This is a genomic window from Streptomyces sp. NPDC033178, from assembly GCF_055577685.1.
Window position 1 is genome coordinate 1 of record NZ_JBVIPT010000017.1, and the last position, 113,030, is coordinate 113,030.

At 70.6% G+C, this 113,030-nt stretch carries 100 protein-coding genes and 1 pseudogene (1 of these 101 running past the window's edge); 44 read left to right on the forward strand and 57 right to left on the reverse strand.

Features of this window, described 5'->3' with window-relative positions; genetic code table 11:
• Positions 1-301 (forward strand): hypothetical protein (locus ACZ5VQ_RS34940; RefSeq protein ID WP_469108458.1); only part of this gene is annotated, 301 nt, incomplete at its 5' end.
• Positions 302-706: 405 nt separating this feature from the next.
• A complete protein-coding gene (gene trpS, locus ACZ5VQ_RS34945; protein WP_362080055.1) occupies positions 707-1,705 on the forward strand; it encodes a tryptophan--tRNA ligase in 999 nt (332 codons plus the stop codon).
• 42 nt (positions 1,706-1,747) lie between these two features.
• Here trpS and proC read toward each other — a convergent pair whose 3' ends face one another.
• From proC to ACZ5VQ_RS34975, 6 genes are all read right to left on the reverse strand, one after another.
• Positions 1,748-2,557, reverse strand: a complete 810-nt coding sequence (gene proC / locus ACZ5VQ_RS34950; protein ID WP_469108459.1) for a pyrroline-5-carboxylate reductase — start codon at positions 2,555-2,557, stop codon at positions 1,748-1,750.
• A 120-nt stretch (positions 2,558-2,677) separates the two neighbouring features.
• Complete coding sequence (locus ACZ5VQ_RS34955; protein WP_469108460.1) at positions 2,678-3,481, reverse strand: ABC transporter permease; 804 nt, start codon at positions 3,479-3,481, stop codon at positions 2,678-2,680.
• Positions 3,478-4,296 carry an ABC transporter ATP-binding protein gene (locus tag ACZ5VQ_RS34960; RefSeq protein WP_362080049.1) on the reverse strand — a complete coding sequence of 273 codons (819 nt, stop codon included), beginning with the start codon at positions 4,294-4,296 and terminating at the stop codon, positions 3,478-3,480. Before ACZ5VQ_RS34960 ends, ACZ5VQ_RS34955 begins: the two co-directional genes overlap by 4 nt.
• Before the next feature lie 174 nt (positions 4,297-4,470).
• Complete coding sequence (locus ACZ5VQ_RS34965) at positions 4,471-5,256, reverse strand: class I SAM-dependent methyltransferase (protein WP_469108461.1); 786 nt, start codon at positions 5,254-5,256, stop codon at positions 4,471-4,473.
• Positions 5,257-5,516: 260 nt separating this feature from the next.
• Positions 5,517-5,999 (reverse strand): EamA/RhaT family transporter, encoded by a 483-nt coding sequence (locus ACZ5VQ_RS34970; RefSeq protein WP_469108462.1) that lies wholly within the window; start codon positions 5,997-5,999, stop codon positions 5,517-5,519.
• 186 nt (positions 6,000-6,185) lie between these two features.
• Positions 6,186-6,506: an SH3 domain-containing protein gene (locus tag ACZ5VQ_RS34975; protein WP_269654368.1), complete on the reverse strand. Its 321-nt coding sequence runs from the start codon at positions 6,504-6,506 to the stop codon at positions 6,186-6,188.
• A gap of 178 nt (positions 6,507-6,684) precedes the next feature.
• Here ACZ5VQ_RS34975 and ACZ5VQ_RS34980 point away from each other — a divergent pair, with 178 nt between their 5' ends.
• Positions 6,685-8,979 carry a serine/threonine-protein kinase gene (locus ACZ5VQ_RS34980; protein ID WP_469108463.1) on the forward strand — a complete coding sequence of 765 codons (2,295 nt, stop codon included), beginning with the start codon at positions 6,685-6,687 and terminating at the stop codon, positions 8,977-8,979.
• Between the two features lie 172 nt (positions 8,980-9,151).
• On the opposite strand, the gene ilvD is transcribed toward ACZ5VQ_RS34980, so the two are convergent.
• From ilvD to ACZ5VQ_RS35000, 4 genes are all read right to left on the reverse strand, one after another.
• Positions 9,152-11,005 carry a dihydroxy-acid dehydratase gene (ilvD, locus tag ACZ5VQ_RS34985; protein ID WP_328845736.1) on the reverse strand — a complete coding sequence of 618 codons (1,854 nt, stop codon included), beginning with the start codon at positions 11,003-11,005 and terminating at the stop codon, positions 9,152-9,154.
• A 237-nt stretch (positions 11,006-11,242) separates the two neighbouring features.
• Entirely contained in the window at positions 11,243-11,854 is a 612-nt protein-coding gene (locus ACZ5VQ_RS34990; protein ID WP_362080034.1) for a TetR/AcrR family transcriptional regulator, read from the reverse strand.
• Positions 11,851-12,675: a sugar phosphate isomerase/epimerase family protein gene (locus ACZ5VQ_RS34995; RefSeq protein ID WP_398891983.1), complete on the reverse strand. Its 825-nt coding sequence runs from the start codon at positions 12,673-12,675 to the stop codon at positions 11,851-11,853. The genes ACZ5VQ_RS34990 and ACZ5VQ_RS34995 overlap by 4 nt, the downstream gene beginning before the upstream one ends.
• A gap of 370 nt (positions 12,676-13,045) precedes the next feature.
• Positions 13,046-13,978, reverse strand: coding sequence for a Ppx/GppA family phosphatase (locus ACZ5VQ_RS35000; RefSeq protein WP_362080029.1), 933 nt, complete (start codon positions 13,976-13,978; stop codon positions 13,046-13,048).
• A gap of 71 nt (positions 13,979-14,049) precedes the next feature.
• Here ACZ5VQ_RS35000 and ACZ5VQ_RS35005 point away from each other — a divergent pair, with 71 nt between their 5' ends.
• Positions 14,050-14,910 (forward strand): DUF3109 family protein, encoded by an 861-nt coding sequence (locus ACZ5VQ_RS35005; protein ID WP_469108464.1) that lies wholly within the window; start codon positions 14,050-14,052, stop codon positions 14,908-14,910.
• Positions 14,911-14,995: 85 nt separating this feature from the next.
• On the opposite strand, the gene ACZ5VQ_RS35010 is transcribed toward ACZ5VQ_RS35005, so the two are convergent.
• A complete protein-coding gene (locus ACZ5VQ_RS35010; protein WP_469108465.1) occupies positions 14,996-16,897 on the reverse strand; it encodes a BACON domain-containing protein in 1,902 nt (633 codons plus the stop codon).
• Between the two features lie 222 nt (positions 16,898-17,119).
• Between ACZ5VQ_RS35010 and radA the strand changes: the two genes are divergently transcribed.
• Together radA and disA are read left to right on the forward strand one after the other, a co-directional pair.
• Positions 17,120-18,529, forward strand: a complete 1,410-nt coding sequence (radA, locus tag ACZ5VQ_RS35015; protein WP_469108466.1) for a DNA repair protein RadA — start codon at positions 17,120-17,122, stop codon at positions 18,527-18,529.
• Between the two features lie 70 nt (positions 18,530-18,599).
• On the forward strand, positions 18,600-19,724 hold the full coding sequence (gene disA, locus ACZ5VQ_RS35020; RefSeq protein WP_055618634.1) for a DNA integrity scanning diadenylate cyclase DisA: 1,125 nt from the start codon (positions 18,600-18,602) through the stop codon (positions 19,722-19,724).
• Between the two features lie 194 nt (positions 19,725-19,918).
• On the opposite strand, the gene ACZ5VQ_RS35025 is transcribed toward disA, so the two are convergent.
• A complete protein-coding gene (locus ACZ5VQ_RS35025; RefSeq protein WP_469108467.1) occupies positions 19,919-20,740 on the reverse strand; it encodes a hypothetical protein in 822 nt (273 codons plus the stop codon).
• A gap of 230 nt (positions 20,741-20,970) precedes the next feature.
• On the opposite strand from ACZ5VQ_RS35025, the gene ACZ5VQ_RS35030 reads away from it, so the two are divergent.
• From ACZ5VQ_RS35030 to cseC, 5 genes are all read left to right on the forward strand, one after another.
• Positions 20,971-21,900, forward strand: a complete 930-nt coding sequence (locus ACZ5VQ_RS35030) for an HhH-GPD family protein (protein WP_469108468.1) — start codon at positions 20,971-20,973, stop codon at positions 21,898-21,900.
• Positions 21,901-22,171: 271 nt separating this feature from the next.
• Positions 22,172-22,729 carry a SigE family RNA polymerase sigma factor gene (locus ACZ5VQ_RS35035; protein WP_055618595.1) on the forward strand — a complete coding sequence of 186 codons (558 nt, stop codon included), beginning with the start codon at positions 22,172-22,174 and terminating at the stop codon, positions 22,727-22,729.
• Positions 22,717-23,367, forward strand: coding sequence for a hypothetical protein (locus tag ACZ5VQ_RS35040; RefSeq protein WP_469108469.1), 651 nt, complete (start codon positions 22,717-22,719; stop codon positions 23,365-23,367). Before ACZ5VQ_RS35035 ends, ACZ5VQ_RS35040 begins: the two co-directional genes overlap by 13 nt.
• Before the next feature lie 51 nt (positions 23,368-23,418).
• On the forward strand, positions 23,419-24,144 hold the full coding sequence (gene cseB, locus ACZ5VQ_RS35045) for a two-component system response regulator CseB (protein ID WP_469108470.1): 726 nt from the start codon (positions 23,419-23,421) through the stop codon (positions 24,142-24,144).
• Positions 24,141-25,454, forward strand: a complete 1,314-nt coding sequence (cseC, locus tag ACZ5VQ_RS35050) for a two-component system sensor histidine kinase CseC (protein ID WP_469108471.1) — start codon at positions 24,141-24,143, stop codon at positions 25,452-25,454. Before cseB ends, cseC begins: the two co-directional genes overlap by 4 nt.
• A gap of 86 nt (positions 25,455-25,540) precedes the next feature.
• Here the strand turns inward: cseC and ACZ5VQ_RS35055 are convergent, their stop codons facing one another.
• On the reverse strand, positions 25,541-27,103 hold the full coding sequence (locus tag ACZ5VQ_RS35055; protein WP_469108618.1) for an MDR family MFS transporter: 1,563 nt from the start codon (positions 27,101-27,103) through the stop codon (positions 25,541-25,543).
• A gap of 213 nt (positions 27,104-27,316) precedes the next feature.
• Here ACZ5VQ_RS35055 and ACZ5VQ_RS35060 point away from each other — a divergent pair, with 213 nt between their 5' ends.
• Positions 27,317-27,904 carry a TetR/AcrR family transcriptional regulator gene (locus tag ACZ5VQ_RS35060; RefSeq protein ID WP_469108472.1) on the forward strand — a complete coding sequence of 196 codons (588 nt, stop codon included), beginning with the start codon at positions 27,317-27,319 and terminating at the stop codon, positions 27,902-27,904.
• A 93-nt stretch (positions 27,905-27,997) separates the two neighbouring features.
• On the opposite strand, the gene ACZ5VQ_RS35065 is transcribed toward ACZ5VQ_RS35060, so the two are convergent.
• Positions 27,998-28,693, reverse strand: coding sequence for a M23 family metallopeptidase (locus ACZ5VQ_RS35065; RefSeq protein ID WP_362080000.1), 696 nt, complete (start codon positions 28,691-28,693; stop codon positions 27,998-28,000).
• Positions 28,694-29,146: 453 nt separating this feature from the next.
• On the opposite strand from ACZ5VQ_RS35065, the gene ACZ5VQ_RS35070 reads away from it, so the two are divergent.
• From ACZ5VQ_RS35070 to ACZ5VQ_RS35085, 4 genes are all read left to right on the forward strand, one after another.
• Positions 29,147-31,684: an NACHT domain-containing protein gene (locus ACZ5VQ_RS35070; protein WP_469108473.1), complete on the forward strand. Its 2,538-nt coding sequence runs from the start codon at positions 29,147-29,149 to the stop codon at positions 31,682-31,684.
• 65 nt (positions 31,685-31,749) lie between these two features.
• On the forward strand, positions 31,750-34,263 hold the full coding sequence (locus ACZ5VQ_RS35075; protein ID WP_469108474.1) for an NACHT domain-containing protein: 2,514 nt from the start codon (positions 31,750-31,752) through the stop codon (positions 34,261-34,263).
• 46 nt (positions 34,264-34,309) lie between these two features.
• Complete coding sequence (locus ACZ5VQ_RS35080) at positions 34,310-37,513, forward strand: NACHT domain-containing protein (RefSeq protein WP_469108475.1); 3,204 nt, start codon at positions 34,310-34,312, stop codon at positions 37,511-37,513.
• Between the two features lie 195 nt (positions 37,514-37,708).
• Positions 37,709-38,170: a spore-associated protein A gene (locus ACZ5VQ_RS35085; RefSeq protein ID WP_469108476.1), complete on the forward strand. Its 462-nt coding sequence runs from the start codon at positions 37,709-37,711 to the stop codon at positions 38,168-38,170.
• 124 nt (positions 38,171-38,294) lie between these two features.
• Here the strand turns inward: ACZ5VQ_RS35085 and ACZ5VQ_RS35090 are convergent, their stop codons facing one another.
• Positions 38,295-38,675, reverse strand: coding sequence for an ATP-binding protein (locus ACZ5VQ_RS35090; protein WP_469108477.1), 381 nt, complete (start codon positions 38,673-38,675; stop codon positions 38,295-38,297).
• A gap of 332 nt (positions 38,676-39,007) precedes the next feature.
• Here ACZ5VQ_RS35090 and ACZ5VQ_RS35095 point away from each other — a divergent pair, with 332 nt between their 5' ends.
• Genes ACZ5VQ_RS35095 through ACZ5VQ_RS35105 form a run of 3 tightly spaced genes read left to right on the forward strand, consistent with a single transcriptional unit; the run spans position 39,008 to position 41,220 of the window.
• Positions 39,008-39,895 (forward strand): helix-turn-helix domain-containing protein, encoded by an 888-nt coding sequence (locus ACZ5VQ_RS35095; RefSeq protein WP_469108478.1) that lies wholly within the window; start codon positions 39,008-39,010, stop codon positions 39,893-39,895.
• Positions 39,896-39,905: 10 nt separating this feature from the next.
• Entirely contained in the window at positions 39,906-40,106 is a 201-nt protein-coding gene (locus ACZ5VQ_RS35100) for a DUF397 domain-containing protein (RefSeq protein ID WP_469108479.1), read from the forward strand.
• 28 nt (positions 40,107-40,134) lie between these two features.
• Positions 40,135-41,220: a PDDEXK nuclease domain-containing protein gene (locus ACZ5VQ_RS35105; protein ID WP_469108480.1), complete on the forward strand. Its 1,086-nt coding sequence runs from the start codon at positions 40,135-40,137 to the stop codon at positions 41,218-41,220.
• Between the two features lie 29 nt (positions 41,221-41,249).
• On the opposite strand, the gene ACZ5VQ_RS35110 is transcribed toward ACZ5VQ_RS35105, so the two are convergent.
• Entirely contained in the window at positions 41,250-42,818 is a 1,569-nt protein-coding gene (locus ACZ5VQ_RS35110; protein ID WP_469108481.1) for a carboxylesterase/lipase family protein, read from the reverse strand.
• A 237-nt stretch (positions 42,819-43,055) separates the two neighbouring features.
• Here ACZ5VQ_RS35110 and ACZ5VQ_RS35115 point away from each other — a divergent pair, with 237 nt between their 5' ends.
• Both ACZ5VQ_RS35115 and ACZ5VQ_RS35120 read left to right on the forward strand, forming a co-directional pair.
• Entirely contained in the window at positions 43,056-46,175 is a 3,120-nt protein-coding gene (locus tag ACZ5VQ_RS35115) for an NACHT domain-containing protein (protein ID WP_469108482.1), read from the forward strand.
• 144 nt (positions 46,176-46,319) lie between these two features.
• Complete coding sequence (locus ACZ5VQ_RS35120; RefSeq protein ID WP_469108483.1) at positions 46,320-46,970, forward strand: HAD family acid phosphatase; 651 nt, start codon at positions 46,320-46,322, stop codon at positions 46,968-46,970.
• A gap of 98 nt (positions 46,971-47,068) precedes the next feature.
• Here ACZ5VQ_RS35120 and ACZ5VQ_RS35125 read toward each other — a convergent pair whose 3' ends face one another.
• Positions 47,069-49,597 (reverse strand): ATP-dependent Clp protease ATP-binding subunit, encoded by a 2,529-nt coding sequence (locus tag ACZ5VQ_RS35125; RefSeq protein WP_307523552.1) that lies wholly within the window; start codon positions 49,595-49,597, stop codon positions 47,069-47,071.
• Positions 49,598-50,083: 486 nt separating this feature from the next.
• Here ACZ5VQ_RS35125 and ACZ5VQ_RS35130 point away from each other — a divergent pair, with 486 nt between their 5' ends.
• A complete protein-coding gene (locus tag ACZ5VQ_RS35130; RefSeq protein WP_469108484.1) occupies positions 50,084-50,734 on the forward strand; it encodes an SCO3374 family protein in 651 nt (216 codons plus the stop codon).
• 8 nt (positions 50,735-50,742) lie between these two features.
• Here ACZ5VQ_RS35130 and ACZ5VQ_RS35135 read toward each other — a convergent pair whose 3' ends face one another.
• The 10 genes from ACZ5VQ_RS35135 to ACZ5VQ_RS35180 form a co-directional block, all read right to left on the reverse strand.
• Positions 50,743-51,078, reverse strand: coding sequence for a histone-like nucleoid-structuring protein Lsr2 (locus ACZ5VQ_RS35135; RefSeq protein ID WP_055618215.1), 336 nt, complete (start codon positions 51,076-51,078; stop codon positions 50,743-50,745).
• A 248-nt stretch (positions 51,079-51,326) separates the two neighbouring features.
• Positions 51,327-51,866, reverse strand: a complete 540-nt coding sequence (locus tag ACZ5VQ_RS35140; RefSeq protein ID WP_469108485.1) for an amino-acid N-acetyltransferase — start codon at positions 51,864-51,866, stop codon at positions 51,327-51,329.
• Positions 51,867-51,875: 9 nt separating this feature from the next.
• Positions 51,876-52,361 carry a BlaI/MecI/CopY family transcriptional regulator gene (locus tag ACZ5VQ_RS35145; protein WP_469108619.1) on the reverse strand — a complete coding sequence of 162 codons (486 nt, stop codon included), beginning with the start codon at positions 52,359-52,361 and terminating at the stop codon, positions 51,876-51,878.
• A 180-nt stretch (positions 52,362-52,541) separates the two neighbouring features.
• The gene (locus tag ACZ5VQ_RS35150; RefSeq protein ID WP_469108486.1) at positions 52,542-52,721 is read right to left on the reverse strand and encodes a hypothetical protein; all 180 of its coding nucleotides are present in this window, start codon (positions 52,719-52,721) and stop codon (positions 52,542-52,544) included.
• Positions 52,722-52,791: 70 nt separating this feature from the next.
• Positions 52,792-53,412 carry a serine/threonine-protein kinase gene (locus tag ACZ5VQ_RS35155; protein WP_469108620.1) on the reverse strand — a complete coding sequence of 207 codons (621 nt, stop codon included), beginning with the start codon at positions 53,410-53,412 and terminating at the stop codon, positions 52,792-52,794.
• A gap of 208 nt (positions 53,413-53,620) precedes the next feature.
• Positions 53,621-54,418, reverse strand: a complete 798-nt coding sequence (locus tag ACZ5VQ_RS35160; RefSeq protein ID WP_143640439.1) for a type III pantothenate kinase — start codon at positions 54,416-54,418, stop codon at positions 53,621-53,623.
• A gap of 2 nt (positions 54,419-54,420) precedes the next feature.
• Positions 54,421-55,458 (reverse strand): carboxylating nicotinate-nucleotide diphosphorylase, encoded by a 1,038-nt coding sequence (gene nadC, locus ACZ5VQ_RS35165; protein WP_469108487.1) that lies wholly within the window; start codon positions 55,456-55,458, stop codon positions 54,421-54,423.
• Between the two features lie 5 nt (positions 55,459-55,463).
• Positions 55,464-57,242: an L-aspartate oxidase gene (locus tag ACZ5VQ_RS35170; protein WP_469108621.1), complete on the reverse strand. Its 1,779-nt coding sequence runs from the start codon at positions 57,240-57,242 to the stop codon at positions 55,464-55,466.
• A gap of 11 nt (positions 57,243-57,253) precedes the next feature.
• A complete protein-coding gene (panC, locus tag ACZ5VQ_RS35175; RefSeq protein ID WP_469108488.1) occupies positions 57,254-58,243 on the reverse strand; it encodes a pantoate--beta-alanine ligase in 990 nt (329 codons plus the stop codon).
• Between the two features lie 31 nt (positions 58,244-58,274).
• Complete coding sequence (locus ACZ5VQ_RS35180) at positions 58,275-59,267, reverse strand: Rossmann-like and DUF2520 domain-containing protein (protein WP_469108489.1); 993 nt, start codon at positions 59,265-59,267, stop codon at positions 58,275-58,277.
• A gap of 147 nt (positions 59,268-59,414) precedes the next feature.
• Here ACZ5VQ_RS35180 and ACZ5VQ_RS35185 point away from each other — a divergent pair, with 147 nt between their 5' ends.
• Entirely contained in the window at positions 59,415-60,650 is a 1,236-nt protein-coding gene (locus tag ACZ5VQ_RS35185; RefSeq protein WP_469108490.1) for a threonine aldolase family protein, read from the forward strand.
• 98 nt (positions 60,651-60,748) lie between these two features.
• Here the strand turns inward: ACZ5VQ_RS35185 and ACZ5VQ_RS35190 are convergent, their stop codons facing one another.
• Positions 60,749-60,946, reverse strand: a complete 198-nt coding sequence (locus ACZ5VQ_RS35190; RefSeq protein WP_469108491.1) for a hypothetical protein — start codon at positions 60,944-60,946, stop codon at positions 60,749-60,751.
• A gap of 166 nt (positions 60,947-61,112) precedes the next feature.
• On the opposite strand from ACZ5VQ_RS35190, the gene ACZ5VQ_RS35195 reads away from it, so the two are divergent.
• Positions 61,113-62,219 carry a DUF5937 family protein gene (locus ACZ5VQ_RS35195; RefSeq protein WP_469108492.1) on the forward strand — a complete coding sequence of 369 codons (1,107 nt, stop codon included), beginning with the start codon at positions 61,113-61,115 and terminating at the stop codon, positions 62,217-62,219.
• 51 nt (positions 62,220-62,270) lie between these two features.
• Here ACZ5VQ_RS35195 and ACZ5VQ_RS35200 read toward each other — a convergent pair.
• From ACZ5VQ_RS35200 to ACZ5VQ_RS35210, 3 genes and pseudogenes are all read right to left on the reverse strand, one after another.
• A pseudogene (locus ACZ5VQ_RS35200) lies at positions 62,271-62,369 on the reverse strand (ATP-binding protein); the annotation flags it as partial.
• A gap of 109 nt (positions 62,370-62,478) precedes the next feature.
• On the reverse strand, positions 62,479-63,156 hold the full coding sequence (locus ACZ5VQ_RS35205; protein WP_200397468.1) for a response regulator transcription factor: 678 nt from the start codon (positions 63,154-63,156) through the stop codon (positions 62,479-62,481).
• 44 nt (positions 63,157-63,200) lie between these two features.
• Complete coding sequence (locus ACZ5VQ_RS35210; RefSeq protein WP_469108493.1) at positions 63,201-64,403, reverse strand: sensor histidine kinase; 1,203 nt, start codon at positions 64,401-64,403, stop codon at positions 63,201-63,203.
• Positions 64,404-64,552: 149 nt separating this feature from the next.
• Between ACZ5VQ_RS35210 and ACZ5VQ_RS35215 the strand changes: the two genes are divergently transcribed.
• Positions 64,553-65,707 (forward strand): SAM-dependent methyltransferase, encoded by a 1,155-nt coding sequence (locus ACZ5VQ_RS35215; protein WP_469108622.1) that lies wholly within the window; start codon positions 64,553-64,555, stop codon positions 65,705-65,707.
• 12 nt (positions 65,708-65,719) lie between these two features.
• On the opposite strand, the gene ACZ5VQ_RS35220 is transcribed toward ACZ5VQ_RS35215, so the two are convergent.
• The gene (locus ACZ5VQ_RS35220) at positions 65,720-66,880 is read right to left on the reverse strand and encodes an NADH-quinone oxidoreductase subunit D (RefSeq protein WP_362079940.1); all 1,161 of its coding nucleotides are present in this window, start codon (positions 66,878-66,880) and stop codon (positions 65,720-65,722) included.
• A 31-nt stretch (positions 66,881-66,911) separates the two neighbouring features.
• Here ACZ5VQ_RS35220 and ACZ5VQ_RS35225 point away from each other — a divergent pair, with 31 nt between their 5' ends.
• Together ACZ5VQ_RS35225 and ACZ5VQ_RS35230 are read left to right on the forward strand one after the other, a co-directional pair.
• Positions 66,912-67,427, forward strand: coding sequence for a PH domain-containing protein (locus ACZ5VQ_RS35225; RefSeq protein WP_143640415.1), 516 nt, complete (start codon positions 66,912-66,914; stop codon positions 67,425-67,427).
• Positions 67,424-68,854 carry a PH domain-containing protein gene (locus ACZ5VQ_RS35230; RefSeq protein ID WP_469108494.1) on the forward strand — a complete coding sequence of 477 codons (1,431 nt, stop codon included), beginning with the start codon at positions 67,424-67,426 and terminating at the stop codon, positions 68,852-68,854. Before ACZ5VQ_RS35225 ends, ACZ5VQ_RS35230 begins: the two co-directional genes overlap by 4 nt.
• A 143-nt stretch (positions 68,855-68,997) precedes the next feature.
• Here ACZ5VQ_RS35230 and ACZ5VQ_RS35235 read toward each other — a convergent pair whose 3' ends face one another.
• A complete protein-coding gene (locus ACZ5VQ_RS35235; RefSeq protein ID WP_469108495.1) occupies positions 68,998-70,914 on the reverse strand; it encodes a hypothetical protein in 1,917 nt (638 codons plus the stop codon).
• 340 nt (positions 70,915-71,254) lie between these two features.
• Entirely contained in the window at positions 71,255-72,379 is a 1,125-nt protein-coding gene (locus ACZ5VQ_RS35240) for an alpha/beta hydrolase (RefSeq protein ID WP_469108496.1), read from the reverse strand.
• A gap of 227 nt (positions 72,380-72,606) precedes the next feature.
• Here ACZ5VQ_RS35240 and ACZ5VQ_RS35245 point away from each other — a divergent pair, with 227 nt between their 5' ends.
• From ACZ5VQ_RS35245 to ACZ5VQ_RS35270, 6 genes are all read left to right on the forward strand, one after another.
• The gene (locus ACZ5VQ_RS35245; RefSeq protein ID WP_469108497.1) at positions 72,607-74,412 is read left to right on the forward strand and encodes a phosphatidylglycerol lysyltransferase domain-containing protein; all 1,806 of its coding nucleotides are present in this window, start codon (positions 72,607-72,609) and stop codon (positions 74,410-74,412) included.
• Positions 74,413-74,693: 281 nt separating this feature from the next.
• Complete coding sequence (folP, locus tag ACZ5VQ_RS35250; RefSeq protein ID WP_469108498.1) at positions 74,694-75,572, forward strand: dihydropteroate synthase; 879 nt, start codon at positions 74,694-74,696, stop codon at positions 75,570-75,572.
• Entirely contained in the window at positions 75,569-76,072 is a 504-nt protein-coding gene (locus tag ACZ5VQ_RS35255; RefSeq protein ID WP_200397460.1) for a nuclear transport factor 2 family protein, read from the forward strand. The genes folP and ACZ5VQ_RS35255 overlap by 4 nt, the downstream gene beginning before the upstream one ends.
• 239 nt (positions 76,073-76,311) lie before the next feature.
• Entirely contained in the window at positions 76,312-76,671 is a 360-nt protein-coding gene (gene folB / locus ACZ5VQ_RS35260) for a dihydroneopterin aldolase (protein WP_362079922.1), read from the forward strand.
• Positions 76,668-77,276 carry a 2-amino-4-hydroxy-6-hydroxymethyldihydropteridine diphosphokinase gene (gene folK / locus ACZ5VQ_RS35265; RefSeq protein ID WP_200397458.1) on the forward strand — a complete coding sequence of 203 codons (609 nt, stop codon included), beginning with the start codon at positions 76,668-76,670 and terminating at the stop codon, positions 77,274-77,276. Before folB ends, folK begins: the two co-directional genes overlap by 4 nt.
• Before the next feature lie 46 nt (positions 77,277-77,322).
• Positions 77,323-77,808 (forward strand): DUF3180 domain-containing protein, encoded by a 486-nt coding sequence (locus ACZ5VQ_RS35270; RefSeq protein WP_200397457.1) that lies wholly within the window; start codon positions 77,323-77,325, stop codon positions 77,806-77,808.
• Between the two features lie 118 nt (positions 77,809-77,926).
• Here the strand turns inward: ACZ5VQ_RS35270 and folE are convergent, their stop codons facing one another.
• The 6 genes from folE to dacB form a co-directional block, all read right to left on the reverse strand.
• A complete protein-coding gene (gene folE, locus ACZ5VQ_RS35275; protein WP_362079919.1) occupies positions 77,927-78,532 on the reverse strand; it encodes a GTP cyclohydrolase I FolE in 606 nt (201 codons plus the stop codon).
• Between the two features lie 146 nt (positions 78,533-78,678).
• Complete coding sequence (gene ftsH, locus ACZ5VQ_RS35280) at positions 78,679-80,718, reverse strand: ATP-dependent zinc metalloprotease FtsH (protein WP_383935797.1); 2,040 nt, start codon at positions 80,716-80,718, stop codon at positions 78,679-78,681.
• Positions 80,719-80,930: 212 nt separating this feature from the next.
• Positions 80,931-81,491 (reverse strand): hypoxanthine phosphoribosyltransferase, encoded by a 561-nt coding sequence (hpt, locus tag ACZ5VQ_RS35285; protein WP_143640508.1) that lies wholly within the window; start codon positions 81,489-81,491, stop codon positions 80,931-80,933.
• A gap of 107 nt (positions 81,492-81,598) precedes the next feature.
• A complete protein-coding gene (tilS, locus tag ACZ5VQ_RS35290; RefSeq protein WP_362079916.1) occupies positions 81,599-82,660 on the reverse strand; it encodes a tRNA lysidine(34) synthetase TilS in 1,062 nt (353 codons plus the stop codon).
• Between the two features lie 172 nt (positions 82,661-82,832).
• Entirely contained in the window at positions 82,833-83,957 is a 1,125-nt protein-coding gene (locus tag ACZ5VQ_RS35295) for a zinc-dependent metalloprotease (RefSeq protein ID WP_362079913.1), read from the reverse strand.
• 177 nt (positions 83,958-84,134) lie between these two features.
• Positions 84,135-85,721 (reverse strand): D-alanyl-D-alanine carboxypeptidase/D-alanyl-D-alanine endopeptidase, encoded by a 1,587-nt coding sequence (dacB, locus tag ACZ5VQ_RS35300; protein WP_469108499.1) that lies wholly within the window; start codon positions 85,719-85,721, stop codon positions 84,135-84,137.
• Between the two features lie 79 nt (positions 85,722-85,800).
• On the opposite strand from dacB, the gene ACZ5VQ_RS35305 reads away from it, so the two are divergent.
• Together ACZ5VQ_RS35305 and ACZ5VQ_RS35310 are read left to right on the forward strand one after the other, a co-directional pair.
• Complete coding sequence (locus ACZ5VQ_RS35305; protein WP_033321679.1) at positions 85,801-86,292, forward strand: inorganic diphosphatase; 492 nt, start codon at positions 85,801-85,803, stop codon at positions 86,290-86,292.
• A 104-nt stretch (positions 86,293-86,396) separates the two neighbouring features.
• Entirely contained in the window at positions 86,397-88,052 is a 1,656-nt protein-coding gene (locus tag ACZ5VQ_RS35310; protein ID WP_469108500.1) for a threonine/serine exporter family protein, read from the forward strand.
• 75 nt (positions 88,053-88,127) lie between these two features.
• Here the strand turns inward: ACZ5VQ_RS35310 and ACZ5VQ_RS35315 are convergent, their stop codons facing one another.
• Positions 88,128-89,138, reverse strand: coding sequence for a DedA family protein (locus tag ACZ5VQ_RS35315; RefSeq protein WP_469108501.1), 1,011 nt, complete (start codon positions 89,136-89,138; stop codon positions 88,128-88,130).
• 141 nt (positions 89,139-89,279) lie between these two features.
• Between ACZ5VQ_RS35315 and ACZ5VQ_RS35320 the strand changes: the two genes are divergently transcribed.
• Positions 89,280-89,645, forward strand: coding sequence for a YbjQ family protein (locus ACZ5VQ_RS35320; protein ID WP_055610766.1), 366 nt, complete (start codon positions 89,280-89,282; stop codon positions 89,643-89,645).
• A 108-nt stretch (positions 89,646-89,753) separates the two neighbouring features.
• On the opposite strand, the gene ACZ5VQ_RS35325 is transcribed toward ACZ5VQ_RS35320, so the two are convergent.
• The gene (locus ACZ5VQ_RS35325; RefSeq protein WP_469108502.1) at positions 89,754-90,515 is read right to left on the reverse strand and encodes a MerR family transcriptional regulator; all 762 of its coding nucleotides are present in this window, start codon (positions 90,513-90,515) and stop codon (positions 89,754-89,756) included.
• A 184-nt stretch (positions 90,516-90,699) separates the two neighbouring features.
• On the opposite strand from ACZ5VQ_RS35325, the gene ACZ5VQ_RS35330 reads away from it, so the two are divergent.
• Positions 90,700-92,106, forward strand: coding sequence for a glutamate decarboxylase (locus tag ACZ5VQ_RS35330; protein WP_469108503.1), 1,407 nt, complete (start codon positions 90,700-90,702; stop codon positions 92,104-92,106).
• Positions 92,107-92,189: 83 nt separating this feature from the next.
• Here ACZ5VQ_RS35330 and ACZ5VQ_RS35335 read toward each other — a convergent pair whose 3' ends face one another.
• The 6 genes from ACZ5VQ_RS35335 to uppS all read right to left on the reverse strand — a co-directional run bounded on the left by ACZ5VQ_RS35335 (position 92,190) and on the right by uppS (position 98,841).
• Positions 92,190-93,272 (reverse strand): WD40/YVTN/BNR-like repeat-containing protein, encoded by a 1,083-nt coding sequence (locus tag ACZ5VQ_RS35335; RefSeq protein WP_469108504.1) that lies wholly within the window; start codon positions 93,270-93,272, stop codon positions 92,190-92,192.
• A gap of 420 nt (positions 93,273-93,692) precedes the next feature.
• Positions 93,693-94,442 (reverse strand): ABC transporter permease, encoded by a 750-nt coding sequence (locus tag ACZ5VQ_RS35340; protein WP_469108623.1) that lies wholly within the window; start codon positions 94,440-94,442, stop codon positions 93,693-93,695.
• Between the two features lie 38 nt (positions 94,443-94,480).
• The gene (locus ACZ5VQ_RS35345; protein WP_469108505.1) at positions 94,481-95,425 is read right to left on the reverse strand and encodes an ATP-binding cassette domain-containing protein; all 945 of its coding nucleotides are present in this window, start codon (positions 95,423-95,425) and stop codon (positions 94,481-94,483) included.
• A 169-nt stretch (positions 95,426-95,594) separates the two neighbouring features.
• Positions 95,595-96,236, reverse strand: coding sequence for a PadR family transcriptional regulator (locus ACZ5VQ_RS35350; RefSeq protein ID WP_469108506.1), 642 nt, complete (start codon positions 96,234-96,236; stop codon positions 95,595-95,597).
• A 78-nt stretch (positions 96,237-96,314) separates the two neighbouring features.
• Positions 96,315-96,863, reverse strand: a complete 549-nt coding sequence (locus tag ACZ5VQ_RS35355) for a DinB family protein (protein WP_469108507.1) — start codon at positions 96,861-96,863, stop codon at positions 96,315-96,317.
• A 118-nt stretch (positions 96,864-96,981) separates the two neighbouring features.
• Positions 96,982-98,841 carry a polyprenyl diphosphate synthase gene (gene uppS / locus ACZ5VQ_RS35360; protein ID WP_469108508.1) on the reverse strand — a complete coding sequence of 620 codons (1,860 nt, stop codon included), beginning with the start codon at positions 98,839-98,841 and terminating at the stop codon, positions 96,982-96,984.
• 333 nt (positions 98,842-99,174) lie between these two features.
• Between uppS and ACZ5VQ_RS35365 the strand changes: the two genes are divergently transcribed.
• The gene (locus tag ACZ5VQ_RS35365; protein WP_469108509.1) at positions 99,175-100,407 is read left to right on the forward strand and encodes an FAD-dependent oxidoreductase; all 1,233 of its coding nucleotides are present in this window, start codon (positions 99,175-99,177) and stop codon (positions 100,405-100,407) included.
• An 89-nt stretch (positions 100,408-100,496) separates the two neighbouring features.
• Here the strand turns inward: ACZ5VQ_RS35365 and ACZ5VQ_RS35370 are convergent, their stop codons facing one another.
• Positions 100,497-101,957 (reverse strand): aldehyde dehydrogenase family protein, encoded by a 1,461-nt coding sequence (locus tag ACZ5VQ_RS35370; RefSeq protein WP_469108510.1) that lies wholly within the window; start codon positions 101,955-101,957, stop codon positions 100,497-100,499.
• Positions 101,958-102,062: 105 nt separating this feature from the next.
• Positions 102,063-102,887, reverse strand: a complete 825-nt coding sequence (locus ACZ5VQ_RS35375) for a helix-turn-helix domain-containing protein (RefSeq protein WP_189843317.1) — start codon at positions 102,885-102,887, stop codon at positions 102,063-102,065.
• Between the two features lie 365 nt (positions 102,888-103,252).
• Here ACZ5VQ_RS35375 and ACZ5VQ_RS35380 point away from each other — a divergent pair, with 365 nt between their 5' ends.
• A complete protein-coding gene (locus ACZ5VQ_RS35380) occupies positions 103,253-103,729 on the forward strand; it encodes an ATP-binding protein (protein WP_362079875.1) in 477 nt (158 codons plus the stop codon).
• A 114-nt stretch (positions 103,730-103,843) separates the two neighbouring features.
• Here ACZ5VQ_RS35380 and ACZ5VQ_RS35385 read toward each other — a convergent pair whose 3' ends face one another.
• The 5 genes from ACZ5VQ_RS35385 to rpmG form a co-directional block, all read right to left on the reverse strand.
• Positions 103,844-104,062 (reverse strand): DUF397 domain-containing protein, encoded by a 219-nt coding sequence (locus ACZ5VQ_RS35385; protein WP_200401720.1) that lies wholly within the window; start codon positions 104,060-104,062, stop codon positions 103,844-103,846.
• Between the two features lie 358 nt (positions 104,063-104,420).
• Positions 104,421-104,651 (reverse strand): 30S ribosomal protein S18, encoded by a 231-nt coding sequence (rpsR, locus tag ACZ5VQ_RS35390; protein ID WP_469108511.1) that lies wholly within the window; start codon positions 104,649-104,651, stop codon positions 104,421-104,423.
• A 2-nt stretch (positions 104,652-104,653) separates the two neighbouring features.
• Positions 104,654-105,964 (reverse strand): GTP-binding protein, encoded by a 1,311-nt coding sequence (locus ACZ5VQ_RS35395; protein WP_469108512.1) that lies wholly within the window; start codon positions 105,962-105,964, stop codon positions 104,654-104,656.
• On the reverse strand, positions 105,964-106,299 hold the full coding sequence (locus ACZ5VQ_RS35400; RefSeq protein WP_469108513.1) for a type B 50S ribosomal protein L31: 336 nt from the start codon (positions 106,297-106,299) through the stop codon (positions 105,964-105,966). Before ACZ5VQ_RS35400 ends, ACZ5VQ_RS35395 begins: the two co-directional genes overlap by 1 nt.
• Before the next feature lie 5 nt (positions 106,300-106,304).
• Positions 106,305-106,469 carry a 50S ribosomal protein L33 gene (gene rpmG / locus ACZ5VQ_RS35405; protein WP_030573688.1) on the reverse strand — a complete coding sequence of 55 codons (165 nt, stop codon included), beginning with the start codon at positions 106,467-106,469 and terminating at the stop codon, positions 106,305-106,307.
• A 65-nt stretch (positions 106,470-106,534) separates the two neighbouring features.
• Here rpmG and rpmB point away from each other — a divergent pair, with 65 nt between their 5' ends.
• The 3 genes from rpmB to ACZ5VQ_RS35420 all read left to right on the forward strand — a co-directional run bounded on the left by rpmB (position 106,535) and on the right by ACZ5VQ_RS35420 (position 107,832).
• A complete protein-coding gene (gene rpmB / locus ACZ5VQ_RS35410; protein WP_143640365.1) occupies positions 106,535-106,771 on the forward strand; it encodes a 50S ribosomal protein L28 in 237 nt (78 codons plus the stop codon).
• A complete protein-coding gene (gene rpsN, locus ACZ5VQ_RS35415) occupies positions 106,771-107,076 on the forward strand; it encodes a 30S ribosomal protein S14 (RefSeq protein WP_362079862.1) in 306 nt (101 codons plus the stop codon). Before rpmB ends, rpsN begins: the two co-directional genes overlap by 1 nt.
• Positions 107,077-107,289: 213 nt before the next feature.
• The gene (locus tag ACZ5VQ_RS35420) at positions 107,290-107,832 is read left to right on the forward strand and encodes a hypothetical protein (RefSeq protein WP_469108514.1); all 543 of its coding nucleotides are present in this window, start codon (positions 107,290-107,292) and stop codon (positions 107,830-107,832) included.
• Between the two features lie 105 nt (positions 107,833-107,937).
• Here the strand turns inward: ACZ5VQ_RS35420 and ACZ5VQ_RS35425 are convergent, their stop codons facing one another.
• Positions 107,938-110,268 (reverse strand): FUSC family protein, encoded by a 2,331-nt coding sequence (locus ACZ5VQ_RS35425; protein WP_469108515.1) that lies wholly within the window; start codon positions 110,266-110,268, stop codon positions 107,938-107,940.
• 136 nt (positions 110,269-110,404) lie between these two features.
• Here ACZ5VQ_RS35425 and ACZ5VQ_RS35430 point away from each other — a divergent pair, with 136 nt between their 5' ends.
• Positions 110,405-110,956, forward strand: coding sequence for a DUF4232 domain-containing protein (locus ACZ5VQ_RS35430; protein WP_469108516.1), 552 nt, complete (start codon positions 110,405-110,407; stop codon positions 110,954-110,956).
• A 149-nt stretch (positions 110,957-111,105) separates the two neighbouring features.
• Here ACZ5VQ_RS35430 and ACZ5VQ_RS35435 read toward each other — a convergent pair whose 3' ends face one another.
• Positions 111,106-112,260 carry a DUF2786 domain-containing protein gene (locus ACZ5VQ_RS35435; protein ID WP_469108517.1) on the reverse strand — a complete coding sequence of 385 codons (1,155 nt, stop codon included), beginning with the start codon at positions 112,258-112,260 and terminating at the stop codon, positions 111,106-111,108.
• Between the two features lie 113 nt (positions 112,261-112,373).
• Between ACZ5VQ_RS35435 and ACZ5VQ_RS35440 the strand changes: the two genes are divergently transcribed.
• Positions 112,374-113,030: the 5' portion of a Clp protease N-terminal domain-containing protein gene (locus tag ACZ5VQ_RS35440; RefSeq protein ID WP_469108518.1), read on the forward strand. The gene runs 75 nt beyond the window's last position; 657 of the gene's 732 nt are visible here — the first part of the coding sequence; the start codon lies at positions 112,374-112,376; its stop codon lies off the right edge, out of view.

Here is a 113,030-nt window from a genome sequence, read left to right on the forward strand (position 1 = left end):
CGTGACGGCCGGAGACGGGGTATCAACATATCTGGCGTTGATTTTTGGCACGCTGTTGAGTTCTCAAGGAACGGACGCTTCCTTCGTACTCACCCTCTCGGGCTTTCCTCCGGGCGCTTCCCTTCGGTCTTGCGTTTCCGACTCTATCAGACCGTTTTCCGATCCGATTTCCTCGGTGCTTTCCAGGTTTCCACTTTCGCGTTTCCCTTTCCGGCGGTTCCGACTCTATCAGATCCTTTCGGGCCTGATTCCCGGTCAGAGCGGGTTGCCTTCGCGGTTGTTGGGCCGTTCCGGCGAGTGAGACTTTAGCGGAATCCTGGCCCCCGAGCTAATCGGGGTCGCGTCCTTTCGAACGCGGATTCCTCATTTCGCAAACGCGCATGAAAACGGCCCGACGACGGATCGTCGATCGCTGTGTGCTTGTTACGGAATGGCTGTCCGGGGACCAACCGGAGTCGGCGCTCACGTCGGACAACTCGGAGAACACTACGTAGGGGTCAAGGGCGTGTCAACTTGACGCCGGGAGCCGCCCTGGAGGCGTACTCTCGGGGGCATGACTACGCACGCGTGCACCCAACTGTGGTGGGCCGCCTGACGGCGGCCGTACATACGCGTGTACTCAACGGCCGCCGCCTCGGCGGCCGTTCTCGTTTCTCCCTCCTGGAGCGCCGGCCGGCGGTGGTGGCGTCGACCAGGAGGTAGAGGAATGAAGCGGGTCTTCAGCGGGGTCAAGCCGACCGGGCATCTGACGTTGGGGAACTACCTGGGGGCGATGCGGCGCTGGAGTGCGGTCGATCAGCACGAGGCCGACGCGCTGTTCTGCATCGTCGACCTGCACGCGCTGACCGTGGACCACGATCCCGGCCGGGTGCGCAGGCTCAGTAGGCAGGCGGCCACGCTCCTGCTGGCCGCTGGGCTCGATCCGAAGCTGTGCACCGTCTTCGCGCAGAGCCATGTGGATGAGCACGCGCGACTGTCGTACCTGCTGGAGTGCGTGGCCACGGACGGCGAGATGCGGCGGATGATCCAGTACAAGGAGAAGGCCGCGGCCGAGCGGGCGCGGGGCGGGAGTGTGCGGCTGTCGCTGCTGACGTATCCCGTGCTGATGGCGGCGGACATCCTGGCGTACGGGACCGACGAGGTGCCGGTGGGCGACGACCAGTCGCAGCATGTGGAGCTGACCCGGGATCTGGCGGTGCGCTTCAACCAGCGGTACGGGCACACGTTCGTGGTGCCGCGGGCCACCCATCCCGAGGTGGCGGCCCGGGTCATGAACCTGCAGGAGCCGACGTCGAAGATGGGGAAGTCCGCCGACGTGGGGCCCGGGATCGTCTATCTGCTCGACGAGCCCGAGGTGATCCGGAAGAAGGTCATGCGGGCCGTGACCGACAGCGGGCGGGACGTGTCGTACGACCGGGAGGCCCGGCCGGGGGTCTCGAATCTGCTGGAGATCCTCGCGGCGTGTGGAAGTGGGAACCCGGAAGCCTTGGCCGGTGTATATGAGTCGTACGGATCTTTGAAGAAGGACACCGCCGAGGCCGTGGTGGAGCTCCTCAGGCCCGTACAGCAGAGGCACAAGGAGTTGTGCGCGGATCCTGCGTACGTGGAGGGGGTGTTGCGGGAGGGTGCGGCGAAGGCCAGGGAGATGGCGAGGCCGAGGGTGGACGCGGCGTACCGGGCGATCGGGCTGTTGCCGGCGATGTGACGAGGAGCGGCGGGGCCGGAGGCGGGCCCGGCCCCGGGGCTCCTAGCTGTTGCCGGTGGCCAGTTCGCGGCTGCGGTCGCGGGCAGCTTCCAGGGCGGCGATGAGGGCTGCTCGTACGCCGTGGTTCTCGAGTTCGCGGATGGCGTTGATCGTGGTGCCCGCGGGAGACGTGACGTTCTCGCGGAGCTTCACGGGGTGCTCGCCGCTGTCGCGGAGCATCACGGCGGCGCCGATCGCGGACTGGACGATGAGGTCGTGCGCCTTGTCGCGGGGCAGGCCGAGCAGGATGCCGGCGTCGGTCATGGCCTCGACCAGGTAGAAGAAGTACGCCGGGCCTGAGCCGGAGAGTGCAGTGCAGGCGTCCTGCTGCGACTCGGGGACGCGGAGGGTCTTGCCGACCGCGCCGAAGATCTCCTCGGCGTGGGCGAGGTGCTCGGCGGTGGCGTGGCTGCCGGCGGAGATGACGGACATGGCCTCGTCGACGAGGGCGGGGGTGTTCGTCATGACACGGACGACGGGGGTGTTCTGGGCGAGGCGCTCCTCGAAGAAGGAGGTGGGGATGCCCGCGGCACCGCTGATGACCAGGCGGTCGGCGGGGACGTGCGGGGCGAGTTCGTCGAGGAGGGTGCCCATGTCCTGGGGCTTGACCGTGAGGATCAGGGTGTCGGCGCTCTTGGCCGCCTCGGCGTTGGTGACCGGGGTGACGCCGTGGCGCTCCTGGAGTTCCTTGGCTCGTTCGGGGCGGCGGGCCGTGACCAGGAGGTCGGCGGGGGCCCAGCCGGCTCGGATCATTCCGCTGAGCAGGGCCTCGCCGATCTTGCCGGTGCCGAGCACTGCGACTTTCTGGGTCATGTTCGGTTGCCCTCCGGGGGTGCGTCGTCCGAGGCCCATCCTCGCACCGGGGGCGTGGGGGTGGGCCGCGTTGTCCGGTGGGCGGGACGCGGCCGTCCGGGGCGGGGGTGGTGCTCGGTGTTACGCGGTGCGGCGGCGGAGGGTTGCCGCGCCGAGGCTCAGGACGAGGAGGGCGCAGGCCGCGACGATCAGGGCGTCGCGGATGAAGTTGGCGGTGACGTCTGTGTGCTTGAGGACTTCGTTCATGCCGTCGACGGCGTAGGACATGGGGAGGACGTTGGAGATGCCTTCGAGTACGGGGTGCATGTCGGGGCGCGGGGTGAACAGGCCGCAGAGGAGGAGCTGGGGGAAGATCACGGCCGGCATGAACTGGACGGCCTGGAATTCGGAGGACGCGAAGGCCGAGACGAAGAGGCCGAGGGCCGTGCCGAGCAGGGCGTCGAGAAGAGCCACCAGAAGGAGTAGCCAGGTCGAGCCCGTGACGTCGAGCCCGAGGGCCCAGACGGCGAGACCGGTGGCGAGGGCCGACTGGATGACGGCGAGCGCGCCGAAGGCGAGGGCGTAACCGACGATCAGGTCGGCCTTGCCGAGGGGCATGGCGAGGAGGCGTTCCAGGGTGCCGGAGGTGCGTTCGCGGAGGGTGGCGATGGAGGTCACCAGGAACATCGTGATGAGGGGGAAGATGCCGAGCAGTGAGGCGCCGATGGAGTCGAAGGTGCGCGGGCTGCCGTCGAAGACGTAGCGGAGCAGCAGGAGCATCACGCACGGGATCAGGATCATCAGCGCGATCGAGCGCGGGTCGTGGCGGAGCTGGCGCAGGACCCGGGCCGCGGTGGCGGTGGTGCGGGAGAAGCTGATCGCGCTCGGCCTCGGGGACTCGGGCGTGCCCGTACGCGTGGTGATGGTCGTGGTCGGGGTGCTCATCGGACGGACTCCTTGCGGGACTGGTTGCCGGCCGCGATCGCCTCGTCGACCAGGTGGAGGAAGGCGGCCTCGACGGTGTCGGTGCCGGTCTGGGTGCGCAGGGCGTCCGGGGTGTCGTCGGCGAGGATCTCGCCCTCGCGCATCAGGAGCAGGCGGTGGCAGCGCTCGGCCTCGTCCATGACGTGGGAGGAGACGAGGAGGGTGGCGTCCCGGTCGGCGGCGATGGTGTGGAAGAGCTGCCACAGGTCGCGGCGGAGTACGGGGTCGAGGCCGACCGTGGGTTCGTCCAGGACGAGGAGTTCGGGGGTGCCGAGGAGAGCGACGGCGAGGGAGACGCGGCTGCGCTGGCCGCCGGAGAGGTTGCCCGCGAGGGCGTCGGCGTGGGAGGTGAGGTCCACGTCGGCGATGGCGTGGGTGACGTTCTCGTGGCGGCGCTCTGCGGCAGCGCGGCCGGGGTCGAGGATCGCGGCGAAGTAGTCCAGGTTCTGGCGGACGGTCAGGTCGTCGTAGACGGAGGGGGCTTGGGTGACGTAACCGATCCGGGAGCGGAGTGTGGCGTGGCCCGCGGGGAGGCCGAGGACGTCCAGGGTGCCGGTGACCTTGGCCTGGGTTCCGACGATCGACCTCATCAGAGTGGACTTGCCGCATCCCGAGGGGCCGAGCAGGCCGGTGATCTGGCCGCGGGGGACCTCGAAGTCGAGTCCGCGGAGAACTTGGCGGATGCCTCGGACGACGGTGAGCGCGGCGGCGTGGACCGCTGGGGCCGTGGGGTGCTCCTGCGGGGTGGCCGGTGGGCCGGGCGAGTAATTCATCATGTGATGAATAATGCTCCTGCGGGGTGGAGGCGTCAAGCCTGGGCGGGGGCATGGCTGGGCTGAGGCGCGGGGCTGGGGCTCGTGCGCTGCGTGGGGCGCCGGGTGGTGGGTGGCGGGTGTTCGGTGGTGGGCGTTCGGTGGTGGGTGGTGGGCGCCCGGTCGTGGGTGGAGGGGTCAGGGGCGGAGTGCGACGAGGAGGTCGACGTCGTAGGTCTCCTCGACGATGCCGTCCGGGAACACCTCCAGGAGGTGCTCGCGCTCCTCGGCGAGGAAGGACGCCGTTCCCTCCTCGCCGAGGACGAGGAAGATCGAGTGGCTGCCTATGTTGGCGAGGTGCGTGTCGAGGGGGACGCTGCGGGTCCAGCGGACCTGGTGGTGCGTGATGTCCGGGACGGTGATCGCGCCGGCGAAGGCGGTCTCGGCGCGGGCGGAGGTGCCGCCCTTCTTGCCGACGGCGTCGCCGCCGAAGTACCGCTCGACGCGTTGCTCCTGGGCGGCGATCCACGGGATGTCCAGGGCGTCCATGTTCCACCAGAGGGCGAGGGCGCCGCCCGGGCGCAGGACGCGCATCGCCTCCGGGGCGGCCCGGGCGGGCTCCGTCCAGTGCCAGGCCTGGGCGTAGGTCACGAAGTCGGCGGAGGCGTCGGTGAAGGGGAGGGCGTTGCCGTCGCCGCGTACGAGGGGGACGTCCGGGAGGGTTCGGCGGAACTGGCGGGCCATGCCGGCGCCGGGTTCGACCGCTACGACGTTCGCTCCGCGGGCGTGCAGGAGGGTGGTCGCGATGCCTGTGCCTGCGCCCACGTCGATGGCTCGGGCGCCTGCCAGGGGGTGGCCTGCGGCGTTCTCCATCGTGTCGAAGAGGGTGGGTGGGTAGGAGGGGCGGTTTGCGGCGTACTGGGCTGCGGCGGCGTTGAAGGAGTGGGCTCGGGTGTGGTGGTGGGCGCGGGAGGAGGCGGTCATGCCGCCATGGTGGCCTTGGGTGGGGGTGGGGGACAGGGGGCTTCGGTAAGAGGTTGGGGTGAGGGTGAGGCGGCTTTCGCCCCCGCCGCCCCTACCCATTCCCGTCCCTTCCTCAGGGGCTCCGCCCCCGAACCCCCAAAAGACTGCGCAGTTCCCCGCGCCCCTAAAAAGGGGCGCGGGGAACTGCGCGGCCAGCCACAACGCACCCGCACCCGCACCCGCACCCGACAACCCACCCCACGAGGCCTGGGGCGGAGTCCCTAGCGGCGGCGCTTTCGGGACGGGTTTCCCGTTCGGCGGGAGGCTCGGCGGGTGTGTTCGGTGCGGGCCGCCTCGTACTCCTGGCGGTGGAGTTTCTCGCCCGGGGCCTCGGTGAGGGAGCGGAAGAAGTAGGCCAGCAGGGCGCCTACGAAGCCGATCGCCAGGAGGCCGCGGAGGGATGCCTGGGTGTCGGGGTCGGGGCGGGCGGTGAAGCCCTCCCAGGTGCGGCGGAAGGCGATCGCGCTGCAGATCGCGAACATCACGACGACGAGGAGGGTGACGAAGCCGCCCACGGCCGCGATCGCCAAGCCCTCGTAGGCGAAGCGGAGGATCAGGCAGCTCGCCACGGCGGCCGCCAGCGAACCGGCGGCCACGGCCGCGCGGCGTCCCGCGTAGCCGCCGTCGTGGTCCACCCAGGTCGTTCCGAAGAAACGGATCGGTTCGGGGCGGGGGCCTGCGGGGGTGCCGGTTTCGTCGCTCACGGCTCGATTATCGCCCCGCGCGGCGGAGTGCCGAAGTGTCGGAGTCCCTCGGAGTCCCTCAAAGTCCCTCGGAGTGCCGACGGGCCGGTGCGGGTGGTGAGGGTCAGCTGAAGGTGCGTGAGGGAGCGGCCCGGCTCGCCGGTCTGCGGAACCGCTAGTCCAGCGAGCCGAGCCGCTCCTGCTTCGTCAGCTGCAGCGCGGTGCCACGTAGCCGTCGCTGCCCGTTTTCACGAAGGCGTCGGAGACGTACTCCCCGACCTTGATGTTGTCCCAGATGTTCGTCGTGCCGTAGGGACCGCTGATCGTCTCGCCCGGGCGCTGGCAGAAGATCGGGACCTTGGAGCCCACCGCCAGGGTGCGGACCAGGCGGTACTGGGTGCCGGGGCCGCTGCGGACGTTCACGGTGTAGCCGGGTGCGATCGAATAGAGCTTCTGGGCCGCGGTGACGGTCGCCTCCGCCCTCGCGCCCGTACTCTCCTCCGCGCTCTCCATCTCTTCAACAGCCATATGGGCCTCCCCCGTTGGATGCGTTTGGACGCACTGTCTTGATCGTCGCGAACGCGTTGGCTTGAAACACTTTCTTTTCTTTGTGCACGCGGAGGCTAGCAAGCCGCGTGGGTCTCGTACGAACCATCGACTAGGCTCCGTGCGTCGCGCGTGCGTACGTAATTCACGGGGGTGGACCATGCCGCCACGACGCAGCGCCGGATCCGGTGCCGAAGCGGAACTTCCCGAATACGCCGGGCAGTACCGCCTTGAGTCACGCCTCGGCTCGGGCGGTATGGGTGTCGTCCATCTGGCGCGATCGGCCTCGGGGCTGCGGCTCGCGGTGAAGGTCGTGCATGCCGAGTTCGCCAAGGACCCCGAGTTCAGGGGACGGTTCCGGCAGGAGGTCGCGGCCGCGCGGCGGGTCAGCGGTGCCTTCACGGCACCGGTCGTGGACGCCGACCCCGAGGCGGAGCGGCCCTGGATGGCCACCCTGTTCATACCGGGGCTGACGCTGGCCGAGCACGTGAAGCGGAACGGCTCGTTGTCGTCCGCGCAGCTGCGTCAGGTCATGGCCGGCCTCGCCGAGGGGCTGCGCGACATCCACCGTGCCGGTGTCGTGCACCGCGATCTCAAGCCGAGCAACGTCCTGCTCGCCGACGACGGTCCCAAGGTCATCGACTTCGGCATCTCCCGGCCATCGGACAGTGAGCTGCGCACGGAGACCGGCAAGCTGATCGGCACCCCGCCCTTCATGGCCCCCGAGCAGTTCCGCCGCCCCCGCGAGGTGGGCCCGGCCGCCGACATCTTCGCCCTCGGGTCGGTCCTGGTGCACGCGGCCACGGGGCGCGGGCCCTTCGACTCCGACAGTCCTTACATCGTCGCGTATCAAGTGGTGCACGACGAGCCGGACTTGACGGGTGTCCCCGATGATCTGGCCCAGCTCGTCGGCCGTTGCCTCGCCAAGGAGCCGGACGAACGGCCCACGCCTGACGAGCTCATGGCGGAACTGCGGCTCGTCTCCTCGCTCTACGACACTCAGGCGTTCATCCCCGCGCAGCGCACATCGGATCCTGGGGCCGAGACCGAAGCCGAAACCCAGGCCGCATCCGAGGCCGTGGCCGAAGCCGTGGCCGCATCCGAGGCCGAAGTCGAAGTCGTGTCCGGGAACGAGCCCGCGCCCCGCCCCGGAGACGGTCCGACTCATGTGCGCGGCAAGCGCCGTACGGCTTCCGGGGCTTCCGGGGCTTCCGGGCCGGATCCGTCCGTCGGTTCCAGTGACCCCTCGCCGCGCACCCGCCGTCGCCGTGTCCGTGTCTCCGTCGCCGCCGGTGTCGTATCCGTACTGGCGGTGGGCGGTGCGCTTCTCTTCGGTGTGCCGAGCGTCGACGGTGACTCCGGCGGCAGACCGGATCCGGGGACCGAACGCCGGGCCGCCGCCGACTCGTTCCGCCCGTGGGTCACGAAGGTGGGTACCGGGAAGAGCGGCATGCCCCAGTGCACCTACGGCGCCGGAGCCCTGCGGTGCGCCGCCCCCGGTGTGCTCGCCGCCTCCGTCGACCCGCTGAACGGCAAGGTGCGGTGGACGCGGAAGACCGGAACCGCGGGAGTCGGCAGCGTGGTCGCACCCGTCCTGTCGGGTGGACTGGTGCACGCCGTCACCCCGGACCAGAAGCAGCTCCTCGCGCTCGACCCCGACACGGGCAGGACCCGCTGGACGCTGGACGTCACGGCGAACGAGGGCAACGTGCAGCAGAACGCGGGCGATACGGTTCTGCTGAGTTCGCCCGACGGCATGGTCACCGGTGTCGACGGCAGGACCGGGGACCGGCTGTGGCGTCATCGCGTGGCCGGCCGGGCCCAGCCCTCCTTCGCGTACTTCGGCGGTGGGCTCGCGTATGCGACGACACTGGGCGCCGACAACACGAGCACGCAGGTGACCGCGGTGGATCTGCGGACCGGGGACGTGCGGTGGCGCCACAGCCTCGACGGACTGCTCGTCCCCGTCGGGGCCGCGAAGGGCACGCTCTGGTTCACCGGGGAGAACTCGTACCAGGAGACCGTGAGCGTCGTCGGCTACACGCCCGACTCGGGCCGCGTACGGCGGATCCCTCTCGGCCTTCCGCTCCCGTCCGCCACAGCCGGCCTGCACGGCGAGTCGGTCTACTTCCTGGCCACGGGTGGGGCGCTGGTCGCGGTGGACCTCGGGACCGGCAAGCAGCGGTGGCGGCTGGAGACATCGGTCAGCAGGGGTTCGGCGCCGACCGTCGACGACCGGCAGGTGTACGTCACCTCCCCCGACGGCCGGCTGCTCGCGGCCGACGCGCGCACCGGCAAGCTCCTGGGCCAGACCCGTCCCCGGCTCAGCGGCGGCGGGACCGAGGGGGTCGTCGCGGAATCACCCGTGCCCCTGGTCGTGGGCGACCGGGTCTACGGAAGCGCGCCGGACGGCAGTGTCGTCGCGGTGGACAGGAACAGGCCCGGCGGCTGGTGAGCACGCCGCCGGGCAGCCCGTAGGCCCGGACCCCGAAAGGGCCCGTAGGCCGCTGGGAAGACCCCGCGACGGGAGACGACGGGGGAGCCCATCGAAGGGGGAAGGCCCCGCGAACGGCGAACCCGCCCGGTGGTGAGGACCGGGCGGGCCCACGTGGTGGGGTGGTGCGGGGCTAGCCGAGTTTGGAGACGTCCCGGACTGCGCCCTTGTCGGCGCTGGTCGCCATCGCCGCGTAGGCGCGGAGGGCGGCGGAGACCTTCCGCTCACGGCCGGCCGGGGCGTAGACGCCGCCCAGGGCCTCGCGGCGAGTGGCCAGCTCCTCGTCGGAGACCAGGAGCTCGATGCCGCGGTTCGGGATGTCGATGCGGATGCGGTCGCCGTCCCGGACGAGGGCGATCGTGCCGCCGGAGGCCGCCTCCGGGGAGGCGTGGCCGATGGACAGGCCGGACGTGCCGCCGGAGAAGCGGCCGTCGGTGATCAGGGCGCAGGTCTTGCCGAGGCCGCGGCCCTTCAGGAAGGACGTCGGATAGAGCATCTCCTGCATGCCGGGGCCGCCCTTGGGGCCCTCGTAGCGGATGACGACCACGTCGCCGTGCGTGATCTCCTTCTTGAGGATCTTGTCGACGGCCTCCTCCTGCGACTCGCAGACGACCGCCGGGCCCTCGAAGGTCCAGATCGACTCATCCACGCCTGCCGTCTTCACGACACAGCCGTCGACGGCGAGGTTGCCCTTCAGGACCGCCAGTCCGCCGTCCTTCGAGTACGCGTGCTCCGCCGAGCGGATGCAGCCGCCCTCCGCGTCCTCGTCGAGGGCCTCCCAGCGCTCGGACTGGGAGAAGGCCTCGGCGGAACGGACACAGCCGGGTGCCGCGTGCCACAGCTCCAGCGCCTCGGGGGACGGGGAGCCGGCGCGGACGTCCCAGGTCTTCAGCCAGTCGGAGAGGGACGGGCTGTGCACCGAGTGCACGTCCTCGTTCAGGTGGCCGCCGCGGTGCAGTTCGCCGAGCAGAGCGGGGATACCTCCGGCCCGATGCACGTCCTCCATGTAGTACGTCCGGTCCTTGGCCACGTTCGGGGCGACCTTGGCGAGGCAGGGCACGCGGCGCGAGACGTCGTTGATCTCGTCGAGACCGAACGGGACGCCCGCCTCCTGGGCGGCGGCCAGCAGGTGCAGGATCGTGTTGGTCGAGCCGCCCATGGCGATGTCGAGCGCCATGGCGTTCTCGAAGGCCGCGATCGTGGCGATGTTGCGCGGCAGGACCGTCTCGTCGTCCTGCTCGTAGTAGCGGCGGGTGATGTCCATCACCGTGCGCCCCGCGTCCTCGTACAGCGCCTTGCGGGCGGTGTGCGTGGCGAGGACCGAGCCGTTGCCGGGGAGCGAGAGGCCGATGGCCTCCGTCAGGCAGTTCATGGAGTTGGCCGTGAACATGCCGGAGCAGGAGCCGCAGGTCGGACAGGCGTTCTCCTCGATACGGAGGATGTCCTCGTCCGAGATCTTGTCGTTCACGGCGTCGGAGATCGCGTCGACCAGGTCGAGCGTACGGACCGTGCCGTCGACCAGGGTCGCGCGGCCGGACTCCATGGGGCCGCCGGAGACGAAGACCGTCGGGATGTTCAGACGCAGGGCCGCCATCAGCATGCCGGGCGTGATCTTGTCGCAGTTCGAGATGCAGATCAGGGCGTCGGCGCAGTGGGCCTCCACCATGTACTCGACGCTGTCCGCGATCAGGTCGCGGGACGGCAGTGAGTACAGCATTCCGCCGTGGCCCATCGCGATGCCGTCGTCGACCGCGATCGTGTTGAACTCTCGCGGGATGCCTCCCGCGGCCGTGATGGCCTCGCTCACGATCCGGCCGACCGGCTGGAGGTGGGTGTGGCCGGGCACGAACTCGGTGAAGCTGTTGGCCACCGCGATGATCGGCTTGCGGCCGATGTCCGCGCCCGGTACACCGGAGGCGCGCATAAGGGCGCGTGCGCCCGCCATGTTGCGGCCGTGGGTGACTGTGCGGGACCTCAGCTCGGGCATCGTCGCTCGCTCCTTCGGAGAGTAATGACTCACGTCGAGCGTACGCCGGTCATCCAGGGATTGGACATGGCGTCCGGAATGCGGGATCGCTGTCTCGGTGGTCGGCTGGGCGTTGCGTGTGGTCGGCTGCGGGATGTGCGTGGCGGGTCGTGGGTTGCGGATTGCGTGTGGCCGGTCGTGGGTTGCGGAGCGGAAGCGGCGGAAGCGTGCGTGTCGCAGTCCCGCGCCCCTGACGGCTCAAGGGGTCGTCAGGTGGGCCTGAATCACCGGAGCCACCCTTGCGATGATCTGTTCCGGGTTCGCCGAGGCCAGGGGTTCCACCTTGATCACGTACCGCAGCATCGCGATGCCCACGAGCTGGGCCGCCGCCAGCTCGGCACGCAGTTCGGCGTCCGGCGTGTCCAGCTGGGCGGCGACTCGGCGCAGCAGCTGGGCCGAGATGAGGCGGCGGAAGACCGAGGCCGCGACCTCGTTGTTCACGGCGGAGCGGATGATCGCGAGCAGCGCCTTGCGGGTGGCCGGGTTCTCCCAGACCCCGAAGAAGAAGCGGGCCAGCCGCTCGCCGACGCCGTCGAGGGGGCCTTCCGCGATCGAACCCGGGGCGCTCAGGAGGGGCCCGAAGGCGACCTCGATGGACGCCTCGAAGACCTGCTCCTTGGTGCCGAAGTAGTGGTGCACGAGCGCCGAGTCCACACCCGCGGCCTTGGCGATGCCGCGTACGGACGTCTTCTCGTAGCCCCGCTCGGAGAACTCCTCGCGGGCCGCCGCCAGGATGCGGTCGCGGGCGGGGGTGTCCGCGGAGTCCGCGTGGGAGGGGCGTCCGCGGCGGCGCGGGGCGGCGCTGGTCACGAGCGCGGGATCCGTACGGCCGACGCCAGGTGGAGCCGGGTGAAGGCGAGGGCCTCCGCCAGGTCGGCCTCGCGTTCGGCGCTGGACATGGCCCGGCGGGTGTTGACCTCGATGACGACGTGACCGTCGAAGCCGGACAGGGCGAGGCGTTCCAGCAGCTCGGCGCAGGGTTGTGTGCCGCGGCCTGGGACGAGGTGCTCGTCCTTGTTGGAGCCGTTGCCGTCGGCGAGGTGGACGTGGCCGAGGCGGTCGCTCATGCGGTCGATCATCTGGAGCGCGTCCGTGCGGGCGGTCGCCGTGTGGCTGAGATCGATCGTGAAGTGGCGGTAGTCGTCCTTCGTGACGTCCCAGTCGGGGGCGTAGGCGAGCATCTCGCGGTCGCGGTAGCGCCAGGGGTACATGTTTTCGACGGCGAACCGTACGTCCGTCTCGTTCGCCATGCGCCAGATACCGGTGACGAAGTCGCGCGCGTACTGGCGCTGCCAGCGGAAAGGGGGGTGTACGACGACCGTGCTCGCGCCGAGTTTCTCGGCTGCCGACTGGGCGCGCTGGAGTTTGGTCCACGGGTCGGTGGACCAGACGCGCTGGGTGATGAGCAGGCAAGGGGCGTGGATCGCGAGGATCGGGACCTGGTGGTAGTCGCTGAGGCGGCGGAGGGCCTCGATGTCCTGGCTGACCGGGTCGGTCCAGACCATGACCTCGACGCCGTCGTAGCCGAGGCGTGCGGCGATCTCGAAGGCCGTCGCCGTCGACTCCGGGTACACGGAGGCCGTGGACAGTGCGACCTTCGCATCCGGGATGCGCACGACTGGTTCTGCCACGGGGACAGGTTACGGGGTGGCTCTGGTGGTTGTGTTCGGGTGGGGGGCTTTGGCCGGGGGGTGACGGGTCGCGGCGACTGGTCGGCGTTGGGGATTCGGTGCGTGGGTGGGTGGGTGCGGGTCGGGTGTGGCTTGTTGCGCCGTTCCCCGCGCCCCCACAAGACTGCGCAGTTCCCCGCGCCCCTAGAAGATCGCGCCGTTCCTCGCACGCCTAAAAGATTGCGCAGTTCCCCGCGCCCCTGAGAGGTTGCGCCACTCCCCGCGACCCCAAGAGGTTGCGCAGTTCCCCGCGCCCCCAAGAGGTTGCGCCGCTCCCCGCGACCCCCAAGAGACTGTGCCGTTCCTCGCGCCCCTCGTGGGGTGCGAGGTGCTACGGGGTGGCCATCTGGTCCAAGGTTCGGAGGATTACGCCTTCCCGTAGGGCCCAGGGGCAGATTTCCAGGGTTTCTACGCCGAAGAGGTCCATGGCGCCGGCGGCGACGATGGCGCCGGCGAGGAGTTGGTTGGCGCGGCCCTCGGAGACGCCGGGGAGTTCGGCGCGTTCGGCGGTGGTCATGGCGGCGAGGCGGGGGACCCAGTCCTCCAGGGAGCGGCGCTTGAGCTCGCGCTGGACGTACAGGCCGTCGGCCGAGCGGGCGGCGCCCGCGATGCGGGCCAGCTGCCGGAAGGTCTTGGAGGTCGCGACCACGTGGTCGGGGGCGCCGAAGCGGCTGAATTCCCCGACCGTACGGGCGATCTGGGCCCGTACATGGCGGCGCAGGGCCTTGATGTCCGCCGGGTCCGCCGGGTCGTTCGGCAGCCAGCCGGCGGTCAGCCGCCCCGCACCCAGCGGCAGCGAGGCCGCCGCGTCCGGCTCCTCGTCTATGCCGTACGCGATCTCCAGCGAGCCGCCGCCGATGTCGAGGACGAGCAGCTTCCCCGCCGACCAGCCGAACCAGCGGCGGGCAGCGAGGAACGTGAGCCGCGCCTCCTCCGCCCCGGTGAGGACCTGGAGCTCGACGCCGGTCTCGGCGCGCACCCGGGCCAGTACGTCGTCGGCGTTGCTGGCCTCCCGCACGGCGGACGTCGCGAACGGCAGCAGGTCCTCGACGCCCTTGTCCTCGGCGGCCTCCAGCGCCTCCTGGACAACGGCGATCAGTTTGTCGACTCCTACGGAATCGATCGCGCCGCTCTCGTCGAGGAGTTGGGCGAGCCGCAGCTCCGCCTTGTGCGAATGCGCGGGCAGCGGGCGCGCGCCGGGGTGTGCATCCACCACCAGCAGATGCACCGTGTTCGAACCCACGTCGAGGACACCGAGTCTCATGTACGGAACGCTACTGCGCGCGGAACGCCCAGCCGTCCCCGGATGGCTTCCCGGCCACTTACCCTGGACCTGTGCCAAAGACGAAAAAGGCAAAGGCCGACAAGTCGGCAGCGTCCGCCAAGTCCACCAAGGGGGCGTCCAGGTCCAAGAAGTCCCCGGGCCTCCCGAAGCAGGGCGACGAGAAGGGGCTCGACTTCGCGCGTGCGTGGGTGGAGTTCCCGGATCCGGCCGACGACGAGCAGATCTTCCGCTGCGACCTGACATGGCTGACCTCTCGCTGGAACTGCATCTTCGGAAGCGGCTGCCAGGGAATCCAGGCGGGCCGCGCGGACGACGGGTGCTGCACGCTGGGCGCCCACTTCTCGGACGAGGACGACGAGAAGCGCGTCGCCGGTCATGTGGCGAGACTCACGCCGGAGATGTGGCAGAACCACGAGGTGGGGACGGAGACCGGCTGGGTCTCGAAGGACGAGGACGGCGACCGGCAGACCCGGCCGTACCAGGGCTCGTGCATCTTCCAGAACCGGCCGGGCTTCGCGGGCGGCGCGGGCTGCTCGCTGCACATCCTGGCCGTCAAGGAGGGCCGCGAGCCCCTGGAGACCAAGCCGGACGTCTGCTGGCAGCTGCCGGTCCGGCGTACGTACGAGTGGATCGACCGGCCCGACGACACCCGGGTGCTCCAGGTCTCGATCGGCGAGTACGACCGCCGCGGCTGGGGACCGGGCGGGCACGACCTGCACTGGTGGTGCACGTCGGCGACCTCGGCGCACGGCGCGGGCGACCCGGTGTACGTCTCGTACCGGCCGGAACTGATCGAACTGATGGGCAAGGCCGGCTACGACCGCCTGGTGGAGCTGTGCGAGGAGCGCCTGGCGTCGCAACTACCACTGGTGGCCCCCCACCCGGCGGACCCGGCCCGCAGCACCCCGTAAGCAGGGGGCGCCCTACAAGGGGCGCGGGGAACTGCGCGACCGGCCCACGGCGACCCGCGGACGACGAACCCACCCGCGGGAGCGTTCAACCCTCCGACGGACTCGGTGCACCACTGTCACCGGGGCTGCCACCGGGCGGCGTAGAACCTCCGGAGGACTCCGGCGGGGGTTCCGGCTCCGGGTCCGACGGGGCCGTGTCGCTGGGTGTGGGCTCGGGATCGGGGCTGGACGGCGGCGGATCGCTCGGCGTCGGCTCCGGGTCGGGCCCCGGCCCGGTCGGACCGGGATCGGTCGGTGCCGACGTCGACGGGTCCGGGCGGGGCCCGGGATGCGTCGGGCTCGGGCCCGCCGTCCCGTAGCCGTCGATCGTGACCACCGCGCCCGCGGGTGCGACCGACACGCTCGCGCTCCAGGGCCCGATCGGCTCGCGCAGATGATCGACGTACACCTTGATCGTCAAGGACTCGCCCGGTTCCAGCGTGCCGGACGAACGGCTGAGGTAGAGCCAGGACACCCCGGTGTGCGCGGACCAGTGGACCGGTGAACTCCCGGTCGCCCTGAGGGTGATCAACGTCGTGTCGCCGCTGGAACCGGCCTCTACGGAGAGGCCGGTTTTCTGTTGTCCCGAGGCCACGCCGATGACTTCCACGGAGACGTCGGGCGATTCGCTGCCCGGGGTGAAGCGGGGGTCGGGCCTGGTGCTGGCGTTGCCGGCGTTCTCGTATCCGGGTGCCTCGCCGCCGAGTCCGTCGGGGCCGTGCGCCTCGTTCGCGGCGACCGGACGGCCGTCCGTTCCCTCGCCGGTGAGGGGTGCGCCGCGGTAGGCCGCCCACAGGGCGAGTACCGGGGCCGCCACGACGGTCGCGACGACGGTGGTGGTGACGGCACGCGCGCGGAGGCGGTCACGGCGGGCCGCGCGGTCCTTGGGGTCCATCGGGAAACCGCGCCGGTCGAAGCGCGGACCGCCGCCCCGCGCGCGTGGGACGTGCGTCATCGCCCTGTGGAGGGCCGCGCGCGGGGCTTCGAGTACGGGCAGCGCGGCGGGCGTGACGCTGGTGCCGGGCCAGGAGCCGGGGACCGCGCGCTCGGCGGTACGGCGGCAGCGCGGGCAGTCGTCGACGTGCCGGACCAGTTCGCGGCGCAGGGCCGTGCTGAGGACGAGGTGGTTGTCGCCGGTGAGCCGGGTGACTCCCGGACAGGTGCCGGTCTCGACGACGGCGAGGGCCGCGCGCGTGCGCTCGACCTCGCAGGCGGCCGTCGCGAGGAGTTCGCGGGCGGCGGCCAGGTCCATGCCGAGGACGGCGGCGACCTCGTGCGCGGCGAGCTGGTGCCGTACGGCCAGTTCGAGCGCCTCACGCTGTTCGGGCGTCGTACCGGCGGCCTCCGGCCAGGCCAGCAGGGCGAGTTCACGACGGCGACGGTCCTCCTCCGCGGCGGCGAGGAGGTCGGCGGTCGGGTCGACGGTCCGGTTCGGGGCCCGGTCCGAGGTCCGATCGGCCGCGCGGTCGGCCGACCGATCGGCTGTCCGGTCGGCTGTCCGGTCGCCGGGGCGGTCGCCGGGGCGGTCGGCGACCGCGGCGGCGGCACGGTGGACGCCTGCGTACGCGCCCTGGGGGCGGCCGGGGGCGTGCGCGCCCTCGGAACGTCCCAGCGCATGGGCGCCATGACGTTTCTGCTTGGCCTCGGCGAGCTTGCGCAGGCACGACCAGCGGGCGAGGGCGTACAGCCAGGCCCTGCGGTCGTCGGGCGCCTCCGGGCCGCGCTGGCCTCGGCGCTCGGCGAGCGCGAGAACGTCTCCCAGGGCGGCGGTCGCCGTGTCGTGGTCGCACAGCACGGACAGGCAGTAGGTGAACAGACCGTCCAGGTACGGCTCGTAGCGCGGAGGCGGGCACTGTGCCAGCGTGCGCGCCGCCGCCCGGTCGCGCGCCTCGCGGTGCGCCCGGTGTGCGCTGGTGGTGCGGGTCGAGGTCTCGGGACTGCGGCTCATCACCCGTGCGACCGTAGGGGCCGGGCGGTGGCCCCTTCTTCCTGCTTGCGCACATTTAATCCGTACGGGTGAAACGATCCCTCATAAGGGGACAGGAGCCCTGAATTCCGTGGCGTGTTCCTGACGAGTCGTGGCCGGTTTGCGAAGGGTGCCCGGTTATCGGCAGCGGGCGCGGAACGGACCGGCATCGCGCTGTCAGTGGAGGCGGTTACGGTTCGTGTCATGGCTGCCCGTACGAAGACCGCGAGGGACCGGCCGTCCTACCGCTGCACCGAGTGCGGCTGGCAGGCGGCCAAGTGGCTCGGCCGCTGCCCCGAATGCCAGGCATGGGGGACGATCGACGAGTACGGCACGCCCGCGGTACGGACGACGGCCCCCGGCCGGGTCACCACGTCCGCGCTGCCCATCGGCCAGGTCGACGGCCGGCAGGCGACCGCCCGCCCGACCGGTGTGCCCGAGCTGGACCGGGTGCTCGGCGGCGGTCTCGTACCGGGCGCGGTCGTGCTCGTGGCGGGCGAGCCGGGTGTCGGCAAGTCCACGCTGCTGCTGGACGTGGCGGCGAAGGCGGCCAGTGACGAGCACCGCACGCTCTACATCACGGGTGAGGAGTCGGCGAGCCAGGTCCGGCTGCGCGCCGACCGCATCAAGGCGATCGACGACCATCTGTTTCTGGCGGCGGAGACCGATCTGGCCGCGGTCCTCGGCCACTTGGACGCGGTGAAGCCGTCCCTGCTCATCGTCGACTCCGTGCAGACGGTGGCCTCTCCGGAGATCGACGGTGCCCCCGGAGGTATGTCCCAGGTCCGTGAGGTGGCCGGGGCCCTGATCCGTGCCTCCAAGGAGCGCGGCATGGCCACCCTGCTGGTGGGCCATGTCACCAAGGACGGCGCCATCGCGGGACCACGGCTCCTGGAGCACCTCGTGGACGTCGTCCTGAGCTTCGAGGGCGACCGGCACGCACGCCTTCGGCTCGTACGAGGCGTCAAGAACCGTTACGGGACGACGGACGAGGTCGGCTGCTTCGAGCTGCACGACGAGGGCATCACGGGCCTGACCGACCCCAGCGGCCTGTTCCTGACCCGGCGTGCCGAGCCCGTCCCCGGCACCTGTCTGACCGTCACCCTCGAAGGCCGCCGCCCCCTGGTGGCCGAGGTCCAGGCGCTCACCGTGGACACCCAGATCCCCACTCCCAGGCGTACGACCTCCGGTCTTGAGACCTCCCGGGTCCAGATGATGCTCGCCGTCCTGGAGCAGCGGGGCCGGATCAGTGCCATCGGGAAGCGGGACATCTACACCGCGACGGTCGGCGGTGTGAAGCTCACCGAGCCCGCCGCGGACCTCGCGATCGCGCTCGCGCTGGCCAGCGCCGCGAGCGACACCCCGCTGCCCAAGAACCTCGTCGCGATCGGCGAAGTGGGCCTCGCGGGCGAGGTCAGACGGGTCACGGGCGTCCAGCGCAGACTCGCCGAAGCCCATCGTCTGGGCTTCACCCATGCCCTCGTTCCGGGCGATCCGGGCAAGATCCCTGCCGGCATGAAGGTCCTGGAAGTCGCCGACATGGGAGACGCGCTGAGGGTCCTCCCGAGGTCGCGTCGGCGAGAGGCCCCACGGGACGAGGAAGAGCGCCGGTAGACTTTGCCCAGGTCTCGCCCGTCCGTACGAACTCAGGGCGCCCCCAGACACCTGCGACCGGAGGAGTGCAGTGGCAGCCAACGACCGGGCAGCAGTTCCCGGCAAGTCCGCCGGGAGTTCCGGTGCCGATGGCCTGATGCGCACCTCACTCAGCGCCGTGGCACCCGGAACCGGGCTGCGTGACGGCCTGGAGCGAATTCTCCGCGGCAACACCGGCGGGCTCATCGTGCTCGGCTGGGACAAGACCGTCGAGGCGATGTGCAGCGGCGGTTTCGTGCTGGACGTCGAGTTCACGGCGACCCGGCTGCGCGAGCTGTGCAAGCTCGACGGCGGCATCATCGTCGACAAGGACATCACCAAGATCCTGCGGGCCGGTGTGCAGCTGGTGCCCGACCCCACCATCCCGACGGAGGAGACCGGCACCCGTCACCGCACGGCGGACCGGGTGAGCAAGCAGGTCGGCTTCCCCGTCGTCTCCGTCTCCCAGTCCATGCGGCTGATCGCGCTGTACGTGGACGGGCAGCGGCGGGTCCTGGAGGACTCGGCCGCGATCCTCTCCCGCGCGAACCAGGCCCTGGCCACGCTGGAGCGGTACAAGCTCCGCCTGGACGAGGTCGCCGGCACGTTGTCGGCCCTGGAGATCGAGGACCTGGTCACCGTCCGGGACGTCTCGGCGGTGGCCCAGCGGCTGGAGATGGTGCGCCGGATCGCCACGGAGATCGCCGAGTACGTGGTCGAGCTGGGCACCGACGGGCGGTTGCTCGCGCTTCAGCTGGACGAGCTGATCGCCGGGGTCGAGCCCGAGCGGGAGCTTGTCGTGCGGGACTATGTGCCCGAGCCGACGGCCAAGCGGTCGCGGACCGTCGACGAGGCGTTGTTCGAGCTCGACGCGCTCACCCATGCGGAGCTTCTCGAACTGCCCACGGTGGCTCGGGCGTTGGGTTACACGGGGTCGCCCGAGGCGCTCGACTCCGCCGTTTCGCCCCGCGGGTTCCGGTTGCTGGCGAAGGTGCCGCGGTTGCCGGGCGCCATTATCGACCGGCTTGTCGAGCACTTCGGTGGGCTGCAGAAGCTTCTCGCTGCCAGCGTGGATGATCTGCAGACCGTGGACGGGGTGGGGGAGGCTCGGGCCCGCAGTGTGCGGGAGGGGCTGTCCCGGCTGGCTGAGTCCTCGATCCTCGAGCGGTACGTGTAGCCCTCCGGCGGTTTGGCGGGGGCGCACCATGTCACAGCCTCGCGCCCCTGAAAGGTTGCGCCGTTCCCCGCGCCCCTGGGCAGTGGGGCCCGGCGTTGTGATGTGCGTGCCGCGCCGTGAGGGCTGAGTGCGCGGTTCCCCGCGCCCCTAGAAAACTGCGCCGCTTCCCGCGCCCCTTGTGGGGCGGGGGCTTCTCAGTCCTTCTTCAGGACGAATGATGTCTGGGACTTTGTGAAGCCCGGGGCCTTGGCTTCCACCAAGTAGGTTCCGGGGGTTGCCGCGATGGCCGGTGGGGTGGCGCACTCGGGGGCGCTCGACTTGCGGTTCCACTGGACGGTGTGGGTGACGCGGTCGTTGGCCGGGATACGGAAGAGGATGGAGGCCGCCCCCGTCGGGCAGTCGGCCGAGGACCAGATCTCGTCGTCGCTGTCCGCCTGGGTGATGGTCAGGACCGCGCTCTTCGGGCCGAGATCGAGCTTGCAGTCGCTGCCGGAGGAGTTCCTGGCGATCAGTTCGAAGGTGGGCTTCTCGCCGGGCGCGTACGCGTTGTTGACGCTGCGCAGCGTCAACTTCACGGCACCGGCGGTGCAGTTGGGCAGGCTGGAACCGGCCGGGAGCGTGTCGCCGGAGCCACCACCGCCCGCGCCGTCGTCCACGCTGCCACCGCCCGAGGCGGATCCCCCGGACCCCCCGGCGGTCGAACCGTCCGAATCCCCGGAGCCCGCCGAACCATCGGAGTCCCCGGAACCGCCGTCACCTTCGTCGCCCGACTCGTCGCGCCCGCCCGGGGCTTGGCTGATCGCGGGATCGGAGCCGGAGGGGCCCGGTGTGATCGAGGCGGTGGGGTTCTTGTCGTTGGACCCGTCGGCGTCGTTCTTGCCGCCGCCTCCGCCCCCCGAGGTCACCACCCACGTGACCAGCAGCGCCAACACCGCGACCACGGACACGAGAACGGCCCTCCGTCGCCAGTAGATGGAGGAGGGAAGCGGCCCGACCGGATTGCGCATAGATCCCACGGCGCAAACTGTACGAGAGATCCGGGAGTTCACTGTCCCCACCCGCCGCTCACACCATCATCTTTTACAGATCATCGTCCCGGAGGTGCCCTGTAAGGGGCGCGGGGCTGTGACATTGTGCGGCTCCGCCGCGTGGGCGCGACCAGCCCCCGCCCACCCGCACCCACAACACGACGCAACCCCCGACCAAACCGTCGGAGACGCCACCGCATGGGAGGATCGGACCTGCCATGACTGCGCCCACGAAACCCACATCCCACGCCCAGGCCGACGGACAAGAAACCGTCGGCGACGACCTGCACGCCCCTGTCATCGACTGGTTCGAGGACAACGCGCGCGACCTGCCATGGCGGCGGGCCGACGCGGGACCGTGGGGAGTGATGGTCAGCGAGTTCATGCTGCAGCAGACGCCGGTGAGCCGGGTGCTGCCGGTCTACGAGCAGTGGCTCGCCCGCTGGCCGCGCCCCGCCGACCTCGCCGAGGACGCGCCGGGCGAGGCCGTCCGCGCCTGGGGCCGCCTCGGCTACCCGCGCCGCGCGCTGCGACTGCACGGCGCGGCGGTCGCCATAACGGAGCGCCACGGCGGCGACGTACCCACGGAGCACGCCCAGTTGCTCGCGCTGCCCGGCATCGGCGAGTACACGGCGGCCGCGGTGGCGTCCTTCGCGTACGGGCAGCGGCACGCCGTGCTCGACACGAACGTGCGGCGCGTGTTCGCGCGGGCCGTCACCGGTGTCCAGTACCCGCCGAACGCCACGACCGCCGCCGAACGCAAGCTCGCCCGCGCCCTGTTGCCCGACGACGAGCGCACGGCCTCGCTCTGGGCCGCCGCGTCCATGGAGCTCGGCGCGCTCGTCTGCACGGCGAAGAACGAGAGTTGTGTGCGGTGCCCGATCGCGGCCCAGTGCGCGTGGCGGCTCGGAGGCAAGCCCGCGCACGAGGGGCCGCCGCGGCGCGGGCAGACGTACGCGGGCACGGACCGGCAGGTGCGCGGCCGGCTGCTCGCCGTGCTGCGCGAGGCGGTCGCGCCGGTCCCGCAGTCTGTCCTGGACCGGGTGTGGGACGAGCCGGTCCAGCGCGCCCGGGCCCTGGACGGGCTGGTCGCCGACGGACTCGTCGAGCCCCTCGCGGGCGGTCTGTACCGGCTCCCGCTGAGCTGACTCACAGGTTCCACCGGGGTCAGTGACAGTTCGTCTTGACAACTCCCGGTGGGCAAAACACCCCATACCCACCCCAGTCGTCACCTCGCTTTACCCATCCCCTACTTCCGTTACACAACCGACGGACAGCCGAGCGCTTCCCGCAGGCTCGTTCGGACAGCCCCGTGACAACCGCTCCGTAACTTCAGTGCCGTACCGCGGACCAGCGGTACGGCAGGCAACGGACAACCGGCAGCAAGCAGGTCGGAAAACGGGGACGGAGGCGGTTGGAATGGCGCATGGCGAGGTGCTCGAGTTCGAAGAGTACGTACGCACCCGGCAGGACGCGCTGCTGCGCAGCGCACGCCGCCTGGTACCCGACCCTGTCGATGCCCAGGACCTCCTGCAGACCGCGCTGGTCCGCACGTACGGCCGCTGGGACGGCATCGCCGACAAGCGTCTCGCCGACGCCTATCTGCGCCGCGTCATGATCAACACACGTACGGAGTGGTGGCGGGCCCGCAAGCTGGAGGAGGTCCCCACCGAGCAGCTGCCGGACGCGAGCGTGGACGACTCCACCGAGCAGCACGCCGACCGCGCGCTCCTGATGGACATCATGAAGGTGCTCGCTCCGAAGCAACGCAGTGTCGTCGTGCTGCGACACTGGGAGCAGATGTCCACGGAGGAGACCGCCGCCGCCCTCGGTATGTCGGCCGGCACGGTCAAGAGCACACTGCACCGGGCGCTCGCCCGGCTCCGCGAGGAGCTGGAGCGCCGGGCGTCCGACGAACACGACGGGTTCGGCGCGGGTGTGCCGGAGCGTGAGGAGCGGGAGCGTTGCGCGGCGTAGGCACGACGGTTCCACGGCCCGGCGGGCCCTTGAAGGCGGTGATCACGGCGGTGGCCGTGCTCGCCGCCCTCGGCCTTTTGGTGTCCGCCTGCGGCACGGGCGGCACCGGCGCCCGGGACGAGGGCCCCGCCTCGGACTCGGTGTCCGCGGGCGCCGTTGAGGCCGGCACCCCCTCCGCCTCGCCGACCAGGGCACGCGCGGACGCGATCAGGCTCGTCCGGGCCGACCCGGGTGTCAGCGCGGCGGTCAAGCGCGACCTGAAACCCTGCTTCGGCGACGAGTACCCGGTCGACGTGTCGTACGGAAACCTCACCGGCGGGACCGCGGACGACGTCCTGGTCAATGTGATGACCTGCGGCGACGCGGTCGGCGTCGGCTCGTACGTGTATCGCGAGGACGGTGACGCGTACAAGAATGTCTTCCGGGCCGAGGAGCCTCCGGTCTACGCGGAGATCGACCGGGGCGACCTGGTGGTCACCCAGCAGGTGTACGGGAAGGGCGACTCGCTGGAGTATCCGTCCGGCGAGGAGGTCATCACGTACCGCTGGACGGCGAACCGCTTCGCGGAGCGGGCCCGGACGACGAACGACTACAGCAAGGTGGTGGGCGGCGAGACGCCGGCCCCGACCGAGAACTAGACCGGCCGCCTCCGCAGCCGACCCGACCGACCGAGAAACTGAGAGCACCGGATGGCAGAGCAGACCCACGTCCTGTTCGTCGAGGACGACGACGTCATCCGCGAGGCCACCCAACTCGCGCTGGAGCGCGACGGCTTCGTGGTCACCGCGATGCCCGACGGCCTGTCGGGGCTGGAGGCGTTCCGCACCGACCAGCCCGACATCGCGCTCCTCGACGTGATGGTCCCGGGGCTCGACGGTGTGTCGCTGTGCCGTCGGATCCGGGACGAGTCGACCGTGCCGGTCATCATGCTGTCGGCCCGCGCCGACTCGATCGACGTCGTCCTGGGCCTGGAGGCGGGCGCCGACGACTATGTGACGAAGCCCTTCGACGGGGCCGTCCTGGTCGCGCGGATCCGTGCGGTGCTGCGGCGCTTCGGGCACGCGAGCGGGCCGCGGTCCGCCGGCGAGTCCGAGGGCGCCTCCTCCGTCCCGGCCGGTGGCGTGCTGTCCTTCGGTGACGGTGACGGCGAACTGGAGATCGACACCGTGGGCATGGAGGTGCGCAGGGGCGGTGCGCCGGTGGCACTGACGCCCACCGAGATGCGGCTGCTCCTGGAGTTCTCGTCGGCGCCGGGTACGGTCCTGTCGCGCGACAAGCTCCTGGAGCGGGTGTGGGACTACGGCTGGGGCGGCGACACCCGCGTCGTCGACGTCCATGTGCAGCGGCTGCGTACGAAGGTCGGCCAGGACCGGATCGAGACGGTCCGCGGCTTCGGCTACAAGCTCAAGGGATGAGGCTCCCGGTGCTGCCCAGAGGGCTGCGGATCGGGCTGCGCTGGAAGCTGAGTGCGGCGATCGCGCTGGTCAGCGCGCTGGTGGCGCTGGTGCTCAGCATCGTCGTGCACAACGCCGCCTGGGTCACCATGCTGGACAACGCCCGTGATGTGCAGGACGAGCGGCTGCAGATCGCGGCGCGGTACTACGACACCTCCAGCGGGGCGGCCCGGCTGGGCACCAGGGTGGACGATCCGGACATACCCCAGGAGCTGCTGCGCAAGGTCGAGGCCGGACGGCGGGCCACCTTCGTGCAGGACAACGCCGACGGGGTGCCCGACATCTGGGCGGCCATGCCAATGCGGGACGGCCGGACCCTGTCGCTGCACACCCGTTTCACGGACCGCAGCGCCAACGTCATGGCGGACCTCGACCAGGCCCTGCTCATCGGTTCGATCGCGGTCATCTTCGGCGGCTGCGCCCTCGGCGTGCTGGTCGGCGGCCAGCTCTCGGGCCGCCTCCGCAAGGCGGCCAGCGCCGCGAACCTGGTCGCGCAGCGGCAGAGCGACGTGCGGGTGCGGGACGCCATCGGCGGTGTCGTACGGGACGAGACCGACGACCTCGCGCACGCGGTGGACGCCATGGCGGACGCGCTGAAGCAGCGGTACGAGGCCGAGCGGCGGGTCACCGCGGACATCGCGCACGAGTTGCGCACGCCGGTGACCGGGCTGCTCACCGCGGCCGAACTGCTGCCGCCGGGGCGGCCGTCCGAGCTGGTCAGGGACCGGGCCCAGGCGATGCGCACGCTCGTCGAGGACGTGCTGGAGGTGGCTCGGCTCGACGGGGCGTCCGAGCGGGCCGAGTTGCAGGACATCAACCTCGGCGAGTTCATCAGCCGGCGGGTCGCCTCGACGCATCCGGACATCGCGGTGCGGGTGGTGCACGAGTCGGAGGTCACCACGGATCCGCGTCGTCTGGAGCGGGTTGTCGGCAACCTCATCGCCAATGCCGCCAAGCACGGCAAGCCGCCCATCGAGATCTCCGTCGAGGGGCGGGTCATCCGGGTCCGCGATCACGGGCCCGGCTTCCCGGCGGACCTGCTCGCCGAGGGGCCGAGCCGCTTCCGTACGGGCAGCAGCGACCGGGCGGGGCACGGTCACGGGCTCGGCCTCACCATCGCGGCGGGGCAGGCGCGGGTCCTCGGTGCCCGGCTGACCTTCCGCAACGTGGGTCTCGGCGTGGGCTCGGGGCCGGTCGAGGGGGCGGTCGCCGTGCTGTGGCTGCCGGAACACGCCCCGACGAACACGGGAAGCTTCCCGATGCTCCCGTAGCACCCGCGGGTCGTGTGCGGCCGGCCCGAACGAACCCGCAACCAACGGACGGCCCGCGGCGAAATCGCCGCGGGCCGTCCGAACGCTCAGACCGTCTCGGTCGCCTTCGGCGCCGAACCGCCCCGCAGCGGGACCTCCTTCACGAACACCGCCGCGACCAGGGCGACGACCGCGACCACGGCTCCGAGGAGGAACGCCGAGTGCGTACCGGCGGACACCGCGTGCTGGTACGCCTCCCGCGCGGCCACCGGCAGCTTCGCGAGGCTCGCCGCGTCCAGCTGGGCCGACTGCTCGGTGACCTTCGAGCCCAGCGCTCCGGCCCGCTCGGCCATCACGTCCTGGACCCGGCTGTTGAAGAGCGCGCCCATGATCGCGACCCCGAAGGACGACCCGAGCGTACGGAACAGCGTGGTGGTGGACGACGCGACGCCCATGTCCTTCATCTCGACACTGTTCTGCGACACCAGCATGGTGATCTGCATCAGGCAGCCCATCCCCGCACCGACCACGGCCATGTACACCCCGGACGTCAGTCGCGACGTATCCGTGTCCATGAGCGACAGCAGGTACAGCCCGACGGCCATCAGCGCGCTGCCCACGATCGGGAAGGCCTTGTAGTGCCCGGTGTTGGTGGTGACCCGCCCGGCGACCATCGAGGTGACGAGCATCGCGCCGAGCATCGGCAGCAGCAGCAATCCGGAGTTGGTCGCGGACGCGCCCTGCACGGACTGCTGGTAGAGCGGCAGGAACAGCACCGCGCCGAACATCACGAACCCGGCGATGAAGCCGATGACGGACATCAGCGAGAAGTTGCCGCTCCGGAAGATGTGCAGCGGCACGACCGGCGCGGCGGCCTTGGTCTGCCAGAACAGGAACCCGACGAGCGACGCGACCCCGATCCCTATCAGCTCCATGATCATGGCGGAGCCCCAGGCGTACTCGGTCCCGCCCCAGGTGGTGACCAGCACGATCGCGGTGATGCCCACGGTGAGCAGCCCGGCCCCGAGGTAGTCGATCCGCGCCTGCGCCCGCTTCCTGGGCAGATGCAGTACGGCACTGATGGCGATCAGCGCGACGACACCGAGCGGCAGGTTGATGTAGAAGGACCAGCGCCAGCCCCAGTGGTCGGTGATGGTGCCGCCGACCAGCGGTCCGCCGATCATGGCGAGGGCCATCACGCCGGCCATCATGCCCTGGTACTTGCCGCGTTCCCGCGGCGGAATCAGGTCACCGATGATCGCCATGACGCCGACCATCAGACCGCCGGCGCCGAGTCCCTGGATCGCCCGGAACCCGATGAGCTGACCCATGTCCTGGGCCATGCCGCTCAGCGCCGACCCGATCAGGAAGAGCACGATCGAGGTCATGAAGACGCCCTTGCGCCCGTACATGTCGCCGAGCTTGCCCCAGATCGGGGTGGAGGCGGCCGTCGCGAGCGTGTAGGCCGTGACGACCCACGACAGGTGTTCGAGCCCGCCCAGTTCCCCCACGATCGTCGGCATGGCAGTGCCGACGATCATGTTGTCGAGCATCGCGAGGAGCATCGCGATCATCAGCGCGAGCAAGACGACCCGTACGCTCCTGGGCTGCTTGCCCTCGGCCTCGGCCGCCCCCTGTTCCGCTCCCGGTCCCGCCCCCTCTTCTGCCACTGCCTCGGCTGCGTCAGCCGCCTTGGTGTCCGCCACTGTCCCCACTCCCCTGGGTACTGCACTGCTGCTTACTTGCACTTACTTGCCGACCGGCTAGTTGACTACACTGAGGGAAAGTAGACCCGTAACTAGCCGGGCGTCAAGTAAGTTTTTCTTTACCTTACGGCGAGCACCTACGACACGTAGGGACGACAAGGACGAGGAGCAGCCACGATGGACGGCAGCAGGCAGCGGCGGCGCGGGGACACCCGTCAGCGCATCCAGGACGTGGCCGTCGAACTCTTCGCCGAGCAGGGGTACGAGAAGACGTCACTGCGGGAGATCGCCGAACGGCTGGACGTCACGAAGGCGGCGCTCTACTACCACTTCAAGACCAAGGAAGACATCCTCATCAGCCTCTTCCAGGATCTGACGAGGCCGATGGACGAGCTGATCGAGTGGGGCAAGGGGCAGCCGCACACCCTGGAGACCAAGCAGGAACTGCTGAGCCGCTACAGCGAGGCGCTCACCAACGCGGCCCCCCTCTTCCGCTTCATGCAGGAGAACCAGGCGACGATCCGCGAGCTGAGCATCGGCGAGTCCTTCAAGGACCGCATGCTCGGGATGCTGGACATCATCAAGGAGCCGGACGCCGCGCTGACGGACCAGGTCCGGTGCGTGAGCGCCCTCTTCACGATGCACGCCGGGATGTTCGCCCTCAAGGACATGGAAGGCGACCCCGAGGACAAGCGGAAGGCCGTCCTGGAGGTCGCCATCGATCTGGTCACGCGGGCGCACGCGGGCGCGCACGAGTCACTCTGAGGCCAGGACCCAGGACCCAGGGCCCAGGCTGGCCTGGGCTGGGCTGGGCTGGGCTGGGCTCTTGAGCCTTGGGCCCCGAGCCCCTGAGGCCTCTTAGAGGCTCACGCCCTTCGAGCGCAGGAAGGCGACCGGGTCGACCGCCGAGCCGTAGCTCGCCTTCGTGCGGATCTCGAAGTGCAGGTGCGGCCCGCTGGAGTTGCCGGTGTTGCCGGACAGGGCGATGCGCTGGCCGGTCTTCACTATCTGGCCGGGCTTCACGTCCACGCGGGACAGGTGCGCGTACTGCGAGTACGTACCGTTGCCGTGCTTGATCACGACGGCGTTGCCGTACGCGGGTCCGTCACCGGCGCCGTTGCCGCCGGCCTTCACCACGGTGCCGCCGTGTGCGGCGACGACCTGCGTGCCGGAGGCGACGGCGAAGTCCTGGCCGGAGTGGGTGGACGACCAGAGGTTGCCAGCCTGGGCGAACTTCGCGGAGAGCTTGTACTTCTTGACGGGGTCGACCCAGGAGGCGGCCTTCTTGGCCGCGACGGGCTTGGCGGCTGCCTTCTTGGCGGCCGTCTTGCTCTTGGCCTTCGTCTGAGCAGCGGCCTTGGCCTGCGCGGCGGCCTGCTGCTGCACGGAGACGGCGGCGGAGCCCGGCAGCGCGACGGCGCTCGCCTTGGTGTCTGCGGCGACCGCGACCCCCGCTCCGAGCGCGGCCGAGGCGCCCAGGCCGAGAGCCATGGCGGCCGCCCGGACACGGAGCTTCGGCGTGCCGGGAAGGTGGGACGTAATGCGCTGCGACATGGGGACTACCTCCAGGGGGACGGACATCAACACACCCGGCGCGCTGTCGGCGCACCGGGCGAGGCATCCCTTGGTAACCCGCGCCCCCGTCATCCCACAAAGGCCCCATCTACGACCTCAAGTCGTACTTGACGCTGAAACTTCCGACTCCTTGACAAGAAGCACGTCTGGGACGAAATCCTCCGTCTTTTCTACGGGAAGTCTGGTTTACGCCCACTTCAGGGCCGTTCGCCCCGGCCCCTGAGCCACGGGTCCGGGCCCGCGTCGCACGACCTCCGACCCCGTCATCACCCCCGGGTCAAAGGTCCTTTTTGCCCGTTTCCACTCCACCACTACTCGCCCTAGTACCGGACAAATCGCCTGTGCGTCATGTCACCGGAGGGCATGATCCAGGGGCCGGGGAATGTGGCGGGGGCTACACAAGGGCCCAGGTGGTTCGCCTACGCTCGGTGCATGGTCGACGCCGGAGTGCTCGGGGCCCGTATCGCGTCCAGCGCGGTCGCACCGCTCGTGAAGAAGCTCTTCGTGAAGGACCAGCCGGGGGCCGGGCTGGTGAGCAGACCGGTACGGATATCGGCGCTGGTGTCGTTCGGGCGGGAGAAGCGGAGCGTCACGCCGAAGGACGTCGAGAAGGTCGCGGCGGAACTGGTCCGCAGGGCCCTGAAGACGGCCGGGCCGGGGGAACAGCCGGTGACGGCCGAGGAGGCCACGGCGGTCACCCACGCCCTCGCGCACTCACTCGCCTCCCTCGGGACCCTCACGATCGAGGACTACGAGGCCGTCGACCTCGGACCCGAGGAGTTCGCGCGCACACTCCGTTCCCACGCGGCCGTCATCTCGTACGGACTCAGCGGGGACGGGGAGCTCTTCTACGAGCAGCTGCTCCACACGGCCGCGCTGCACATCCTGAACTTCTTCACCCAGCGCTCCACCTACATCGCCCGCCAGCAGACCGCGCAGAGCCGGCAGCTGGCCCGGCTGGTGCGGGCCGTGGACGTCCTGCTGGGGCGTCTGCCGTCCCAGTCGGCCGAGGACGCGGGGTTCGAGGCGCGGTACGCGGAGCACATCACCGGGCGGTACGGAACGCTGACCATCTACGGCCTGGACACCGGGACGAGCGAGTGGTCGCTCGACACCGCGTACCTCAGCCTGGAGGCGACCCGGGAGCGCGACGGACAGGACGGCGGACTCCAGATCCCCGCCGAGCAGGTCCTCGCCCAGCACGACCAGGTGCTGCTGCGCGGAGTCGCGGGCTCCGGGAAGACGACCCTCGTCCAGTGGCTCGCGGTGACGACGGCCGGCCGTACGTACGACCATGGCCTGACGCACCTCATCGGGAGGGTGCCGTTCGTCCTGCCGATGCGCAGGATCGTGCGCCCGGGGACGGAGTTCCCCATCCCGGGGGACTTCCTGAAGGCCGTCGGCTGCCCGGTCGCCGGGGAGCAGCCGACCGGCTGGGCGGAGCGGGTGCTCCGGGCCGGGCGGGGTGTGCTGCTGGTCGACGGGATAGACGAGATCGCCGGTGACCGCAGGGACGCGGCCCGGCGCTGGCTGCGCGAACTGACCCGGACCTTCCCGGGAAACCTGTGGCTCGTCACCTCCCGCCCGTCCGCCGTCCCCGAGCGATGGCTGGAAGCGGCGGACTTCCACGAACTCACGCTGTCCCCGATGGCACGCGACGACGTCGCCACGTTCGTACGACGCTGGCACCGCGCCGCCGGAGCGGACGAGGCCGAGGGGATGTCACTGCTCCAGGCCGTGCGGACCACGTCCGAGCTGAACCGGCTGGCCACCAACCCGCTGATGTGCGGCATGCTCTGCGCACTCCACCGCGACCGGCGCGGCTTCCTCCCGCAGGACAGGAAGTCCCTGTACGAGGCCGCCCTCACCATGCTCCTCGAACGGCGGGACCGGGAACGGGAGTTGGACCATCCCGACGGACTGCGCATCCCGTACGCGACACAGGTCCAGCTGCTCCAGAAGCTGGCGTGGTGGCTGATCCGCAACAGCCGCGCGGAGATGGACCGTTCGGACGCGCTGCACATCATCGGGCAGGCGGTGCCCGCGGTGAACCTCGACGGGACCGCCGAGGACGTCTACCGGTCGCTGTTACTGCGGTCGGGGCTGCTGCGGGAGCCGGCGGAGGGTCGGGTGGACTTCCTCCACCGGACCTTTCAGGACTATCTGGGGTCCCGGCTGGCCGTGCAGGAGCTGGACTTCGACCTGTTGGTGAACAACGCGGAGAAGGACGACTGGGAGGACGTCATCCTGCTGGCCGTCGCGCATGCCCGGCCGAAGGAGGCGGAGCAGATGCTGCGGCGGCTGGTGGGGCTGGACACCTCGCGCGGGAAGCTGCTGGCCGCGGCGGGGCTGCGGTATGTGGCGGAGGTCGAGCCTGCGGTGAGGCAGCTGGTGGAGGAGGGGGTGGGGTCGCTGGTGCCTCCGCGCGAGCGCTCGGAGGCCGAGCAACTGGCACGCGCCGGAGGCGATCTGGTGCTGGCCCTTCTGCCGGGTCCGGAGCGCATCGACAACGAGACCGCATACCTGGTGGCGTGGGCGGCCGCTCAGCTGGGCAGCGACGCCGCGCTGCACTTCCTGACTCGCTTCCGGGAACACCGCGATGAACAGGTCCAGTATGTCCTGGCCAGCTCCTGGCACCACTTCGACCAGGAGCTCTACGCGCGCGAGATCCTCGCGCACATGGTCCGGCAGAGCACGGTGACCGTCCGCAGCACCAAGGACCTCCGCATGCTCCGCTCCATCGGCGGCTGGGCGCACATCAAGGTCGCCGGTGCCTACCGGGTCGAGGAGCTCACGGAACTCATCGTGCCCGAGCAACTGACCGTTCTCCTGGTGGAAGCACCCCATCCGGTCGAAGGGCTGGCCTGGCTCTCGGCCTTCCCCAACCTGGAGGACGTGCACGTGGGGACAGAGGTGAGTGTGACCGTGGCACAGCAGGTACCCGCCCGGACCACACTCATCACCCCCTGATCCAGCCCGAGTTGACCTACCCTTGACTCCCACAACAGCCCCACTGCACAGGGACCTCGATGCCCATGGAGCCCGTTGTCCGCATCCCCTCCCCCCACGCCGCGCCCCTCGCACAACGGCTCTTCCGAACACCAGGACCCCAGCCTTCCCGCGCGACCCCGGACGACGTGCACCGGGTCGCCGCCGAGTTCATCCAGCTGGCCGCAGAGAAGCACACGACCCCCACGTCCGAACTGCCCGCAGTGGTGGACGTCCTGGCCCGTACGCTGCTCGCGGTCGGGGAACTCGACCTCACCGACGTGGACGCCGTACGACTGGGGCCGCAGGACTACGCGCGCCGGCTGCGCGGGGCCGTGCCGGGCGCGGACCGGGGACTGTCGCCCGACGCCGCGTGGTTCCACGACGCGCTGCTCGTGAACGTGTGTCTGCACGTGCTGCACCACTTCATCGGGCGCTCGCCCCACATCCAGCAGCACATGCCCGAGCGTGCCAGCCGCATCCGTCAGCTCGTCGATCTCAACGACACCGAGGCGGCGGCCCGTAGGCCCGAACGCTCCCAGCAGGACGCGGACTTCGAGGCCCGCTACGCCGAGGAGGTCGTACGCCAGCACGGCTGGCTGACCATCGTCGGCGTGGACTTCCCGAACGCGCCGGACCGCTGGCTGCTTGAGGACACGTATCTGAGCCTGGAGGCCGAGGAGAGCACCGGCGACGGGAGCGGGGCCGGGCAGCGGACCGTGCTGCTCGCGGACCGGGCGCTGGAGGGGCACGAGCGGGTGCTGCTGCGCGGGGTGGCGGGTTCCGGGAAGACGACCCTCGTCCAGTGGCTCGCCGTGGCGACCGCCCGCGAGGGTGCGCGGGTGCCGTTCGTCCTGCCCGTACGCCGGTTCGCCCGCGAGGGCTTTCCCGCCCCGGACGACTTCCTGCGCGCGGTCCGCCATCCGCTCGCCGACCAGGCGCCGGAGGGCTGGGTCGTACGGACGCTGCTCGCGAGCCGTGCCCTGCTGCTGGTCGACGGGATCGACGAGGCCCCGGAGTCGACGCGCGGCGAGCTGCGCGACCAGCTCCGCCGTCTGCTGCGCGTGTTCTCCGGGAACGGCTGCCTGGTCACCTCGCGCCCCTCCGCCGTGGCGGACGGCTGGCTCGCGGAGGAACGTCTCGCGGAGGAGGGCTTCGCGGAGCTGTCGCTCGCGCCGATGTCCCGGGACCAGGTGACGCGGTTCGTCCGGGACTGGCACACGGCCGCGATGGGCGACGAGAACTGCCGCGAGCAGCGCGACCGGGACGAGCTGAAGGAGTACGAGCAACGGCTGCTCCACTCCGTACGGATCTACCGGGAGCTGCGCCAGCTCGCCACCAACCCCCTGATGTGCGGCCTGATCTGCGCGCTGAACCGGGACCGCTCCGGCTCCCTCCCGCACGGCCGCAAGGAGTTGTACGAGGCTGCCCTGGAGATGCTCCTGCAACGCCGTGACCCCGAGCGGGACGTGCTGTACGCGGACGACGTGCGCCTTCAACAGGAGCCGCGGGAACGGCTGTTGCAGAAACTCGCGCACGCCATGCTGGAGGACGGCGTCTCGGAGCTGCCGCGTGGACGGGCCGTCGCCATCCTGGAGGGCGCGCTTCCCGCGATCCCCGCCGCACGCGCGGCGGGTGACGGCGAGAAGATCTTCGGCCATCTGCTGCACCGCACCGGGCTGCTGCGCGAACAGGCGGGCCTCTCGGTGGACTTCGTGCACCGCACCTTCCAGGACTATCTGGCCGCCAAGGAGATCGTGGCGCGCGGCCGGCTGCGCGACCTGGTCGACCACGCCCACCAGCCCGAGTGGGAGGAGGTCATCCGGATGGCCGCCGCCCACGCCCGCCCCGAGGAGTGCGGCGACTTCCTCGAACGCCTGCTGTCCGCCGCGCCCGCGCTGCGCAGACCCCAGGTCAACCACCGCCGTCTGATGGCCGCGGCCTGCCTGGACCATGTCACCGAGCTGGACCCGTCGGTCCGGCGGCTCGTCCACGACCGTACGAAGAACCTCGTGCGCCCCACGAGCGAACTCGGCGCCCGCAGTCTGGGCTGGGTGGGGCCCATCGTCCTGGAGCTTCTGCCCGACCCCGAGCAGGTGCCGAGCGACCAGCAGGCGCTGCTTCTCGCCCTCACGGCGACCCGGGTCGAGGACGACGCCGCCATCGACTACCTGGCCCGTCTGCGGGGGCGTTCCTCGCTCGCGGTACGGACCGAACTCGCCCGGCCCTGGCGGCACTTCGACACCGAGCGGTACGCGCGCGAGATCATCGCCCACCTGGATCCCGACGGCGTGTACTTCCCGGTCTCCGACACCGCCGAACTCGCGGCCCTGCGTCACCTAGGCGGTCGACCCCGGGTCCAGGTGGCCGGCGTCATCCCCACCTCCGACCTCATGGACGGCCTCGACCGCGACCGGCTCACCCATCTCTGGCTCAACGCCGAGCCCACCGACCCGGACATGTCCTGGCTGTCCCTCTTCCCCAACCTCCAGGTCCTGCGCGTCAATCCACGCCTGCCACGCGTACGGAACGTGCCGGAGGGGGTGACGATCACGGCGTAGGGCCCAACCCTCCTTTCCCACAGGGCTGTTGTCCTACCCTCGAACCATGGTCGATCCGGGAACGGTCGGGGTCCGTGTCGCGTCCGGCATCATCGCGCCTTTGGTGCGGAAGCTGTTCGTCAAGGAGGGCCCCGGGGCTGGTCTGGTGGAGCGTCCGGTGCGGCTCTCCGCCCTGGTGTCGTTCAAGGGCGAGAAGCGCACGCTCAGCGAGAAGGACCTCCGCAAGCTCGTCGAGGAGCTGGTGCAGCGCGCGGCCGGGGAGACACTCGATCGGGCTTCGGACCAATCCGAGCTGGAGGCCGTCACTGACACCCTGGAACTCACCCTGCACACCCTGGGCGATCTGGGACTCGACGATGTCGAGGCCGTGCGGCTGGGACATGAGTCACTGGCCGCCAAGATGTACGACCGGGCCGGCGGCGCTCAGCTCGTACGGTTCCTCAGCCAGGACTCGGTGTCCCTGTACTCCCATCTGCTGGAGAACGCCTGCCTGCACATCCTGCACTTCCTGACGCAGCGCTCGACCTTCGTGGCCCGCAGCCTCGTCGACCAGAGCCGGCAGTTGAGCGAACTGATCGCCCGTACAGACATCCTCATCCAGCGCCTGCCCTCCCAGTCCGCCGAGGACGCGGAATTCGAGGAACGCTACGCGACCCACATCGCCAAGAAGCACAGCCTTCTCACCATCTACGGCGTCGACCTCAACGAGTGCCGGGAATGGCCCCTGGACACGGCCTATCTGAGCCTGGAGGCGTCCCGCAGCGCCGAGCACCAGCCGGTTGCCGACCGTGCGTTCGCCGCGCATGCCGAACAGGGCCGGGGTGTGGTCACGTCGGCCGAAGGCTGGATGCCCGCGCTGCCACAACCCGTCGAGAGGGCACTGGCGGGAAGCCAACGGGTCCTGCTGCGCGGCAGCGCCGGATCGGGCAAGACCACTCTGGTGCAGTGGCTCGCGGTCACCACCGCCCGCCAGGACCGGCTGACCGGCGAACTGGCCCACCTCATAGGGCGCGTACCCTTCGTCCTCCCCCTCCGCACGCTCACTCGCGGAGGCGCCGTCCTGCCCGCGCCGATGGACTTCCTGACCGCCGTGGGCTGCCCGCTCACCGGCTCCCAGCCCTCCGGCTGGACGGACCGTGTGCTGTCGGCCGGGCGCGGGCTCCTCCTGATCGACGGTATCGACGAGGTCCCCGAGCAGGAACGCGAACGCACCCGTCGCTGGCTGTCGGACCTCCTCTCCGCCTTCCCCGGCAACCTCTGGCTGGTCACCTCCCGCCCCTCCGCCGTACGGGACGACTGGCTGGGCAGCGAGGACTTCACCGATCTCGCGCTCTCCCAAATGAGCCGCGACAACATCGCGGTCTTCATCCGCCGCTGGCACGAAGCGGCGGGAGCGGAGCCCACGCTCGGCAAGACCCTGCTGAACGCCGTCCGCACCAAACAGGACCTGGGTCGACTGGCCACCAACCCCCTGATGTGCGCGCTGGTCTGCGCCCTGCACCGCGAACGCCGGGGCTTCCTCCCCCGCGGACGCAAGGCCCTGTACGACGCGGCCCTCTCCATGCTCCTGGAACGCCGCGACCGTGAGCGCGACATGCAGGGCATGACCGGTGAGCTGGACGAGGAGTCCCAGGTCGAGCTCCTGCAGAAGCTCGCGTACTGGCTCATCCGCAACGGCCGGGCCGAGATGGACCGCGCGGACGCCGTGAGCCAGTTGGAGCGGCTCCTGCCGTCGATGCCCCATGTCGCCGAGCAGGGATCGGCCGAGGAGATCCTGCGCTTCCTGCTCGTACGGTCGGGTCTCCTGCGCGAGCCGGCAAAGGGAGCCGTGGACTTCGTACACCGGACCTTTCAGGACTACCTGGGAGCACGGGCCGCGGTGGAGGAGCGCGACTTCGATCTGCTGGTCCGGCACGCGCACCTCGACCAGTGGGAGGACGTCGTCCGGATGGCCGTCGCCCATGCCCGGCCGGACGAACGGGCAAGACTGTTGCGGGGGCTCCTGAGACGCGGGGACGCTGAGCCGCCTCACCGGACGCGGCTGCATCTGCTGGCGATGGCCTGCCTGGAGCATGCGGCGAAGCTCGCTCCGGAGGTGCGGAGGGAGGTGGAGAAGCGAGCGGGGGAGCTGATTCCGCCGCGCAGCAACGAAGAAGCGCAGGAACTTGCCGACATCGGCGCGATCGTTCTTGAGTTGCTGCCCGGGCCTGAGGACATGGAAGACGAGGCAGACGCGGCCCGGGTCGTCCAGACGGCATGCCTCATCGGCGGAGACGCGGCACTGCCCTATCTCGTGAGGTATCGGAACCACGAGAGCTCTGGGGTCCGTCATCAGCTCGGCTTCCACTGGTACCGGTTCGACACCGAGACCTATGCGAGGGAGATCATCGATCACTTGCGTGAGAAGCCCGAGACGGTCATCTCCGTGCGTTCCTCCGAAGAGCTCGCCGCGCTGCACCGGTTGGGAGGCCACAACCAAGTCCGATGCATGGGGGACTTCACCGGTGCCGAGATCTCGGGGGCTTTTGGTGACCATCAGTTGGAGAAACTCGTGATCATCGACAACAGCGTGGTCGACAGCCTCGAATTCGTTGCCCGCTTCGAGGCGCTGCGCGGTCTCAACTTGGTGAGCTGCCCGAGCGTCGCATCGCTGGCGCCACTGACGGGACTTCCTCTGGAGGAACTGATTCTCTCCGATCTTCCCCTGCTTGAAGATCTGAGCCCACTGCGAGAACTCACCCGGCTCGACATGCTCAGCCTCCGGACCAAGACCCCGTGGCCAGGGCTCGACGTCATCGCCCGTGAAGCACCTCTGCAGTGCGTCTTCCTTCCCGGCAACGCGTCCGGCCTCTCGGCACTCGGAGAGTTCCCGTCACTACGTCAGCTCGGGCTGGACCTGGACACTTCGCCTGCCCCTGAGGACTGGCAGGCGATCGGTGGCCTGGAGAAGCTGACCATCCTGAGCCTGAATCCAGCCGAGCTGGCGAGCCTGGCGGCCACCGGAACAGTGCTGAACCGCATCTCCAGGGTGTTCCTCATGCTCAACCGCAAGCAGCTGGATCTTCGGCAGGCGGTAACGGCGTTCCCGTCGATGCAGTACATCAGCGTGTACGAGCCGGATGCGCTCGACCTCGCCCCCCTGGCATCGCACCCCACCCTCCAGACCGTGTTGGTCCAATCGGCCCGTCACATCCACAACGCCGACACATTGGCCGACTCCGTGAAGCTGGTGGTCCACCCCCGCCGGTGACGGCATAGCTCAGGCCGCGTGGTGACAGGACCGCGACATGTGGCGACAGAACAGTGACAAAAGAGGCCACAACCAACCCCCGGGCCTCCTGGTCTCACCTGGTGTGGGGCGGACGGCAGCTGACCGGCCGGACGCACCGCACGACGTGGATCCGCGGCCAGATGGATCCACGACCACATCACAGGGGGAACAGAAATGAAGCTCGTCCGTCACGCAGTCGCCGTCGCCGTCGTCGTCACCGGTGGTGCCCTCGCCCTCGCGGCGCCCGCCTCGGCGTCGGCGCCCGTCTCAGCGCCAACGGCGGCCAAGGCGGCCCCAGTCGCGGCCGCGTCGGAGGCCCCGGTCGCGAAGTACAACGGCGCCTGCGGCACCGGTCACAAGGTGATCGACTCCGCCAACATGGAGAACCTTGGCACCACCTTCCTCACCTACAACAAGACGACCGGCGAGAACTGCGTGGTCACCGTGCGCACCAAGCCCGGGGCCGCGGTGAACATGTTCGCCAGGCTCAGCTCCGAGACGGGTGGTACGGCCACCGACCGCGGCCAGTTCACCACGTACGCCGGGCCCGTCCACATTGAGGCCCGCGGCGAGTGCGTCACGTGGGAGGGCGGCATCACCACCTACTCCACGAAGGGGACCGGCCACTGCGGCTGATCCACGAGCGGGCGTCCGGCCGAGTCCGACCACCTCCGGCCGGTCGCCACCCGAAAAGGAGCCGCACACTTCGGTGTGCTGCTCCTTCGGCATCTCCGACCCTGCCCGACACCGTACGCGTCAATCAGCAGCGATTGAGCTGAAACCACACCCCTTTGCCCTGCTCCGTCGGCGTCACCCCGCACACGTCCGACAGCGCGGTGACGAGGAACAGGCCCCGCCCGCCGTCGTCCCCGGCCGATGCCCGGTGGGGCGAGGGCAGCCGTGTGCTCCCGTCGTACACGGCAACCCGCACATGTGTCGGGTCAATGGCGGCTCTGAGGTGCACGTCGCCCTCCGCGTACCGGTGCACGTTCGTCACCAGCTCGGAGGTGCAGAGCGCAGCCGTGTCGGCGAGTTCGCCGAGCCCCAGTGTCTCCAGCATCGAGCGCACGAAGTCCCGGCAGACCTTGGGTGAGGTCGCGACGGCAGGGGTGAACAGGGTGTAGCTGAGCGGAAGTTCCATGGGTGACGCCTCCAGGGCGCTGAACGCGGGATGCGGATCTCGGAAGACTTCGGAATGTCTACGCCTCGTCGACGAACGCCGGTCGCGGTGGCTCTACCGCCCCCATGGGCACGGGCCCACCCGGAATGGGCCCGAGAATCCGGCGGTGCTCTTCCACGACACGGCGCGCATGCGCATACGTCGACAGGGAGGCTTCCTGCATCACTGCGTGAGCGTCGCCTCACTCAAGGTAGCTTTTAACTCCACAGAACTGCAACCTACTTCGGCTACTGAGTGGACCAGGCCTCGGCACGGCGGCACACTGTGGCTCAAGCGAGCAGGGAAGGCGACACGTGGCACTGCGAATCAACATCAGCGAGCGCCAGCGACGGGTCGGGGCCGAGCTACGCAAGTTGCGTCAACAGGCAGGACTCTCCGTCACCGAGGGCAGTCGCCTGATCGACATGGGCGGCCCGCACCTCACACACATCGAGGCAGGCCGTACCGGCATCCCCTCGCGGCGCCTCCGTGACCTCGCCAAGGGATACGGATGCAGTAATGAGGAGTACCTCGACGCCCTGGTGAGCCTGGCCGAGAGCAAGGGCAAGGGCTGGTGGACCGAGTATCGCAAGGCGCTACCCCAACGCAGCCTGGACCTTGCCGAGTTGGAGTCGCTGGCCACCGGAATCCAGAGCTACGAAACCCTGCTGATCCCCGGCCTGCTCCAGACCGAGGCATACATGCGAGCTCTGTTCCTCAGTTCGCGCCCCGGTGCCTCTCCGGCCGAGATCGAGACTCTGGTCAGCTACCGCCGGGCACGCCAACAGATCCTCTCGGAGGACTCCCCCACCAAAGCCCACGCCGTCATCCACGAGGCCGCCCTACGCATCACCGTCGGCGGCGCGGAGGTGATGCGCGGCCAGCTGACCCACCTCCTCCGGGCCGCCCAACGCCCAGGAACCACCGTCCAGATCCTGCCGTTCGACGCCGGAGCCCGCGCCTGGTTCGGCACGCCACTCCTGGTTCTCGACTCAACGGCCCACGGACTGGAGACGGTCATCCTTGAACACCCGGCCGAACCCCTCCGCCTGGGCGACGCCGAGTCCATCGCCCGCTACAAAGGCACCTTCGACACCCTCAGCCGTAACGCCCTCTCACCGGTGACGGCAGACGGCCCTCCCGGCAGTCACGACCACCGGGACTCCTGGGGGCTCATCCACCACATCCTCTACACGTATTAGGGAGCGCGCCATGTCGGAACTCACCTGGCAAAAGTCCTCCTTCAGTGACGGCGCCGGCGACAACTGCCTCTACATAGCCGCGTCTACCCCCACCGGAGCCATCCACCTCCGCGAAAGCGACACCCCCGCCGTCAGCCTCACCACAACACCCGCCACGCTCGCGGCCCTCATGCGAACACTCACCGCAAACCCACACGTTCGGATGACCTGACCCCATTCGCCCGCGCACAAAGATCACCATGCGCAAGCCTCACCCCATGCACAAGAACACCGAGGCCGAAGCCACCATCCCCGCCCAGCTCGGCGCCCTGCCCTCCTGGTACGGGGACCTCCTCGGCGAGGTCAAGGAAACCGTCGCGGGCGCCCGCCTCCGCGCGCAGCGAGCCGTCAACACCGAGCTCGTCCAGATGTACTGGCAGATCGGCAAACTCATCCTGGCCCGTCAGCAGCAGGAGGGTTGGGGCACCAAGGTCGTGGGGCGACTCGCCGCGGACCTGAAGGCGGCGTTCCCGAACCAGCGGGGCTTCTCCCGAAGCAACCTGATGTACATGCACAAGATGGCCCGAACCTGGCCTGAGCCAATTGTCCAACAGCCTGTTGGACAATTGCCGTGGGGCCACGTCACGGTTCTCATGGACAAACTCGACACCCGCCCCGACCTGGACTTCTACGCCACAGAAGCCGTCCGCAACGGCTGGTCCCGGGACCTCCTCAGCCGTTTCATCCACCAGGACCTGCACCTCACCCAGGGCTCCGCCGCCACCAACTTCGAGGTGACCGTCCCGGAGGGCTCGGCCGCGCTCAAGGACTTGGCCCGAGACCCGTACCGCCTCGACTTCCTCGGCCTCGACAAGCACCACGCCGAGCACGAGCTCGAAGAGGCGATCGTCGCCAACATGGTCCGCTTCCTCACGGAACTCGGCGTAGGTTTCGCCTTCGTGGGTCGCCAGTACCCCGTGCTCATCGGCGGCGAGGAGTACCGCATCGACCTGCTCTTCTACCACCTCAAGCTGCACCGCTACTTCGTCTTCGAGCTCAAGACCAGGGACGTACGCCCCGAGCACGTCGGCAAGCTCAACTTCTATGTGAGCGTGGTCGACAAGATGGTCCGCGACGAGGAGCGCGACGACGCGACGATCGGCTTCCTCATCGGGACACGGCACAACAAGGCGGCTGTTCAGCTCGCTCTCGACGCCAGCAACAACCCGCTCGCCGTGACGAACTACTCGACGCTGTCCCCCGCCGACCGCGAACTCGTCCCTACGGAGGAGGACTTGAGCCGAGTGGTCCAGGACGCCATCGACACCGTACAGCCCGGAACGTAAGCGCGCGTGCGGGGCGCACGCGTTCGCTATCACCCCAGCAGCGGCAGCGCCCCGAACACATGCTCGCGCCAGAGCCCCCGCGACACCTCCTCCGGGTACGGGGCCACCGAGGGCCTCGCGTCGAAGAGCCGCACCGACCGCTGCTCGACGTCGTACGCGGACCACCCCGGGCCATCCCCCGCCGCGAACCCCGTCCAGGCGGCCCGGACGAACCGCGACAACTCCGCGGCCTCGGCGGGCGGTTCCTCCCCGAGCAGCAGCGCCGGCAGACCCTCGCCGAGGTTGCCGAACACCAGCGGCACATCGAGCCCGTGGCAGGCGCCCAGCATCCCGCCCATGCCCGGCGCCTCCCAGACCAGCTCGTAGACGTGTGCGCTACCGCCGCCCGCGATCTGTGCCTCGGCCAGCTGGAGCGAGGGCATACGGAACAGCCAGTCGGACTGGACGAGTTCGTAGAGCTCCTCGTCGCTCGCGGCGGGGAAGGCGGCACGGTAGGCGTCACCGCTCGCCGCCCCGCCAGCAGCACCGCCCGGCCCGAACGTCCGGAGTGCGACGGCGGCCTGATCCTCCGTCACCTCGCCGGTCAGTCCGCGGAGCAGCATCATCAGCCGGAACTCGTCACGGGTGTGGCCGACGATGAGTTCGACGTCCCGTCCCGCGCCGGAGGCCAGCGCCTCCCAGGGGGCGGCCGGCAGCACCTCGCCGTCGACGACGGGCGCGACCGGGATAAGCGCGTGGGCCGTCGGCCCCCACCGCTCCGCGAACTCCCCGCACTTCGCGCCGACCGCGTCCGCCACCGCGGGCAGCCGTCGCGGCGCCACCGCGCCCAGGACCTCCACCGTCGGCCGCACGCCCAGCTCCGCGGCGAACTCCCGGGCGATGTCGGCGGCCAGCTCGGGGGAGAAGAACGTACCGGGCACGCTCTGTGCGACGGCCCGGCCGAAGAGCCCTGCCGCGCGTGGCATCGCGAGCAGCGCGGCCAGCGAACCCGCGCCCGCCGACTGGCCGACGACCGTGACACGGCCCGGATCGCCGCCGAAGGCGCGGATGTTGTCCCGCACCCACTCCAGCGCGGCCACCTGGTCGAGCAGCCCCCGGTTGGCGGGCGCTCCCTCGATGTGCGCGAACCCCTCGATGCCGACGCGGTAGTTGAGCGTCACCACGACGACGGCGCCCTCCCGCGCCAGCCGGCCGCCGTCGTACTCGGGCAGGCCCGACATCCCGATGACGTACGCGCCGCCGTGCATCCACACGATCACCGGTAGCGCCGCGCCGGGGTCCGGGTCGGGCGTCCACACGTTGAGGGTCAGCCAGTCGCCCTCGTCCACCGCGTCGCCGGACACCAGCGCGTCCATGCCGAACGCGGCGGACTGCGGGGGCGGTGTCCCGTACGCGACCGTCTTCCGTACGCCGTCCCAGCTCCGCACGGGCACCGGTGCCCCGAACCGCAGTGCGCCGACGGGTGGTTCGGCGAACGGGATCCCCTTGAACACCGCCGATCCCGACGCCTCTCCGGCTCCCCGCACCACACCTGCCGTCGTACGGACTTCGGGTTCGTCGGCGCCCATCACGGCTCCCTCTGCAGACAGTTCGGTCATCGCGGATGATCCTGCCGAACCGGACGCCGGTGCCAACGGTTTTCCCGCCCCAAGATCCACAGACAGGGCCGGCCCCGACCACTAGGCTGGTTCGGCCGCGCCCCTCAGGGGCGCGGGGCCGTGACATGTGCGGTTCCGCCGCGGGGCGCGATCAACCACGACGGACCCGCAGCCGAATCGCGAGGCCTCCAGCGGAGCGTCCACGCCAACCACCCACCATGCCCTCGGGGGAGCGCCATGGAACCAGCGACCGTCGGAGTCCGGCTGGCATCCAGCGTGGCCACACCGCTGATCAGGAAGCTCTTCACGCCGGAGGGGCCGGGCGCGGGGCTGGTCGACAGGCCCGTACGCATCTCGTCCCGCGTCTCATTCAAGGGCGAGCAGCGCACGCTCGGCGAGAAGGACGTCACCCGGCTCGCCTCCGAGCTGGTCAGGCGGGCCCTGAAGGACTCCGACGAACGCCCCATCGCCCCCGACGAGGCACAACCCGTCGTCCACGCCCTGGCCGACACCCTCCGCGCCCTCGGCGACATCACCATGACCGACGCCCAGGCGGTGGCTCTCGGCCACTCGGGCCTCGCGCTCCATCTCCGGCATGCCGCCGGAAGCCCCGACCTGGACCTCGATTTCGACGCGACGCTCTTCTACGAGCGGCTGCTCGACACGGCCTGTCTGCACATCCTGCACTTCTTCACCCAGCGCTCGACGTTCGTCGCCCGAACCCTCGTCGAGCAGACCCGGCGCCAGTCCGAACTCATCGCCAAGGTCGACGAGTTGATCGCCCGCACCCCACGCCCCGGCGACGGGGACGGGGCGTTCGAGCGGCGGTATCTCGCGTACGCGGCGACGAAGCACAGCCAACTCACCATCTACGGCATCGACCTGGCCAACACCCCGGACCGCTGGCCCCTGGACGCCGCCTACCTCACCCTTCAGGCCCTGCGCCCCGCCACGAGCGACGAGGACGGCCGGTACATCGCCTCGCCCGGCACCCCGCTCCCCGCCGACAAGGCGCTGGCCGAGCAGGATCTGGTGCTGTTGCGGGGCGTGGCCGGCTCGGGCAAGACGACGCTGGTGCAGTGGCTCGCCGTCACGGCGGCGCGGGGTGAGCGAGGGGACCGCATCCCGTTCGTACTGCCGCTGCGGACGCTCGTACGCCGCCCCGAAGGACTGCCGGCGCCCGCCGGTTTCCTCGCCGCCGTCCGCGTCCCGTTCCACGACGCCGCCCCGGACGCCTGGCCGGACCGGGTACTCACAGCGGGCCGCGGTCTGCTGCTCGTCGACGGCATCGACGAGATCCCGGAGTCCGACCGCGAGCGCACCCGCCGCTGGCTGCGCGACCTGATCGACGCCTACCCCGGCAACCAGTGGCTGGTCACCTCCCGCCCCTCGGCCGTACGCGAGGACTGGCTCGCCGCGGACGGCTTCACCGAGCTGGCGCTCTCACCGATGAGCCGCGAGGACGTCACCGCGTTCGTCGAGCGCTGGCACAGGGCGGCCCGGATCGGCGCCCCGGACACGGAACGCCTCACCGCGTACGAGACATCGCTCCTCGACGCCGTCCGCACGAAGCCCGATCTCGGCCGCCTCGCCACCAACCCCCTGATGTGCGGCCTCATCTGCGCCCTGCACCGCGACCGGCGCGGCTATCTCCCGCACGGACGACAGGAGTTGTACGACGCCGCCCTCTCCATGCTCCTCTCGCGGCGCGACCAGGAGCGGGACATGCTCCCGCACGACGACATCCGGCTCACGGAACTCCCGCAGATCCAGCTGCTCCAGCGCCTGGCCTACTGGCTGATCCGCAACAACCAGGCGGAGATGGACCGCGAGCGCGCCGAGCGGCTCATCGCCGACGCGCTGCCGTCCCTGCCCGCCGCCGCGAGCCAGGGCGACGCGACCGCGATCCACCGCCATCTCCTCGTACGCAGCGGACTGCTGCGCGAACCCACCCTGGGAACCGTGGAGTTCGTGCACCGCACCTTCCAGGACTACCTGGGCGCGAAGGCGGCGGTGGAGGACGGCGACTTCGGGCTGCTCGTCCGCAACGCCGCCGACCACCAGTGGTCCGACGTGATCCGGATGGCCGTCGCCCACGCCCGCCCGCGCGAACGGGCCGATTTCCTCCGCGACCTGCTCGCCGCCGCCTCCGCCGAACGCACCGACCCCGCCGCGAGCACCCGTATCCGCCTCCTCGCCCTGGCCGGCCTGGAACACGCCACGGAGCTCGACCCGAAGGTCCGGGCGGCCGTGGAGGAGCAGGCGGCGATGCTCATTCCGCCGCGCACGGTGGAGGAGGCCAAGGAACTGGCCTCGGTCGGCCCGCTCGTCCTGGAGTTGCTGCCTGGTCCTGAGGGCCTGTCCGACGCGGAGGCGAGGGCTGTTGTCGTCACCGCGTCCCTCATCGGCACGGACGAGTCCGTCCCGGTCCTGGCCCGCTTCCGCGGCCACCCCGCCATGTCGGTCCGCACTCAGCTCACCTGGACCTGGCACCGCTTCGACACCGAGCGGTACGCGGCCGAGGTCATCGCCCACCTGCCCCAGGAAGACCTCTACTTCGCCGTCCACTCGGCGGCCCATCTGCGCGCACTGCACTCACTCGGCGGACGCCCACAGCTCCAGCTCGTCGGGGACATCGAGGCCGCGGCGCTGAGGAACCACCTCCCGCCCGACACGACCCGCCTGCTCGTCGTGCGGAACAACCACTCACTGCACGATCTGGACTGTCTTTCGCCGCTCCACCGGCTCTGGCATCTGGACCTCAGCGACGGTCCGCACGTCGAAGACCTCACGCCCTTGGCCGCGCTGCCGTTGAAATGGCTGTCCCTGGACCAGATGAAGGGTCTTGAAAAGCCGCACGCCCTGGCGCCGCTCTCGACCTCGGCAACCCTGCACGAACTCGACACCGGTGTACCGCTTCAGGCCGATTCCCTCGACGCCGCACTCCCTCGGGGCCTGGCACTGACGTATCTGCGATTCACCAGGAATGCCCTCCGATTCACCGGGCTGCGCGGCTTGCGCCATATGCGCTCGGTGAAGACGCTGAGTCTGGCGAACCTCCTCGAACCGCTCACCCCCGAGGACTACGAAGAGGTCGCCCTCCTCCCCGAACTCCGGGAATTGCGCCTCAACTGGACCGCCGTTCCCTGGACCGCGGGCCCTGTCCTGCCGGGCATTGAGCGACTCCACTTCAACAAATTCACCGGAAACGAAGACCTATCAGCGGTACCGGCTCTGTTTCCCGGGTTGAGGTCGGTGACATTCGCACTCGACCCGGACACGACCGAGGTACCCGCAGAGGTCCTCGAACTCTTCCCCGGCACGCACGCCGTCATGAAGACGCACACGGTTCTCTAGGTCCGAGGTCTGTCCCAACCCCACCCAGGCACCCTACAGTTACCGACCAGTAATCCCTTCGCTTCCCTGTGGCCTCACACGCACATGAGCATGCACCACGACCCACGTCCGCAGCGCTCCGACGCGAGAGGAACCCCCCATCCCATGTCAGGAAGAAGCTGGCAGCGCCTCATAGGCGTGACCGCCGCCGCCACCGCTGTCACCGCGGCCCTGGCGATCCCTGCCACCGCCGCGACCCCGGCCGCCGCCCCCGCCGCGGCCACCACCGTCGCGACCGCCGCCTCTGCCGCCGCCGCGGAGGACGTGGACTACGACACCTGGCAGAAGGACTGCCGGGCCGTCATGGCCGACGCGCTGCCCCACCTGAAGGAACGTATCGCCGACGCGTCATCCGGCGAGAAGCAGGCCATCGTCTTCGACATCGACAACACCACGCTGGAGACCGACTTCGGCTTCAGCTACCCGTCGCCGGCCAACGCGCCCGTCCTGGAGGCCGCCAAGTACGCCCAGGACCGCGGCGTCGCCCTGTTCTTCGTCACGGCCCGCCCGGACATCATCAAGTCGGTGACGGAGTACAACCTCAAGCACGTCGGCTACCAGGTCTCGGGCCTGTACGTACGCAACTTCATCGACCTGTTCAGGGACGTCGCCGAGTACAAGACGGCCCAGCGCACGGCCATCGAGGCCAAGGGCTACACGATCATCGCGAACATCGGCAACAGCACCACCGACCTGTCGGGCGGGCACGCCGAGCAGACGTACAAGCTGCCGGACTACGACGGCCAGCTGTCGTAACCACGGCCGGGCGCGACGACACCGCCGGGCACGACGAAGGGGCCGGTGCCTTGTCGGCACCGGCCCCTTCGGCCGTTCTCAGGCGGAACCCCGGGGGGTCACGCCTCCTTGCTCAGGTTGGGACCGGCGCCGCCGGCCGCCTGCTCGATCGGCGGGACGTCCGGCAGCGCGGACTTCTCCTCGCCGCGGAAGGTGAAGGTCTTGGCCTCGCCCTCGCCCTCCGTGTCGACGACCACGATGTGGCCGGGACGCAGCTCGCCGAAGAGGATCTTCTCCGACAGGGAGTCCTCGACCTCGCGCTGGATCGTGCGCCGCAGCGGACGCGCGCCGAGCACCGGGTCGTAACCCTTCTTGGCCAGCAGCTCCTTCGCGGACTGGGAGAGCTCGATGCCCATGTCCCGGTCCTTGAGACGCTCGTCGACCTTGCCGATCATCAGGTCGACGATCGTGAGGATGTCCTCCTGCGTCAGCTGCGGGAAGACGACCACGTCGTCGACGCGGTTGAGGAACTCGGGCCGGAAGTGCTGCTTCAGCTCGTCCGAGACCTTGTTCTTCATGCGCTCGTAGTTGGTCTTCTTGTCGCCCGAGGCCGCGAAGCCCAGGTTGAAGCCCTTGGAGATGTCCCGGGTGCCGAGGTTGGTCGTCATGATGATGACCGTGTTCTTGAAGTCCACGACCCGGCCCTGGGAGTCGGTCAGGCGACCGTCCTCCAGGATCTGCAGCAGCGAGTTGAAGATGTCCGGGTGCGCCTTCTCGACCTCGTCGAAGAGGACGACGGAGAACGGCTTGCGGCGGACCTTCTCGGTCAGCTGGCCGCCCTCTTCGTAGCCCACGTAACCGGGGGGCGAACCGAAGAGACGCGAGACCGTGTGCTTCTCGCTGAACTCCGACATGTCGAGGGAGATCAGCGCGTCCTCGTCACCGAAGAGGAACTCGGCGAGCGCCTTGGACAGCTCGGTCTTACCGACACCGGACGGACCGGCGAAGATGAACGAACCACCGGGACGCTTCGGGTCCTTCAGACCGGCGCGCGTACGACGGATCGCCTTGGAGAGCGCCTTGACGGCGTCCACCTGGCCGATGACCCGCTTGTGGAGCTCGTCCTCCATGCGCAGCAGGCGCGAGGACTCCTCCTCGGTCAGCTTGAAGACCGGGATGCCGGTGGCGGTCGCGAGGACCTCGGCGATCAGCTCGCCGTCGACCTCGGCGACGACGTCCATGTCGCCGGCCTTCCACTCCTTCTCCCGCTTGGCCTTCGCGGCGAGGAGCTGCTTCTCCTTGTCGCGCAGGGAGGCGGCCTTCTCGAAGTCCTGCGAGTCGATCGCGGACTCCTTGTCGCGACGGACTCCGGCGATCTTCTCGTCGAACTCGCGGAGGTCCGGCGGCGCGGTCATCCGGCGGATGCGCATCCGGGAACCGGCCTCGTCGATCAGGTCGATCGCCTTGTCCGGCAGGAAGCGGTCCGAGATGTACCGGTCGGCGAGCGTCGCCGCCTGCACCAGGGCCTCGTCCGTGATGGACACGCGGTGGTGCGCCTCGTAGCGGTCGCGCAGACCCTTGAGGATCTCGATGGTGTGCGGCAGCGACGGCTCCGCGACCTGGATGGGCTGGAAGCGGCGCTCCAGCGCGGCGTCCTTCTCCAGGTGCTTGCGGTACTCGTCGAGTGTCGTCGCACCGATCGTCTGCAGCTCGCCACGGGCCAGCATCGGCTTCAGGATGCTCGCGGCGTCGATGGCGCCCTCGGCGGCACCCGCACCGACCAGGGTGTGCAGCTCGTCGATGAACAGGATGATGTCGCCGCGGGTGCGGATCTCCTTGAGGACCTTCTTCAGGCGCTCCTCGAAGTCACCGCGGTAGCGGGAGCCGGCGACCAGGGCGCCGAGGTCCAGGGTGTAGAGGTGCTTGTCCTTGAGGGTCTCGGGCACCTCGCCCTTGACGATGGCCTGGGCGAGACCTTCGACGACGGCGGTCTTGCCGACACCGGGCTCACCGATCAGGACCGGGTTGTTCTTCGTACGCCGGGACAGCACCTGCATGACCCGCTCGATCTCCTTCTCGCGCCCGATGACCGGGTCGAGCTTGGACTCACGAGCGGCCTGGGTGAGGTTCCGGCCGAACTGGTCGAGGACCAGGGACGTCGAGGGCGTGCCCTCGGCAGGACCGCCACTGGCGCCGGCGGTCTCCTTGCCCTGGTAACCGGAGAGCAGCTGGATGACCTGCTGCCGCACCCGGTTGAGATCTGCGCCCAGCTTGACGAGGACCTGGGCGGCGACACCCTCGCCCTCGCGGATCAGGCCGAGCAGGATGTGCTCCGTGCCGATGTAGTTGTGGCCCAGCTGAAGGGCCTCGCGGAGCGACAGCTCCAGGACCTTCTTGGCACGGGGGGTGAAGGGAATGTGCCCGGACGGGGCCTGCTGGCCCTGCCCGATGATCTCCTCCACCTGCTGGCGGACCGCCTCGAGCGAAATCCCGAGGCTCTCCAGGGCCTTAGCGGCGACACCCTCACCCTCGTGGATCAGGCCCAGGAGGATGTGCTCGGTGCCGATGTAGTTGTGGTTGAGCATCCGGGCTTCTTCCTGAGCCAGGACGACAACCCGCCGCGCGCGGTCGGTGAACCTCTCGAACATCGTTAATCGCTCCTCAGAGCGGTCAGGCAGTAAGGGGACGCTCCCCTCCCTGTCCTTCCGCAGCTTAGTCCCGCAAGCGGGGACCGCTCATTCCAACTGCCGACACCGTCCTTGGCCTCCTGACCCCGAACGCCGACATCTGCTCCAACCTGATGGTGCGAGACGATGTTCCCGCAGGCCAGGCAGATACCCCCACCATCTGTACGCCGATGGCGAACGTGAGATGCCCGAACCTTGCGTGTCGCCCCTCCCACTAGGGATGTCTTACCCGTACGCACTGACACTCCATGCCGAACGCACCGGTTCCCTCCGCTATGGGCGAACATCCTTGCGCCGCGGACCGCTTCGGAGCGCCCACTTTTCGGACACGCTGCGCACATACGAAGCCACCCAGCGTAACTTGGACGCGGCTGTGACGGTTGGCCTTGCATGGTCCCCACGGTCCCTTCTCCCCGCCGGTCCCTCGACCCGAGCCACCCGAGCCGCATGAGTGACTCGGGCCACCCGAGCCGCACGAGTCGCGCGGTCCGGCATTGGTACGAGAACGAACTGGGCTGGCCGACCGTGCCCGGCACTCCCGTGGACCTGCCGACGGGGCTGCGTTTCGACGTACTGGACGCACCGGTGGAGGCGGGGTACGCGGCGCTGCGGCATCTGGGGCCGGGCTCTCCGGTGGCCGTGCGGACGGACCGGATGCGGATTCTGGTGGCGGCGGGCAGCGCGGACGAGCTGCCGGGGCTGCTCGACTGGCTGGAGTGGGGGGCTCTCGCGCTGGATCTCAGGGCGATCGGCGAGGGCGGGCGCATCGAGGCACCGCTGCCGCCCGGCACACCGACGTCCGGCACTCCGCGACTTGCGGGGACCCCCGTACACATCCCTGCGCATACGTCGCGCACACCGCACACATCTGTGGAAACCGCTGTGGATACCACCGCGGACAGCTCGCAGGGGGCCGCCGTCTGGCTGCGACCCCCTGAGCCTGGCTGCGAGGTGGAGCCGTCGCTGCCGACGCTGTCGGCGCTCGGTGGGGGCGTTGGGGGCGCCCCCGATCTCGTACGACTCGTGGACACGATGGCGACAGAATGCCATCGCATCCGGCTGCGCCGTTCCTGTGCTCAGCCTTTGGCCATGTCGTAGGCCTCCGCTCAGCCGTTGGCCTTCTCGTAAGCCTCACGAATGGACGCAGGAACGCGACCGCGGTCATTGACCTCGTAGCCGTTCTCCTTCGCCCACGCGCGGATCTGAGCGGTGTCCTGGCTGCCACCGGAAGCGGCGCGCGCCTTTCCACGGCTCCCCGAGGCGCGGCCTCCGGTACGACGACCGCCCTTGACGTACGGCTCGAGAAGTCCACGGAGCTTGTCCGCATTGGCAGTCGTGAGATCGATCTCGTACGTCTTGCCGTCCAACGCGAACGTCACGGTCTCGTCCGCCTCGCCACCGTCGAGGTCGTCGACAAGAAGGACCTGAACCTTCTGTGCCACCGGATTTCCTTTCATCGATATCTTCAGGGACGGGGGTCCGCGGCGGCCGCCGCTGTTTCACGTCCCTGTTATATGCACTACTGCAGTACGTCGGAAAGCAAACCGCTTTTGCTGGAAAAACACAAACCCCTGGCAGAGACCGACGGACCCGGGAAGACCGGAAACGTGCGCGTTTCGGACATAGGGCCCGCGGGCAAGGGCCGTCGGGCTAGTGGCAGGGGTATGCCACGGGTATTACGGGGTGGCGATCACAGATGCAGAAGCATCCGGCTGTTGCCCAAGGTGTTCGGTTTCACTCGTTCGAGACCGAGGAACTCGGCCACGCCCTCGTCATAGGAACGCAACAGCTCGGCGTAGACATCGGTGTCCACAGGTGTCTCACCGATCTCCACGAAGCCGTGCTTCGCGAAGAAGTCGACTTCGAAGGTCAGGCAGAATACGCGGCGAACACCGAGCCAGCGGGCGGTGTCCAGCAACTTCCCCAGCAACTGATGTCCGACGCCGGCGCCCTTCATCGAGCCGTCCACGGCGAGAGTGCGGACTTCCGCGAGGTCTTCCCACATGACGTGCAGAGCGCCGCAGCCCACGACCTCCGTAGTTGAACCGGTGTCGCGTTCCGCGACCCAGAACTCCTGGATGTCCTCGTAAAGCGTCACCGTCGCTTTGTCGAGCAGGATGCCGCCGCGGACGTAGGCGTCGAGGAGGCGGCGAACCGCCGGGACATCGCTGGTCCTGGCCCGGCGGACGGTGAGGGCTTTAGTGGCGGCTTCGGGCTGCTCTACTGGCATGAGCGGACGTTATCGCCCGGTCTCGCCCCCAGCGGCGGCGGGGTTCTCGCCGACGGGGTTCTCCACAGCCGGGTTCTCCACAGACTGCTTCTCGACTGCCGGGTTCTCGGTTGCCGGGTTCTCGGTTGCCGGGTTCTCCGCCGTCGGGTTCTGTGGCGCGGGGGTTTCCTCCGGCCCTTGGACCATACGCACGGCATCGCGGAGTGCTTCGCGCTGTTCCGGGGACATCATGCCGAAGAAGGCGACGAGAGCGGCGGCCGGGTTGTCGCTCTGGGTCCAGGCTTCGTTCATCAGTGCCGCCGCGTAGGCGGCCCGGGTGGAGACCGCCTCATATCGATAGGCCCGGCCTTCGGCTTCGCGGCGTACCCAGCCCTTCTGATGGAGATTGTCCAAAACGGTCATCACCGTCGTGTACGCGATGGACCGTTCCTGCTGAAGGTCTTCCAGGACTTCCCGAACGGTCACCGGGCGGTTCCACTTCCACACCCGCGTCATGACCGCGTCTTCGAGTTCTCCCAATGGGCGAGGCACAGCTCAGAACAATAGGGGGAGATGTCGCCAATCACGTGGTGGACGTGGCTTTGGATGACAAACAGCAACAAAAAGGGCGTACGACTCGAAAAGCTGATGAGTCGTACGCCACGGGGTGGACGTCGTTCGGCTCCCGGGTGAAGCTCAGGCGCCGGTGTCGCGTGAGGCCTGACGGGCGCCCTCGGCGCGGGCGAGGGCCGCGTCGACGACCGCGTCCTCCTTGGCCTTGTTGGCGCCGCCCTGGGTCTTCACGATCGTCACGATCAGACCGGTGAAGAACACGGCCATCACTACCGGGGGCACGAGCGCGGAGACGTAGTCCATGCCGTCCAGAGTAGCCAGGGGCCGCGGGGCGGGTGCGGGGTGGGGGTCGAGTGCATCGCCGTCGGCGCGACTAGACCGCGGCGAGCTGCTGCGGTGCTTTCGCGGGTGGGGCGGCCGGTTTGCGCCTCGGGGGGAAGACCTCGCCGGGGGTCGGGATGGGGCGGTCGCGGCGCGGGGACTGCGGCTTGGGCTGGGGGGAGGCCGGCTTCTCGGCGGGCTTTTCCGCGGGCTTCCTGCCGGGTTCCTCCGTGGCGGCGGCGAGGCCGCCCGGGAGGGCCGTCAGACGGGTCCGCGCACGACTGCGGGAGGCCGGGACCGTACGGAGGGCGAGACGCATGCGTACGTCCTGCTCCGCGAGGTCGTGGCAGCGGTCGAGGAGAGCGGCCGCGACGGGGTTGCCGCGCAGGGCGCGCAGCCCGGCGAGGTCGTCGGGGCCCGGGCGGTAGCCGACCACGAGGGCCTCCTCAAGGAGCGTCAGGTAGCCGGCCGCCGTGCCGGGGAGCGCGGCGCGGTAGCGGGCGAGGTCGGCCAGCAGGAAGGCGCGCAGCCGGGCGCCCTCGCGGGCCGCCTCGTCGACTGCCTCCGCCAGGCGGAGGCAGTCCTGGACGTCCTCGGCCGAAGCGGGGCGGGGGTGCAGGGCGAGAGCGAGCGCACGTCGGAGCACACGCAGCTCCTCCGCACCGAACGCCATGCCGCCGCGGGATCCATAGGGCGTGGGCATGCTCGCGACGATACGCGCTAATCAGACAAAATCCGTAGATCGGGTGCCGTGTGGCGTGGCTTCGCCATGCTGACGGGGGTGCCACCGGGGGTGTGTGGATGCGTGCGGGCGCGTGGGGCCGGTCGCGCCCACGCGGCCGAGCCGCGGATCGGCCGCAGTCCCGCGCCCCTTTGGGCGCCTATGTGCGGGACACGTTTCTTTCGTAGACCAGGCGGAGGCCGATCAGGGTCAGCCAGGGTTCGTGTTCGTCGATCACCGAGGCCTCGCCCAGGACCATCGGGGCCAGGCCTCCCGTCGCGATCACCGTGACGTCGTCGGGGTCCTCGGAGAGTTCGCGGGCCATGCGGTTGACGACGCCGTCGACCTGGCCCGCGAAGCCGTAGATGATGCCCGACTGCATGGCCTCGACGGTGTTCTTGCCGATGACCGTGCGGGGGCGGGCGATCTCGATCTTGCGGAGCTGGGCGCCGCGGACGCCGAGTGCCTCGACGGAGATCTCGATGCCGGGGGCGATGACGCCGCCGGCATACTCCCCGCGCGCGGAGACCGCGTCGAACGTCGTCGCCGTGCCGAAGTCGACGACGATGGCCGGTCCGCCGTAGAGCTCGACGGCCGCGACCGCGTTGATGATGCGGTCGGCGCCGACCTCCTTGGGGTTGTCCATCAGGATCGGGACGCCGGTCTTGATGCCCGGTTCGACGAGGACGGCGGGTACGTCGCCGTAGTAGCGACGGGTCACCTCGCGCAGCTCGTGCAGGACCGAGGGGACGGTCGAGCAGATGGCGATGCCGTCGATGCCGTCACCCAGCTCGTCACCGAGGAGCGGGTGCATGCCCATCAGGCCCTGGAGGAGAACGGCCAGCTCGTCCGCGGTGCGGCGCGCGTCCGTGGAGATGCGCCAGTGCTCGACGATGTCCTCGCCGTCGAAGAGGCCGAGGACGGTGTGCGTGTTGCCTACGTCGATCGTGAGCAGCATGCCTACTCAGCCTCGCTCGTCGTCGACGCGTCAAAGGCCTCGGACGTGTCGGCGGCCTCGCGCAGGTCGAGGCCGATGTCGAGGATGGGCGAGGAGTGCGTGAGGGCGCCCACCGCGAGGAAGTCGACGCCCGTCTTCGCGTACGTCGGGGCGGTGTCCAGGGTGAGGCGGCCCGAGGCCTCCAGGAGTGCGCGGCCGTCCACGATGGCCACGGCCTCCTCGCACTCGCCGGGCGTGAAGTTGTCGAGGAGGATCAGGTCGGCGCCCGCGTCCACGACCTCGCGGAGCTGGTGCAGGGTGTCGACCTCGACCTCGATCGGCACGTCCGGGAAGGTCTCCCGTACGGCCTTGAAGGCCTGGGTGACGCCGCCCGCGGCGACCACGTGGTTGTCCTTGACGAGGGCCGCGTCCGAGAGGGACATGCGGTGGTTGACGCCGCCGCCCATGCGGACCGCGAACTTCTCCAGGGAGCGCAGTCCCGGCGTCGTCTTGCGGGTGTCGCGCACGCGCGTGCCGGTGCCCTCCAGAACGTCGGCCCACGCGCGCGTGGCCGTCGCGATGCCGGACAGACGGCACAGGAGGTTCAGGGCGCTGCGCTCGGCCGTCAGCAGGTCGCGGGTGCGGGTCGTGACGCTCAGGAGCTTCTGGCCGGCCTCGACGCGGTCGCCGTCGTCGACGTGCCGCTCGACCTCGAACTCGTCCGTGCAGACCACGGAGACGACGGCCTCGGCGACCCTGAGGCCCGCGACGACACCGGCCTCGCGGGCGGTGAAGTCGGCGGTGGAGACGGCCTCTTCGGGGATGGTCGCGACGGTGGTCACGTCCACGCCGTGGTCGAGGTCCTCCTCGATGGCCAGATGGGCGATGTCCTCGATCTCCACGGGGTCGAGTCCGGCGTCGGCGAGGAGCTGCGCGAGGGCGGGGTCGAGCCCGCACTCGGCGTACTCCAGGGGATCGACGTCGTACTCCCCTGCGGCGCCGCAGCCGCAGCCGTCGCCGCAGCCACCGCCGGTGAGGAGGGGAAGGTCGGGGGTGCTCACTTCTGTCACTGCTCCTGGGGACGGGACTGCTGTGTCGGGGGGAAGTCTGGGGTGTCGGTGGTGTGTACGGCGAGTGTCCGGTCGGGATTCAGCCGCACGACGATGTGGCGCCGCCAGTTCGTGTCGTCCCGTTCACCTTTGTCCTCGCGCCAGTGGCAGCCGCGGGTCTCCTCGCGCAGCAGGGCGGCGGAGACGAGGACGCGGGCCACGCACAGGAGGTTGGTGGCCTCCCAGGTGTCGACGCCGGGCTCGGCCGTCTTGCCGTTCACGTCGAGGGCGTCGCGGGCGTCGGTGTGCAGCTGCTGGATGCGCTCGGCCGCGGTCTCCAGGGAGACGGCCGAGCGCAGTACCCCGGCGCCGTCGGTCATGATCCGCTGGATCGCGAACCGTGCCTCGGGGGCGAGCAGCGGATGGGCGGGCTTCTCCGGCCTCTCCGGCCTCTCCGGGTGGGCGACCGGCGCGGGCACGCGCACGTGGAGGCTGTTCTCCTCGTGGCCACCCACGATGTCGGCCGCGATGCGCTCCGCGTAGACCAGGCCCTCCAGGAGGGAGTTGGAGGCGAGCCGGTTGGCGCCGTGGACGCCGGTGCAGGCGACCTCGCCGCACGCGTACAGGCCGGAGACGGTCGTACGGCCCCGAGAGTCCGTGCGGACGCCTCCGGAGGCGTAGTGGGCGGCCGGGGCGACGGGGATGGGCTCGTGGACCGGGTCGATGCCGTGGGCGCGGCAGGCGGCGAGGATCGTCGGGAAGCGGTGCTCCCACATGTGGGCGCCGAAGTGCCGGGCGTCCAGGTACATGTGCTCAGCGTCCTGCTCCTGCATGCGCCGCATGATGCCCTTGGCGACGATGTCGCGGGGGGCGAGCTCGGCCAGTTCGTGCTGGCCCAGCATGAAGCGCTTGCCGTGGGCGTCGACCAGGTGGGCGCCCTCGCCGCGGACCGCCTCGGAGACCAGCGGCTGCTGGCCCTCGGCGTCCGCGCCGAGGAACAGCACGGTCGGGTGGAACTGCACGAATTCGAGGTCGCTGACCTCGGCGCCGGCGCGCAGCGCGAGCGCCACGCCGTCGCCGGTGGAGACGGAGGGGTTGGTGGTCGCCGAGAAGACCTGGCCCATGCCGCCCGTCGCGAGGACCACGGCGGGCGCGTGGACGGCTCCCACGCCGTCGTGCTGGCCCTCTCCCATGACGTGCAGGGTCACACCCGCGGTGCGTCCGTCGGCGTCCGTGAGGAGGTCCAGGACGAGCGCGTTCTCGACCGTGCGCATGCCACGCGCGCGGACCGCCTCGACGAGAGCGCGCGAGATCTCGGCGCCGGTCGCGTCGCCGCCCGCGTGGGCGATGCGGCGGCGGTGGTGGCCGCCCTCGCGGGTCAGCTCCAGGACGCCCCCTTCGGACTCGTCGAAGTGGGCGCCGGTCTCGATGAGGCGGCGTACGGCGTCGGGTCCCTCGGTGACGAGGATGCGGACGGCGTCCTCGTCGCACAGGCCCGCGCCCGCCACCAGCGTGTCGTCGAGGTGCTGCTCGGGGGTGTCGCCCTCGCCCAGGGCCGCCGCTATGCCGCCTTGGGCCCAGCGGGTGGAGCCGTCGTCGAGGCGGGCCTTGGTGACGACGACGGTGCGCAGACCGGCGGCGTCGCAGCGCAGGGCCGCGGTGAGTCCGGCGACTCCGGAGCCGACGACCACGACGTCGGCGGTGACGGACCAGCCGGGTGCGGGCGCGTGCAATCGAGGGAGGCGAGCGCGAAGCGCTCTCGGTTGAGGGTGGTGGTGGGCGACGGGCGGGCGTATGCCTGTGCTGGTCACGAGGCGGCTCCGAAGGTCAGAGGAATGTTGTCGATCAGCCGGGTCGTCCCGACCCGGGCGGCGACGGCGAGGACCGCCTCGCCGGTGTGGTCGTCCGGGATCTCGGTGAAGTCGGACGGATCGACCAGCGCCAGGTAGTCCAGCGCGAGCGGCGGCTTGAGGCGGGCCGCGTCATCCAGGACCAGGCGGGCGGCGGCGCGGACCGCGGCGGGGCCGCCGGGGGCCGCCTTGGCGACGGCGTGCGTGTCGGCCGCGGCGCGGGACTCGCCGATGGCGCTGAGGGCCGCGGCACGCGCGTGCGTGGCGGGCACCTCACGGGCACGCGCGCGCAGCGCCTCCTGGGCGGCGTGCCGGTCGCTGCCCGCGAACAGGGCCTGGGACAGGGCGAGCGCGGTACGGCGCTCGGTGGCCGACAGATAGCGGTTGCGGCTGGACAGGGCCAGGCCGCCCGCCTCGCGCACCGTCGGGACGCCGACGATCTCCATGCCGAAGTTCAGGTCGCGCACCATGCGGCGGATCAGGGCGAGCTGCTGGGCGTCCTTCTGCCCGAACAGCGCCACATCGGGGCGGGTGAGGTGCAGCAGCTTGGCGACGACGGTGAGCATGCCGTCGAAGTGCCCGGGACGGGCCGAACCCTCCAGGCGCTCGCCCATGGGGCCCGCGCTGATGCGGACCTGGGGTTCACCGCCCGGGTAGACCTCGTCCACGGAGGGGGCGAACACGACGTCCGCGCCCGCCAGTCCGGCGATCTTGACGTCGGCGTCCAGGGTGCGCGGGTAGCGGTCGAGGTCCTCGCCCGCGCCGAACTGGAGGGGGTTCACGAAGACAGTGACGACGACCTCGCCGTCGCCCGCGATCCCACGGGCGGTGCGGATCAGCGTCGCGTGACCCTCGTGCAGGGCGCCCATGGTCATCACGACGGCACGGCGGCCGGTGCGCACGCGTGCGTGGAGCTCGTCGGCGGTGCGCAGCACGGTGGTGGTCATCGGGTGGCTCCGTTCTCGGCACCTGCGCGCGTCATCGGGCGTCTCCCTCGGTCCCGTCGGGTCCGTCGGTTCCGTTCGTTCCGTCGGGACCGTTCGGTCCGCCCGGCCCGGCGGTCCCGGCCGTCCCGTTGGCGAGTACTCCGAGGAGGTCCTCGGCGAGTTCCGGCTTGAGCAGGCCATGGGCGAGGGCCCGGTCGGCGGTCGCGCGGGCCATCGCCAGATAGCCGGCGACGGTCTGGGGCGCGTGCCTGCGCAACTCGGCGACGTGCGCGGCTACCGTGCCCGCGTCACCGCGCGCCACCGGTCCCGTGAGGGCCGCGTCGCCCGACCTCAGAGCGTTGTCCAGAGCCGCGCCCAGCAGCGGGCCGAGCATCCGGTCCGGGGCCTCGACGCCCGCCGCGCGCAGCAGCTCCATGGACTCGGCGACCAGCGTCACCAGGTGGTTGGCGCCGAGCGCGAGGGCCGCGTGGTAGAGCGGCCGGGAGGCCTCGGCGATCCACTCGGGCTCGCCACCCATCTCGATGACCAGTGCCTCGGCGGCCAGGCGCAGCTCCTCGGGCGCGGTGACCCCGAAGGAGCAGCCGGCGAGGCGCTGCACGTCCACCGGGGTGCCGGTGAACGTCATCGCGGGGTGCAGCGCGAGCGGCAGCGCACCGGCGCGCAGCATGGGGTCCAGGACCCTCGTGCCGTACCGCCCGGAGGTGTGCACGATGAGCTGCCCCGGCCGTACGGCACCGGTCTCGGCGAGGCCCTCCGCCAGTCCCGGCAGGGCGTCGTCAGGGACGGTCAGGAGCACCAGGTCGGCCCGCTGCAGGACCTGCTCGGGGGTCACCAGCGGCACGTCGGGCAGCAGCTGTGCCGCTCGTCGCCGGGAGGCGTCGGAGACCCCGGAGGCGGCCACCGGGCGGTGTCCGGCGAGCTGCAGCGACGCGGCCAGGGCAGGGCCCACGCGACCGGCGCCGACGACACCGACGGTGAGCCGTGCGGGGCGGTCCTTGGGGTCTGGCTGGGGGAATGTACTCACTCGACGGCGGCCTTCCGTTCCAGTCCGCTCGGGGTACCGGACGATTTCTCGTCATGTTAACGCGATTGGTCCGAGGGCCGTTTTCTTGTCCACAGGCTGTGGGGAATTCATATGACCGGCCGCCGTGGTGTCCTGCATGATCCGGGCATGGGCGATACGACGGGGCGCGCGGTGGAACAGGCGGCGGAGCAGGCCGCGGACCAGGCGGTGGACCAGGCGGTGGACGGTTCGGCGGGGCAGGCCTCGGACGAGACGGCCGAGCAGCGGCGCGAGCGGCGCAGGGTCGCCTGGAGAGGGGCGCGGCGGGTGCTGTGGCGACCCGGTTTCCGCTCCACGGTCGGTGAGCTGTTGGCCCGGCTGACGGACGCGGCACCTGACGTGTACGACCTGGACGAGCCGGTGGACATGTACGGCGACGGGATCGTCGAGACCCTGGAGGAGCGGGTCGCCGGTCTGCTCGGCAAGGAGGCCGCCGCCTTCTTCCCCTCGGGCACCATGGCCCAGCAAGTCGCGCTGCGCTGCTGGGCGGGCCGTACGGGCAATACAACGGTGGCGATGCATCCCCTCTCCCACCCGGAGGTCCACGAACGGCACTCCCTGAGCACGGTCAGCAATCTGCGGACAGTCCATCCGACACGCGAGCCGCGGATGCCCTCCGCCGAGGAGGTACACGACCTGGAGGAGCCCTTCGGGACGCTGTTCCTCGAACTGCCCCTCAGGGAGGCCGGTTTCGTCCTGCCCTCCTGGGAGGAACTGGTCGCCGTCACGGACGCGGCGCGCGAACGCGACGCCGTGGTGCACATCGACGGGGCCCGCCTGTGGGAGTGCACCACCCGTCTCGGCCACTGTCTGGACGAGATCGCGGACCTCGCGGACAGCGTCTACGTGTCCTTCTACAAGTCGCTCGACGGATTCGGCGGCGCCGCCCTCGCGGGCCCGAAGACGCTCGTCGACGAGGCGAAGGCCTGGCGCCACCGCTACGGCGGGCAGATCCTCCAGCAGTTCCCCACCGCCCTGTCCGCGCTGATCGGCCTGGAGAAGGAGCTGCCCCGGCTCCCGGAGTACGTGGCCCACGCGCGCGTGGTCGCCGCGGCGCTGCGCGAGGGGTTCGCCGGGGCGGGGGTGCCCTGGGCCCGGGTCCACCCCGAGGAGCCGCACACCCACCAGTTCCAGGTCTGGCTGCCGTACGACGCCGACGTCCTCACCGACGCGGGGACGCTGCAGGCCGAGGAGACGAGGACCGGCCTGTTCCCGCAGGTCTGGCAGCGGGGTGGACCCGGTCTGGCGTTCACCGAGGTCACGGTGGCCGCACCGGGGCTGGAGTGGACCGCGGAAGACGTCCGCGAGGCGGTCGCCGACTTCGTGGCGCGGCTTCCGCGCTGAGGGGCCGATCTCGTGGCATGACTTCCGCGCTGAGGGGCTGGGCGTCCGGTGCCTGAAAGTCGGCCCCTCAGTGCCCCCCAGTGCGTCTCATCGCGGCCTCAGTGCCCGAGCAGCCGGCTCAGCGCCGCCCGGATCCGGCCCCGCTCCGGACGGCCGGTCAGGGCCGCGCGGAACCGGCGGTGGTCGGCCAGTTCGCGCATGGCCTGCCAGTCGTGGGTGCCGGGGGCCGGCGGGGTCGGGTCGCCGTGCTGCCGGGCGCGGTAGGTGTCGAGGAGGTACTGCTGGGTGATGCTCATGGCGGATCGCCTCTTCGGGACTGGGTACGGACGTGAACTCCGTGGGCCCCGCGGTTGCCCCGGTCTGTGGTCCCAGCTTGCGCGCGCCCGGCCGGTGCGTCGCGTCGATTGACCGCGGTCGTCAATCGACGGCCGCGTTGTCAGTGGCGGGGTGCACCATGAGGTCATGAGCGTGACCATCGACATTTCCGGGCTCCGCAGGGAGCGGGTGGCCGTCGTGCCCTCGCCCCTGGCCGAGCTCTGCATGGCGCTGCACGCACTGGCCGAGCCGGGGCACCACCCCGGGCTGCAGGGCTGGGCGACCGGGGTGACCGCGCGGCTCGACCCGCATCTGGCGGACCGGATGTGCGAGGCCGACTTCCTGTGGCGGACGACCTTCTCGGACCTGTTCCTGCCGTATGCGGGGGTGGGCGGCGGCACCGCGCTCCCCGGCGCCACCCTGGCCGAGGACCTGGACCTGCTGGACAAACTGACGGACGACCAGTTCGTGGACGCGGCCCTCGAATTCACCTGCGCACTGCCGTACGACGCACAGGGCGCGGGTGCGCTCACCGACGCCGGGGCCCGGCGGCGCGCGCTGGAGCTGGCCGCCGCGCGCGGACCCCGGCCGGCGGAGTTCACCGCGCGACTTCTGGAGGACCCGCCCAGGATCCGCGCCTGGCTGCGGCAGTTCCTTGAGGACTGCGACGAGGCCTTCTTCGCCGAGACCTGGTCCCGGCTGCGCCACCAGCTCGCCGCGGACGCCCGCCACAAGACGGACCTGCTCAGACGCAGGGGCCTGGCCGAGGCGCTGGCCTCGGTGTCGCCCGCGGTGACGCTCGACGAGGCGGCCGGGCGCGTCACCGTGGACAAGCTGGGCAGCGGCCACACCACGGTCCGGGACAGCAGCCTGCTGCTGGTGCCGACGAGCCTCGGCTGGCCCCACCTCATGGTGCTGCACCGGTACGGCTGGCAGCCGGTGCTGCACTACCCGGTCGGCTCCCCCGAGTTGGCGGCCCCGCCCTCCGTCGAGCAGCTGACCCTGCGGATGACGGCCCTGTCCCACCCGGTGCGGATGCGCCTGTGCCGCAGTCTGGCCCGCAGCGCCTTCACCACGAGCGAGCTGGCCCAGACGCACGGTATGACGCCGCCCGAGATATCCAGGCACCTGAGTGTCCTGAAGAAGGCGGGCCTGCTCACCACCCGCCGCCGCGGACGGTACGTCCTGCACCAGCTGGACGTCACGATGGTGGCCCGGCTGGGCAGCGACTTCCTGGAGGGCATCCTGCGCTGAGCCGACCCGCGCTGCGGCTGCGGCGGCTCAGTCGGAGCGGATGTGCTTGGCCAGGCCCGCGAGGACGGCGATGCGGTCGGCGGTCCTGGCGACCGTGGTGTGGTCGGTCCACAGACGCTCGGCGAACTCCGGTTCACGCAGCCGCTCCAGGACGGCGAGGGCTGGTGGTCGCCGATCACACCCCGGTCACGCGCGCCCCGGCCCCCGGACGGTGGTCGCCCTGTCCCCGGACGGTGGTCGCCCTGTCCCCTGGCGGTGGTCAGCCCTGGCCCCCACCCCCGGCCCGCACGAGCCCCGTCTCGTACGCGAGGACGACGACCTGGACGCGGTCGCGCAGGCCCAGCTTCGTGAGGATGCGGCCCACATGGGTCTTGACCGTCGCCTCGGAGAGGACGAGCCGGGCCGCGATCTCGCCGTTCGACAGGCCCTGCGCGACCAGGATCATCACCTCGCGCTCGCGCCCGGTGAGCCGCTCCAGCTCCTTGTGCTGGGGCTCCTTGCCGGCGTTGGGCAGCATCGGCGCGAACCGGTCGAGCAGGCGCCGGGTGGTGGAGGGCGCGACCACCGCGTCCCCACTGTGCACGGAGCGGATCGCGGCGAGGAGTTCGCCCGGCGGCACGTCCTTGAGCATGAAGCCGGAGGCGCCGGCCTTGAGTCCCGAGAAGGCGTACTCGTCGAGGTCGAAGGTGGTCAGGATCAGCACCTTCGGCGGGTTCGCGTCCTGACAGATGCGGCGGGTGGTCTCCACGCCGTCCAGCTTCGGCATACGTACGTCCATGAGCACCACGTCGACCTCGGTCGCGCGCAGCACCTGGAGGGCCTCGACGCCGTCGCCCGCCTCCGCCACGACCTCCATGTCCGGCTGGGCGGCGAGCACCATCCGGAACCCGGTGCGCAGCAGCACCTGGTCGTCGACGAGCATCACGCGGATCGGCATGGGAAGGTCCTCCGGTCGGTTCGTGGAGCTGAAGCGTGCACGTGTCAGTGGGCCGGCTTGAGCGGAAGCAGGGCGCTGATGCGAAAACCGCCGCCGGGCCGCGGCCCGGCGTCCAGGGTGCCGCCGACCATACCGACGCGCTCGCGCATCCCGATCAGGCCGTGGCCCCGGCCGTCGGCGCCGCCCTCCTCGTACAACTCGTGCGGGGCGCCCTTGCCGTCGTCCTCGACGAGCAGGCCGAGGCCGTCGTCGAAGTAGACCAGGCGCACACTCGCCCCCGTGTTCGGCCCCCCGTGCTTGCGGGTGTTGGTGAGGGCCTCCTGCACGATGCGGTACGCCGTGAGCTCCACGCCGCTGGGCAGGGGGCGCGGGGTCCCCTCGATCTTGAAGTCGACGGGGAGGCCCGAGCTGCGGCACTGCTCCACGAGGTCGTCGAGCTGCTCCACGTCGGGCTGCGGCACGTACTCGCCGGACTCCTGGTGTTCGCCGGTGCGCAGTACGCCGAGGAGGCGGCGCATCTCGGCGAGGGCCTGCCGGCCCGTCCCGGAGATGGTCTCCAGGGCCTTCTTGGCCTGGTCGGGAGCGGAGTCGAGGACGTACGCCGCGCCGTCGGCCTGGACCACCATCACCGAGACGTTGTGCGCGACCACGTCGTGCAGCTCGCGGGCGATCCGGGCGCGCTCGGCGGCGACGGCGACCTTGGCCTGCGCCTCGCGCTCCTTCTCCAGACGGGCGGCCCGCTCCTCCAGCTGCGCGAAGTAGGCGCGGCGGGTGCGCAGGGAGTCGCCGAGCACCCAGGCGAGGGCGAACGGGACCATCTGGAAGACCACTATCGCGACGTGGCCCGCGCCGCTCGTGTTCTCGTCCGGCCAGCGCAGCTGCGAGAGGGGCGCCGCGAACAGACCGGCGGTCAGGGCGAGCCGGGAGGCCCAGCGCGTGCCGTTCGACGCGACGGTGTAGCTGATCACCAGCAGCGCGAAGTCGGCAGGCACCACCGCCATGTCCAGTGCCAGCTGTGCCACGCCGACGCCGACGGCCAGCAGCAGCATCTTCTCGGGCATGCGCCTGCGCAGCGCGATCACCAGGCAGAGGAGCAGGGTGACCGGGATGACGACGACCGGGAGGTCGGTCCCGGTGGCCTCCTGGTTCGCGGTTCCGCCCACGACAGAGATCCCGAGCAGGAAGACGGCCCAGAAGCCGTCGACCCACATCGGGTGCCTGCGGAGAAAGTCATAGAGGCGCTGCACGTAACCCAGCGTAGGGAAGCGTGCTGTGTGCAGGGGTCAACCGGAGGGTCGATCCGTAACCGGTGCTCGTACTCCCCAAGGTGGAGGCCCCACTCGACTTGGCGCTTAACCTGACGCGGTGGAAGCGGTCGGGAGCAGTGGTGAGCGCAGTGAGGTGTGACACGGCGGACGGGCTGCGCGGGTGGCGCCGGGCGACCGAGGAGGCGCTGTACGGGCCCTCCGGTTTCTATCGCCGCCCCGAGGGGCCCGCGGGCCATTTCCGCACCTCGGTGCACGCGTCACCGCTGTTCGCGGGGGCCGTGGCCCGGCTCCTGTGCCGCGTCGACGAGGCGCTGGCCCACCCCGCCGAACTCGCCTTCGTCGACATGGGCGCGGGCCGCGGCGAGCTGGTGACCGGCGTACTGAAGGCCCTCCCCTCCGAAGTGGCCTCCCGCGCGCGTGGGTACGCCGTGGAACGGGCCGCCCGCCCCGCCGGAGTCGATCACCGGATCGAGTGGCTCCCGGAGCCCCCGCCGGGCGTCACGGGCCTCCTGTTCGCCAACGAGTGGCTCGACAACGTGCCCCTGGACGTGGCCGAGGTGGACGCGGAGGGCACGGCACGGCTCGTTCTCGTACGGGAGGACGGGACGGAGTCCCTCGGGGAACCGGTGGCCGGGGCCGAGGCGGAGTGGCTGGCGAGGTGGTGGCCGCTCACGGGCCCTCCGGACGGCCGACTCCTGCTCCCCGACGCTCCAGACGGCCCGCTGCCGCTCCCTGAAGCTCCCGGCGGCCCGTTCCCGGCCGAGGACGTCCGCCCGCCCGCAGAGGGCCTCCAGGGCCCTGGCGAGGGCGGCCAGGTCCCCGCCGAAGGCCTCCGTGCCGAGGTCGGGCTCCCCAGGGACGCCGCATGGGCCGCTGCCGTGGCCTCCGTCGGCCGGGGTCTCGCCGTGGCCGTGGACTACGCGCATTTCGCGGGGGCACGCCCGCCCTTCGGGACGCTGACCGGGTTCAGGGAGGGCAGGGAGACCGCACCCGTGCCCGACGGCTCCTGTGACATCACCGCGCATGTGGCACTGGACGCGTGCGCCCTGCCCGGGGCGCGGCTGCTGAGCCAGCGGGAGGCGCTGGGCGCGCTCGGCGTCAGCGGGGAGCGGCCGTCCCTGGGCCTGGCCTCCACGGACCCGTCGGCATACGTACGGGCCCTCGCGGGCGCGGGTGAGGCCGCCGAGCTGACCGCCCGGGGCGGGCTCGGCGACTTCGGGTGGCTTTTGCAGCCGGTTGGAATTCCGGACCCGCTCCCCGGCGGAGAACAGCCCTCTACGTAGAGCGCGGTTTTCCTACTTGTCGATGTCCCCGACCACGAAGAACAGCGACCCCAGGATCGCCACCATGTCCGCGACCAGCGTGCCCGGGAGCAGCTCCACCAGCGCCTGGATGTTGTTGTACGAGGCCGAGCGGAGCTTCAGCCGGTACGGGGTCTTCTCGCCCTTGCTGACGAGGTAGTAGCCGTTGATGCCGAGAGGGTTCTCGGTCCAGGCGTACGTGTGGCCCTCGGGGGCCTTGAGGACCTTCGGGAGCCGCTGGTTGATGGGACCCGGGGGCAGCTCCGCGAGCCGGTCCAGACAGGCGTCGGCGAGGTCGAGCGCGACGTGGGTCTGCTCCAGGAGGCACTCGAAGCGGGCCAGACAGTCGCCCTCCTGGCGTGTGACGACCCTCAGGGTGTCCTGGAGCTCCCCGTACGCGAGATACGGCTCGTCCCGGCGCAGGTCGAAGTCGACGCCGGAGGCGCGGGCGATGGGACCGCTCACCCCGTAGGCGTGCACGGCCTCCGGGGAGAGGACGCCCACATCCCTCGTACGACCGCGGAAGATCTCGTTGCCGAGGACCAGGTCGTCGAAGCGGTCCATGCGGGAGCGCACGCCGGAAACGGACGCACGCGCGCGCGTGGTCCATCCGGCGGGCATGTCCTCCTTGAGACCGCCGACCCGGTTGAACATGTAGTGCATGCGCCCGCCGGAGATCTCCTCCATGACGTGCTGGAGTTCCTCGCGCTCGGTGAAGGCGTAGAAGATCGGCGTGATCCCGCCCAGCTCCAGGGGGTACGAACCCAGGAACATCAGGTGGTTCAGGACCCGGTTCAGCTCCGCGAGCAGCGTGCGCGTCCACACCGCGCGCTCGGGGACCTCCATGCCGAGCATCCGCTCCACACCGAGGACCACGCCCAGCTCGTTCGAGAAGGCGGAGAGCCAGTCGTGGCGATTGGCCAGCATGATGATCTGGCGGTAGTCGCGCGCCTCGAAGAGCTTCTCCGCGCCGCGGTGCATATAGCCGATCACCGGCTCCGCGTGCTGGATCCGCTCGCCGTCGAGGACGAGCCGCAGCCGCAGCACACCATGTGTGGACGGGTGCTGGGGCCCGATGTTGAGCACCATGTCGGTGCTCTCCGCGGCGCCGCCGATGCCGACCATGGTCTCCGTGGGACCCGTCGTAGGAGTCATGGGAACAGTGTCGCGTACGTACGCTTGCGGCATGGAGACGGGGACCTCGGAAAACGCGGGGCAGACGGCGGGGCAGGCGGCGGGCGAGCCGGTGTGGATCGGACTCCCGCCGGGGCTGCTGAGAATGCGACGGCTGTTGCTGGTGGTGTGGCTGGGGCTGCTGACCGTCGGTACGGGCCTGCTGCTCGGCCTGCTCGCGGGGCCCGGCTGGGCGGCCTTCGCCCTGCTGCCGCTCGCGGTGCTGCTGTGGGGCTGGCCGATGCTGGGCCGCAACTGGCGGTCCTGGCGGTACGCCGAGCGCGCGGACGACCTGCTGATCAGCCGGGGTGTGCTGTGGCAAGAGGAGACCGTCGTGCCGTACGGGCGCATGCAGTTGGTCGAGGTCACCTCCGGCCCCGTCGAGCGGCACTTCGGGCTGGCGAGTGTGCAGCTGCACACGGCCGCCGCGGCGACGGACGCCCGCATTCCGGGGCTGGACCCGGCCGAGGCGGAACGATTGCGCGACCGGCTCACGGAGCTGGGCGAAGCCCGATCGGCGGGGCTGTGACGACTCCGGGCGCCTCCAAGGACGTACGCGACGAGGCCAGGCCCGTACCGGAAGAGGCATCCGTACCGGAGGCGGCGCCCGTACCGGAGGCGGCGCCCGTACCGGAGGAGCCGGCCGAGGACGGGCGGAAGGACGCGGCCGGGCCGCCCGAGCGGCGGCTGCACCCCGTGACGCCGCTGCGGCGTGCGTGGGCGCCCGTCGCGGTGATCGCCGGCTGGGCCGTGCACGACCCCGACCAGGCACAGCGGCAGCTCACGCGGCTCACGACGATGACGCTGCTGGCCGTCCTGGTCGCAGCCGTTCTGGGGGCTGCCCTCTACGGCTTTCTGAGCTGGTGGTTCACACACTTCGCGGTGACCGACACCGAACTGCGCATCCGTACGGGCCTGGTGTTCCGGCGCACCGCGCACATCCGGCTCGAACGGCTCCAGGCGGTCGACGTCACCCAGCCGCTGCTGGCCCGCGTGGCCGGTGTCGCCAAACTCAAACTCGACGTCGTCGGGACCGACAAGAAGGACGAGCTGGCCTATCTGGGCCAGGAGGAGGCCCGGATACTGCGGGCCGAACTGCTCGCGCGGGCCGCCGGATTCGCACCTGAAACGGCACACGAGGTGGGCGAGGCGCCGGTCCAGCGGCTGCTCCACGTGCCGGCCGGTGTCCTCGCCGTGTCGCTCGTCCTGACCGGCGCCACCTGGGGAACGCTGGCCGCCGCACTCGTCGTACCGCCGCTGCTGTGGTTCGCCACCCACAGCGTGTGGACGGTCCTCGCGACGGCGCTTCCGCTGCTCGGCGCCGCGGGCGCGAGCAGTGTGGGACGGTTCGTCGGCGAGTACGACTGGACCGTGGGCGAGTCCCCCGACGGGCTCCGCATCGACCACGGGCTGCTGGACCGTACGCACGAGACCGTGCCGCCCGGGCGCGTCCAGACCGTACGCATCGTCGAGCCGCTGCTCTGGCGGCGGCGCGGGTGGGTCCGGGTCGAACTGGACGTGGCGGGGTCGTCCAACTCCGTGCTCGTGCCGGTCGCTCCGCGCGAGGTCGCCGACGCGGTCATCGCGCGGGTGCTGCCGGGGGTGACCGTGCCCACCTCACTGTCGCGTCCGCCGCGCCGGGCGGGCTGGTGCGTGCCGTTCTGGTGGCGGGGCCACGGGCTCGCCGTGACCGACACCGTCTTCGTGGCCCGGCACGGGTTGCTGCGCCGCAGCATCGCGCTCGTGCCGCACGCCAAGGTGCAGAGCGTGCGCCTGGAGCAGGGGCCGTGGCAGCGCCGCAAGGGGCTGGCCGACGTCCGCGTGGACACCGGCGCCAACAAGACCGTGACGGCCCGGCTGCGGGACACCTCCGAGGCGGCGGAGCTGCTGTACGGACAGGCGGACCGGTCACGCACGGGGCGGCGGGAGGCCCGGCCGGACCGGTGGATGGCCTGAGCGCCGCGAACGGCTCGTGAGGAACCGTCAGGACCGTGAAGAGCCTCAAGAGCGAACGGCGTGAGGGCAGTGGCGGGTTGCCACTGCCCTCATCACGTACGCCATCGGTCGGGGCCCAGGTTGGTCCGAACGGCTTACCAGTGTTACGAAACCGCGCTCCGCAGTTCCGCCAGGTCGATCTGCTCCGTCTCGTCGTGCGCGGTCAGGTCGATGACCTGGCCGACACCGCGGGACTCCTCGCTCACAGGCTTGAACTCGGATTCGGACTCGGCCTTGTGGAGCGCGAGCGCCTCCTGGCCCACCACGTCGGCGAGGTCCTCGTTCTGTACGGCCTCCAGCGCCTCCGCGCCCTTCTGCGTACCGAAGAAGTCGAACCCGCCCTCCACTGAGGGGCGTCGCGCGGGCGAGGTCGGCGCGACCGCGACGGCCGTGGGCACGGTGAAGTGCCCGGCGGGCCGTGCGGCGGGGGTGAGGGCGGCCGCACTCGTCGGGGAGTGGGTCGTCGCTCCGGTCTCGGGCCGCCGCTGCACACGGGCCACCGCGGACGGGGTGGGCCGCGCGAGGGCGGTGCCTGGCGACGGCGACGGCTCGGGGGCGGGCGCCGTGCGGGTCGCCGTGGACTGCAGGGGCGTCACGTCGATCGCCGTGGACCGCTTGGGTGCCGTGGTCGTGTCGGTCGCCGTGGACCGCCGGGGGGTCACGTCGGTCGCGGTGGCCTGCGCGTGCGGCCGTACGGTCTCCGCGGGCTGCGCGGCCTGCGGGGGCCTCGCGGATATCGGTGCGGTCGCGGCGGCCGTGCGCTCATGGCCGCCGACCGCCTCGGACTTCCCCCGCGTCTCGCCCTCCTGCCCGGCGTCACCCTTGGCGGGGGCACCCGTCACGGTGCTGCCGGCCGCGGAGGCGCCCTTGGCGGAGCCGTTCGGGGAACCGTTCGGCCGGGGCGCCCGCTTGCCGGGGCCGCCCGGCGAGGGTGAGCCCTTGGGGCCACCGCCCTTCGTGGTGGCCCGCTTGACCGGGCCGCCCTTCGGGGAGGGGCTCGGGGCCGGAGTGTCCTGGACGGGGCCGTCCGTCGCCGTGTCGCCCTGAGCCGAACCGTCCTCGACGGAAGCAGAATCGGAGGCGGAATCGGCCGCCTCGGGGGCGGTGTCCTCGGCCGTGATCGCGGCCTCGATCGCGGCCTCAGCCCCGGCTTCGGTCTCGGTCTCAGAGGAGTCGTCCGTCGCCGAATCCCTCATGGAGCCGGCCGTCGTGGAGTCGTCCGTCGCCGAACCGTCCTCCGCCGTCACGTCCTCGGCAGGCGCGCCGTCCTCGGACACGTCCTCCGCGGAGTCGCCCGCAGAACCCGCGCCCTTGGCCGCATCGCTCGCATCGCTCGCATCGCTCGCATCGGCTGCATCGGCGACCGCGGCCTTCGCGAGCCGGTCCAGCGCCGCGTTGGCCTTCACGTAGAGGACCGAGGCCGCCGCGGACACCGCGAGGGCGGCCTGGACCGTCGCCGCGGTCGCCTCCGGAACGGCGTCCTGGGCGGATCCGGCAGCGGTGGATGCCGTCTCCTCGGATCCCGGCGGTACGGACGCCGCGGGCAATGCCACCCGGGCCGGAGCCGTCGCCTCTATCTCAAGGAGCCGGCGGCCCTCCAGCGCGGTGGCACGCTCGGTCTCCGCCGTGGCGTATCGCCGCAGCAGCGCGGCGTGTTCGTTGCGCAGCCCCTGCAGCTCGGCCCGCTTCGAACGGAGCCGCTGCTCCAGCTTGGTGCGCAGCTCTCGCGACTCGTCGAGATCTGTCTCCAGTTCGGCGGCCCGCTCCTCGTGACGCCACTCGTCGCTCGCACGCGCACGCGTGAGGTCCGCGACCCGTTTGCCCGCCGCCGCGTCCCAGCGGCGCATGACGACCGCGCCCGCGACAGCCGTCGCCGCGGCACCCGCGGCCAGCCCTCGGAGCACCAGCGTTTCGGAGAACAGCCATGGCCCCGCGGCGCAGACGGCGGAGACGCCTGCGATCGCCGAGGGGGGCAACAGCCGGTGCAGAGGTGGGGAATGGCGGTGACGTCCTCGTGGCATGGCCAGAAACTTACCGCGCGTAGGCGAATCGTGGTGCCCCGCGGGGCAAAAACACAGCCACACCGAGACCTTCTCACCGCACCATCACCGGGCAATCTCCGCACCGGCCGCTCAACGACCACGACTTCGGTCCCTCATCTGCCGCCCCAACTGCCACTGCGCGGCCGCTGTTTCTTGATCGCCTCTTCTCCCGAATCGACCCTTCTCCTGCGGATTGCGGAATTCCGAGTGAGGTTCTTGAAGCTTTCTTCCGGTGGCCGGCATCGGCGTCCGGCATCCGGCATCCCGCGGCCGACGTCCGGGAAAGAACATCGGCCGGGAAAAGACCGTCCGTGGGCGCTCAGTGGTCGCTCAGGCGTCCGCTGATCCACTGCAGGGTCGCCGGGATCTCGCGCCGCCAGGTGTTGAAGTTGTGCCCTCCGCTGTCGAGGATGATCGACGAGATCCGGGTCGGCTTCTTCGCCTGCACCAGGTCGATGAACCGCAGCGTCTCCTGGTAGTTGCTCTCGCCGTTCCTGCTGCTGCTGACGAGCAGTGAGGTGTCGGGCGCGGGCCTGTGCTTCAGGTACCACATCAGGTCGGCGCGGTTCTTCAACTCCTCGTCCCCGTGGAAGAGATCGCCCGTCGTGGGATCGCTCGGCGCCCTGTAGTAAGGGGAAAGGCCCGCCGCGGCGGCGTATGTCTCCGGGTGGTGGATCGCGAGCTTCAGTGCGCAGTATCCGCCCGTGGAATCGCCGACGATTCCCCAGCTCCCGGGCTTTTTGCCCACCCTGTAGTGGTGCGATACCGCGTCGGGCAGGTCCTTGGCGAAGAACGACTCGGTCTTCGGGCCGCCGGGAACGTCCACGCATTCCGTGTCGCGCGGCGGCGCGACGGTCGGCCGCATCATGACCAGGATCATCGGCTGCATCGTGCCGTTCTTCGCCAGCCGGTGGGCGGTCTGCGGATAGTGCAGGCCCTTGATGAGCGCCTCGGCGGTGCCCGGATAGCCGGTCAGTACGACAGTCGCCGGGAACGTACGGGTGCGGTACTGGGGTTGGAAGTACTCCGGCGGCAGATAGACGTACGCGGGAGACGCGATATGGGTCCGCCGGCCCACGATGTCGACCTTCTGGATCTGCCCGCCGATCTGTGGCCGCGTTCCGCCGGAGACGTTCACCTGTCGTGTGTCGACCACCTGGAGCGGGCCGTTCGCGCCTCCGGGGTCATGGTCGACGACGATGCCCTGGCCCGACTCCCGGCCGAGGAGATCGGCCCAGCTGGCGTAGAACCCGAAAGCCTGGTTGGCGCCGAGGCCGACCGACGCGAAGATCGCGACCTGGGTGGCCAGCAGGAGGCCGATCCGCCCGGACACGGCACGCCAGTTGGGGCGCGCGAGCCGCGGCCACCACCACACCGTGCCGACGAACAGCAGCACCGCGAAGAGGACCGCGAATGCCAGCATCTTGTTGCTCGTGAGACCCATGGGCTGTTCCTGCCTGCGCTTTCCGGCCGGTGACGGGCGCCGCTTCCTTCACAGCGCCTTGCCCCGGTCTTTCCTTGCCCTTTGAAACGGTTTTCCGATGGGGAGTGAACCTGTCCCCCCAAGACACCGTCCTAGAGGGCGCAATGTCGCCGGATGCCGGATTGGCACCGGATTCAAGGTCTCTCGCAGAACCACGGGATGCGATGTCTGTCAGGATAGATGGGGAAATGTCGGGTGAGGTTCCGGCTCGAACGGGCCGACTGCGGGGCGTACTCCGCGGTCCGCGCCCCGAGGCCGTTCCCGCCCTGGTCGCCAGGGCCTGCACGCTCGTTGGGCTTCTGGACATCGCGGCGGGTGTCTTCCCGCGCTTCCGCAACAGCCGTATGCACACGCTCGCCGAGGTGCTGCCGGGTGCGTTCGGTCCGTTCGCGGCCGCCCTGTCCCTCAGCGCGGGCGTCCTGCTGCTGCTCCTCGCCCACGGTCTGCGCCGGCGCAAGCGGCGAGCGTGGCGGGCGGCCGTTGTACTGCTCCCGCTGGGCGCCCTCGCCCAGTTCACCTACCGGCACTCGCTCATCGGGGTCCTCATCTCGCTGGCGCTGCTCGCCCCGCTGCTGCGCCACCGGAGTGAGTTCGAGGCGCTGCCCGACCCGCGCAGCCGCTGGCGGGCCCTCGCCAACTTCGTCCTCATGGGCGCGGGTTCACTCCTGCTCGGCCTGGTCATCGTCAGCGTCCACCCCAACCGGATGGTCGGAAACCCGAGCCTCGCGGACCGCATCAGCCATGTGCTGTACGGCCTGTTCGGCTTCGAGGGGCCGGTCGACTACCAGGGCAACACGTCCTGGACGGTGGCCTTCTCCCTCGGCGCGCTCGGCCTGCTGACCGCCGTGACCACCATCTACCTGGCCTTCCGCCCCGAACACCCGGCCGCACGCCTGACGGAGGACGACGAGACACGGCTGCGCGCACTCCTGGAGAAGCACGGCGGCCGCGACTCGCTCGGCCACTTCGCGCTCCGCCGCGACAAGGCGGTCGTCTTCTCGCCGAGCGGCAAGGCGGCGGTGACGTACCGCGTCGTCTCCGGGGTGATGCTCGCCAGCGGCGACCCGATCGGCGACGTCGAGGCCTGGCCCGGCGCGATCGAACGCTTCATGGACGAGGCGAAGGCCCACTCCTGGACGCCCGCCGTCATGGGCTGCTCCGAGACGGGCGGCGAGGTCTGGACCCGCGAGACTGGCCTCGACGCCCTCGAACTGGGCGACGAGGCGGTGGTGAAGGTCGCGGATTTCTCCCTGGCCGGACGCGCGATGCGGAACGTACGCCAGATGGTGAAGCGCATCGAGCGAGCCGGTTACGAGACCCGCGTACGGCGCATCCGTGACCTGAGCGAGGGCGAGCTGGACCGGATCCGGCGCGCCGCGGAGGCCTGGCGTGGCACCGACACCGAGCGCGGCTTCTCCATGGCGCTGGGCCGCATCGGCGACCCGGAGGACGGCGACTGTCTCATCGCGACGGCCCACAAGGAAGACACCGATCCGGGCCCGTACGGCGATCTGAAGGCCGTGCTCCACTTCGTCCCCTGGGGCACGGACGGGGTCTCCCTCGACCTCATGCGCCGCGACCGCTCGGCGGACCCCGGCATGAACGAACTCCTCATCGTGGCGGCCCTCCAGGCTGCCCCCCGCCTGGGCGTCGCCCGTGTCTCCCTGAACTTCGCGATGTTCCGTTCGGCCCTGGCCCGCGGCGAGAAGATCGGCGCCGGCCCCGTCCTGCGGGCCTGGCGCGGGCTGCTGGTGTTCCTCTCCCGCTGGTTCCAGATCGAGTCGCTGTACAAGTTCAACGCGAAGTTCCGCCCCTACTGGGAGCCCCGTTTCGTCGTCTACCGCTCCTCCCGCGACCTCCCCCGCATCGGCTTCGCCGCCATGCAGGCCGAGGGCTTCGTGAACCTCGCCCTCCCCCGCCTCCTGCGCCGCCGCGCCCCGGCCCCGCGCCCCTGCGCACACGCCGTGACGGAACGAGACGTACGAGCGGCGTAACCGCCTCCGCACCCCCGTTCCCGTCCCGTCCCCGCCTCGGACCCCGACCGCCACGCGACGCACACCCCCGCGCCGCGCGGCGGTCGGTTGCTTTCTGGGCTCGTCGGGGGCGGAGGCGTTGAACCCGAACCTTGAAGCCCGATTCACCGGTGGGTGGGCGGGAAACAAGCCGCGAAGCGGCAAAGGCCGCAGCCACCGACAACGACCAGCCGCCGAACAAGACGAACCCCCCACCACCAAGGGCGACCAACCGCTCACCGCCGGGGGCCTAGGCTGGGCACATGAGCAAAAGGAGCGGGCGCAGCCAAGTCGCGGGCCTCCCGGAATGGGACCGCTGCGCGGTCATGGGCGTCGTGAACGTGACCCCCGATTCCTTCTCGGACGGCGGCCACTGGTTCGACACGACCGCCGCCGTCAAGCACGGCCTCGACCTGGTCGCGGAAGGCGCGGACCTGGTCGACGTGGGCGGCGAGTCCACCCGCCCCGGCGCCGCCCGCGTCGACGAGGCGGAGGAGCTCAAGCGCGTCATCCCGGTCGTCCGCGGCCTCGCCTCGGAGGGCGTCACCGTCTCGGTCGACACGATGCGGGCCTCCGTGGCCGAGCGCTCGCTCGCCGCGGGCGCGGTCCTCGTCAACGACGTGAGCGGCGGCCTCGCCGACCCGGCGATGATCCCGGCCGTCGCCGCCGCGGGCGCCCCCTTCGTGGTCATGCACTGGCGCGGCTTCCTCCAGGGCAGCACCGTACGGGGGTCGTACGTGGACGTCGTCTCCGAAGTCGTCGCCGAGCTCCACGCGCGCGTGGAGGCCGTTCTGGCGGGCGGTGTCGCCGCGGACCGCATAGTCGTCGACCCGGGCCTCGGTTTCTCCAAGGAGGCCGAGCACGACCTGATCCTCCTCGCCCACCTCGACCGCCTTCGGGAGCTCGGGCACCCTGTGCTGGTGGCCGCCTCCCGCAAGCGGTTCCTGGGCCGCGTACTGGCCGGTCCCCAGGGCGCCCCGCCGCCCGCCCGGGAGCGGGACGCCGCCACCGCGGCCGTCTCCGCGCTCGCAGCCCACCAGGGCGCGTGGGCCGTCCGCGTCCACGAGGTACGGGCCACCGCCGACGCCGTCCGGGTCGCCCGGGCCGTGGAGGGCGCCCGGACGGCAGAGGGAGACCGGTGAGCGCCCCCCACACGGACGTCGAGCAGGTCGAACTCGCCAACACCGCCTTCTACGAGGCGATGGAGCGGGGCGACTTCGAGGTGCTGTCGTCGATCTGGCTGACCCCGTCCGACCTGGGCCACGACGAGGAGTACCACGACCCCGCACAGGCGGGTGAGGTCTCCTGCGTCCACCCCGGCTGGCCGGTGCTCAACGGCCGCGGCGAGGTCCTGAGGTCGTACGCGCTGATCATGGCGAACACCGAGTACATCCAGTTCTTCCTGACCGATGTGCACGTTTCGGTCACCGGCGACACCGCCCTGGTGACCTGTACGGAGAACATCCTCAGCGGCGGCCCGTCCCCCGAGGACAGCGACGAACTCGGCCCCCTCGTGGGCCAGCTCGTCGTCGCCACGAATGTGTTCCGCCGCACACCCGAGGGCTGGAAACTCTGGTCGCACCACGCCTCTCCCGTACTGGCCGAATCCGGCGAGGAAGAAGAGGACGAGTCGCCCGCTTGAGTGGGTAGGGGCCAAGCAGAGATTGAGATCACCGGCCCCGGGGTAGGGGCGGCTACCAGCCCGTGAGCCGCCCGCACGCCCCCAAAGAAAACACTCGATGAACCCTTGTTGCCCCCGGGCGGGGCGAGCCCCCTGTGGGCGAGCGCTGTCAGTGCTCGCAGGTAGATTCGGATGAGGCCGGTGTTGCCGACCGCACTCGGGAGAGCCCGCCGTTACCGACGATTGCAGGAGTGATTCGCGTGGATCGTGTCGCGCTGCGCGGCCTCAGGGCCCGTGGGCACCACGGTGTCTTTCCCAGGGAACGCGAAGAGGGCCAGACCTTCATCGTGGACCTCACGATCGGCCTGGACACCCGGCCTGCCGCGGCCGACGACGACCTCACGAAGACCGTGCACTACGGCATCGTGGCGGAGGAGGTCGTGGCCGTCGTCGAGGGCGAGCCGGTGAACCTCATCGAGACGCTCGCCGAGCGCATCGCGCAGACGTGCCTCAAGCACGAGGGGGTCCAGGAGATCGAGGTGTGCGTCCACAAGCCGGACGCCCCGATCACGGTCCCCTTCGACGACGTGACCGTCACCATCACCCGGAGCCGAGCATGACCGCGTTCACCGAGGGCCAGAGCGACCCGACCGTCCAGCCGGTGCCCGCCTCCGTGGTGGAGCGCGTGGACGCCGCCGACACGACCCTGCAGAACCCCAGGCGCGCCGTGCTCTCCCTCGGCTCGAACCTCGGCAACCGTCTGGAGACCCTCCAGGGCGCCATCGACGCCCTGGAGGACACCCCGGGCGTCCGCATCAAAGCGGTCTCTCCGGTGTACGAGACGGAGCCGTGGGGCGTGGCCCCGGGCAGCCAGCCGACGTACTTCAACGCGGTGATCGTGCTGAAGACGACCCTCCCGCCCTCCTCGCTCCTGGAGCGCGCCCACGCGGTCGAGGAGGCCTTCCACCGCGTCCGGGACGAGCGCTGGGGCCCCCGCACGATCGACGTGGACATCGTGGCGTACGCGGACGTGGTCTCCGACGACCCGGTCCTGACCCTCCCCCACCCCCGGGCCCACGAGCGCGCCTTCGTCCTCGCGCCCTGGTACGACGTGGAGCCCGAGGCCCAGCTCCCCGGCCGCGGCCCCGTGGCGCACCTCCTCGCCGACGTCCCCCGGGAAGGTGTCGCGCCCCGCGCCGACCTGGAACTCCAGCTGCCCGAGTAGTCGTTAAGGTCGAGACGCACACCGGCGGGTCGATCGAAGGGGCAATGTGAAAGAGCTGCGCATCAGGACGCTGGCCGCGGTGTTCTTCGTCGCCGGGTTGCTGTCCTGGGCGGGTGCCCGCCTGTGGAACTCGGTCGGGACACTCCCCCGGGTTCCGCTGGCCGCCCCCATCGTCCTCGCTCTGATCGCCGTCGTGCTCCTGGCCACGGCGCTCTCCCTGAGGGCCCGTCTCAAGGCCCAGCGCGAGCGCCGCCCGGACGCGAAGGGCGTCGACCCCATGATGGCGGCCCGAGCGGTCGTTTTCGGCCAGGCCAGCGCCCTCGTGGCCGCCCTCGTCGCCGGTATGTACGGCGGCACGGGCGTCTTCCTCCTGGAGTCCCTCGACATCCCCGCCCGCCGGGACCAGGCCATCTACGCCGGCTTCTCCGTCCTCGCCGGCATCGCCGTCATAGCGGCCGCCTTCTTCCTGGAGCGCGTCTGCAAGCTCCCGGAGGACGACGACACGAACGGCGGCACGGCCCGCGCGACGTAAGCACCGCCCCGCGCCAGAAGGGGCGCGGGGAAACTGCGCGCCCAGCCGCAGCGAACCCGCACGTACCGCGAAGCACTCCCGCGAGGGAGAACGCCTCCCGCGAGGCAACCCGCCGCGCTCAGCGAGCCATGATCAGGCTCATGGCCTCGTTACGGGTCGCGGCATCCCGCAGCTGCCCCCGAACGGCCGACGTTATGGTCTTGGCGCCCGGCTTGCGAATCCCGCGCATGGACATGCACATGTGCTCGCACTCGACCACCACGATCACGCCACGCGGCTCCAGGATCTCCATCAGCGATTCGGCGATCTGCGTGGTGAGCCGTTCCTGCACCTGCGGCCGCCGGGCGTAGACGTCCACGAGCCGCGCCAGCTTGGACAGCCCCGTGATCTTGCCGTTCGTGCTCGGGATGTACCCGACGTGAGCGACGCCCCTGAACGGCACCAGGTGGTGCTCACACGTCGAGAACACCTCGATGTCCTTCACCAGGATCATCTCGTCGTGGCCGAGATCGAACGTCGTCGTCAGGACGTCCTCGGGCGTCTGCCACAACCCCGCGAAGATCTCCCTGTACGCCCGGGCCACCCGCCCCGGCGTCTCCCGCAGCCCCTCGCGGTCCGGGTCCTCACCGACCGCGATCAGCAGCTCTCGTACGGCGTTCTCGGCGCGCTTCTCGTCGAATTCGCCGATCGTGCCCTCGCCGTCCAGCGTCACGGGATCGGTCATCTCGTGCCTCGTTCCTGAGCCTGCGACGCGTACGGATCTCGCGTCTCATGTTCGGGCATACAACGATGCCGCGCCCCCCAGGCTAAGACCTGGGGGGCGCGGCATTCGTTCCGGACCTGGTGAGGTGTATCGCACCCGAGTCTGGATCAGCTCTCGGAACGGTCCTCGGGCGCCGACTCGGTCACCGGGAGCGCCTCGGTGGAGGCACTGGTGCTCGCGGTGATCGCGGGGCTGGCGCCGTTCGTCCCGTTCGTCAGTGACAGCTCCCTGGGGGAGAGCACCGGCGGGCGGGTGGACGGCGTGCGCCGGGAGGAACCGGTCCACGCGGGGCGGGCCGGACGCTTGACGAGGGGAGCGAAGACCTCGGCGATCTGCTCCTTGCTCAGCGTCTCCTTCTCCAGCAGCTGGAGGACCAGCGCATCGAGGACGTCGCGGTTCTCGACCAGGATCTCCCAGGCCTCGTTGTGCGCGTTCTCGATGAGCTTCTTGACCTCTTCGTCGACGAGCGCGGCGACCTCTTCCGAGTAGTCGCGCGGGTGCGACATCTCCCGGCCCAGGAAGGGCTCGGTGTTGTCGCCGCCGAACTTGATCGCGCCGAGACGCTCGGTCATGCCGTACTGCGTGACCATCGCGCGGGCCGTGGCGGTGGCCTTCTCGATGTCGTTCGCGGCACCCGTGGTCGGGTCGTGGAAGACGAGCTCCTCGGCCGCGCGCCCGCCCAGCATGTATGCCAGCTGGTCGAGCATCTCGTTGCGGGTCGTGGAGTACTTGTCCTCGTCCGGCAGAACCATCGTGTAGCCGAGAGCACGGCCTCTGGAGAGGATCGTGATCTTGTGGACCGGGTCGGAGTTCGGAGACGCCGCCGCGACCAGGGCGTGTCCGCCCTCGTGGTACGCGGTGATCTTCTTCTCCTTGTCCGACATGATCCGGGTCCGCTTCTGCGGGCCCGCGACCACACGGTCGATCGCCTCGTCGAGCATGTTGTTGTCGATGAGCTTCAGGTTGCTGCGTGCGGTGAGCAGCGCGGCTTCGTTCAGCACGTTCGACAGGTCCGCGCCCGTGAAGCCGGGCGTGCGCCGGGCAACCGCGCCCAGGTCGACGTCCGGAGCGACCGGCTTGCCCTTCTGGTGGACCTTGAGGATCTCCAGACGGCCCTGCATGTCCGGGCGGTCGACCGCGATCTGGCGGTCGAACCGGCCGGGCCGCAGGAGGGCCGGGTCGAGGATGTCAGGACGGTTCGTGGCGGCGATGAGAATCACACCGCCCTTGACGTCGAAGCCGTCCATCTCGACGAGCAGCTGGTTCAGCGTCTGCTCGCGCTCGTCGTGACCGCCTCCGAGGCCGGCGCCGCGATGGCGGCCGACCGCGTCGATCTCGTCGACGAAGACGATCGCCGGGGCGTTCGCCTTGGCCTGCTCGAACAGGTCACGGACCCGGGAGGCACCGACACCGACGAACATCTCGACGAAGTCGGAACCGGAGATCGAGTAGAACGGAACGCCCGCCTCACCCGCGACAGCACGCGCGAGCAGCGTCTTGCCCGTACCGGGAGGCCCGTAGAGGAGCACGCCCTTGGGGATCTTCGCCCCGACGGCCTGGAACTTCGCCGGCTCCTGGAGGAACTCCTTGATCTCGTGGAGCTCCTCGACCGCCTCGTCCGAGCCCGCCACATCGGCGAACGTCGTCTTCGGGGTGTCCTTGGTGATGAGCTTCGCCTTGGACTTCCCGAAGTTCATGACCCGGGAGCCGCCGCCCTGCATCTGATTCATCAGGAACAGGAAGACAACGACGATGAGGACGAAGGGGAGCAGGGACAGCAGGATGCCGACGAAAGCGTTCTGCTTGGTCGGCGAGACCGTGTAGCCGTCCGGAATCTGCTTGTTCTGGTACTTGTCCTGGAGGGTGGTGGCCAGGGCCACGCCCTGGTCGCCGATGTAGCTCGCCTGGATCTTCGAGCTGCCCTCGACCTTTGTACCGTCCTTGAGCTCGATCTTGATGACCTGCTCGTCGCCGGTGGTGAGCTTGGCCTGCTGGACCTTGTTGTCATTGATCGCCTGGACGACCTGGCCTGTGTCCACCGTCTTGTAGCCACCGGACGAGCCGACGACCTGCATCAACACGACCACGGCAAGGACGGCCAGCACGATCCACATGACCGGCCCACGGAAGTATCGCTTCACGTCCATCCATACGGAGCGGTGCCGCCCCGTCCCTCCTGCCATAGTGAGTTTGATAAGACTGTTCTTCGGACGGTACCTCAGCATTGTCACCCGAAGCTGCGCGGTCCGGCTGACAAACCCGTCTACGCATGCTCCAACGGCGCGAAACCCGCTGGGGTTCCCGGACGTCCTACAGGGGTTGGACCCCCGTCAGTGGGACGCCGTCCCTCCAGGGTGCCTCAACCGCCGTAGACGTGAGGCGCGAGCGTACCGACGAACGGCAGGTTCCGGTACTTCTCCGCGTAGTCGAGGCCGTACCCGATGACGAACTCGTTGGGAATGTCGAAGCCGACCCACTCCACGTCGATCGCGACCTTCGCGGCCTCCGGCTTGCGCAGCAGCGTGCACACCTTGAGGGACGCGGGCTCGCGGGAGCCGAGGTTGGAGATCAGCCAGGAGAGTGTGAGCCCGGAGTCGATGATGTCCTCGACGATCAGGACGTGCTTGCCCTTGATGTCCGTGTCGAGGTCCTTGAGGATCCGCACCACTCCGGAGGACTGGGTGCCCGCCCCGTACGAGGACACCGCCATCCAGTCCATGGTGACGGGGGTGGACAGGGCCCGGGCCAGGTCCGCCATGACCATCACGGCGCCCTTGAGGACACCGACGATCAGCAGGTCCTTGCCCGCGTACTCCGCGTCGATCTTCGCGGCCAGCTCGCCCAGCTTCGCGTCGATCTCTTCCTTGGTGATGAGCACCGACTTGAGGTCGGTGCCCAGGTCTTTCGCGTCCACCCGCATCACTTTCGGTCGTCCCACCGGCTGCTTCCCGGCCCTCCCCGAAGAGGAGCCGCTCCCCGAAGGGGTTGCCCTCCGGGGCGGGTCGCTCCCCGAAGGGGAACCCTTTTTCAGCCTTGCCGAATCACCAGTCTGCCACCCTGCCGCTGGGCGACGACTTTGCCCGGGAGGTTGATGGCTCCCTGACCGCGCCAGCCGGTGATCAGCCGGTCGACCTCTTCGATGTGCCGGGCGAACAGCGAACCGGCGGGCGCCCCGGCCTCGATGGCGGCGCGGCGCAGGATGCGGCGGCGCACGGCGGGCGGCAGAGCGTACAGCTTGGCGCACTCCAGGAGGCCCGTGGCGTCGCGCACGGAGGCCTCGGCCTGGCCCGCCCACGCGTCGAGCGCGTCGGCGTCGTCACGGGACAACTGGGCCGTACGGGCGAGCGCCTCGACGACGCCCTTGCCGAGCGCCTTCTCCAGGGCGGGCAGTCCCTCGTGGCGCAGCCGGGAACGGGTGTACGCCGGATCCGCGTTGTGGGGGTCGTCCCACACGGGCAGGGACTGGACCATGCAGGCCTTGCGGGCGGTCTGCCGGTCGAGGTGCAGGAAGGGGCGGCGGTAGCGGCGGGCGGCTCCCGGCCCTCCGGAGACGGCGGCCATTCCGGACAGGGAACGGATGCCGGAGCCGCGGGCCAGGCCGAGCAGGACGGTTTCGGCTTGGTCGTCACGGGTGTGGCCGAGCAGGACCGCGGCGGCGCCGTGGCGCTCGGCGGCGGCGTCCAGGGCGCCGTAGCGGGCGTCGCGGGCCGCGGCCTCGGGCCCGCCGTCCCGGCCGACGCTGACGGCCACGGACTCGACCGGGTCCAGGCCGAGTTCGTTGAGGCGCAGCACCACCTCCGCGGCGCGCAGGTCGGAGCCGGGCTGCAGACCGTGGTCCACGGTGACACCGCCGGCGCGGATGCCGAGTTTGGGGGCTTCGAAGGCGAGGGCGGAGGCGAGCGCCATGGAGTCGGCGCCGCCGGAGCACGCGACGAGCACGAGCGGCGGGGGCGGCTGCTCGTGCGAAGTGCCGGGGGAGGCGGCTGGGGCGGAGGTGGCGTCAGGGGAGGGCGTGTGGTCGGTGAGGACGTCATGGAGCACGCGGCGGACCGCCAGGCGTATCGCCGCGACCGCAGGATGGGGACCCATGTCCGGTTCCCTTCATGAAATTGTCGGGGGGTGAGCCCGGGGTCGGTCACTCAGAGTGTGTAGATGGTGACAGAACCGGGCCGTTCCCCGAGCATTGCACGCCTACCCATCGCTCACGGTCCCTCGGACGGGTGATTGGAGGGGCGTTCACCTGCCGTCGGCCGGATTCAATTCACGACTCTGCCTTACGGTGCACCCGCGCGACCCAGTCCGCCGGTTTGGCGATCTCCGACTTGGTCGGGAGCGTGTTCGGCGAGGTCCACACCCGGTTGAAGCCGTCCATGCCGACCTCGTCCACGACCGCGCGTACGAATCGCTCCCCGTCGCGGTACTGGCGCAGTTTGGCGTCGAGGCCGAGGAGCTTGCGCAGGGCCAGGTCGAGGCGGGAGGCGCCGCGGGCGCGTCGCTGCTGGAATTTCTCGCGGATCTCGGCGACGGACGGGACGACGGCGGGGCCGACGCCGTCCATCACGAAGTCGGCATGGCCCTCCAGGAGGGACATCACGGCGGTCAGCCGACCGAGGATCTCGCGCTGGGCAGGGGTCTGCACGATCTCGACGATGGAGCGCTGGTCGTCGCCCTCCTCGCCCTCGGGGCGGCCGCCCGCGAGCGACTGGGCGGCCTCGCGGATGCGCTCCAGGACGGTCACGGGGTCGACCTCGGTCTCCCCCAAGAAAGACTGGATTTCGCCCTCGAGGTGGTCGCGCAGCCAGGGCACGGCCGTGAACTGCGTGCGGTGCGTCTCCTCGTGCAGGCAGACCCAGAGCCGGAAGTCGTGGGGCTGGACGTCGAGTTCGCGCTCCACGTGCACGATGTTCGGCGCGACCAGGAGGAGCCTGCCCCCTCCGTTCTCGCCGGCCGGGAGTTCGCGGGTGGCCGGGGCGAAGGTCTCGTACTGGCCGAGGACCCGGGAGGAGAGGAAGGACAGCAGCATGCCCAGCTCGACACCGGTGACCTTGCCGCCGACGGCGCCCAGGACGGCTCCGCCCGGGGTGCTGCCGCGACGTTCCTGCATCTTGTCGAGCAGCGGTTTGAGCAGTTCCCGGAACCCGGCGACGTTCGCCCGGACCCAGCCCGGGCGGTCGACGACGAGGATGGGAGTGTCGTGGAGGTCGTCGCCACCCATCCGCGTGAAGCCGCGGACGTGCTCCTCCGATGCCTTTGCGTGCCGGCGCAGCTCCGCGACGACGGCCCGGGCCTCGTCGCGGCTCACTTCTGGGCCCGGCCTTACGAGCCGGGTCGCGGTCGCCACCGCGAGATTCCAGTCGACCATCTCCGCACCACCGATGCTCGTCATGCAGTCAACCGTACGTGAGCGCTGCCGCTTGGGGCAGGGAGTGGGACGGTGGGGCTGTAGGCAGTACCTCGGCTGCGGGTCGGCTGTGGCTGAGCGCGCCCACGCGGCGGAGCCGCATATCGACACACCCCGCGCCCCTGTCGGCTGCCCCTGCGGGGCTCGCCGACAGAGGCGCTCTCAGTTGCAGCCGCAGGTCGCCAGCGTCGATGCCAGGGCGTCCAGGCCCTTCTGGGTGGCCGTCGGCTCCGTGGGCGGGTCGGAGGCCGTCAGGAAGGCGAAGGCCAGGAGGTGGCCGTCCGTGTCCACGACGGTGCCCGCCAGGGTGTGTACGCCGGTCAGGGTGCCCGTCTTGGCGCGTACGAGGCCGGTGCCGGGCTGGCCGGCGTAGCGCGTGCTGAGGGTGCCGGTGAAACCGGCCACGGGGAGGCCCGTGAGGGCGGCGCGCAGCTCCGGGTGGGCGGGGTCGGCGGCCTTGGCCAGCAGGGCGGTGAGCAGGTCCGCGGTGAGCTTGTCGGCACGGTCCAGGCCGCTGCCGTCGGCGAACTGCGCGCCCTTGAGAGGCAGTCCGAGCTTCTTCAGCTGCTTGCGGACGGCGGTGCCGCCGCCCTTGAAGCTCGCCGGTTCGTCCGCGGCGACGGCCGTCTGGCGGGCCAGTGCCTCGGCGATGTCGTTGTCGCTGTTGGTCAGCATGCGTTCGACCAGGGCGGACAGGGGCGGGGACGTCACCGTGGCGAGGGCCTTGGCTCGGTCGGTCGCCTTGGAGGGGCCGGGGACCGTGGTCTTGATGCCTCGGTCCTTCAGCAGGTCCGCGAACTTCTTCGCCGCGTCGGCCGCCGGGTCCTCGCTGCGCTTCGCGGTGCCGCTGGAGGTGTCGTCGAGCCGCCCCTCGTCGGCCATCAGGGCGGTGACCCGGGCGACGTTGGTGTTGTCCAGCCCGATGGGGTGCACGTCGGGGCCCTCGTACAGCGAGGTGTCGTACGAGAGGGTCACCTCGTCGGTCTTGCGGTCCTTGAGGGCGCGGGCGGTTTCGTCGGCGAGGGTGCGCAGGCTCGCGTTACCCTCCGCGTCCTTGCGGGCCGTCAGCGTGGGATCGCCGCCGCCGACGAGGACGACCTCCTTGGTGTCCGGTTCCAGGACCGTACGGGTCGCGATGCGGTGGTCGGCGCCCGCCGCGGTGAGGGCCGCGACGGCCGTGGCGATCTTCGTGGTGGACGCCGGGGTCAGCGCGTCGTCCGCGCCCTTGCCGTACAGGCGCTTTCCGGTGGCCAGGTCGACGACGGCGGCCGCGCGTTCGGAGCCCAGCGCGGCGTTGTCCAGGAGCGGGCCGAGGACGTCGGCCAGGGCCTTCTCCGTGGGGGACGGCCCGGCGCCGACGGAGCCGCCGAGTCCGGTGAGCACGGACGCGGCGCTGGGGGCGGGCGCCGGCGCCTTTCCGGACGTACCGGACACATGACCGTGATCTGCGCCACCTGCGCGCCCCTGCGATGCGGCCCAGTCGCGCTCCGCCGTACGCTGACCGGTGGAGTCCCAGGGCCCGGCCGCAGTGACCACGGTGGCCGCCACGACGAGTCCGAGGGTGGCGGCGCCCGCCGTGAACTGCACGGTCGACGGCTGCGTGACCAGCGGCTTCACGGCTCCTGCGGCCCGGACGAGCGGTGGCTTCACTGCTCCCACGGCCCGTACGAGTTGCGGTCTCACGGACCGCGCGACCCGCACCACATGCGGTCTCGCGGCCCGCCAAGCCTTCAGCTCTGGCACGACCACCAGCCCCTTTCGCGATCACACACCTGCGTGAGGGACACTTAACCACCAGAACTATGTGCTGATCATGGAGGAGCCACCGGTGGAGTTCGACGTCACGATCGAGATTCCGAAGGGTTCACGGAACAAGTACGAGGTGGACCACGAGACCGGTCGGATCCGTCTGGACCGTCGCCTCTTCACCTCGACCAGTTACCCGGCCGACTACGGATTCGTCGAGAACACCCTCGGCGAGGACGGCGACCCGCTGGACGCGCTGGTCATCCTGGACGAGCCGACCTTCCCCGGCTGTCTCATCCAGTGCCGCACGATCGGCATGTTCCGTATGACGGACGAGGCCGGCGGCGACGACAAGCTGCTGTGCGTGCCCGCGCACGACCCTCGCGTGGAGCACCTGCGGGACATCCACCACGTGTCGGAGTTCGACCGTCTGGAGATCCAGCACTTCTTCGAGGTCTACAAGGACCTGGAGCCGGGCAAGTCCGTCGAGGGCGCCAACTGGGTGGGCCGTACGGACGCCGAGGCCGAGATCGAGCGGTCCTACAAGCGGTTCAAGGAGACGGGCGGTCACTGACCCCTGTGGCCTGAGGGCCGCGTGACCCCCACGGGGTCGCGCGGCCCCTTTGTCTGTCAGTGCGCATACTGAGGCGTACTGGATGTGCGATTCAGGAGTCGTGGGTGACCGAGCCGGAGGCGGAAGACCGTAAACCGCAGTCGGACGAGGCGAGGAGCGCGTTCGTCCCGCCCGCCGGTGTGGTGGCGCAGCCCGCGCCGGTCGAGGAGGAGTCCTCGACGACGTCGGAGTTCGCGCTTCCCAAGGGGATGGGCGTCCCGCAGGTGCCCGCCACCGACTCGGAGGGGTCGGCGTTCAGCACGCCGAGGACGTACAGCGCGAAGCACGCGCCGCCCGCCTTCACCCCGCCCGCCGGCATACCGCGCGTCGACCTCACCAAGGACGTCCCCTGGCAGGACCGGATGCGCACGATGCTGCGCATGCCCGTCGCCGAGCGGCCCGTCCCCGAGACCGTGCAGAAGGCGGAGGACGAGGGCCCGGCCGTCCCGCGCGTCCTCGACCTGACCCTGCGTATCGGCGAGTTGCTGCTCGCGGGCGGCGAGGGCGCCGAGGACGTGGAGGCGGCGATGTTCGCCGTCTGCCGCTCGTACGGCCTCGACCGCTGCGAGCCGGGCGTCACCTTCACGCTGCTGTCCATCTCGTACCAGCCGTCGCTGGTCGAGGATCCGGTGACCGCGTCGCGGACCGTGCGGCGCCGGGGCACCGACTACACGCGTCTGGCGGCCGTCTACCAGCTCGTCGACGACATCAGCGACGACCAGACCGAGGTCTCCCTGGAGGAGTCCTACCGGCGGCTCGCGGAGATCCGCCGCAACCGGCACCCGTACAGCGGCTGGCTGCTGACCATGGCCACCGGGGGCCTCGCGGGCGCGGCCTCCGTACTCGTCGGCGGTGACGCGATCGTGTTCGTCGCGGCCGCCATCGGCGCGATGCTCGGCGACCGGCTGGCGTGGCTGTGTGCGGGGCGCGGGTTGCCGGAGTTCTACCAGTTCACGGTGGCCGCGATGCCGGCCGCCGCGATGGGGGCAGCGCTCACGATCGCGCACGTCGACGTGCGTGCTTCCGCGGTCATCACCGGTGGGCTGTTCGCGCTGCTGCCCGGGCGGGCGCTGGTGGCGGGCGTGCAGGACGGGCTGACCGGCTACTACATCACGGCGGCGGCCCGGCTGCTGGAAGTCATGTACTTCTACGTCGGCATCGTCATCGGCGTCCTCGTGATCCTGTACTTCGGCGTGAAGCTGGGCGCCGAGCTCAATCCGGACGCGGCCCTGCAGTCCTCCAACCGGCCGGGGTGGCAGATCGCCGCGTCGATGCTCCTGACGCTCTGCTTCGCGGTGCTGCTCCAGCAGGAACGTTCCACCGTGCTGATCGTGACGCTCAACGGGGGCGTGGCATGGAGCGTGTACGGGGCCATGCACTACGTGGGTGAGATCTCTCCCGTCGCCTCCACGGCCGCGGCGGCCGGGCTCGTGGGGCTGTTCGGGCAGTTGCTGTCGCGGTATCGGTTCGCTTCGGCGTTGCCCTACACCACCGCGGCGATCGGGCCCCTGTTGCCGGGGTCGGCCACGTATTTCGGGCTGCTGGCGATTGCTCAGAACGATGTCGACGAGGGGCTGGTGTCGCTGACGAAGGCGGCTGCCCTTGCGATGGCCATCGCCATCGGGGTGAATCTGGGGTCCGAGATCTCTCGGCTGTTCCTGCGTCTACCCGGGGCTTCCGCCGGGGCGCGGAGGGCGGCGAAGAGGACCCGTGGGTTCTGAGGTGCGGGTCCGTTGTGGCTGGTCGCGCCGTTCCCCGCGCCCCTGGAGGGGCGCGGGTCAGATGGCCTCAGTCGGTCAGTTCTGCGGGTAGTTCTGGCCGTACGGGTGGCCCTGGTCCTGGGGGTACTGCTGACCCTGGGGGTACTGCTGACCCTGGTTCTGGTCCTGGGGGTACGGGGCCTGGGGGTACTGCTGCTGGTTCTGGGGCGGGTAGTTCTGGGGGTACTGCTGGGCGTACTGGTCCTGGGGGTAGCCGCCGTAGTTCTGGTCGTAGCCCTGGTCCGGGGTGTAGGGCTGCTGTTGGTACTGCTGGTTCTGGCCGTTGTTCTGGCCGCCGTTGCCGTAGTAGTCGTCCTGGCCGTTCTCGTGGGCCGGGGGGATGCGGCGGAGCTGGGTCGTCCGGTCGTCCATGGCGGGGGCCGCCGGGGGCATGTGGGCCGCCGGGGGCTGCTGCGGGTTCTTCTTGGACTTACTGCGGGCCCGCATGAACTCGATGATGATCGGGACCACCGAGATGAAGACGATCAGCAGCAGGATCGGCTCGATGTTCTTCTTCACGAAGTCGATCTGGCCGAGCCAGGAGCCGAGCAGTGTGACGCCCGCGCCCCAGAGGATGCCGCCGATCACGTTGAAGATCAGGAACGAGCGGTACTTCATGCCGCTGACGCCGGCGATGATCGGCGTGAACGTACGCACGATGGGCACGAAGCGGGCCAGGACCAGGGACTTGGGGCCGTACTTCTCGAAGAACTCGTGGGCCTTGACCACGTTCTCCTGTTTGAAGAGGCGCGAGTCCGGCCGGGTGAAGAGCGACGGGCCGACCTTCTTGCCGAACATGTAACCCGCCTGGTCGCCGAGGATCGCGGCGATGCAGATCAGGATGATGGCGGCCCACAGCGGGAAGTCCAGCTGGTTCGACGTGATCAGCAGACCCGCCGTGAACAACAGGGAGTCACCCGGCAGGAAGAAGCCGATGAGCAGGCCGGACTCGGCGAAGACGATCAGGAGCAGGCCCCAGATGCCGAACGAGTCGAGAAGGTAGTCCGGATCCAACCAGCTTGGGCCGAGGGCAAGCGTCGTCGTCACGATTCCGGACTCCTGAAGGGTGGTGGATATGCGGCAGCCGAGGATGTGGCCGACCAAAGTTATCAACGCAGCATGACGTGACCAGGTTCCACCGACTCCTACAGGATGCACTGTGCCCCGACTGGGACAAAGCTGTGAGCCATGGGAATCGAAGAATACGGCGGCGGTCAGGGACCCCAGCCCGACGTACTGGTCGTGACGACGAACGACGTGCCCGGCTACCGGGTCGAGCAGGTCGTCGGTGAGGTCTTCGGGCTGACCGTGCGCTCCAGGCATCTGGGCAGCCAGATCGGCGCGGGTCTGAAGTCGATGATCGGCGGCGAGCTCAAGGGCCTCACCAAGACGCTGGTGGAGACCCGAAACCAGGCGATGGAACGGCTCGTCGAGCAGGCACGCGCGCGGGGCGCCAACGGCGTGTTGGCGTTCCGCTTCGACGTGACCGAGGCGTCGGACGTCGGGACGGAGGTGTGCGCGTACGGCACGGCTGTGGTGATGGTCAAGGAATAGGGCGACGGCGGTACGGGGGTAAGGGGCACCCGCCACTGCGAACGCCCCTTACCGCCCTCCGTCGGCAGGCAGCCGCCGATCGCCTCGGACCTCTTGCCGCCCGCGCCGTCAGGTCCCGTGCCGTGCCGCGTTCGCCGTGATCGCGTCCCTCAGGTGTTCGGCGAGCCCCGGACGCATGGAGTCGTAGAACTCCTTGAACCGCTCGTCCGACATGTACATCTCGCCGAGGCCCCGGTGGATCTCGTACGAGCAGTCGTAGAACCACTGGCTGATGTGCTGCCGGTGTTCCTCGGCCATGTCCATGGCCCGCTCCCCCGTGGCGGGCTCGCCGGCCTCCATGAGGGCGTCGTAGCGCTCGCCCCAGGAGGCGACCTCGGCCTGCATGCGCTTCCAGTCGTCCTTGGTGTAGCGGGCGGCCCGGCGCTGCGACTCCGCGTACGCCTCCGTGCCGCCCCAGCGGCGCTCGGCCTCCTCCGCGTGCTCCTCGGGGTCCTTGTCGCCGAAGACCTCGAACTTCTCCTCGGGTGTGAGGTTGATGCCCATCGTGCGTGCCTCCATTGCGTGCTCCACGGCCGCGGCCATCTTCTGCAGCTTCTCGATCCGGGCGGTCAGCAGCTCGTGCTGGCGGCGCAGATGCGCGCGCGGGTCCGTCTCCGGGTCGTCGAGCAGGGCCGCGACCTCGTCGAGCGGAAAGCCCAGCTCCCGGTAGAACAGGATCTGCTGCAGCCGGTCGAGGTCCTCGTCGCCGTAGCGCCGGTGGCCCGCGTGGCTGCGCTCGCTCGGCACGAGCAGCCCGATCTCGTCGTAGTGGTGCAGCGTCCGCACCGTCACCCCGGCGAAACCGGCGACCTGTCCCACGGAGTAGCTCATCGTCTCCGCTCCCTCCTTTTCGGTACGCGTCTCAGGCTGAGGCCTCACGTCACGTGAGGTGCAAGCCGGAATCCACCGGCCGAATCCGCCGGACCCGAATCCACCGGGTGCCATGCCGGTTTTACCCGCTTATGACGAGGTGCTGGCCCACCATGGAGGCCCGACCTCACCGACCGGAGGACCCATGCCGCTGCACACCGGCCCCGAGCAGCCCGACGAGCGTCCCGCGACCGTCAACCCCTTCTACGGGCAGGCAAATCCGGTCGGCGGCATGACCGAGGCCCCGCCCCAGCACCGGCTGCCGGACGGGCCGCTGCCGCCCTCCACCGCGTATCAGCTGGTGCACGACGAGCTGATGCTGGACGGCAACTCCCGCCTCAACCTCGCCACCTTCGTCACCACCTGGATGGAACCCCAGGCCGGGGTGCTGATGACCGAGTGCAGCGACAAGAACATGATCGACAAGGACGAGTATCCGCGCACGGCCGAGCTGGAGCGGCGGTGTGTGGCGATGCTCGCCGATCTGTGGAACGCACCCGATCCGTCCGCCGCCGTGGGCTGTTCGACGACGGGGTCCAGCGAGGCGTGCATGCTCGCGGGCATGGCGCTCAAACGCCGCTGGACCAAGCGCAACGCCGACCGGTATCCGGGGGCCCGCCCCAATCTCGTCATGGGCGTCAACGTCCAGGTCTGCTGGGACAAGTTCTGCAATTTCTGGGAGGTCGAGGCCCGCCAGGTGCCCATGGAGGGCGACCGGTTCCACCTCGACCCGCAGGCCGCCGCCGAGCTGTGCGACGAGAACACCATCGGCGTCGTCGGCATCCTCGGCTCCACCTTCGACGGGTCGTACGAGCCGATCGCCGAACTCTGCGCCGCCCTGGACGAGTTGCAGTCGCGCACGGGTCTGGACATCCCCGTCCACGTCGACGGCGCGTCCGGCGCGATGGTCGCTCCCTTCCTCGACGAGGACCTGGTCTGGGACTTCCGGCTGCCGCGCGTCTCCTCCATCAACACCTCGGGACACAAGTACGGCCTGGTCTATCCGGGTGTCGGCTGGGCGCTGTGGCGCTCGGCCGCCGAGCTGCCGGAGGAGCTGGTCTTCCGGGTCAACTACCTGGGCGGTGACATGCCGACCTTCGCGCTCAACTTCTCCCGGCCGGGGGCGCAGGTCGTGGCGCAGTACTACACCTTCCTGCGGCTGGGCCGCGAGGGCTACCGGGCTGTTCAGCAGACGACGCGGGACGTCGCCCTGGGGCTCGCCGAGCGGGTCGAGGCGCTCGGCGACTTCCGGCTCCTCACCCGGGGCGACCAGTTGCCGGTGTTCGCCTTCACAACGGCTCCGGGCATCACCGCGTACGACGTCTTCGACGTGTCCCGGCGCATGCGGGAGCGTGGCTGGCTGCTGCCGGCGTACACCTTCCCCGAGAACCGGGAGGACCTGTCCGTGCTGCGGGTGGTGTGCCGCAACGGGTTCTCGTCCGACCTCGCCGAGCTGTTCGTGGAGGACCTGGGCCGTCTGCTGCCCGAACTGCGCCGGCAGCAGCATCCGCTGACCCGGGACAAGGGGGCGGCGACCGGCTTCCACCACTGAGCCGCCCTTCCCGGCACGGTCGTCCCTTCCGGCACTGGCCCCGCGGCTGCCTCCATCACCTCCGTTGCCTCCGCCGCCTCCGGTCAGTCGCCGTCCCCCAGTTCGAACCGGTGCCAGTGGATGCCGTCGGCGGATATCCGGAAGGCCCCGGCGCCGAAGCTGTCGGTCCACAGGTGGCCCAGCGGCGTCGCGGAGACGGAGCCCGAGATGCCTCGCCCGCCGCTGCCCCGCTGGAAGGTGCGGCCGCCGTCGGTGCTGCGCCAGACGCCGTCCTCGCCGTGGACGGTGAGGCTGCCGTCGGCGGCGGCCACCAGGTCGCCGAGGCTGGAGCGGGGCTCCACGCCTTTTCGGTGCCTCCAGACGCGCTGCCAGGTGTGGCCGGCGTCGGTGCTGCGGTGGATGGCCCGCAGGCCGTTCTTCACGGTGTCGTCCTCGGGCAACTGGCCCGTCTCCAGGGCATACAGCGTGCCGTCCGCCTCTGTCACGCGCACGTGTGATGCCCGGTCGGCGCCCGGGAGCGGGGCCCTCCTCCACGTGCGTCCCCGGTCCTCACTGGCGGCTAGCCCGGGCCGGCCCGTTCGCGGGTCGTCGGCCGCGGCGAAGAGCACGTCTGTCCCCTCTGGCGGGTTCGCGGCTCCGCCCGTGAGGGCGACCTCCCCCGCCGGGCTCACCACGCCTTCCAGCGGCGGCTGCGTGGCCAGCACGCGGAACTCACCCGTGTCGGGCAGAACGACGAGCAGTCGGGACCGCTCGCAGTAGCTGTTGTCGTCCAGCACCTTCACGCAGTCCTGGACCAGAGCGCCTCCCTCGGGCACCACCGGGATCGTCCCCGAGGGTTTCTCCGAGCCCGTCCGCCAGGTGCGGCCGCCGTCGGCCGTGAACCAGGTCCGGTACGTCGGCGGCCAGACGCCCTCGGTGATCAGCGCGCGGCCGGGGCCCAGTCCGGTGAGCCCCACCGTGATACCGAGATCGCCCGTCACGTCCGGCAACGGTGAGCGCACCGGGCGCCAGGCGTCCGCTCCCCTGTCCAGTACGGCCACGCTCTGCCGGCAGCGCTTCTCGCCGCAGTGCGCGAAGAGCGCGAAGCCGCTGCCGTCCGCCGCGAAGTCGACGCCCGACGGACTGCCGGGCAGTTCGGGTGCCGACGGGATCCGGGGAGGCGTCACCCCGGATCCCGCCGGACCGGCCGTAGCGCCCGAGGTCCCCGCCGACGAGGCCCCGGCGGGCGAAGACCTCGCGGCCCCCGACGAACCGCCCCCTCCCGGCTCGGCCTCGGCGCAGGCCCCCAGCAACGCCGACACCCCGAGCACCGCGGCCAGAACCGCGGCAGCCCTCCTCCTCAGCCCCGACAACCCCATGGAATCCCCCGATCAGCGACGAACCGATGCCCCGACGCGCTCCCCGCGCAGCGTCTGCTTCTGGTACACCGCTCGCCGCGATCGGGTTCCCATTTCGTCCCGTCGACTTCGCCGCGGGGGTGGCCGACCCGCGCCGGGACCGGCCCGTACCGATGCCTGGTCCGTACCGACACCTGGCCCGCCCGGCGGCCCGGCGGCCACCCCGTACCGGTCCCCGCCCGGAGCCCCCTACCTGCTCAGCGCCCCGAACCTCCGTACCGCCAGCGGGAAGAACACCGCGATCAGGGCCAGCGGCCAGAGCACCGCCAGCAGTTGGGCGTGTTCCGCCGCCCAGGACGTGCTCACCGCGCCGCCCTCGTTGCCGAACAGGTCACGGACCGCCGTGGCCGTGGCGGACATGGGGTTCCACTCGACGGTCGCCCCCAGCCAGCCCGGCATGGACTCGGGGGTGGCGAAGGCGTTGGACAGGAAGCTCACCGGCCAGACCAGGATCTGCACGGTGACCACCAGTTCCGGCTTGCCCGCCACCATCGCCAGGTGGATGCCCATCCACAGCATCGCGAACCGCAGCAGGAGCAGCAGGCCGAGCGCGCCCAGGAAGGCCGCGAAGGAGCCGTGCCAGGTCCAGCCGACCGCGAGCCCGACGCCGACGAGGACCACCAGGGAGAGGGCCGACTGCAGCATGTCCGCGGCCGAACGGCCCACGAGCACGGCGCCGACGGCCATCGGCATCGACCGGAACCGGTCGATGACCCCCTTGTTGAGGTCCTGGGTGACCGCGACCATGGTGGCGTCGAGGCCGAAGGCCATGGTCAGCGCGAACATGCCCGGTACCAGGTACTCGCGGTAGTCGCCCGAGATGCCGCTGCCGCCGCCCATCAGATAGCCGAACATCAGCAGGAGCATCACGGGGAACGCCAGCCCCACGAAGACCTGGACGGGTTGCCGTGCCCAGTGGGCGAGTTCGCGCCGGGTCATGGTCCAGGAGTCGGTGACGGCCCAGCTCAACGACGTACTCACGCGGCCTCCTCGGTCTTGCCGGTCAGGTGCAGGAAGACCTCGTCCAGGGTCGGCCGGCGCAGTGCGATGTCCTCGGCCTCTATCCCGGCCTCCTCCAGGGCGCGTACGGCCCCGGCGAGGGCCGTCATGCGGTCGGTGACCGGGGCGCTGAGGAGGCGGCGGTCGGTGTCCACGGAGAGGGTGGCCTTGTCGAACGGCAACAGGGCCACGGCGGCGCCCAGTTGGCCCGCGTCGTGCAGCACGACGTCGATCCGGTCGCCGCCCGTCTTCGCCTTCAGCTCGTCCGCCGTGCCGTCCGCGATGACCTGGCCCCGGTCGACGACCGAGATCCGGTCGGCGAGCTGGTCCGCCTCCTCCAGGTACTGCGTGGTGAGCAGCACGGTCGTGCCGCCGCCGACGAGGGAGCGCACCGCGCCCCACACCTCCGCGCGGCCTCGCGGGTCGAGGCCCGTCGTCGGCTCGTCCAGGAAGAGCACCTCCGGTTCGGTGATGAGCGAGGCGGCGAGGTCGAGACGGCGCCGCATTCCGCCGCTGAACCGCTTGACCGCCTTGCGGCCCGTGTCCGCCAGGCCGAACCGCTCCAGGAGCTCGTCGGCCCGCACGCGCGCGCGGCGGGCACCCAGGTGGTAGAGGCGGCCGAACATCTCCAGGTTCTGCCGTCCGCCGAGCTCCTCGTCGAGCGCCGCGTGCTGGCCGAGCAGTCCGATGCGGAAGCGCACCTCGTGCGCGTCGGTCCTCACGTCGTGCCCCGCCACCTCGACTCGGCCCTCGTCGGGCCGCAGCAGGGTGGCCAGGATGCGGACCAGGGTCGTCTTGCCCGCGCCGTTCGGCCCGAGCACTCCGTGCACCGTGCCGCGCCCGACGCTCAGGTCGAGCCCGTCCAGCGCGTGCTTGTCTCCGTACCTCTTCCGTACGCCCTCGACGACGATCACGTCGGTCATCGGGCTCCCTTCACTTTCGAGTAATCAAACTTGACTACCAGCGTGCCGGTGAACCGTATGCCCGTCCGGGCACTTAGTCAAACTTGATTAGCGAAAATTCTCCGAACCTGACGAGCGCGAGTGCCTTCGCCGAGCGCCCGTGTCTTCGCCGAGCGCGCGAGTGCCCCGCTCAGCGCGCGTCCCCCGGATGAGGCTCCCCCGTCGCGTACGGGTTCTCGTCGTCGTCCGCCAGCACCCCCACGAACGGATCCCCCTCGCCGGAGAAGACGTACGCGCCGCCCCTGATCCGCTCGATCAGGCCGCGGGTCCACTGGGCGCCGGTGTCCGCGGAGGTGATCCAGAAGTTCATGATCTCGCCGATGTGGCCCAGCTGTTCGGGGCCTTCCTCGGGCGTGTAGTACTCGGTCACGCCCTTGCGCCACTCCTCGATGGCCCGCACCCGCTCCTCAAGCAGTTCGAGGACCTCCTCGCGGTCCAGGTCGACCATGAAACCGAGGGCGGCGGTGAGCACGTCCGGCTTCTGGTCGTACGCGGTGAGGTAGTGGCGCAGCAGCGTGAGGTACTCCCCGGTGCCCGCCTCCGTGATCTCGTACTCCGTGCGCGGCGGGCCGCCGGCCGTGGAGGGCGCGATCTCGTGGGCGAGCAGCAGTCCCTGCTTCGCCATCTGCTTGAGCGCGTGGTAGATCGAGCCCGGCTTGGCGTTGGACCACTCGTGCGCGCCCCAGTACTCCAGGTCGTTGCGCACCTGGTAGCCGTGGGCCCGGCCGTGCTGGCGCACGGCGCCGAGCACGAGGAGACGGATCGCTGACATGGAGCCAGCGTATGGCCCGTCTCCCCCGGGCCGGGCGGCACCTCACCCCCAGGCCCCGCCCCAGGCCCCCCTCAGGACTCACCCCCAGGAGACTCCCTGCTCCTGCGCGACCAACTCGAAGGCGGTCTTCCCGTCCAGGGACTCGCGGATGACGTCGGCATGGCCTGCGTGCCGGGCCATCTCCGCGATCAGACGGAGCATCACCCAGCGCATGGACACGGCCTCGTCGTCCGGGAACCAGGGCTCGTCGGGCAGCGGGAAGGTGTCGTTCAGACTGGGCACGGACCGGATGAAGTCCTCGGTCTGCCCGGCGATCTTGTCCCAGTGGGCGAGCATCGACTCGACGGTCTCGTCGCCGACGAGCCGGAAGCTGTCGCCCCAGTTCTCCTCGGAGCGCTGGATGTCCGGCGCCACCTGCCGGGCCCGCGACAGCCAGCCCTGCTCGGTCTCGGCGACGTGCTTGAGCAACCCGGAGAGCGAGAGTTCGCTGGCGCTCGGGCGGGTCGCGGCCTGCTCGTCGGTCAGGCCGAGCAACGTCCGGCGGATACCCCCGCGCTGCTCGTCCAGGAAGGCGAGCAGCGCCCCGCGCTCGTCGCCGTGGGCCTCCGCGTGCACGTGCATGACCATGGGTGGCCGCCTCTCATCGGGTCCTCTTGCCTGCTGACACCAACCAAGTTACGGACCCTTGCGGTCAGGTTCTGTCCTCAATGTGAGCCGGGATTTCGGGCAGAAAGCCGGGACTTCTTCAGACCCGCGTGCCCTCCACGACCGGCGCGGCCCCGTGCCGTCGCCTGCGCTGTGTGTACGTGCTGACCGCCCGCCACAGGTCCCGGCGGTCGACCTCGGGCCACAGCGTGTCGGTGAAATGGAGTTCGCTGTAACTGAGGTGCCAGGGGAGGAAGTTGGAGATCCGGTGTTCTCCGCCGGTGCGCCACAACAGGTCGACCTCCGGAAGGTGGGGGTGCGGCAGGTGGGCGGCGAGGAGGCGTTCGTCGATGTGGTCCGGGTCCAACTCGCCCGCCGCGGCCGCGCGGGCCAGTCCCGCCGCGGCCTGGACGAGTTCGGCACGGCCCCCGTAGTTGACACACAGCGTGAGCGTCAGCCCGGTCCGGTGACGGCTGTCGCGCGCGCTCTGCCGCAGCGCGTCGGCCAGGTCGACCGGGAGCCCCTCGGGACTGCCCGCCCAGCGCAGCCGGACGTCGAGGGAGCGCAGGTCCGAATCGCGCAGGGTGTCGTGCATGGTGCGGAACAGCCGGGCGACCTCGCTCGCGTCGCGCCGCCAGTTCTCGGTGGAGAACGCGTAGAGCGTCAGATGGCTCAGACCGAGCTCCAGCGCCCCGTGGACGACGTCACGGGTGGCGTCCGAGCCGACGCGGTGGCCCTCGCTGCGGGGCAGTCCCTGCTGGGTGGCCCAGCGGCCGTTGCCGTCCATGATGACGCCCACGTGCCGCGGAAGCCGCTCCGCGGGGATGTCCGGCGCGCACTCCCCGCTCGGGTGGGGGCGGGGCGGCACCGGCGGGAGGAACGCCGGGTCGGCCTCGCGCCTGGGCTCGGGCAGGGCCACCACGGGCTCGGCCGGCTGCACGAGCGCGGCCCGGCGCCAGGCGCGTACGGCACGGACACGGGCGGGGGCGAGCAGCCGCAGCCGTACGGCCGGGGAGAGTTCGGCGGTGCGGTGCAGCAGCGCGGGGCCGAGCCGTCGGGCGGTGCGGACGCGGGCCCGGAAGAGGTCGGTGGAGGTGCGGAGCAGGACGGCCATCCCCGGGTGCACCCCCCGTTGCAGCGCGGGCTGTTCCAGCCAGTCGTGGGCCTGCTCCGTCAGACCGGCGATCAGTGCCTCGACGGGCGGTGTCCAGCGTCGGGCGAGGAGGTCGGCCTCGGGGACCCCGTGGGCCGCGAGGGCCTCCTCAGGGAGCGTCAGGATGCCGCGGCCGAGGTCGGACGCCAGATCGGTGAGGGTGTCGGTGAGGTAGAGGCCGTCGAGGAAGGCGGGCATGGCCTCCAGGTGTTCCTGGCGGACCGTGGTGGGAACTCCGGCCCGGGTCAGGAGAGTCAGGCACCACATCGCCCACGGGGTGTTCTCCGCCTGGGTGCGCAGGCTCCACTCGCGCCAGGTCTGAGGGCGGCGGCCCGAGGCGTCCTCGCGCAGGGCGGTGAAGACGGGCGTCAACGTCTCGACGTCGAGTTGCCACGTTCGGATGGTGTCCGCGAGGGCGCGGTGGACCGGATCCCCGCGATCGCGGCCGTCACCCCCGGGCCCGTGGGACAGCCCCGCGCGTGAGGGCCCCGGGGCCGGCGGCCCCACGGGCGAGGACCCCGCCGCCGAGAGCTCCGCGCGCAGGGCGTCCACCCAGGCCTGCAGTCTCGCGGCGCGCTCGGCCGGGCTGCCCTCCTCGTCGTCGACGAGGGCGTCGGTCGTCACGGCGGCCGCGTACATGGCCCAGCACGCGGGGCGCAGCGCGGCCGGCATGAGCTGCATGACGGAGTACTCGACGGAGCGGGAGGACCTCACCAGCCGCCGGCAGGACGCGTAGGCGGCGGCGATGTCGGGGGCGGGGTCCGACGTGGGGTCGGGAGCGGCGGCCTGAGGGAGAACGGGGGACAAGGAACCCTTCTTTCACAGCCGTCACGTCGCACGTCACGCCTGGCGATAGGTCGGAAAAGCGGTCGCCGTCGGCCCGGACCGGCTCACGGACCGGCCTGGTGCGGCACTCTCTCAACGACCCTGCACGGCGCTCGGAACGGCCTGGTGCGCCACCCGACGGTGCCCCCTTCCTACCGGTCCCGTCGCCGCGCCGCGCGGGCTCGGCGACCTTCTCGCCCGATCGTGGTACGCCGCCGGGGCGGAGAACGGACATGGGTTAGGTTCCGTAGGCGATCGGTCACCAACAGTGACGCACCGTCAACACAGGGCGCCAGCCCGGGATGTGAGCCAGGCATGAGCGATTCCGTGGACGCGATCGTCGTGGGGGCCGGCCCGGTCGGCTGCGCCGCCGCGCACGCGTTGGCCGACCGCGGTGCCCGGGTCGTGGTGGTCGAACGCATGGAGCGGGGGCCCGCCTCGCCGTTCGCCGTGGAATGGCTGCACCCGACCGCGGCGGACGTGCTGCTGCGCTGGGGCCTCGCGCTTCCGGAGGGCGGCCACGTCAGGGGTACGGGCGTCAGCATGCACCTGGCCGACGAGGGGCACGAGCCGGTCGTGGTGCCGTACCGGCGGGGCATGCGGGCCGTGTCCATGCCCCACGCGGAGCTGGTGGACGCGCTGCGGGACAGCGTCGTGGAACGGCCCGGGGTGGAGGTGCTCACGTGCGCCCGCGTCACCTCGGCGACACCGGACGGCACGGTCCGGCTGACCCGCGACGGGCAGGAGACCCGGCTGCGCGCCGATCTCGTGGTGGCTGCGGACGGCCGCTCGTCCGGCGTCCGCCGCGCGCTGTTCGGGCACACCCCGCAGACCGTCGTGTCGCACTCGGCCGGTGTCGTGCTCGAAGGACCGGGGCTGCCGGTCTACGAGTTGTTCCAGGTCGCGAGCGAGGTGCCCGGGCACGGTGTGGCCATCTACTCCATCGCTCCCGACGCGATCCGGGTGGTCCTCGACGTACCCCCGACGCATCCGCGACCGCCGGCGCTGCACGCGTATCTGCACCGTCATTTCGTGCCGCTGATGCCGGAGGTGCTGCGCCGGCCGCTGGCCGATGCCCTGGCGGCGGGCCGGCTGACGTGGTCCGCGACCGGTTTTCGCCCCCGTGTGCACTACGGACAGGGCAGGCTCGCGCTGGTCGGCGACGCGGTCGGGCACATCCACCCGATCCTCGCGGCCGGCACGACCCTCGGCATCCAGGACGCCCTGAGCCTCGCCGCGCACGGCTCCGCCGAGGCGTACGCCCGGGAGCACGCGGGAGCGGGAGCGGCGACCGGGCGGGTGGCGATGGCGCTCTACCGTCTGCTGAGCCGTCAGGAGCCGGGCACCGCGCAGACGGCGAGGATGGCCGTCGACCAGTTGCGCCGCAGCCCCGCGCTCCGGGACGCGGTCGGGGACCTCCTCACCGGTGACGAGCCCGGCGCGGCCCATCTGCCGGTGGTGACGGCGTTCTCCACGATGCTCGGCATCCCGGCGCAGGACATCGCCGCCGCGTACGGACCGGACGCCTACCTGCTGAGCCGCCGCTGAAGCCGAACCAGGTGCCCCGCATCCCCGGGACGCCGTACGGGGCGCCCTCGCCGCGGTCGGCAGGGGCGCCCCGTAAAGGAGTTGGCAGGTCAGAACGGGAAGAAGCTGCGCCCGTGCTGCACCGAGATCCACTTCTGGGTGGTGAAGGCGCCGACCGTCGACTCGCCGTTCAGCCGGCCGATGCCCGAGGACTTCTCGCCGCCGAAGTCGACCAGCGGCTCGTCGTGCACGGTGCCGTCGTTCACGTGGAACATGCCCGTGTCGATCTGCCTGGCGAAGGAGACACCGCGCTCGACGTCGGCGGTGTGCACGGCGCCGCTCAGCCCGTACGGGGTGTCGTTGACGATCCGCACGGCCTCCTCCTCGCCGTCGAACGGGACGAGGAGCGCCACGGGGCCGAAGATCTCCTGGCGGAGGATGGCGGAGTCGGCGGGCAGGCCGGTCAGCACGGACGGCTCGACGAGGTTGTCGGTGGCGGTGCCGTGCACGAGGGCGGTGGCGCCCTCGGCGATCGCCTGGTCCACGACGCCCGAAACGGCGTCCGCCTGCGAGGAGTTGATGAGCGGGCCGATGACGGTCGCCGGGTCGTTCGGGTCGCCGACCTTGAGCGTCTTCACCTTGGCGACGAACTTCTCGGTGAACTCGGCCTCGATCGAGCGGTCCACGAGGACACGGTTCGCGGCCATGCAGACCTGGCCCTGGTGCACGTACCGGCTGAAGACCGCGGCGTCCACGGCGTAGTCGATGTCCGCGTCGTCCAGGACCACCAGCGCGCTGTTGCCGCCGAGTTCGAGGACGGAGCGCTTGAAGTTCGCGGCGCAGACGGTGGCGACGTGGCGGCCGACCTTGTCGGAGCCGGTGAAGGAGATGACCTTCGGGACCGGGTGCTCGATGAAGGCGTCGCCTATCTCCGCGATGTCGGTGATCACGACGTTGAGCAGACCGGCCGGCAGGCCCGCGTCCTCGAAGATCTTCGCGACCAGGGAACCGCCCACGATCGGGGTGTTCTGGTGCGGCTTGAGGACCACGCCGTTGCCGAGGGCCAGCGCGGGCGCGACGGACTTCAGCGACAGCAGGAACGGGAAGTTGAAGGGGCTGATCACACCGACGACGCCGACCGGCACGAGGTAGAGGCGGTTCTCCTTGCCGTCGACCGGCGAGGGGATGATCCGGCCCTCGGGCCGCAGCGCCAGGTTGACCGACTCGCGCAGGAACTCCTTGGCGAGGTGCAGTTCGAAGCCGGCCTTCAGATGCGTGCCGCCGAGCTCCGCGATGATCACCTCGGCGATCTCCTGCTCGCGCTCCTCGATGATCCGCAGGGCCTTCTCGAACACCGCACGACGCGCGTACGGGTTCGTCGCGGCCCATTCCTTCTGGGCGCGGGCGGCGGCCCGGTAGGCCTGATCCACCTCGTCGACCGTGGCTATCGTGATCGACGCGAGCTTCTCACCGTCGTACGGGTTGAAGTCGATGATGTCCCAGGAGCCGGTACCGGGACGCCACTCGCCGTCGATGTACTGCTGAGCCAGGTCGGTGAAGTAGGACGACATGTGATCCCTCAATCCCTTGCTGCCGTAGCAGACACCCGAACGATCATCTTCACGGTCTGATCACACGTCATCGTACTGGTGTCTCAAGGGAGTTGGAGAGGGGATTCAGGAGAGCTGCAGCAGACCCCTGAGCAAGTCACGGCTCTCGTCGGGACCGGGACTGTCCTGCTGGAGCTCCTTCATCGCCTTCTCGTACTGGGTGACATCCTCGCGCTTGTCCAGATACAGCGCGCTGGTGAGCTGCTCCAGGTACACGACGTCGGACAGGTCGGACTCGGGGAAGCTGAGCACCGTGAAGGCCCCGCTCTCGCCCGCGTGCCCGCCGAAGCTGAACGGCATGACCTGCAGCCGCACGTTGGGACGCTGGGAGATGTCGATGAGGTGCTGGAGCTGCCCCCGCATCACCTCCCGGTCGCCGTACGGGCGTCGCAGCGCGGCCTCGTCGAGTACGACGTGGAAGTCCGGGGCGCTCTCCGACACCAGGTACTTCTGGCGCTCAAGGCGCAGCGCCACGCGCCGCTCGATGTCCGCCTCGCTCGCGCCCTTCATGCCCCGCGCCACGACCGCGTGCGCGTACGCCTCGGTCTGCAGCAGGCCGTGCACGAACTGGACCTCGTAGGAGCGGATCAGGGACGCGGCGCCCTCCAGGCCGACGTACGTCGGGAACCAGCTGGGCAGGACGTCCGAGTAACTGTGCCACCAGCCCGCGACGTTGGCCTCCTTGGCGAGGGAGAGCAGGGAGGTGCGCTCCGCCTCGTCGGCGATCCCGTAGAGCGTCAGCAGATCCTCGACGTCTCTCGTCTTGAAGCTCACCCGGCCCAACTCCATACGGCTGATCTTCGATTCGGAGGCGCGGATCGAGTAGCCGGCCTTTTCCCTGGTGATGCCGCGCGACTCGCGCAGCCGCCTCAGGTGTGAGCCGAGCAGCATGCGCCGTACCACCGATCCCGACTCCTGCGCGCTCACGTTCGTCCGCCTCCCCAACCCGTCTTCAAGGGCCGCAGTCTGCCACTAATTCACTCCAAGCAGTACTCGTTCGATTACAGAAACGGCAAGGTTTCAGCGGGGACACACAGGATTCGGCAAGGAGAAGACAAGCCAGAGACAAAAAAGCGGCGAGAAGGCCGCGGAAAAAATGACCAAGAAGCGGTATGGGAAGGTCCAATTCGGGCACGTGCACGTGCATCTGCCCTTGCATCTGCCGAACGCATTCGGAACGATGGTCTCGCGCCACCGCTGCATCGCAACGACCGCGAACCCCGGGAGTGCCTCGCATGGGGACGAATGGATCGACCATGCTCGAGCCGTTACGGCAGGGGCTTCCGCCACTGGACCCCGCGTCCGTGTCCAACGCCGCCTCCTGCGCCCTGCCGCCCCGCTACGAAGCGGTGCGCGACGCGCGGCAGTTCACCCGCCGCACGCTGGACCAGTGGGACATCGGCAACCGCTTCGACGACGTCTGTCTGGTGGTCTCGGAACTCGTCACCAACGCGCTGCGGCACGCCCTGCCCGCGGACACCCCACGCCCCTGCGACCAGGACGCGCCCGTGCGGCTGCACCTGATGCGGTGGACCGAGAGACTCGTGTGCGCGGTGCGCGACCCCAGTCACGACAGCCCGGTCGCGGGCGACTCCGAGGACTTCTCGGCGGAGTCGGGCCGCGGGCTGTTCCTGGTCGACTCGTTCGCCGACGGCTGGGGGTGGCACCCGCTCGCCGGCACGCTCGACGGCAAGGTCGTCTGGGCGCTGTTCCGGCTGGGCCCTTCCGCATGAGGAACCGCGGTGCTTTTTCGCGCCGCGGTTCTACGCGCGTTACCGACCGCATACGGTCCGTGAACGCCCCCGAACGGGGCGAGTTGCCCCCACCGGCCGGCCGCGGGCCCGCCGTCAGCCCGCTATCAGGTGGTCGAACTCGCCGTCCTTGATGCCCAGGAGCATGGCCTCGATCTCGGCAGGCGTGTAGATGAGGGCGGGGCCGTCGGGGAAGTTCGAGTTGCGCACCGCCACCTCGCCGCCCGGCAGTCGGGCGAACTCCACGCAGGAGCCCTGCGAGTTGCTGTGCCTGCTCTTCTGCCAGGCCGCTCCGCGCAGCTCCGTGGCAGCCATGCCGTTGTACACGTCGTGGTCCACAGGTCGCTCCCCGGTGGTGCATTGGCGTCTGTTGCCAGTGATGCAGTGTTGGTCAACTGCCCGGATCATAGCCGCTCTTCACATGCAGTTGCATGAGCAGATGCACGTGCACGGGGGGTGGTCCTGCGGTTACACGTTTGACGGTCCCACGGGCCGAATCGTTCCAACGCCTGCCCCCGCATGAGTAAGGGACGCGTACCGGGCCCTTTGTGTTCCAGAACGCCCCGTCCCGCCCACAGATTGAATGGGCGGGACGGGGCGTTCCTGAGGGGCGCGGGGAACTGCGCGAGCGGCCACGGGCGGCCCGCGGTCGAAGCGCTTCCGGCGGTCGCGCTCAGCGTGACGAGTACGGAAGCAAAGCCATCTCGCGCGCGTTCTTGATCGCGCGGGCCAGCAGACGCTGCTGCTGGGCGGTCACCCGCGTCACCCGCCGGCTGCGGATCTTGCCCCGGTCGGAGATGAACTTCCTCAGGAGGTCCGTGTCCTTGTAGTCGATGTACGTGATCTTCGCCGTGCCCAGCGGATTGGGGCGCGGCGACGGCTTGCGGTCGGGCTTGCGGGGCATGGTCAGACCTCCAGGAGGGAGTCGAAGGCGGGCGGGAGCTGTTTCCAGGCGGTGCGGCCGGCCGCGTACTCCGCGTCCGTCAGCAGGCAGGACTCCAGGAGCAGTTCGAGTCCGTCGCGGTCGAGGCCCGGTGACGTGAAGACGAGGTGCTGGCAGCAGTCGCCGTGCTCCGGGTGCCAGTCGAGCGCGGCCGCGGCACGGCGCACCGGCGGCACCAGCTCCCAGGCCGCGTCGGGCAGGGAGGCCAGCCAGGGCCCGGCGTTCTCCACGCACAGGGCGCCTCCCGCGGCGTCCCAGTGCAGCAGCGTGTCGGGCCGGTCCGCGAGCCAGAACCGCCCGCGGCTGCGCGCCGCCGCGCAGCACAGATCCTCCAGCGCCGCGTACAGCCGCTCCGGGTGGAACGGCCGCCGCCGGTGCCATACGAGCGTGGAGACCCCGCACTCGTCCGCCTCGGCCGGCAACAACGCGCAGGCCGGATGCTGAGCGGCGGCGGCCGCCTCCACGTCGAATCCGCCGAACACGGCCTCCGCGAGCGCGGACCGCCCGGGCTCCGAGCCCGCCGAGGCATGTCCCGCCCATCCCACCAGTCCCGCCGATCCCACCGGTCCCGCCGATCCCACCGGTCCTGCCGGTCCCGCGAGGCCCTCCCCCTCGGCCGGTCGCCTCTCGAACCACGACTCCCGGTTGCGGTCCTCGCCACCGTCCTCTCCGCCCGGCAGGTCGCCGTTGCCTATCGGGACCTGGCGGGCCGTCGGATGGAGTTGGGCCAGGAGGGCGCGGTCCTCGTCGTCGGCGTCCTCCGAGGTGGCGACGGCCAGGACGGGCGCGTACTCCAGTTGTCGGGCGAAGGTGTCGGCGACCGTGCGCTGGTCGCTCGCGGCAGCGGCGAGGCCCGCTTCGGCGAGGTCGTCGCCGTTGCCGAGGTAGGGCAGCACCAGGGCGGGATCGACCGCCGTGATGACGCCGGTCAGGCGGAGATCCGCACTCGCCACCACCTCCGCCATCGCCTTCGGCTCGACCGAGTCCCAGAGCTCGACGACCGCGAGCCGGGTCAGCCCGTCCGCCGCGAGGCGCTCCAGTTCGGGGACCAGGTCCTCGCGCAGGGCGCAGCACGCGCAGTCGTTGACGAGCGGCGCCTCACCGGCGGAGACGATGCCGGTGCGGTCGCGAACGGTGCGAACCACCGTGCCCCGTACGGCCGTTGCCAGGTCGTGGTGGAGCGCCACCGACCCGGGCACCTCGGCGAGCAGCCGGTCCACGGCCGCCCGGCGGGCATCGGCGTGCAGCCCGCCCACGATGGCGACGGACAGCATCAGCCCTCCCCGCGCTGTTCGTCGCGCCGGTCGCCGCGCCGGTCGCCGCGCTCACCGTCGTGCTCGCCGGTGCGTCGGCCGTCGCGCCTGCCGAACCGTCGCTCGAAGCGCTCCACGCGGCCGGCCGTGTCCATGACCCGGGCCGTCCCCGTGTAGAAGGGGTGGCTCACGTTCGAGATCTCGACGTCGACGACCGGGTAGGTGTTGCCGTCCTCCCACTCGATCGTCTTCCCGCCCGCCCCGGCGACGAGGGTCGAGCGGGTCAGGAAGGCGTGGTTCGCGGCCCGGTCCCGGAAGACGACGGGACCGTACGCCGGGTGGATTTCCTCGCGCATGACGCTCAGCGCTCCTCTCGGAAGTCGACGTGCCGGCCGGCGACGGGGTCGTACTTGCGCAGGGTCATCCGGTCGGGGTCGTTACGGCGGTTCTTGCGGGTGACGTACGTGTAGCCGGTCCCGGCCGTGGACCGGAGCTTGATGACCGGACGGAGTTCGTTGCGTGCCATGTGGCTAGTATATGAAAACGGATCCCATTATCGATAACGAGAAATCAGAGAGGTACGTCACTCACATGTCCGCGCACTGCATGCTGACCGGGGCCCAGCCGGGCTTCGGGAACTCCATCTCCCACTCGCACCGGCGCACGTCGCGCCGCTTCGACCCCAACATCCAGAGCAAGCGGTACTGGCTGCCGGGCGAGGGCCGGTACGTACGGCTGAGGCTGAGCACGAAGGGCATCAAGACGGTCGACGTCATCGGTGTCGAGGCCGCCGTGGCCCGGATCCGGGCCCGTGGGGTGAGGGTCTGATGGCCAAGAAGAGCAAGATCGCGAAGAACGAGAAGCGGCAGGAGATCGTCGCCCGGTACGCCCAGCGGCGGGCCGAGCTGAAGGAGATCGTCCGCAGGCCGTCCTCGACGGACGCCGAACGGGCCGCCGCCCGGCGTGAGCTGGAGCGGCAGCCGCGTGACGCGAGCGCCACACGCGTACGCAACCGCGACAGTGTGGACGGGCGGCCGCGCGGCTACCTGCGGACGTTCGGGCTCTCGCGGGTGAACCTGCGGGACCAGGCGCACAAGGGGTTCCTGCCGGGGGTCCGGAAGTCCTCCTGGTAGCGGACTCCGGCGGAGGCGCCGACGCTCCCCCGGTGCCGGGCAGGCCTGCTTCGCTGTCGGGCGAGCGTGCTTCGCTGTCGGGCGGGCGCGCTTCCCGAGGTGCCGGACGAGGTGCCTGGTAGCTTGCTGGCGGTCGTTCCCGGTTGCATCGGCGCCACCGGCGGTACCCGGCGGGTACCGGCGACTCGTCCGGCCAGACCCTTGGGGGCTTCAGTGACTTCGGCGACCATCTCGCGCGGGCAGGCGCGGATCGCGGCCGCGGCGGCGGGGCTGGCGGCCGCGCTCGTCCTGACGACCGGCTGCAGCGGTGACGACGGCGGGAGCGACGACTCCCCCTCCTCCACCGGCACGGCATCGACCGGGTCGGCCGACACCGACACCGGCGGCGGAACAGGTGGTTCCGGCGGTGGTTCCGGCGATTCCGGCGGGAGCAAGGGCAAGGTCGGGGCGCTGGAGGGCAGCTGGCTGGCCACCAAGAGCGGCAAGGCCGTTGCACTGGTGATCACCGGTGCGGAGGCCGGGCTGTTCTCGACGGGCGGGTCCGTGTGCAGCGGCACCGCCGGTGAGACCTCGGGCATGCGCATGATCGAGCTGAAGTGCTCCGACGGGAACAAGGACCGGGCCAAGGGCATGGTCGACTCGGTCGACTCCACGACGCTCAAGGTCACGTGGGAGGGTTTCGGCGAGGAAACGTATACGAAGGCGGAGGGCGGGAAGATGCCGTCCGGGCTGCCTACGGCGAGCCTGGGGTCCTGAGAACCCGGTTCACGTCACGCCCGGCGCGCGTCACGCCGATTCACGTCACATCTGTTCGCGTCACGTCTGTTCGCGTCACGTCTGCTCACGTCACGTCTGCTCACGTCAGCGGGTCGCGGAATCCTTCGGGTTTCGCGGCCCGTCCGGCTTTTCGGGGGCCGTTCCGTCGAGCGTCATGGGTGGTACGGCCGTGTCGAGGGCTTCGGAGAGCTCGGTGAGGGTGTCGAGGACGAGGGTCGCGGTGTTGCGTACGACCTTGTCGGTGCCCTCGGTCTCCCAGGCGTCCAGGGCCGCGCGTACCGAGTCCCAGGTGGGGACCCGGCGTTCGCGGATGGCCTTCGCGCCCTGGTGGGTGGACTCGCGCAGGGCGTCGGCGAAGCGGGCGGCGGGCGGCACGGGGGTCGCGCCGCGTTCCGGGAGGTGGGCCTCCAGGAGCATGGCCACGCGGCCCAGCTGGGCGAGCGCGTCCTCGGCGTCGTCGGCCGCGGTGCGGGAGAGGCCGCGGTGGCGGACCGGTTCGGCGGTGGCGCGGGCCACCGCCGCGTGCCAGGCCGCTCGGGCGGTACGGGCGGTGAGCAGGGCCCCGCGGACGTCCGGGGCGTTGCTCGCGGACGGGTCCGCGTAGGAGCCGAAGACCGCGGCGGCGTACGGGCCCTGCGCGGCCAGCCAGTCCGCGAGGCGGGTGCGCAGTCGCGGGGTCTCCCAGGCCGGGTAGACGGCGTACGCCAGCATCGCGAGGAATCCGCCCATGAGGGTGAGCAGGACGCGTTCGGGCACGGTCTGGGTCCACTCCTCCCCGCCCATGCCGAGCAGGAAGACGACGTACGCGGCGATGCAGGCCTGGGTCGCGAACTGGCCCGTGCGCATGAGGAGGTACATGAGCGCGGCGCTCGCCACGGCGAGTGTGCCGGAGAGGAGCGTGCCGGGGGACGCCGCCTGTACCGCGCCCGTGGCCACGGCCACGCCGATGACCGTGCCGGCGAGGCGGGCCACGGCCCGGCTGTATGTCTGGGAGAAGTCCGGGCGCATGACCATGACCGAGGTCAGTGGGGCCCAGTAGCCGTGTCCCAGGGGGAGCAACGTGCCGAGGATGTAGCCGGTGGCCGCCACCGCGGACACACGGGTGGCGTGGCGGGTGATGGGGGAGCCGCGGTGGAGTTCGCCGCGCATGGCTTTGAGGGCTTTGGGGATCAGGGCGAGAAAGGTGGGGCGGCTGCGGGTCGTGGGCCGGCTGCGGGTTGTGGGGGCTGGTCGCGCAGTTCCCCGCGCCCCTGGGCCGGTTGGGGCTCGGTCCGATGTCGGCCGGCCGCCGTTCTCGGCCGAGGGCGCCGTTCCTCGCGCCCCTGGGTCGGTGGGGGCCGGCCCCGGCGTCGAACGACCGCCGTTCTCGGCCGAGCGCGCCGTTGCCCGCACCCCTGGCGGGGCGGCTTTCTGCGGGGTGTCTTCCTGTGGGGTGCCGCCCGCTGTTTCCACCACGTCCTGGAGGAGGGTGTTGAGGCGGGTCATCGCTCGGTAGGAGGCTCCGGTGAGGATGCTGCCGGTGTCCGGAGTGCGGAAGGTGGCAAGGGCTGCCGGTGGGGCGGAGACGGGCTCGCCGTGGCGGATGGCGTGGGCCGCGGCGTCGAGGAGGGCGGCTGCGGAGGCGAGGAGTTCGCGGACGCGGTCGCGGGCCGGGCCCTCGGCCGGGACGCCCATCGCGGGGTCGGCGAGGGAGGCGAGGACCGGGCGGATGCGTTCGGCGATGCCGCGGGCGCCGTGGAGTTCGGCGGGGCGGCGGCGGGCCTGGCGCGGGGTGACGGCGGCCGCGTTGCGCGCCTCCATCAGGGGCTGCGGGTCGAAGGACGCGACCGGGTCGTGGCGCAGCCGGCGCGCGTAGTCGGCCTCGGCGGCCAGCGCGTCGGCGAGCGCGTCGCGGTGGGCACCCCAGCGTCGTACGGGGAAGAGGACGATCAGCGCCGCCTGCACCAGGCCGCCCACGATCATCATCGCAGCGTGGCCCGCGGCCTGGGCGACGGAGGTCGGCAGGGTGACCGTCACCAGCATGATCGCCACGTTCGAGGAGGCGATCAGGCCGATGGTCGGGCCCGCGGCCCAGCTCATCCCGGCGGCGAAGGCCCACACCACGAGCAGCGCGAGGAAGAGCGGCTCCTTGGAGATGGTGAGGTAGCCGAGGAACGTGGACACGGCGAGGCTCGTACCGGAGGCGATGGCCAGTTCGGGGCGGGGGCGCCAGCTGCGCTGGAACGTCGCGATGGCCGCCTGGAACGCGCCGAACGCCGAACTCGCGGCGGCCGCGGGGCCGAAGAGCCACAGGCTCAGCGCGATGACGATCGCGAGTCCCGCGGCTCCGCGCACCGCGATGAGCGGTTCGAGCCGCTTCTTCTCCACGGCGATGCCGGAGCGAGCAGTGTCCTTCAGCGCCCGTCGCCAGCTCACCGCGCCAGCGTACGCCGCGCGATGGCCCATGACCGATGACCGATGACCGATGACCGATGATCTACGAGCACCGCCATGCACCGGAAGTTCCCGCAAGCCGGACCCAGAAGCAGGTCCCGGAAGTCAGAGGTAAGCCATGCGCGCCCTACCCATAGCCGTCTCCGCACTCGCCGCCCTCGTGGCGGCCCTCACCCTGACCGCATGCGACGACGGCGGCAGCGGGGACAAGGGGGGCAAGGCCGACAGCTCGGCATCCCCCGCCGGTTCCACCGCGTGCAGGGCCGACCAGGTCGGGCAGGAGGTCGCCGCGAGCGAGGCCCCGGCCGCCGGTGACACCGGGAGTGTCTCCGTCACCCTCACCAACCGCTCCGGCGGCGACTGCACCCTGGAGGGCTTCCCCCGCGTCGACCTGACCGCGGGCGGCACCACCTGGTCCCTCGCTCCGGAGGAGTCCGCGCAGCCGGAGAAGCTGACCCTCAAGCCGGACGAGACCACCGCCTTCACGATCACGTACGTACGAGGGCCCGCGGGCGACGCGACGAAGGGTGCCGCCGTGAAGACCGTGAAGTTCGGTCTGCCCGGCGCGGGCACCGACCTGTCCTTCCCCTGGAAGTACGGCGAGGTCGCGCTGCGCAGCGAGAGCGAGCCGGACGCCTCCGTGGGCCCGCTCCAGCGCGCCGGAGACTGAGCCACCGGACCCGGGGCACCTTCCCGCGGCACCGTTCCCGGAGCACCGTTTCCGCGGCACCGTTCCCGGGGCACCGTTCCCGGGGCACCGTTCCCGGGGCACCGTTCCCGGGGCACCGGCCCCGAACCACCGCCCCGGATCCGTCCAGGTCACCGCAGTGGCGGCCGTGCCCTCACCTGGGCGCGGTCCGCCGCGGCGGCTCCTTCCTCCCAGCCGGCCGCGTCGTTCACCCCGCGCAGCCTGGTCGTGACGGTCGCCGGGAACATCCGCTCGGTCTCGTCCGTGACCGCCACGTCCCGGGCCGCCAGAACCGGCAGCAACTCCCCCTCGGAAGCCGTCACTTGCCCCTCCGCCGCCTCCGCCAGCCGGTCGCCGATGCGATGGGCGTACGCGGCGAGGAAGGACTGCCGGAAGGACTTCGTGCGCTTCCTGCCGCCCGCCCGCTGTGCCGCCTCCGCCTTCGTCATCGCGGCGGTGGCCTGCACGAGGAGCGAGGTGTAGAGGAGTTCGACGGCCTCCAGATCGGGTTCGAAGCCGACGACGGTCGAGAAGCCGAGGGCCTCATTCCACACGGCCCGGCAGCGGTTGGCCCCGGACACCGCGTCGAGGAGTACCGCCTTGGCCGTCTCGTAGGGCGGGTCGACGCCGATGCGGCAGGCGCCGGGCGCGTCCCTGGCGTGCGTACGGGCCGCCAGCAGCGCCTCGTCGATGCTGTGCCGCGCCATCAGCTCCTGCGCCTTGGCGCTCAGCGCCTCCGCCTCCTCCGGGAACCCGGTCGCCTCGGCCTTGGCGAGCAGCGCACGGATACGGGTGAGCATGCGGGAGTCCCTCGGGGCACCGGCCGCCCCCTTGGGTGCGTCCACGTCCAGCGGCTCGATGGAGGGCAGGCGGAGCAGCAGCCGGTACAGGACCAGTACGGCGGTGGCGTACGAGAAGCGGTCGTTACGGGGTTCGGTGCGGGGCGGTGCCTTCGTCCCGGCCGCCTCGGCGGTCAGCTCTTCGAGCTGTGCCGTCCAGCGCGGGCCGCGGGGCTGCCGGCTGCGGCCGCTCTCGTCGAGGATCAGCGCCGACACCAGGCGTACGTGCACGTCGTCCAGCTCGCGGCGCACGATCCGTACGACATCGGCGGGCTGCCAGCCGCGCCGCCAGGCTCCCTCGACGAACTCCTCGCCGCGGCGGGCCAGTTCGGCGTCGGACGCGGGATCGGCGGCGAGGAGCGAGGCACCGGTGTCGAGGGCCGCGTCGGAATCGGCGTAGAGGGCGGCCTCGAAGGCGCGCTCCACGGCGCTGGGCGTACTGCTCATTCCTCGATCGTGTCACGCGTCATTCCTGGATCGTGTCGCGCGTCGGGATGGGGCCGCACGGTGGGTGTCAACTCAGGGTTGACACCCCTTTACTGTCAACCTAAGGTTGACACATGACCACGAATCCACGCGCCACCACCTCCGTACGCCTCGACGACCTGATCGAGGCCATCAAGAAAGTTCACGACGACGCTCTCGACCAACTCCAGGACGCGGTGATCGCGGCGGACCACCTCGGCGACGTTGCCGACCATCTGATCGGTCACTTCGTGGACCAGGCCCGGCGTTCGGGCGCGTCCTGGACGGACATCGGCAAGAGCATGGGGGTCACCCGACAGGCGGCCCAGAAGCGGTTCGTGCCGAAGGCGGAGTCGGACCTCGACCCGAGCCAGGGCTTCAGCCGCTACACGTCACGGGCCAGGAACGTGGTGATCGTCTCCCAGAACGAGGCCAAGTCCGCAGGCAACGACCTGATCCGCACCGAGCACCTGGTCCTCGGCCTGATCGCCGAGCCGGACGGCCTCGGGGCGAAGGCGATCACCGCGCAGGGCGTCACCCTGGACGCCGTGCGCGAGGCCGCGACCGCCGCCCTCCCGCCGAGCGCCGAGGACGTACCCGCACTCATCCCCTTCGACAGCAACGCCAAGAAGTCCCTCGAACTCACCTTCCGCGAGGCCCTCCGGCTCGGCCACAACTACATCGGCACGGAGCACATCCTGCTCGCGCTGCTGGAGCACGAGGCCGGCGCCGGCCTCCTCAGCGGACTCGGA

Excerpts from the sequence above, each read along its gene's own strand:
- trpS (WP_362080055.1), top strand. The coding sequence starts at position 707 with ATGAAGCGGGTCTTCAGCGGGGTCAAGCCGACCGGGCATCTGACGTTG.
- proC (WP_469108459.1), bottom strand. The coding sequence starts at position 2,557 with ATGACCCAGAAAGTCGCAGTGCTCGGCACCGGCAAGATCGGCGAGGCC.
- ACZ5VQ_RS34955 (WP_469108460.1), bottom strand. The coding sequence starts at position 3,481 with ATGAGCACCCCGACCACGACCATCACCACGCGTACGGGCACGCCCGAG.
- ACZ5VQ_RS34960 (WP_362080049.1), bottom strand. The coding sequence starts at position 4,296 with ATGATGAATTACTCGCCCGGCCCACCGGCCACCCCGCAGGAGCACCCC.
- ACZ5VQ_RS34965 (WP_469108461.1), bottom strand. The coding sequence starts at position 5,256 with ATGACCGCCTCCTCCCGCGCCCACCACCACACCCGAGCCCACTCCTTC.
- ACZ5VQ_RS34975 (WP_269654368.1), bottom strand. The coding sequence starts at position 6,506 with ATGGCTGTTGAAGAGATGGAGAGCGCGGAGGAGAGTACGGGCGCGAGG.
- ACZ5VQ_RS34980 (WP_469108463.1), top strand. The coding sequence starts at position 6,685 with ATGCCGCCACGACGCAGCGCCGGATCCGGTGCCGAAGCGGAACTTCCC.
- ilvD (WP_328845736.1), bottom strand. The coding sequence starts at position 11,005 with ATGCCCGAGCTGAGGTCCCGCACAGTCACCCACGGCCGCAACATGGCG.
- ACZ5VQ_RS35000 (WP_362080029.1), bottom strand. The coding sequence starts at position 13,978 with ATGAGACTCGGTGTCCTCGACGTGGGTTCGAACACGGTGCATCTGCTG.
- ACZ5VQ_RS35010 (WP_469108465.1), bottom strand. The coding sequence starts at position 16,897 with ATGAGCCGCAGTCCCGAGACCTCGACCCGCACCACCAGCGCACACCGG.
- radA (WP_469108466.1), top strand. The coding sequence starts at position 17,120 with ATGGCTGCCCGTACGAAGACCGCGAGGGACCGGCCGTCCTACCGCTGC.
- ACZ5VQ_RS35030 (WP_469108468.1), top strand. The coding sequence starts at position 20,971 with ATGACTGCGCCCACGAAACCCACATCCCACGCCCAGGCCGACGGACAA.
- ACZ5VQ_RS35035 (WP_055618595.1), top strand. The coding sequence starts at position 22,172 with ATGGCGCATGGCGAGGTGCTCGAGTTCGAAGAGTACGTACGCACCCGG.
- cseB (WP_469108470.1), top strand. The coding sequence starts at position 23,419 with ATGGCAGAGCAGACCCACGTCCTGTTCGTCGAGGACGACGACGTCATC.
- cseC (WP_469108471.1), top strand. The coding sequence starts at position 24,141 with ATGAGGCTCCCGGTGCTGCCCAGAGGGCTGCGGATCGGGCTGCGCTGG.
- ACZ5VQ_RS35060 (WP_469108472.1), top strand. The coding sequence starts at position 27,317 with ATGGACGGCAGCAGGCAGCGGCGGCGCGGGGACACCCGTCAGCGCATC.
- ACZ5VQ_RS35065 (WP_362080000.1), bottom strand. The coding sequence starts at position 28,693 with ATGTCGCAGCGCATTACGTCCCACCTTCCCGGCACGCCGAAGCTCCGT.
- ACZ5VQ_RS35070 (WP_469108473.1), top strand. The coding sequence starts at position 29,147 with ATGGTCGACGCCGGAGTGCTCGGGGCCCGTATCGCGTCCAGCGCGGTC.
- ACZ5VQ_RS35075 (WP_469108474.1), top strand. The coding sequence starts at position 31,750 with ATGGAGCCCGTTGTCCGCATCCCCTCCCCCCACGCCGCGCCCCTCGCA.
- ACZ5VQ_RS35080 (WP_469108475.1), top strand. The coding sequence starts at position 34,310 with ATGGTCGATCCGGGAACGGTCGGGGTCCGTGTCGCGTCCGGCATCATC.
- ACZ5VQ_RS35085 (WP_469108476.1), top strand. The coding sequence starts at position 37,709 with ATGAAGCTCGTCCGTCACGCAGTCGCCGTCGCCGTCGTCGTCACCGGT.
- ACZ5VQ_RS35090 (WP_469108477.1), bottom strand. The coding sequence starts at position 38,675 with ATGGAACTTCCGCTCAGCTACACCCTGTTCACCCCTGCCGTCGCGACC.
- ACZ5VQ_RS35100 (WP_469108479.1), top strand. The coding sequence starts at position 39,906 with ATGTCGGAACTCACCTGGCAAAAGTCCTCCTTCAGTGACGGCGCCGGC.
- ACZ5VQ_RS35105 (WP_469108480.1), top strand. The coding sequence starts at position 40,135 with ATGCGCAAGCCTCACCCCATGCACAAGAACACCGAGGCCGAAGCCACC.
- ACZ5VQ_RS35110 (WP_469108481.1), bottom strand. The coding sequence starts at position 42,818 with ATGACCGAACTGTCTGCAGAGGGAGCCGTGATGGGCGCCGACGAACCC.
- ACZ5VQ_RS35115 (WP_469108482.1), top strand. The coding sequence starts at position 43,056 with ATGGAACCAGCGACCGTCGGAGTCCGGCTGGCATCCAGCGTGGCCACA.
- ACZ5VQ_RS35120 (WP_469108483.1), top strand. The coding sequence starts at position 46,320 with ATGTCAGGAAGAAGCTGGCAGCGCCTCATAGGCGTGACCGCCGCCGCC.
- ACZ5VQ_RS35125 (WP_307523552.1), bottom strand. The coding sequence starts at position 49,597 with ATGTTCGAGAGGTTCACCGACCGCGCGCGGCGGGTTGTCGTCCTGGCT.
- ACZ5VQ_RS35130 (WP_469108484.1), top strand. The coding sequence starts at position 50,084 with ATGAGTGACTCGGGCCACCCGAGCCGCACGAGTCGCGCGGTCCGGCAT.
- ACZ5VQ_RS35140 (WP_469108485.1), bottom strand. The coding sequence starts at position 51,866 with ATGCCAGTAGAGCAGCCCGAAGCCGCCACTAAAGCCCTCACCGTCCGC.
- ACZ5VQ_RS35145 (WP_469108619.1), bottom strand. The coding sequence starts at position 52,361 with ATGACGCGGGTGTGGAAGTGGAACCGCCCGGTGACCGTTCGGGAAGTC.
- ACZ5VQ_RS35150 (WP_469108486.1), bottom strand. The coding sequence starts at position 52,721 with ATGGACTACGTCTCCGCGCTCGTGCCCCCGGTAGTGATGGCCGTGTTC.
- ACZ5VQ_RS35155 (WP_469108620.1), bottom strand. The coding sequence starts at position 53,412 with ATGGCGTTCGGTGCGGAGGAGCTGCGTGTGCTCCGACGTGCGCTCGCT.
- ACZ5VQ_RS35160 (WP_143640439.1), bottom strand. The coding sequence starts at position 54,418 with ATGCTGCTCACGATCGACGTAGGCAACACGCACACCGTCCTCGGCCTC.
- panC (WP_469108488.1), bottom strand. The coding sequence starts at position 58,243 with ATGACCACCACCGTGCTGCGCACCGCCGACGAGCTCCACGCACGCGTG.
- ACZ5VQ_RS35185 (WP_469108490.1), top strand. The coding sequence starts at position 59,415 with ATGGGCGATACGACGGGGCGCGCGGTGGAACAGGCGGCGGAGCAGGCC.
- ACZ5VQ_RS35190 (WP_469108491.1), bottom strand. The coding sequence starts at position 60,946 with ATGAGCATCACCCAGCAGTACCTCCTCGACACCTACCGCGCCCGGCAG.
- ACZ5VQ_RS35195 (WP_469108492.1), top strand. The coding sequence starts at position 61,113 with ATGAGCGTGACCATCGACATTTCCGGGCTCCGCAGGGAGCGGGTGGCC.
- ACZ5VQ_RS35205 (WP_200397468.1), bottom strand. The coding sequence starts at position 63,156 with ATGCCGATCCGCGTGATGCTCGTCGACGACCAGGTGCTGCTGCGCACC.
- ACZ5VQ_RS35220 (WP_362079940.1), bottom strand. The coding sequence starts at position 66,880 with ATGACTCCTACGACGGGTCCCACGGAGACCATGGTCGGCATCGGCGGC.
- ACZ5VQ_RS35225 (WP_143640415.1), top strand. The coding sequence starts at position 66,912 with ATGGAGACGGGGACCTCGGAAAACGCGGGGCAGACGGCGGGGCAGGCG.
- ACZ5VQ_RS35235 (WP_469108495.1), bottom strand. The coding sequence starts at position 70,914 with ATGCCACGAGGACGTCACCGCCATTCCCCACCTCTGCACCGGCTGTTG.
- ACZ5VQ_RS35240 (WP_469108496.1), bottom strand. The coding sequence starts at position 72,379 with ATGGGTCTCACGAGCAACAAGATGCTGGCATTCGCGGTCCTCTTCGCG.
- ACZ5VQ_RS35245 (WP_469108497.1), top strand. The coding sequence starts at position 72,607 with ATGTCGGGTGAGGTTCCGGCTCGAACGGGCCGACTGCGGGGCGTACTC.
- folP (WP_469108498.1), top strand. The coding sequence starts at position 74,694 with ATGAGCAAAAGGAGCGGGCGCAGCCAAGTCGCGGGCCTCCCGGAATGG.
- folK (WP_200397458.1), top strand. The coding sequence starts at position 76,668 with ATGACCGCGTTCACCGAGGGCCAGAGCGACCCGACCGTCCAGCCGGTG.
- folE (WP_362079919.1), bottom strand. The coding sequence starts at position 78,532 with ATGACCGATCCCGTGACGCTGGACGGCGAGGGCACGATCGGCGAATTC.
- ftsH (WP_383935797.1), bottom strand. The coding sequence starts at position 80,718 with ATGGACGTGAAGCGATACTTCCGTGGGCCGGTCATGTGGATCGTGCTG.
- hpt (WP_143640508.1), bottom strand. The coding sequence starts at position 81,491 with ATGCGGGTGGACGCGAAAGACCTGGGCACCGACCTCAAGTCGGTGCTC.
- tilS (WP_362079916.1), bottom strand. The coding sequence starts at position 82,660 with ATGGGTCCCCATCCTGCGGTCGCGGCGATACGCCTGGCGGTCCGCCGC.
- ACZ5VQ_RS35295 (WP_362079913.1), bottom strand. The coding sequence starts at position 83,957 with ATGACGAGCATCGGTGGTGCGGAGATGGTCGACTGGAATCTCGCGGTG.
- ACZ5VQ_RS35320 (WP_055610766.1), top strand. The coding sequence starts at position 89,280 with ATGGGAATCGAAGAATACGGCGGCGGTCAGGGACCCCAGCCCGACGTA.
- ACZ5VQ_RS35325 (WP_469108502.1), bottom strand. The coding sequence starts at position 90,515 with ATGAGCTACTCCGTGGGACAGGTCGCCGGTTTCGCCGGGGTGACGGTG.
- ACZ5VQ_RS35330 (WP_469108503.1), top strand. The coding sequence starts at position 90,700 with ATGCCGCTGCACACCGGCCCCGAGCAGCCCGACGAGCGTCCCGCGACC.
- ACZ5VQ_RS35340 (WP_469108623.1), bottom strand. The coding sequence starts at position 94,442 with ATGACCCGGCGCGAACTCGCCCACTGGGCACGGCAACCCGTCCAGGTC.
- ACZ5VQ_RS35345 (WP_469108505.1), bottom strand. The coding sequence starts at position 95,425 with ATGACCGACGTGATCGTCGTCGAGGGCGTACGGAAGAGGTACGGAGAC.
- ACZ5VQ_RS35350 (WP_469108506.1), bottom strand. The coding sequence starts at position 96,236 with ATGTCAGCGATCCGTCTCCTCGTGCTCGGCGCCGTGCGCCAGCACGGC.
- ACZ5VQ_RS35355 (WP_469108507.1), bottom strand. The coding sequence starts at position 96,863 with ATGGTCATGCACGTGCACGCGGAGGCCCACGGCGACGAGCGCGGGGCG.
- ACZ5VQ_RS35365 (WP_469108509.1), top strand. The coding sequence starts at position 99,175 with ATGAGCGATTCCGTGGACGCGATCGTCGTGGGGGCCGGCCCGGTCGGC.
- ACZ5VQ_RS35370 (WP_469108510.1), bottom strand. The coding sequence starts at position 101,957 with ATGTCGTCCTACTTCACCGACCTGGCTCAGCAGTACATCGACGGCGAG.
- ACZ5VQ_RS35375 (WP_189843317.1), bottom strand. The coding sequence starts at position 102,887 with ATGCTGCTCGGCTCACACCTGAGGCGGCTGCGCGAGTCGCGCGGCATC.
- ACZ5VQ_RS35380 (WP_362079875.1), top strand. The coding sequence starts at position 103,253 with ATGCTCGAGCCGTTACGGCAGGGGCTTCCGCCACTGGACCCCGCGTCC.
- ACZ5VQ_RS35385 (WP_200401720.1), bottom strand. The coding sequence starts at position 104,062 with ATGGCTGCCACGGAGCTGCGCGGAGCGGCCTGGCAGAAGAGCAGGCAC.
- rpsR (WP_469108511.1), bottom strand. The coding sequence starts at position 104,651 with ATGCCCCGCAAGCCCGACCGCAAGCCGTCGCCGCGCCCCAATCCGCTG.
- ACZ5VQ_RS35395 (WP_469108512.1), bottom strand. The coding sequence starts at position 105,964 with ATGCTGTCCGTCGCCATCGTGGGCGGGCTGCACGCCGATGCCCGCCGG.
- ACZ5VQ_RS35400 (WP_469108513.1), bottom strand. The coding sequence starts at position 106,299 with ATGCGCGAGGAAATCCACCCGGCGTACGGTCCCGTCGTCTTCCGGGAC.
- rpmG (WP_030573688.1), bottom strand. The coding sequence starts at position 106,469 with ATGGCACGCAACGAACTCCGTCCGGTCATCAAGCTCCGGTCCACGGCC.
- rpmB (WP_143640365.1), top strand. The coding sequence starts at position 106,535 with ATGTCCGCGCACTGCATGCTGACCGGGGCCCAGCCGGGCTTCGGGAAC.
- rpsN (WP_362079862.1), top strand. The coding sequence starts at position 106,771 with ATGGCCAAGAAGAGCAAGATCGCGAAGAACGAGAAGCGGCAGGAGATC.
- ACZ5VQ_RS35430 (WP_469108516.1), top strand. The coding sequence starts at position 110,405 with ATGCGCGCCCTACCCATAGCCGTCTCCGCACTCGCCGCCCTCGTGGCG.
- ACZ5VQ_RS35435 (WP_469108517.1), bottom strand. The coding sequence starts at position 112,260 with ATGAGCAGTACGCCCAGCGCCGTGGAGCGCGCCTTCGAGGCCGCCCTC.